The following is a 115343-nucleotide window of genomic DNA, read 5'->3' as shown; positions in this document are numbered from 1 at the left end:
AAAGCTTTGATAGACAATAGTACTGCTGTCGAGGGTTTTGGCGAGAATGCGTCTCTGGTCTTTAATCTAAAAAAACAAGAAGAATTACTCGATAATATTAATGTTTTGTATGTGGCTCTGACTCGTGCCGAAGAACAACTGTTTGTTATTTCTCAATCTATGAAAGAAAAGAAAGACGGAGAGTTTGCGAGTAATATGGCTTCGTTTTTTATAAAATATTTGATAAATGAAGGGGTGTATGAAGAAGAAAAATTAGAATATGAATTTGGAGATAAAGCGAAACTTTCTCAGTCTGTACCGGCTCTGGATGAGGTGATGACCATTCCGATGGTTTCGGAAGTTTTAAATCCGAAAAATATTAAAATTGCTCAAAAAGAAGCGTTGATGTGGGGAACGCATCAGCAAGAGGCAATTTCGTATGGAAATGTCATTCACGAAATTCTGGCTTTCGTAAAAGACAAGTCAGATGTTGAGTTGTCGATCGTAAAAGCTTTAGAAAACGGATTAATTACATTTGATCAAAAAGAAATTGTCTACAATACACTTCAGGAAATAGTGAATCATGCGGAGCTAAATATTTATTTTGACGGAAGTTGCAAAATATTAAACGAGCAAACAATTGTTCAAAAAGAAGGGAGAATTTTAAAACCCGATCGAATAGTTTTCACTAAAAATAAAGAAGCCTATCTTTTGGATTATAAAACTGGTGCTGCTAATGTTAAATACAAGCAGCAAATTCAAGAATATCAACTTGCTATTGAAGATTTAGGGTACAGAGTGTTAAAAAATGCTTTGGCGTATATAGGAACAGAAATCGATGTAGTAAATTTGTGAAATAATTAACCAGATGTTAAAGGATTATCAGGGCTGTAAATGGTCTAAATTGTTAATTTTTAACGTTTTAAATGTATAAATATGTACGGTAAGATAAAAGATTACTTGCAAAACGAATTGCAAACTATTGAAGAAAACGGAATATTCAAAAAAGAACGTATTATAACTTCTGCACAAGATGCAGAGATTACGATATCAACTGGTGAGAAAGTTTTGAACTTTTGCGCCAATAATTACTTAGGACTTTCCTCTCATCCTGAAGTTGTTCAGGCAGCAAAAGACGCAATGGATACGCATGGTTTTGGAATGTCATCTGTGCGTTTTATTTGTGGTACGCAAGATATTCATAAGACATTAGAAAAAAAGATTGCAGATTTTTATGGTACAGAAGATACTATTTTATACGCAGCTGCTTTTGATGCTAACGGAGGTGTTTTTGAACCATTGCTGGGCGAGAACGACGCTATTATTTCGGACAGTTTAAATCATGCTTCTATTATAGATGGAGTTCGTTTGTGTAAAGCAGCTCGTTATCGCTATGAAAACAGCAACATGGAAGATCTTGAACAGCAATTGATAAAAGCAAATGAAGCAGGAGCCCGATTTAAATTAATTGTGACCGATGGTGTGTTTTCTATGGATGGTTTAGTAGCTCCGTTGGATAAAATATGTGATTTGGCCGATAAATATGATGCTATGGTCATGGTTGACGAATGTCATGCCGCAGGATTTATTGGTGCTACCGGTAAAGGTACGCTTGAGGCAAAAGGAGTTATGGGCCGTGTTGATATTATTACAGGAACTCTTGGCAAAGCTTTAGGTGGTGCTATGGGCGGATATACGACAGCAAAAAAGGAGATTATCGAATTGTTGCGTCAACGTTCTAGACCTTATTTGTTCTCGAATTCTTTGGCACCGGCTATTGTTGGTGCTTCTATAAAGGTTTTTGAGCTTTTAGAAAAAGATACTTCTTTAAGAGATAAGTTAGAATGGAATACCAATTATTTTAAAAACGGAATGAAAGAGGCAGGTTTTGATATCATCGATGGTGATTCGGCTATTGTACCTGTTATGTTATATGATGCAAAATTGTCGCAAACAATGGCAAGCGAGCTCTTAAAACAAGGTATTTATGTTATTGGTTTCTTTTTTCCAGTGGTACCAAAAGAAAAAGCCCGTATTAGGGTTCAGCTTTCTGCAGCGCACACAAAAGAGCATCTGGACAAGGCTATAAGTGCCTTTGTTCTTGTTGGAAAAATGTTAAAAGTTATATAATTACCACTTTAGTCTCTTTTTTGTAGGTTTTTTTTAACATTTCATTTTGAATTTAAAAAATTTGGTGTTACTTTTGCTAGTAATTAACTAAATTGTAATTAAAAAAATTAAGTATGAAACATCTTAACAAACTTTTAGTTGCTGTAATGATGGTGATGGGTTTAAGCTCTCACGCGCAAGACAGTAACAATCCATGGGCTATCTCTTTTGGGGTTAACGCCGTTGACACTAGAACCAGTTCTGGTGCAGGAAGTGGATTCTTTGATCAACACTTTTCTCAGCCATTCGCTGTAAAAGACAACTGGAATATCCTTCCTTCTTTATCTTACATTGGTGTGTCTAGATACGTAGGTAGTGGATTCTCTCTAGGTTTACAAGGGTCTGTAAACAAAATTGATAAATTGGTAACTTTTGCTCCAGGTTCTGCTGGTCAGGATTCAAGAGGTAACGTAGTATCTAATCCTGGTGATTTGATGTATTACGGAATTGATGCTACTATCAGATATAGCTTCCAAGAGTTATTAGGATCTAAAGTAATTGATCCTTCGTTAACTGTTGGTGGAGGTTATACTTTCTTCGGAGACGAGAGCTTTGGTACAGTTAACCCAGGTGCTGGTTTAACTTTCTGGTTTACAGACGCTATTGGTCTTGAGCTTGCTACAAAATACAAATGGGCTGTTGCTGATGGTCAAGGAGATCGTTCTGTATTCCAACACACTGCTGGTTTAGTTTTCAAATTCGGAGGTAAAGATACTGACGGAGATGGTATCTACGATAAAGATGATGCTTGTCCAGATGTTGCTGGTTTGAAACAATTCAACGGATGTCCTGATACTGACGGAGACGGAATCGTTGACGCTAGTGATGCTTGTCCAGATGTATTTGGTTTAGCTGCATTAAACGGATGTCCTGATACTGACGGAGACGGAATTGCTGATGCAAAAGATGCTTGTCCAGATGTTGCTGGTTTAGCTGCATTAAACGGTTGTCCAGATGCTGACGGTGACGGTGTTGCTGATAAAGATGACAAATGTCCTACAGTTGCTGGTCCAAGAGAAAATGGTGGTTGTCCTTTCTTAGACGCTGATAAAGATGGTGTTCTTGACAAAGATGACGATTGTCCTACTGTAGCTGGTCCAGCTAGTAACAGAGGATGTCCAGAAGTAACTTCTGAAGCTTTAGAAGAACTTAAAGTTGCTGCTAGAGCGGTTTACTTTAACTCAGGTAAAGCTACTTTCAAAACAGGAGATCAAGAAACTCTTGCTAGATTAGATGCAATTAGATCTATCCTTAAAAACTATCCAAATGCTAAATTTAGCATTGAAGGTCACACTGATAGTGATGGTTCTGATAAATTGAATCAAAAACTTTCTGAAGATAGAGCAGCAGCAGTTATGAATGCTTTGATCGAAAGAGGTGTAAATGTTGATAACTTAGAGTCTAAAGGTTTTGGTGAGTCTATGCCAGTTGCAAGCAATAAAACTGCTGCAGGTAAAGCACAAAACAGAAGAACTGAAATCAAACACATCGGTTCTAAATATCAAGGTAAACTATAATTTACTTTTTTAAATAATTCTAAAAAGCCATTCTTAATTGAATGGCTTTTTTTATTTTTATCAAATGATAAATATTTCTTTTCTCGAAAAAATAGCGACAGTAGTAATTCAGGATTATGCGACTAAACTAGACGAGATAGTTATTGTACTGCCTAATAAAAGAGCAAAAGTTTTTTTAATAGAAGCTTTGCAAAAGCAAATTGCAAATACTATCATTTGTCCTGAGATTATTAGTATTGAAGATTTTGTTCAGGATGTAGCCTCGATAAGATCTCTGGATTCTATAGAACTGTTATTTGAGTTTTATGAAGTTTATCTCTCTATAACCGAGAAACAAAATCAACAGTCTTTTGAATTGTTTGCCAATTGGGCAAAGACACTTTTACAAGATTTTAACGAGATTGATCGTTACTTACTGGACCCATCACATGTTTTGTCTTATCTTAAAGATATTGAAGACATTAAAAAATGGGGTATTGAGGTCGAAGATAAAACAAAACTTTTAGAAAATTATATTGATTTCTGGAAGCTATTACCTATTTACTATGAGGCTCTTTATCTGCATTTATTAAATAAAGGTTTGGGATATCAGGGTTTGATTTATAGAGAGGCGGTAAATAATCTTAATCATTTTTCGAATTCTACTTCAAATCAAACATATATTTTTGCTGGATTTAATGCTCTAAATGCTGCTGAAGAAAGAATTGTTCAGCACCTTTTGGCACTTGAACAGGCTAAAATTTATTGGGACGTAGACAGCACTTTTTTAAACGACCCTTATCATGATGCGGGATTGTTTGTAAGACGCTTTAAAGAAAGCTGGAAACATTATAAATCACATACCTTCGACTGGATTGTAGATGATTTTTCGCAAAGCAAGAATATCCAAGTAATAGGAACTCCTAAAACTATTGGTCAAGCCAAACTAACAGGTAGTATCATTGAAAAAATAATCGAGGAAAATCCCTCTACTTCTCTGGATAAGGTAGCAATCGTACTTGGTGAAGAAAATTTGCTTATGCCGGTCTTGTACGCACTGCCTTCCTCTTTGGGTGCTCTAAACATTACGATGGGCTATTCGAGTAAAAACAATCCATCACAGATCCTGATTGCAAAGTTGTTTAAAATGCATACGAATGCGATTTCCAGAAAAGGAGATCACTATGTTTTTTATTACAAAGATGTTTTGGACGTTTTAACCCATCCTTTGATCGAGCCGTATGCGCATGCGACTCATTTGGTCAAAATTATAAAAGAAAATAATTATACGTTTATTACCCATAAAAAAATTCTGGAACTCAACGCAAGTGCTTCAGATTTGTTTTTATTATTATTTCAAAAATGGGAGAATGGAGCGCTCGCAGTTCTCGATAATATTGCTGCACTCTTGCTTTTGGTCAAAGAAAATTTTAACAACGATAATGAGGAAGAAAAAATAGCCAAAACTTTTGTGTTTGCCGTTTTTAAAGTAATAAATAAGCTCATCAATTACTATTCCCAACATCAGCATATTGATAATATTGATACTTTGTACGCTATCTATAAGCAGATTATAGAGGTAGCCGAAGTTTCTTTTGAAGGAGAACCTTTAAGAGGATTGCAAATCATGGGGGTGCTCGAAAGTCGTGTTCTAGATTTTGATACGGTAATTGTAACTTCTATGAATGAGGGTAAATTTCCGGCAGGAAAATCGCAGAATTCATTTATTCCTTATGATGTAAAAAAAGAATTGGGTCTTCCTACTTTTAAGGAGAAGGATGCTATTTATACCTATCATTTTTATCATTTATTGCAGCGAGCCAAAAACATCTACCTAATATATAATACTGAAAATGACGGATTGGATGCTGGCGAGCGAAGTCGTTTTATTACACAATTGGAAGTAGAAAAACAATCCAAACACCAGCTTACATTTGATATTTATAATCCTGTTTTGCCTACAACAGCTTATCAGCCCATGGTAATCCCCAAGTCTGAGGCGGTGATGGAGCGCCTGAAAGAAATTGCAACTACTGGTTTTTCTCCTTCTGCTTTGACAAGTTATATTAGGAATCCTATTGATTTTTATTTTCAAAAAATACTTCGAATTAGAGAAGTAGAAGAGGTTGAAGAAAATATTGCCTTAAATACGCTCGGAACGATCATTCATGAAACATTAAAAGCACTTTATGATCCTTTTGTCGGTAGGTTTATTTCTGAAACAGATATTTCAAATTGTTTCAAGCTTTTGGATGACGAAGTTTTAAAACAATTTAAATTGGTGTATAAAGAAGGCGAAATCAAGAAAGGAAGAAATTTATTGGCTTTTGAAGTCGCTAAACGTAATGTTCTCAATTTTCTTAAATTAGAACTGGAAGCAATTAAAAGCGGAGACGCCATCAAGATTATTGCTCTGGAAAAAACTTTCGAACGTGAATTAATACATCAGAGTTTGCCTTTTCCTGTTTTGATTAAAGGAAATGTCGATAGAATTGAATTGCGCAACGGAAAAATTAGAATCATTGATTATAAGACCGGAAAGGTTGAGAGAGCCAATGTTGTGCTTAAATCATGGAATGGGTTAACTAAAGACCTTAAAAACGATAAAATTATTCAGGTTTTAGCGTATGCTTTTATGTTTGAAAACGAAATGAAAGACATTCCGATGGAAGCAGGGATTATTTCGTTTAAAAACTTAAAATCAGGTTTTCTGCCTTTTGGTTTTAAAGAAGAAAAAGAATTACATATAACCGTTACAAAAGAAATTCTGGCGAATTATGTCGAGGAGATTGTGGTACTGTTAAACGAAATTTTTGACCGCACTATTTCTTTTGAAGAAAATATCTGACAAATTAAAATTACCGCTATTTTTGCGTTTTCTCCAGAATTAGAAAATTAGCGATAATTAGAAGTTTAAAAGCTGAACTTGTTGAAAGATTTGTTTCAATAAGTTCAGCTTTTTCTATCTATAATTTTTAACTGAAAATTTTTTTAAAGAAGCCCCTTTTCTCTGGTTCTCCCTCATTTTCATTGTTTATACTTCCGTTTTCAAAACGAAATCTTCTAAACTTCATCAATTTTACGTTTAAATCAAAACGCAATTCCTCAACAGTTTTCATCTCAATAATTTTTTGCAAATTTAATAAAAACTTCTCTTAAATTGAGTTTGTATGAGCTTCTGACCTTATAATTCAATTTTATTGAATGTTCTCCTGTATTTTTAAACACATTTACTTTTTCTCCTTCTTTTTTTTGCACATTATAATCTAAAAACAGCTAAAAATCACGTTATAAATAAAAGTAAATCAGTTGATTAGGGTTGGCTTTTTTTTAACAAGTGTTTATGGCATAGTTGTGTTTATTGAAATAACTTTGCCGATTCTTAAACATGATAAAAAAGGAATATGATTGATTTAAACACACTTGTAGAGGAAACCGGAGCCGAATCTGGTTTGGTTTTTACGATAGACGGCGTTTTGGTTGAGTCCGTAAATTTAGAGTATGATGGCAATGTAGCGGCAATGATTGGGATGATATTAAAAATGTCTTTAGAAATGTCTGAAGACCTCAATAATGGAGAGCTCAAGCAAGTGATGATTAAGAACAATGACGGAATTGTGGTGGCCAATAAAAATCAGGATGATAATTGTGTCGCTCTGCTTTCTAAAGATATAAGTAAAATGGGCCTTTTGCTGCGCAGAATGGATACTGTTTTCAACAATTAATTTAATACAATTAAAACATGTCAGATTTTTTACAAAATTTTCAAAACGATTTAAAAGAAAATATCAATGGTTTTATCGCAGTTTCTGTAACTGAGGTTGAAACTGGAATGTCATTCTGTTCTCTTTCTTTAAATCCAAATTTTGATCCAGAATTAGCCTCTGCTTATAATTTAGAAGTTGTAAAAGCAAAATTAAGTGCGATCAAAGCTTTAGGTTTAAATCAAAAAATAAACGATATTTTAATCACACTTACAGATCAAATACATATTATTGATGTTTCTGAAGATGGTAAATATTTTATTTATCTAGCGGTAGACTCAACAAAAGCAAATCTTGGTTTGACAAGAGCAACTTTATCTAAATTTAAAAAAGATATTGTTTCAAAGCTATAATTTCTACAATAAAATTAAAAGGGCTGTCTCAAGTAATTAAGACAGCCTTTTTTGATTGGTTTAAGAACCGAAAAATTTGAGTAAAATGAGTTGTAATGCTTCTTTGTTTTCAATGTGGCTCATGTGGCCATCTTCAAAAGAGATCAATTCTGTTTGCCCATATTCTATTTGGGCGATCGTTTCTTCATAGTTTAAAACGGGATCTTTTTTTCCTAAAACCAATAAAGTAGAGAAACGATTGGTATGTAAAAGCGCTACACGGTCTTTTCTAATTTTCATACCCTCAAGCGAAGCTACTATTCCTTGTAAAGGTGTTTTGAGTGCTTGTGTTTTGACTTTTTCAATTTCATCTCCGAGGCGAATTCTATTGTTTTCGCTAAACAAATTGGCAATCGCAAGACTCACAAAGTTGACATAATTTTGCTTTACAGCTTTGATGGCGCGTGTTCTGTTGAGTTTCTTTTCGGGACTGTCTTCTTTTGAAGTTGAGTTTAATAACACCAATTTCTGAATCGCATTCGGGTACAATTCGGCGAAAGCCAAACCTACATAACCGCCCATAGAATGACCTACAATGGTGGCTTTTTGTATTTTTAAATGTTCAAGAACTTCGTGAACAATATTGGCATTTTCTTCCATAGAATGGATGTAGCCCAGACAATCTGATGCGCCATGTCCCAGTAAATCGATCGTAATCACGCGATACTGATTTGCAAAATAAGTGGCATACTCTTTCCACATCAATTGATTTTCCAGAAAGCCGTGAAGGAATACGATCGCAGTTCCTTGACCTTGATCGGTGTATACTATTGTGGTATTTTTGTATAAAATAGTTTTCAAAATCATGTTTTAAATAGGAAAGCACAAAGATAGGAAACGGTAATCATATTCGAAATTTAAGTTCCATAAGATACAGTTTGCTTTACTGTGCTATAGGAATTTTTATAGCAATAAGTAATTTACAATAAAAAAACGACTAACATTGTTGCTAATCGTTTTTGTGTTTTTTAGTATTTGCCTTTTGAATTAAGAGTTCATCAAGCTCTCGATTTCATCTACTTCGATAGGAATATTGCGCATCAAGTTAAAAGGTTCTCCTTTTTCCTGAACCACTACATTGTCTTCCAAGCGAATTCCGAAACCTTCTGCCGGAATATAAATCCCAGGTTCTACCGTAAAGACCATATTGGCCTTCATTGGTTCGTGAAGTAATCCGTAATCGTGTGTATCAAGACCCATGTGATGAGAGGTTCCGTGCATAAAATATTTTTTGTATGCCGGCCATTCTGGATTTTCGTTCTGTACATCGGCTTTGTCAATTAAACCCAAACCAAGCAATTCCGATGTCATTAACTTACCTACTTCTATATGGTATTGTTTCCAAAGTGTTCCCGGAGTTAACATTTTGGTCGCTTCGTTTTTAACTCTCAAAACGGCATTGTAAACCGCTTTTTGTCGGTCTGAATATTTACCTGAAACCGGAATTGTTCTGGTCATATCACTAGAATAATTGGCATATTCTGCTGCAACATCCAACAAAATTAAATCTCCTGCTTTACATTGCTGATTATTTTCGATATAATGCAAAACATTGGCGTTGTTTCCTGATGCAATAATTGGGGTGTAAGCAAAACCTTTAGAACGGTTGCGGATGAATTCGTGAACCAATTCGGCTTCGATTTCGTATTCCGTAACATTCGGTTTTACAAATGATAATAATCTGCGGAAACCTTTTTCGGTAATATCGCAAGCGTGCTGAATCAGATCGATTTCTTCGCTTTCTTTTATCGAACGGATGCGTTGCAAAATTGGGTTGCTTTTGGCAACTTGGTGTGCCGGGTAATGCTCTTTCCACCATTTTACAAACCGTGCTTCGCGAGTTTCAGTCTCAACTGTTGCGCGATAATGCTCGTTGGTATTGATGTACATCGTATCAGAATACGTCATCATTTCGTTCAGAATTTTATGAAAATCCTGCAGCCAATACACTGTTCTAATTCCAGAAACCTGAAAAGCGCGTTCTTTTGTTAGCTTTTCGCCTTCCCAAATTGCAATATGTTCGCTAGTTTCTTTCAGGAAAAGCATTTCTTTCTGGTTTTCGTAAGGTGCATCCGGAAACAAAAGCAAGATACTTTCTTCTTGATCCACTCCGCTCAGGTAAAAAATATCGCGGTGTTGTGCAAACGGCAACGAACTGTCTGCGCTAACAGGGTAGATGTCGTTTGAATTGAAAACGGCAACACTGTTCGGTTTCATTTCTGCCGTAAATTTTTTGCGATTTTTTACAAAAAGAGCGCTGTTTATTTGGTGATATTTCATAATATTTTCGTTTTTGAACTTCGAATCTCAAAATTACTATTTTTTGAAGAAGTAGCGCAAAATAGCTTTATTAAAGTTTTCTTATTTGTTTGAGTTTTTTGCAGACCAATTTGTCTGCCCAATCTAGTCGTTTCTAACAACAGTTCGAGATCGATAAATACTTGGAGAGATCAGAATAAAGTAGCCCATTTAGGTTTTTTAGGTAAACGTTTAGGTTCCGAACGTAAAACTTTAGGCTCTAGACCCAATCATTTAGGTAAACAACCGAAAAATTACATCATAACACCTAAAAACTGCACTAAAAAACAGTAATCATTGCCTTTATAACCTAAACAATAAGTCATTGCGAGGAACGAAGCAACCACACTAAGAAAAGCAACCAATGTAAAGTGGCAACTGAGATTGCTTCGTTTCTCACAATGACGTTATGGTAAAAAGTTTTTAAGCAAATTTAGAATCTTAACAAGGGCGTGTCCCTCCGGGTCGGGCTTTCGGCTATATCTTTTGTTCCGCTTCTCTTCACAAAAGGATACCGCCTCTATCCCTCACGCGAGTCTCGGTTTCATAAGAAACTTGCAGGCTTAGATAAAAAAATATTGCTAACTAGAAAAAAATGATTTATTTTGAAAAAAGAATTGTGTAATCTTTACATAAAAATCAGATTTTAGTATTTATGATCAACAGAGAAAAAATAATACAGAATTATATTGATGGCTATAATCAATTTGATATTGATAAAATGATAGCTGATTTTGATGGTACAATTGTTTTTGAAAATATTCAGAACGGTGAAGTAAATATGACTTTGTCGGGGCTGAAGGAATTTAAAGATCAGGCAGAAGAAGCGAAAAAGTATTTCTCAAAAAGAGAACAAACGATAACATTATTCAGTCATTCGAAATCTAAAACAGCAATAGATATTGATTATCAGGCTATTCTGGCAATGGACTTTCCCAACGGAATGCAAAAAGGACAGGAATTGAACTTGACAGGTAAATCTGTTTTTGAATTTTTAGATAATAAAATTGTTAGATTGACGGATATAAGTAAATAACTCTTTCTTTATTCGTATTTTCGCTTTGCGGAAAGTTAATAATCCAAATAAAATTGAATAAATATCTAAAATATCTTCTATCGCTCTTTCTGGCTTTTGTCCTGATTGCGAATGACGGAACTTTAGATTCTCAGACAAAATCAGCAGAATATTACCAATCTTCCTTTGTGATTCTGAGAAGAGAATTAGATCTTACAAATTCTCGTTTGTATGTATTAAATCGATTTGTTTCTCTAATAAAAATTGCATTTTTAATTCCGGTACATTATCTTGAACTTAAGCAAGTTTACAGTTTTCAAATTCGGATTCTTATAAAATTACGAATGCTTATTTATCAAAATATAAATTCATTTATTAGACAATCTGTTTTCATGAATGAAATAATCACTTCAAATAACTTCTATAAAAGTTTATACAGCGCTTAGAAATTTCTAAGCATTTATGCGCCTTAACGCATACGATGATACTATAATGTCTAATCATTTATCATTTTCAAAATGTATAAACACAAAAATAAAACACGTTTAGAGCAATCTAAGCGACCACTTCATTGGATAAAAAGAAAAATAATAGTAATAATGACCGCTTTTATGCTAGGAATGGCAAACGGAATGAGTGTAGAAGATCAAACCATTAAAGGAAAGCAGCATTATACAGAACAGCATAAAAAGGATTGATTTTTAATTTTGCAAAATAAAAGATTTGCTAGTCATTGCGAGGAACGAAGCAATCTCACTTTGCATTTTACAATAGTTGCTTTTGTTAGTGTGGTTGCTTCGTTCATCGCAATGACGATAAGGCATAAACTTTTCATAATCTCTATTCTGCAAACCGAATCAAATGATAGCCAGAAATCTAAAATTTTATTGTTTATGACTTTTTTTAATATCTTCGGTCAGGAATAATACCAAAAAAACAGTTTTGATTTTAAAGAACCAGAAAATAGGGTTTGTTTTGTTTGCAATTAGGCGCTAAATCATGAACGCAACATTTGTACACAAGTCATGATCTTGATGGAGATTGAAAGTTATTCTTTAGACAAGACGATCATACGGAGGAAAATGTAAAATTAATTTCACTAAAAAAAGCTTCCGAACTGAATCAATCCATAAATGACTCGTTCAAAATACCAAAAGGTATCGCTGCAGAAAGAAAAATAAATAAGGAAAAACAGAGTCCTTCTTAAACTATAATTTTATTCTAAAAATATATGGTAGCATTAAGTACAGAAATTAAATACTTTACACCAAAACAAAGTGCAGTTTTTTTATCCATTTCTCTGTTTCTTGTCTGGTTCTGGATGTTTATTGCTGCCAGAGTTGATACAGAGAATGATCGTGGCTTCTTAACCACTTTTGGTATCATAATGATAATGTGTTTTATACTTGCAAAGTTTTTCTCGAACGGCAAAGGCGGACAGTTTTTAGCAACCTTATTTTATCTTAGTTTTGGAAGTTTGATTGTTTCTCTATTAACACTCACCTTGGGATTGTTGCTTTCAGCTGTTGTAAGTTGGGCTGGTTTTATCGTTCCGATTGCTGTAACAGGGCTTTTGATGTTTTTTATTCTAAGGAGATTGTTTTCTTTTCCAGATAATTATGTGGCATTTTGGGTCATTATTTCATTGCCAATATTGGTGATTATAACTTTGCAATTATTGCCATTTTATGATAATATTTTCGCTCATGATTACGGAATTGGGTTTCCGATTTCGATATATCTAAGTTTTGTTTTTATTGCAATCTCGGTTCTTTGCAGAGAAAGAAAATCGGAAATTGCAGAAGAGTAAATTCAAAGTCATTGCGAGGAACGAAGCAATCTCATTTTGCATTTTACAATGGTTGCTTTTGTTATTGTGGTTGCTTCGTTCCTCGCAAAGACAAAGATTGCAGATAAAAAAAACCGAAGCAGAAATGCTTCGGTTTTTATCTTATTTATTCGAATTTGGACTTTTTTGAAATAGGAATTTCAAATTTTATTCCACCCATTTGTAATATCGTGCCCCAATCAAGTTAGGGACTTCTTTTTCGATTCGGTCCAGAACCCATTCTTTTTTTGGTGTTCGGATGCTTTGTTTTTGTTCTTTTTTGTGAAGACTTTCGTAAGTTTCAAAATCAATCTCAACACTTTCTGCTAGGTTTGCAAAAAGTTTGGTTTTTGCCAAAGCCGATCGCCATTCGGGTTGAATCGTTCCTTCAAAAACTTTCGATTTTGAGCCACTTCCGTACGCAAGAAATCCAAATGTAGTGCCGGCAACTTCTTGCTTGTTGTCGTAAAAATGTGCTAAAGTCGATAGTAATCCCATAAAAATAGAACCTGTGTAAAGGTTTCCGATCAAGGAAGAAGCCAATTCTGCAGGCTGTAATTTCTCGGTGACAAACTTTTTATATTCGTCTGATTTTGCTACTTCTTTAATTTTATTTTGATAATCTGCTTGTTCGATATTTTCTGAAATGATTTTATCCGCATGATCTAAAGCATAAATTTCAGATAACATTCTGCGTCCTTGAAACGAATACGGCAAGTGCATGATAATGCTGTTCCATTTACTATATAAAGTTTCGGTCGTGTTTTTTAGTTTTTTGAATGAAAAGTAGGCATTTCGCGTACGATCCATATAACATTGATTGGAATATTGACCGTCAAAAACAGGTTGGTCTTTATGAATTTCGATCTCTGCTTCTAAATTGTCAAACCAAGGATCGTTGTTTTCGTTTTGAGTAATCGCTTCTTTTGAAAGACTTCGATACGGTTTAAAAAAGTCAAAAACACCTTTTGTACTGGTTGCCCAATGATCATCAAAAGCAATGATTCTGGGATTAGAGGTTACCAACATTGCTAGTGCTCCGGCACCTTGTGTGTATTCTCCCGTAGAATTTAAATCGTATTTTGCAAAATCGGTGGTTACAACAATGGCTTTTTTGGTCGGATGTAGTTGTACAAAATCAATACAATTTTGCAAAGCATCAACGCCGCCAATACAGGCAAAAGTAAAATCGACTACGTCACATTCTGCAAGAGCGTCTTCGCCAAATTTTTGTTCCATTAAATTAATTAAAAAAGAAGCAATTGGTTTAGAACTGTCGATACTACTTTCAGTCCCGACATAAATACGGCTAATTTCGTTAAGGTTGATGTTGTTTTCGAGGATGAGTTTGGTGAGGGCATTGGCTCCAAAAACTACCGCATCCTGATGTACGTCTGGCAAAGTCATTTTGATTAATCCGAGGCCTTTTTCTAGTTTTTCGGGCTCGATATTTCTGGCATTGGCCAAAGTTTTTATAGGTAAATGTATGTTGGCTACGTCAAAAGAAATAGCGTCTATTCCTGTTTTCATGGGTGATATTTTATGCCGATAAAGGTAAAATTATGCTGTTTAATTTTGGCTGTTTTATTCGAATAAAATGAGTCGAACTTTTACTTTTGAGAAAAATAAATTAAAAGGCTCAAAAAAATAGCAATTTGGTAATTATATAAAAATCAGGATTTGATCAAAATGACTTCAGAATAAAACCTATTTTGGGGTTTTTAAACCATTTGCTTTAAAGTCTCTAAAAGCTCTTTAAAATGATTATAAATAACAACGAAATGGTTGTAGTTGATGTCTATTTGCTTTATTTTTGTGTAATTTTTTAAAACAAACTACTTAAACTCTTATGGCACAATCTGCACTATTGAATGCGTCCATCTTAAAGAAAGTTGCAATGGCGCTTTCTGGACTGTTCTTAATCACGTTTTTAGCGCTGCATGTTTCCTTAAATCTAATTTCTGTTTTTAGTGAAAACGTTTTCAACGAAGCGTCACATTTTATGGGATACAATCCGCTGATACAATTTGTAATGCAACCTGTTTTGGCTTTTGGTGTAATTTTCCATTTTGTGATGGGATTTGTTCTAACCATTCAAAACAAAAATGCTAGACCAATTGGTTATGCAAAATACAATGGAGCAGCAAATGCTTCTTGGACTTCTAGAAATATGATTATTTCTGGATTAGTTATTTTGGCTTTCTTAGGATTGCATTTTTATGATTTTTGGTTTCCCGAAATCGGATACAAATACGTTGCGGGCACTGCTCCTGATGCTACAAGGTATTACGGTGAATTAGTTCATAAATTTCACGATCCAATTCGTACCGGTTTGTATTGTGTTTCGTTTATTTTATTAGGTCTTCACCTTTGGCACGGATTCAGTTCGTCTTTGCAATCAATGGGGATGCATAATAAATATTCAAGATTTTTAAGCAAAGTTGGTTATGGCTATGCGGTAGTAGTACCGGCACTTTTTGTTATAATCGCATTATTTCATCATTTCAATAATTAATATCAATTATAATGGCATTAGATTCAAAAATTCCACATGGTCCAATATCGGACAAATGGACAAATTATAAAGATCATATTAATTTAGTAAACCCTGCTAACAAGCGTAATTTAGATATTATTGTAGTTGGTACAGGTTTGGCTGGAGGTTCTGCTGCGGCAACTTTGGCTGAATTGGGTTATAACGTAAAAGCTTTTTGTTTTCAGGATTCTCCTCGTCGTGCGCACTCTATTGCAGCTCAAGGAGGTATCAATGCGGCAAAAAATTATAAAGGAGACGGAGATTCTGTTTACAGATTGTTTTATGATACTGTAAAAGGGGGTGACTACCGTGCGCGTGAAGCAAACGTGCACCGTTTGGCAGAAGTTTCTACCAATATTATTGATCAATGTGTGGCTCAAGGGGTACCATTGGCTCGTGAATATGGCGGACTTTTAGACAACCGTTCTTTTGGAGGAACTTTGGTTTCCCGTACTTTTTATGCACAAGGACAAACAGGACAACAATTATTGTTAGGAGCTTATTCTGCAATGAACCGTCAGATTGGTCGTGGAAAAATAAAAATGTACAACCGTCACGAAATGCTGGATTTAGTAATCGTTGATGGAAAAGCAAGAGGAATCATCGCTCGTAACCTTGTTACTGGAGAAATAGAAAGACATTCTGCTCACGCAGTAGTAATTGGTTCTGGAGGATACGGAAACGTATTTTTCCTGTCAACAAATGCTATGGGAAGTAACGCAACAGCAGCTTGGAAAATTCATAAAAAAGGAGCGTTTTTTGCTAATCCTTGCTACACACAAATTCACCCAACTTGTATTCCGGTTTCGGGAGATCATCAGTCTAAATTGACTTTGATGTCTGAATCGTTACGTAATGATGGTCGTATTTGGGTTCCTGCAAAACTAGAAGATGCAAAAGCCATTCGCGAAGGAAAGAAAAAAGCAACCGATTTAGCAGAAGAAGACAGAGATTATTTCTTAGAAAGAAGATATCCAGCTTTTGGTAATTTAGTACCTCGTGACGTAGCGTCTCGTGCTGCAAAAGAAAGATGTGATGCTGGTTTTGGAGTGAATAAAACAGGTGAAGCTGTTTATTTAGATTTCGCAGCAGCGATAAAAAGATACGGAACAGAGGAAGCTTACGTAAAAGGTTTAGATGCTAATGATGCTGCGTTGGTAACTAAATTAGGAGCGGAAATCGTGAAAAGTAAATACGGAAACTTATTCCAGATGTATTACAAAATCGTTGACGAAGATCCTTATACAACACCAATGATGATTTACCCAGCCGTGCACTACACAATGGGTGGAACTTGGGTTGATTATAATTTGATGACTACAATTCCGGGTTGTTTTTCTATCGGAGAGTCTAACTTCTCTGATCACGGAGCTAACAGATTGGGAGCTTCTGCTTTGATGCAAGGTCTGGCTGATGGATATTTTGTATTGCCTTATACTATTGGAGATTATCTTGCTCCGGATATTAAAATGGGTCCAATTTCTACAGATTTACCAGAATTTGCTGAAGCTGAGAAAAATGTAAAAGATCAAATCGATAGATTTATCAATAATAAAGGAACACATTCTGTAGATTATTTCCATAAGAAATTAGGGAAAATCATGTGGAATAAAGTAGGTATGGCTCGTAACGAAAAAGGTTTGAATGAAGCGATTGAAGAAATTGCTGCTTTACGTGAAGAGTTTTACAAAGAGGTAAAAGTACCAGGAACAGCTAACGGACTTAACCAAGAATTAGAGAAAGCAACTCGTGTTGCCGATTTCTTAGAATTGGGAGAATTGTTTGCAAAAGATGCTTTGCACCGTAATGAGTCTTGTGGAGGTCACTTCCGTGAAGAATACCAAACAGAAGAAGGTGAAGCACTTCGTGATGATGAAAACTTTGCTTATGTTGCCGCTTGGGAATACAAAGGAAAACCAAGTGAAGCCGTATTACACAAAGAGCCTCTGGTTTACGAAAACATTAAATTAGTACAGCGTAGTTACAAATAGCAATTAGTCAAAAGACAAAAGTCTTAAAGTCTAACGGCAAATTGTCAACTGACTTTCGACTTTCGACTTTATGACTTTCAAACTAAAACAGTATGAAACTTACATTAAAAATATGGCGTCAGAAAAACGCCCAGGATAAAGGAGCAATCGTCGAGTATCCAATTGACGGAATTGAGCCAGACATGTCTTTCCTTGAAATGCTTGATGTTCTTAACGATCAATTAATCAACAAAGGAGACGAACCGGTAGCATTTGATCACGATTGTCGCGAAGGAATTTGCGGAATGTGTTCTTTGTTCATCAACGGAGAAGCCCACGGACCAGATAGAGGTGTTACCACTTGCCAGTTGCACATGCGTATGTTTAAAGATGGCGATACTATTTTTATCGAACCATTTAGAGCAAAAGCTTTCCCAGTAATCAAAGATTTAGTAGTAGACAGAAGTTCTTTTGATAGAATTCAGCATGCCGGAGGATTTATCTCGGTAAACACCTCAGGAAATACTATTGATGCCAATACGATTCCGATTGATAAGCACGATGCGGATAAAGCTTTTGATGCAGCGGCTTGTATTGGTTGCGGAGCTTGTGTGGCTACTTGTAAAAACTCATCAGCAATGCTTTTTGTTTCGGCAAAAGTATCGCAATATGCTTTATTACCTCAAGGTAAAGTAGAAGCAGTTGATCGTGTTTTAAACATGGTACACCAAATGGATCTAGAAGGTTTTGGTAACTGTACCAACACTGGAGCCTGCGAAATAGAGTGTCCTAAAGGAATTTCTCTTGAAAATATTGCACGTATGAATCGCGAGTATTTAGCAGCAAGCTTAAAAGGATAATCTTAAAGAATTTAGTTGTAGATAAAAAAAACGCATTCATTAATTTGGATGCGTTTTTTGTTTCACCATAGTATGGTCATAAATGCTTAAATTTGTGTACCTAAAATGATTTCGAATGAATGATAATGAAATAATAAATTATACCAAGGAAGAACGAAAAAATCATATTCTAAAGGAAATCAACCTGCATACTCGTGTAAGTTTTGAAACACTTTCGGCAAAATTGGGTGTTTCAGAAGATACGGTGAGACGTGATATTAATGAACTGGAGTCAGAATCGCTTTTGATTAAAGTGAAAGGTGGTGCCATGACCAAAGGATATCATTATGCTTCATCCAACCAGACGTATGAAGTCGAGTCGAAACAGGTTATCGCCCAGAAAACCGTCAGTCTCCTGCATGATGGTATGGTGTTGTTATTGGACGGAGGAACTACCATTAGGGAGTTTATCCGATTAATTCCAAATGATTTAAATCTGACTATTTTTACCATTACGGTCGTAACGGCGGTACAACTTTTGGATAAACCCAATATTAAAGTAATCATGATTGGCGGCAGCGTATCTTCTTATAGCCAAATGTGCGTAAGCGGAGAAGTATTCCATCAGTTGGCCAATATCAAGGCAGATTTATTGATTTTAGGCACCAATGCTTTGGATGTTGATGGTGGTTATTCTGACTCAGATTGGGAGACGGTTCAGGTAAAAAAAGCAATGATTCAGGCTTCTAAAAAAACGGCAATTATTACAATTACTGAAAAATTAAATACTGTTTTGAAGATGAAAATTGCTAATTTATCCAAATTCGATTATATTGTTACCGAGGTAGAGCCAAATAATGCAAAATTGGAACCGTATAAAAAGGCTTTCCCGGATTTAATTCTTATTTAATTTAAAGCTCAGAAAAAACAGAATAGTATGAAAATAGCCCTTATTCAATCAGATCTTTATTGGGAAGATATTGCTAAAAACAGGAGTCATTTCAACGAACAAATAAATTCGATTCAGCAAAAAGTAGATCTGATTGTTCTTCCGGAAATGTTTTCTACCGGGTTTACAATGAATGCTTCCGCAGTTGCCGAAACCATGCAGGGAGAAACGATTCTGTGGATGCAATCTGTAGCAAAAGAGAAAAATGTAGCCATTACAGGAAGTTTAATCGTTACCGAAAAAGCACAATATTACAACAGAATGTTATTTGTTTTTCCGTCAGGCGAAATACAATACTATAACAAGCGCCATTTGTTTTCGTTGGCCGGAGAAGATAAATTTTATACTAAAGGCACACAAAAAACAATAATCGATTATTTAGGCTGGAAGATTTGTCTTCAGATTTGTTATGATTTGCGTTTTCCTGTTTTTGCCAGAAATACAGAAAATTACGATTTGCTTTTGTATGTGGCGAACTGGCCAAAAGTACGAACCAATGCTTGGGATGCGCTACTTAAAGCACGTGCTATCGAGAATATGACCTATGTATTGGGAGTGAATAGAATAGGGGTAGACGCAAATAATTATGAGTATATTGGCCACTCGCAGGCGATAGATTTTTTAGGTCATTTTCTTCTCGAGCCTCAGGAGCAGGAAGGTGTTTTTATAGTCGAACTGGATAAAAAAACAATGCTCGAAACCCGCCAAAAGTTGGATTTTTTGAGCGATAAAGATGAGTTTGAAATTCTGAACTAATTTTCTACTCTTGATCTAAAACGTTTATAGTTGCCTTTTGCTTTTTTAAGCGAATAGTGATTTTTTGGTAATGCCACTCTTTATTCATCTTATGAGCAATAATGTCGATCTTACCGATTTCCTTAACACCAATGATTCTAACAGTAGTGGCAACGGAGTTGTTATGGTTAGTATACAGGACATTTCCTTCCATAATGGACAATTTATCAATGGGTTCTATTCTCCCAATAACAGCCAAAACTTCCCTATTTTTATTGGCTTTTTCGATGGCTTTTTCGTAAAGTAAAGTATCGGAATACGCCTGAATGATCGAGGTAGTGTCTTCTGCAATAGTAGAAGTAAAAAAACAGGCATACAACAGAATGCCCAGCAACGTTGGCAAAAGCCATTTCCAGTTGTTTTGTAACCAGGTTTTCTTAACCGCTAATTCGTTGCTCATTGCAGTACTTTTTGTGAGTTAAAAAGCTGTTTTCTTTCTTTTTGCGTCGTCTTTTTTCTTTTTATCGTCTTCTTTTTTCTCCAGTTCAGGATTGTAGGGTATGCTTACATCAAAAGTTTCATTGACATCCCAATTGCTTCGAACATCAAAATTTTTCTGCATATAATTGACTTCTTCTGAATATTCTTTTTTTAAGAAGTTACCCGCATCGTATATTTTATTTTTATTGTCGTCGTAAATTATCCGCACCGTAAATAACTCAGGTTCTAAAAGGTTAAACTCAAATTTCGTTTCGCCTTCAGAGTATTCCTGTGCAAGAATTTTGTCGCCTTTTTTATTGATTAATTCGATGATAATTGGAAAGCGTTTTACGTTTTTCAAATTCAAAATAACATTTCCGTATTCTTCTATTTCTTTAGTGGTCAATCTATATTGTAATGTATCATTTGATTTCTCGTAAAAATCGGTCAAAGCCCCGGGTAAAAAGGTAAAATTATATTTTTGTGAAGGTTCTTTTTTGAAATCTACGTAGAGTTTTTGCTCAAATTCATTGTACTCGGTGGTAAAATCTACCGCTGTAGAATCTTTATTGACTAGCTTAATTTTTGAGGAATCAAATTTTACCAGTGGAGTAGCGGTTTCAAGTGTAAAACGCTCTCTAAAATTTAGGGTTCCATTTTGTATTGCCGAAATGTTCAGCGTGTCTTTTTTGAGGTCTTTTATCTTAAAAACATATTTCTTTTTGTAATCGTCTTTGCTGATTTCCATCGCCAAAGAATCTACTTTAAGAGGCTTGTACCAAACCTGCAGCGAATCTTTCTTAGGGAATTCGGTCACAATAGTTTCGAGGATTTCATCATTGTTTTTAAGGACGATTTTAGGTTTCGAAGTCTTAAAATTTTGCTTTCCTTCATACGGAACTAATAATCTATTTCCCGAAAGCTGTACAGGTTTTAGAGCCTTTAGCGGAAGCGTTTCTTTAAATAATTCTAACTCAAAAAGGGTGTCGTTGGGGATGTTAATGTAATGCTTTACAAAACCTATTTTGTCTTCTTTAGGATTGTATTTGTTGTTGTTTCCCTTGTCTTTTAGAGCGATTAAAAGGTATTTTCCCGCTTTTAAATTTTCTAATTTAAAAGTGCTCAAACTGTCCAGCGTATTAGTGATATATCTTGGGTTTTCTTTGTAAATAATCGAATCTTCAAATTTGTCATTGACATCGTAAAGCATCACCGAAACAAAGTTGTCGGTGGTTTTATTGTAAGAGTCCTTGATTCTTCCGCCAATTGAAAGCGAGTCAATATAGGAGCCCGTTGAGAAAATATATTTAAATTGATTGTACGGATTACCTTCGTTATTATCGGTTATACTTTGTCCGAAATTAAAGCTGTAAGTTGTATTGGGCTGTAACGTGTCCTGAATTTTTATTTTGATAAATTTACTCGCATTAGAAGGCGTGATAATGGGTTGCGCCTTCATTGGAGGTGAAATAATCAACTGTTTGTTGGTATTTTTAAGTTTTACATATTCGTCAAATGTCAGGACAATTTCGTTTCCTTTAAAATCGGTACTGAAATTTTTTGGCGAACTTGATACCAGAATAGGAGCAAGAGTATCTTTTAATCCTCCCGTTATGCTGCCTCTTTTGGCGCAACTCATCATTAAAAATACCAGTAAAAAAGAAATATATCTGAAGTTGTTTTTCAACATAATCGTTCGTGATTTAATTCCACAAAATAACAATTATATTTGCTTCTATCGAAATTTTTTATCGTTTTATTAGGTTTTAAAGCTTTTCATGGCGTTGTTTTTTTTAAAATTTAAAACCTGTGCCGTACTATAATTTCTTACATTTGGTTTCGCATTTAATTTTTTTGGTTTTGAAGAAGAATATTTTGTTAGGTTTTATGGTCTCTTTATTGATTTCTTGTGGTAAAAACAATGAGCCTGTAATTTCTTTTTACTACTGGAAAACCATCTTCAAACTGTCTGAAACACAAAAGCAAACTCTGAAAGAAAATAATGTGAGCAAACTCTACATTCGCTATTTTGATGTGGGTTTGCATCCTGAAAATAAAAGTCCAATACCAATAAGTCCTATTCATTTTCTAGAAAGTATTGATGCTTTTGAAATCGTTCCTGTGGTTTTTATCAAAAACAAAGTAATGCTCGAATCTGCTCTGGATATTGATGATTTGGCGCAAAAAACCTTAAAATTGGTAAATGAAATTAATGCAAAAAATAAAATTAGCTGTAAAGAAATTCAAATAGACTGCGACTGGACATTGGTGAGCAAAAACAATTATTTGAAATTTATCGAGCGTTTTAAAAAGCTTTCGAACAAAAAACTTTCGGCGACCATTCGTTTGCACCAGGTGAAGTATTTCAAAAAGACAAAGATTCCAAATGTTGATTCTGGTGTGCTTATGTATTATAACATGGGTTCGATCGCTGCGGATACGCTCAACTCGATTTACAGCCAGAAAGTAGCCGAGCGTTATCTCGAAAGCCTCAAAAAATACCCGTTGCATCTTGATTTTGCTTTGCCTATTTATTCTTGGGGAGTTCACATACGCGGTGGGCGCGTGATAGGTTTGCGCTCAAAAGTTACTGCGCAAGAATTAAAAAAAGATATTAATTTTGAATCCATTTCGGGCACTATTTTTTCAGTAAAACATTCCAATTACAAAAAAGGGATATTTTATGAAGAAGGGGATCAGATAAAAATCGAAGCTACTTCCTCCAAAGAGTTAATCGAAATAGCCGAAGATTTAGAGGAAAATACGGCTAAAAAACCAAACGAAATTATTTTTTACGATTTAGACGAATTCAATTTAAAAAACTATGAAAAGAATATTTTTAAACAAGTTGTTTCTTGTTTCTAGTGGTGTCCTGCTTTTTTGTTATGCTATAATTTATGCTTGCGGCGGCGGCGATGACTATGATTATTTTAGTTATAATTCTAATTTCACACCTGAAACTTTTGCAGATAAGTCGTATGCACCTTTGTTTTTGTCTAGTGATGTTTTTTATAGAATAGGGTCTGACACCCAACACAATTCCAGATTTAATGAGCAGATTATAAAAGAGTGGAGCGATTACTTAAAAGGAAAAGTAGATGCCGCAACTGTTAGTTATTTTATGATTGGCGAGGTGAACAATAATTACAATTCCGGCGAAAATAACGAAGCAACAAACTTTACAGATGTTGCACAGCTTCATGTTTATTATAAAAATAAAAAGGAAAATAAACCATCGCTAAAATGGGGTAAAAAAATTAGTTTGAAAGATCCAAAAATTAAAAGTTTTATCGAATTTTTGTATTTGGCTCAAAAAATAGAAACGGTTTCGGTAGTCGAAGAAAATTGGAGTTACGAGCCGGTTGTGGCCAAAACTTTCGATGATTTAAAAATGATACAGTCGATAGAAAATGTCTACAATACAACGGCAGATTCATTCCTGAAAAACAGATATTGGTTTCTTACCATGAAAGGCTATTTTTATAGTAGTAACAAGCAAAAAGCAATTGACTTTTTTAATAAAACCGAAAAATCGGTGGCAAAAAATCAGTTGTATTACAGAGCGTTGGCGTATGTGGCGGGTGTGTATTATAAAGCAAAAAAATATGCCACTTCTAATTATTTGTATGCTCAGGTATTTGATAAATGTCCCGAAATGCGTGTAGTTACGGCGTATAGTTTTAGCCCGAAAAGCGAAAAAGACTGGAATCAATCGTTGGTTATGGCCAAAAATAATAAAGAAAAAGCCGCACTTTGGGCTGTTCATGGTTATTATAAAGACGAAAAACAGGCGGTAGAAAAAATTTACCAATTAGATCCAAAAAGCGAACATCTCAATTATTTGCTGACCCGATTGATAAACCGTCAGGAGCAGCTTATTAATAATTCGTTTACAGAATCAAAAAATAACGATACTAATACACCCGCCCGAAATCAAACGGTAACCGAAAACAAAACAGAAAACCGAGCTAAAATTGACAAAAGCGAAATTGATTTGGTGGCTGCAATTGCGGCAGCAGGAAATACACAGAAACCCTATATGTGGGATGTTGCGCTGGGGTATTTGCAAACGCTAAAAGGTGATTATGACAAAGCAGATACGAATTTTAGCAAAGCCGAAAAAACAATGCCAAAGACACAATTGGCTACTTACCAATTGCGATTGCTTCGATTTGTGAATAATTTGAGTAAAATAGACAAGCTGACTTCTAAAAACGAAAAAACCGTTTTGGCCGATTTGAACTGGTTGTACCTTGAACTTCCAAAAACGTACAAAGGAGATGATTTTAGATATCAAAATGCGGCTGCATGGAGCAAAGCTTATCTGGCCAGTCTCTACAGAGAGCAGCAAAATCCCGTTATGGCCGAATTATTTGGCGAATCCAGAGGGTATTATTGGAATAGTGGAAATTCATTTTATGACAATGAAAAAAATCTGTTAGACATGAAAGCTTTTTTGGCTAAGCCAAATAAAACCGAAATAGAAAAAGTTGGCGCCGATATTTACAGTTATAAATTAAAAGACATCAATAGTTTTCAGGCGGTTCAGGCAACTTTTAATAATAAAGTTCCGGAAGCAATTGAGTTTATTAAACAGACAGATTCGATTCAGTATGCTGTTTTTTTAGGCAATCCTTTCAACGGAAGTATAAAAGATTGTCACGATTGTGATCATGTTGCGCCTCAGAAAAAGAAATATACAATTATCGATTTTCTGACCACTGTAAAAACCATGCAGGACAAAGTGGCTCAAAAAGAAGATCTTTTTACCAATAATATCTTGTTGGGAAATGCTTTTTATAATATTACTCATTTTGGTAATGGTAGAATTTTTTACGAAACCAATATTGTAGGATACGGTTCGAGTCCTTATTCTTTCAGAGATTCGATGAAAAAAATGATTACCAATTGCAGTGTTTCCAAAATGTATTACAAAAAAGCTTTGGAAGCCGCTACCACAAAAGAGCAGAAGGCAAAATGTATCTATTTTATCGCAAAATGTGAGCGTAACGACTATTACAACCAAAAATACAATAGCGTAAATAATTGGTGGGATGTAGAAGATGATAAGATCAATTTTATTGCTTTTGATGCATTTAAGACCTTAAAAAACGATTATTCGGATACAAGATATTATCAGGATGTAATTGCAGAGTGCGGTTATTTTAACACTTACGTGAATCAATAATTTACAAGAGTCATATTGCTTTTAAAGCTAAAATGTAAAATGTTATGATGAATAAAATTGAACATATCGGAATCGCAGTAAAAAATATCGAAGATTCGAATATTTTGTTCGAAAAACTATTGGGAGTTCCTGCTTATAAATCAGAGGAAGTGGCGTCTGAAGGTGTAGTGACTTCTTTTTTTCAGACGGGGACAAACAAAATCGAACTTTTGATGGCAACACATCCAGAAAGTCCTATTGCGAAGTTTCTGGAAAAAAAAGGAGAAGGAATTCATCATATCGCTTTTGATGTGGATGATATAGTAGTCGAAATCGAGCGTTTGAAAAACGAAGGTTTTGTTCTTATAAATGAGGTTCCGAAAAAAGGAGCAGACAACAAATTGGTAGCTTTTTTGCATCCAAAAGCAACAAACGGTGTGCTGATAGAGCTCTGCCAAGAAATTAAATCATAGTTTCTGAAAATTGCTGTTTTTTTTAAATTATTGATTGTCAATATTTTTTTGTCAGATTTGAGCTCATATTTCAATTAAATAAAAATCATCTCTTAAAATATTTGGAACGAATAAAAAATAGTGGTAATATTGCACCCTCAAACCGGTCCTATAGCTCAGCTGGTTAGAGCACCTGACTCATAATCAGGTGGTCCCTGGTTCGAGCCCAGGTGGGACCACTAATAAAATCAAGTCTTTACAGTTATGTAAAGGCTTTTTTGTTTTCTTATGACGAGCATTTGACGAACGTCAGATGTTTTGTAATTAATTAATTAATTAATTAATTAATAATCATCAGATATAGATCATAAATAACCTGTTACTGATTTTCAGTTCATATAGCTAATGATTTTGTTTTATAAGTTAGATGTTAATTTTTTAATACTTTAGTTTAATTTCATTGTAAGTTATCCAACGTTTAAGATTACCTACAAACCTTTTTAGATGATCCTCATTCAGGAATATATTTGTCCAATATTCAAATCTATCACATTGAACACTTATGTAGTAAATCATAATAGCAAGGCAGGCATAAGGCAATAACTTTTTTTCTTCTTCTGATATTTTAGTTTCGCTTTCATAACCTTTTAAGAAGTTCTCAGCCTTAACTGAATAGTCATTTTCATTAAGGTTAGTCAAAAAAAGTTGATGTAAGAAATACGAAATATCAAGACATAACCAGCCATTACCACAAAAGTCAAAATCAAAAAAAGTTACTTCCTTCTCTTTATCAATGTGCATGTTGTCAAACCAAACATCAAGATGGACGGCTCCGGATCTTATTTGTTTTTCATTCAAATTATTAAATTTAGTTTTAAGGAAGTTTGACAAACTTTCTAAAAATTGAACTTCATCAGATGTACCCTTAAAAAAGAGCTTTGTCCTTATCAGAGACTCGTCTAGTAAAGTTTGTATATTATAATTTATCCTGTTTAAAGTGAAATTTTCCGCTGCTTGATGAACTTTAGCTAATTCTTTGCCTATATAGAAGCTTGTATCCGCAGTAAATTTTGCTGTTTTTAAACCCTTCGCGTACGAAAATAAAACTCCATACCTTTTTCCTTCAGGGAAGTCAAACTCCTGAATTAATTCATCCGATGTATCTGTAATTGGATACGCTACCGGAGTATTACTATTTTTTAAATGCAATAAAAATCTTAATTCTTCATCTATTTCCAATTTAGTTCTCCAATCATGTGTATACACTCTAAAAACATACTTTTTTACACCATCTGTGACAATATAGAGATGGTTCATTGCTGCTCTGAAAAGCTTGCAATCTGCATTTTCACTAAGATCGTATTTATATCGTATAAGATCACAGAGTTTATTTGCAGAAAGGGTACTGTTTATAACTTGAAATTCTTGTGTCATTTTTATATACTCTTATATTTTTTTTGAAGAACACAAATGTATAATACTTTATTCAGAAAAGAAATCGACACTGAATACTTAGATGATACCAAAGTGACACTGTCACTTTTGATATCTCTATTAAAATAACTACTTTTCTTCAAAAATTAAAATCTATTTTAAACCCTCAAAAAAACTTAACAAAGGCACAAGATGTTAGACTCTAATTCCTGACACTCCACCAAAAAACTCCTTAATTTCTTAAGGAGTTTTTTTTTGACTTATTTTTCTTGAGTATCTATTTTAATATTTTCCCACAACAATACGTCTTGATCCTTAGTTTTATTTACTTTTATGTAACTTAATTGATTGCAATATGACCATTTATCTTTACATCTTGTTATTTGTTGTAATTTTTGCGAAAATTGTTGTTCCTGTATATCTGCTTTTTAGACTTTTTTTCATAGTTAAACCTCTATTTGTGAATTTATATTTTGAAGAGAAATTTAGGTATTATCTAGGAACAAATAAGAGCAGGTTATTGATCTTGGTTGTAATTTGCTTTTTATCATTTTTTATAGGAACCGCTCTCGGTAAAGAAGTTTTGAAGATTTCGGATAACTACAAAATCTTAATGAATCTCTTTTTGCTTGTTTTTACCCAGTTTCTGTTGTTTTATATGTTTGAAGTAAAAACACCTAGGAGTATTTTTAAAATAGTAAAAGATTGTTTTGAAAACCCTAAGGAAATATTTAAACAAAGAGAAGTTGTTTTTGAAGAAAGTAATGTAATTGGATCAATAAATCAGAATGGGGTAAATTTTAAAGATGCCGTAAATCTAACCAATGGAGATATCATTAAACAGATTCATCAAAGAGAGTTTGATCTGGTAATAGAGAAGTATATTAATATCTTTCGAGATAGTTCTTCAATTAAAAATCTTTATAAGTTATGCAATGGAATGGAAATTAAAGAAGGATCAATTTCAATAAAAATAGATAATAAAAGAAATTCCAAACAGAACATAATTGAAATATTGACATCACTTTTCAATATTCAAAAAAATTGGAATTCTCAGATTAAAGATAAAACAAACACCAAAATCATTGATTTTTTGAATAAGTATATTACAATAAATGATGGAGATAAAATTTTACACATTAACGATTTTACAAGATTTTTTGAAAAATTGCCTTGATCGCTATGTAAAATTTGATTACTCAAATATGTTTTTTAAAGATAAAATAAGCTAAAGTGATTTGTTCTGTTTGAGAATTTATTATTATTAGTTATTTTAAATATGTAAATTGTTTTCACACGATTTTTTACATAACCAAACCTCCGTAAACTTGTTTCATAATTTAAAAATTAGAAACATGGATGCAAGTAATTTTACTTCCAAAATTGATCGATTGGAATTGATCGTAATGGAACTAGTAAAGAAACAAGATGCGTTTATTAAAAAGGCATTAATGAAACTATCTTTAAATAGTAAAGATGTTTATTCCTCTGAAGAAGCTGCCGAGTTTTTATCTATAGAGGTCAAATACATTTATCAGCTCACCCACCAACGAAAGATTAGGGATTCCAAGAAAAAAGGTCAAAAGAAAATCTATTTTAGAAAAGCGGATCTTCTTGATTATTTAAACGGAGAGATCATTAGTACTACTGAAGACCTTGAGAACACAAATGCTGCTTTGTGGAAAAAATAAGACGTTCAACTTCCGCAAAATGAACGCATAAAAAGCCTTTATTTTTTAATCAAATTCTTATAGCAAGATTGTAAGGATTGTAATTTGAATCTTATGGACTTAGATATTCCTTATATCAGAGTAGGAACTTCCTATTTCAAAATTATTGATAAACCTTTAATATCTGGCGATAAAGTAAAAGTAATGGTTCGGTGGAATCGTGAAACAATCATTTCAGATCACGGAAAATCGTTTTTAAACGACATATCTAAATTAGATGGATTTTGCTGTATTCCTAATCATTTTGGTTACAAGCAAATTGTAGATGATTTCTATAATACCTATCATGAACTCCCCAATCAACCGATTGTTGAGGATTTTCTAATTCATGAACTCGAAAAAATGATTCCGAATTCATTGCAATTTATTCAACATATTTTTGGGGATCAAGCACAATTAGGCTTAGACTACATAAAACTTTTATATGAAAAACCTACGCAAACATTGCCAATTCTTTGCTTGGTAAGCAAAGAACGATCGACAGGAAAAAGCTCTTTTGTAAAGTGGTTGAAAGCAATTTTCGGAATGAATATGACTTACATAAAAGGCGATTCATTTGGTTCGCAGTTTAATTCTGATTGGGCTAGTATGTTACTTGTGGCGATTGATGAAGTCTTTTTTGATAAAAAAGAAATTACAGAACGTTTAAAGTACCTTTCTACGACGGACAAAGATAAAATAGAAGCAAAAGGAAAGGATCGACAAGAAATTGAATTCTTTGCAAAATTTATTCTTTGTTCTAATAATGAAGATAATTTTATTCAAATAGATGAAGAAGAAATCCGTTTTTGGATTCGTAAAATTCGTACTATAAATACAGAAGATGTATTCTTTCTTGAAAAACTGAACAAAGAAATTCCGTATTTCTTAAAGTACATGCAAATGAGAAATTATTTTTCCGAGCAAAAAACCAGAATGTGGTTTAAACCCGAACAGATTATGACCGCTTCCTTGTTAAAGCTTGTTAATCGAAATAAAGAGGAAATACTTATTCTTGAGTTGATACATGAATGTTTTGAGAAAATGGAAGAGGATGAGTTGAAATTAGCTCCTAATGATATTTTTATTCTACTAAGGAAGCAAAATAACAGAATAAATATTTCTGCTAATGAAATAAGAAATATTCTCAAACGATGGGGTTTTACACCTGAAGACAATACGAAGTCTTATTGTGGAGTTGAATTATTGTCGTATTGTGAGTACGTAAAAGTAGATCGAAGAGGGCGTTTTTATACCATCAAAAAGATTTTGTTTTATAAAATATTTGATGCTTTGATGCAAAATTAGCATAAAGTCTTGTAATTGAGCTAAACAGATCTGCATCAAAGCTTGCATCAAACTAAAAAACAATCTTTTTTGATGCAAAACTGATGCAGGACAAAAATAAAGTGATGCACTGATGCAGCTATTGATGCAGTGTAATATTTATCTAATCAATTAGTTAGGTTGTATTTGCATCAAAACATCAAAAAAAACAAAAGTTATAATTCTTTTTTTCATTAGCAAATGAACAGATTTTAACCAAATCAAATAGAAGATTTATTAAAAAAAAACAATTATGGAAAAGTTCAATTGTAAAATTGCAAATCAAATTGATTTGGTCAATTATCAGGAAACATTAGGGCATGAGCCATCAAAAATAAAATATCAGGATTATTGGTATCTATCACCACTTAGAAATGAAAACACACCCTCTTTTAAAGTGAATCAGAAATTAAATTTATGGTATGATCATGGCACAGGTAAAGGAGGGAATGTAATTGATTTCGGGATTGAATATTTTAGATGCACTGTTTCGAAATTTTTACAACTTTTAAATGGTAAAAGTATTTCTTCGGGTATAAGTTTATCAATTAAAAATGACAATCAACAGTTTTCAAATCTAAAAATTGCAAATGAAAAGAAAGATAATTCCCTTGATAAAATTGTCATTGTTGATGTACGCATATTGGAAAATAAGTTATTGATGGCTTATTTAGATAAGCGAAGCATTTCACAAGAGATTGCAAGGCAACATTGTAAAGAGGTTGATTTTTGTTTAAATAATCGAAAGTATACTGTTATTGGATTTCAAAATATTTCAGGAGGATATGAATTGCGTAATGAAAATTTTAAAGGTAGCAGCTCACCAAAAGATATTACTTTCATAGATAGCCAAGCAAAATCAGTAGTCGTTTTTGAAGGCTTTTTTGACTACCTCTCTTATAAAATGATGAATCAAAAATTGGTTAACCTACAAACCAATTTCCTGATACTTAATTCCCTGTCTTTTTTTAATAAGTCGCTACAGTTAATGGAAAAACACGAGAGAGTCGATCTCTATTTAGACAGGGATACAGCAGGTTTGAAATTTACTAACGAAGCCCTACAAAGAGATTCTACAAAATATACCGACCAAAGTTTTTTATACCAACAAAAGAAAGATTTAAACGAATGGTTAAACCAGGAGCAGCAAGTTAAGCGAGGTCATGGTTTTAGGCGATCTATATGACGTTCGAGTGGTAGCCAGCTATGTTTTGGTAAAACCAAAACGCTGGCTCACCTCATGCTACCGCATTCGTTGAGGGGATTTTTTTCATGCTATCGCATTCAAAAAATAAATGATGAAAGATTATGGAAGAACAAAATGAAAATAAAAAATATAGAGGCGGTAGACCAAAAAAGGTAATAAAGAGAGACCAATTGCTGGCAATTAAATGTACACTCTATGAGCGTAAAATAATTGAAGCCAAAGCTAAAAAATCGAATCTTACTGTTTCAGAATACCTTCGTGAAATAGGTTTAACTGCCAAAATTGATTATAGAAATAAAGCTCTTCCAAAGGAAATACTAAGCTTTACTGGATTGCTCAACCATTTGGCAGCCAACCTGAATCAGATAGCCAAAAAGAGAAATAGCAATGATGAATTAACCCCGCTTGAACGGGCAGAATTAAAAGTGCAGACCGGGCAGGTTAAAGATCTAGCTGTTCAAATTAAAAACTTTATGTCATGATAGGTCATATAAGCATAGGTGGCTCTTTTTACCATTGTATTAGCTACTGTTTGGAAGATAAAAAAGAATTGTCTGAAGAGAGAAAATTGGTACTTGCAATGCAAGACCATTTGCAACATAAAGGTCGTGCAGAAGTATTAGAATATAATAAATGCTTTGGCAACAAATATGAGCTTACTGGGCAGTTTAAGGATGTTTGAAAATTAAGCAGGCGTGTTGAAAAACCAATGTTGCATCTGACCCTTCGTTTAGCCCCTGAAGATACATTGACTAAAGAACAATTTAGAGAAGTTGGCAGGGAATGCGCTAAGGAGTTCGGTATAGCAGACAACCAATACATCTGCGTACTACATAAGGATACCAAAGAACAGCATATTCATATTGCAGCCAATCGTGTAGGCTTTAATGGCAAGGTTGCAAAGGATAGCAATAGCTATAAACGCATGGCTGAACTTTGTCGTCGTCTTGAAAAAAAATACGGTCTTCAGGAGGTATTAAGTCCAAGAGCATTCCTGTCTCCTAAAGACAGGTTGTTGCCTCGTCATGATAGTAGAAAAGAAAAACTTAAAGCAGATATCGAGCTGACATTAAAGTCTGCCAGTTCTTATCTAGCATTTGAAGAACGAATGCAAAATTTAGGATATAAAGTTCTCAAAGGCAGGGGAATTTCTTTTATAGATGATAAAAAAGTAAAAATAAAAGGAAGCGAAGTTGGTTTTTCATTGATGAAAATTGAAAAGATATTACATCAGAACCAACAGTATGCCAGGAAAAATGTTGGTGAAGAAAAAAATCATGACAGAGATAGTCAGTCAATATCTAATTCTTTCAATACTGGAAAGCAAAACGAAGAAAAGCAAAACTATAACTTAGGTAGGACAGGAGAGGAAGTTGTTAAAGAGATTATAGGGTTTACAGGTCAGCTAATGAATTCCGAATATGAACCGGATTATATTGATCCTGAATTACAGAGAATTCCCCAAAAGAAAAAGAAGAAATCAGCATTAAGGAGATAATATTTAAAAAAATAGTAGTATGGAAACAAATACAAACAAAGATCATATAGAACAAGATACATTACAATTAGTACTGGAAGAATTTACACTGGAACAGAAAACAAACAATCAGCATATTGAGGCGCTTATTATTGCCATAAATAACATAGGGAATAAAATCGATGTATCTATAAAGGAGCATAAACCTGGAAAAAATGTTTCACAACCTTTGGATGTTAAACCAATAGAGGCTATTCTGCAAAAAGGCTTCCTAGATATAAAATTTATGATCGGAAGGCAGCCGAAAAGTATCATTAGGAAATTTCAAATTTTGTTATTTCCAGAACAGGATGCTAAACTATTTTATAAAATTGTTTTTGGCCGGTGGTTTTTATGGCTTGGTATAATGGTAGCTCTAACTAATCTTTATAACTGGGGAATACATTATAGCGACAATAACAAAGAAATTGAAATGCGACAAATTCAAAATGATAGGATAAAAAAAGCATGGGAGTATATGTATATTAATAATGATAAAGAAACTAAAAAGCTTATGAAAAAAGCGTATATAAATTCAGTGGAAAGTAATAACAGTGAAAAATGTGGAGTAAAATGATTTCTTTGGGGGTAGTGTTTAAATAACTGTAAACTCAGCATTTTTTTTGCAAATAAAAAATCCATTATGCTTAGTATCTGTTCACTCTAGTCGCAAATTAGCTGAAATTACATGGTATTAGTTTTAAACAAATAACAAATTGGGTACATCGCTTTGAAAAAGACGCATAGAAGGCCTTGCGGATATAGGGAGGTGAGAAAAGCATCACTAAGCAAAATCCAACTTAATCAACTTAAAAAAGCAATACTACTTCAATCACCTGAAAACTATGTATATTCTGCTCAAAAACGGACTGGCACTATAATTACTGATTGGATAAAAAAAACATTTGAAGTAGAATAAAAAGAAGCCCAAGTATATAATATACTTGCTAAAATTGGTGTGTCTTTTGTAAAAGGAAAGAGATTTGTTGAAAATAAATGTGTGTAATTATTATTTATATTCTCACCATAATTGACGAAGAACCACTTTACTCCGGAATTTGGTTCGCTCTGGTCCATTTCAGCCATTATTTTTCCTCGGTTAGTCCCTGATAAATAAGAAACGGATCAAAACATTCTTTCTGACCTAAACTATAAAATTGAAGATTATCAAATTTAACAGATTGCTAAAAACCAGCTTCTAACTTATAAAACAATATGCATTTATACATTATTCAAGCTTTTAACTCTATCTATTCATTTTTATTACAAAAAAAATAAAAAAAATATTTTTTTTGTAATAAAAAACTTTATATTCGCAAAATAAAAAACAAATTTATAAAATAAAGACTACTTAATTATGACTGCGGATAGCGATTTTATGACATATGTAATTTATATTAATTTATCAAAAAAAATGAAGATTTTCAAGCAACTATTTACTGAGTTTCGGATTCAAATATTTTTGAATCTTAATTGGACATTTTACAAAGTATATATTCTGCTAACTCCAGAGAATGTGATTTCAGTTTTTAAAACAAAATTTTCAGTTTCAAAATTTTTAAGTCAGTGGATTTGTATCCATGAAGAAATAATTATATCAGACTACATTTTCATCGAATCAAATATAGGGCAACAATTTAAAAAATACAAAGTTGGCTATCAAATAAAATATTCACATACTATAGAATCAAGCATTTATTACGAAAATAAAAGCATATCTTATTTGTTTTTTTTCAATCTCTATTCTCTTTTAAATATTGCAATTAGTAACCAATATTATCCTAATATCAGCAATAAAAAGGGTTTAAACTTAATTTGAATTGGTTATACTTTTGATTATTATTGCCATTTATACCTTCCTTAATCCGCCGTGTTATTATAATTGCTACTACTTAAAAAACGGCACAAAATTTAGTAAACCGATAAAAAAGAATGAAAAAAAAACAGTTAATCACTATTTGCCTTTTTTTAATTATTTCAATACAAAGTAAAATATTTTCTCAAATAACTATAAATGGAAAAATTATTAATACTAATGATCAACCAATAGAGTTTGCAGAAATCTTACTATTAACAAAAGACAGTCTTGTAACAAAAAGTGAACTTTCAAACCAAGATGGGATCTTTCAGATAAATGAGAAAAAAGGAAATTACATATTAATGATAAAGCAACTTGGAAACGTTTTATTTAAAAAAGATTTTTATTTAGAGGAAAACATCGAATTGGGAACTATCAAAGCAGTCAATACAAATAGTTTACAAAGTGTTGATATAGTGACAAAAAAGAAATTAATAAAAATCAACAATGAAAAAACTATAATTGATGTTGACAATAGCTCACTAACCGGAGGAAGCAATTTATACGATATTTTAAAGAATACTCCTAATGTAATAATCGATGGCGAAGATAATATAAGTCTCGCCGGAAAATCTGAGGCATCAATTCTAATTGATGATAAACTAATGACTCTGTCTAAAAAAGATCTAGCCAATACATTGAGAAATATACCTAGTTCAAATATAAAAGAAATAGAAATTGTAATAAATCCCTCTTCTAAATATGATGCTACTAGTGCTTTGGGAATGATAAATATAAAACTTAAAAAAAACAGTAAAATAGGTTTGTATTCTAATATTAATTCAGGCTGGGCATATGGAAGAGCCTCCAAATATTATGTTGGTACAAGTATAGGATACAATAAAGACAAATTAAATGTATGGGGAACATACAATTATGTAAATAACACATTTTTACAAGTTGTAAAATTAGACAGAACAATTCTTAATGATAATGAAATTTGGCAATCTAAACAAAATACAAATTTAGATAAAAAATTAAAAAATAATTCTTATATCCTCGGATTGGAATATGAAATTAATAAAAATCACACAGTTAAATCAGACTTTGAATACAAACTAAATAATGATAAATATCCAATAAGCGGAAATACTAATATCTATATCAATAATGAAATTTTATCCAGATTTGAGTCTAGAAACACACAGAATGTAGATTGGAATCAAATGCTTTTCTCTACAAGCTATTTAGGAAAACTTAATAATAATGGAACTGAAATTTCTTCAGGCATAACGTATTTAAATAATAAGGACGATTCAAAATCTGATATTCAGAAAAATTCCCTTAATGATTCTTTAATGCAAAATACTGTATCTGCAAGGGTCAAAATAATTTCAGGACAAATAAATCTAACACAGCTGTTGAACAAAAAAATAAAATTAGATTTTGGGGGAAAAGTTGCTTTTACAAAAACATCTAATTTTAATAACTACTATAATGTTACAAATAGTAATTCTTTAGAACTGTATGATTATAATGATTTTAATTATAATGAAAATGTCCTTGCTTTTTACACTGGTGCTTTCTTTGACTATAAAATTCTTAATATAAAAGCAGGTTTTAGAGTTGAAGATACTCATATTAAAAATGATTTTATAACGATCGAAGAGTCTACTCTAAAAAAGAGCAACTATACTAGTTTTTTTCCCAATTTTTCTCTTACGTATAATCTTAAGAATCACATATTGGGCACAAGTTATTCTAAAAGTATAATAAGGCCAAATTACGATGCACTTAATCCGTATCAGGACTATTTAGACGATTACACCCGATTGTCAGGAAACACTAATCTCCAGCCTCAAATAACAGAAAGTTACAGTATTTCAGATACCTATAAAAAAATTAATTTCTCTTTAAATTACATTCACACAGCAAACCAGTTAAATCGTTTAGCCAAACAAGATGTAGAATCTAAAGAGGAAATATACATGTATGAGAATGTTAAAAAAGCAAATCGATTTAGCTCAAACATATCATTTCCAATTAAATGCTATAAATGGTGGGATATTAGTAATATCATATCAATATACTATGACGATTATTCTCCAGAGGTTAGCGATTTCCCTTCGAAAATTAACGGATGGGGTGGTTACTTCCAAACCATAAGCTCTTTTATTTTTTTCGATAATTTTTCCGGAAGTATTTCTTTAAGATATATGTCTCCACAAGTTTCAAAGGGTGGACTATATAATATTGAAGAGACTTTTTCTATGGACATTGGAGCAAAAATTACTTTTCTTAAAAATAGAGGTGTATTTAAAGCGAGCGTGACAGATTTATTTAATACTGACAGATTTAAAGGAGAATTAGGTTCTTTAGGCAATTCAATTAAGATAAATAACAAATGGGAAAGCCGGCAAATCAAATTCAATATTGGTTATAACATTTTTGAATCTAAACAAAAAGACAAAAAAATAAATACTAATTCCCTGGAAGAGGAAAGAAATAGAATGAAAAAATAAAATAAAAAAAACAAAAATGAATACAATAGATAAAAGTAGAATAATAAAACGCCGAGTAGTACGATATTTCAACTCACAAAATGAAGAAATTATATTTATCAAAGGAAATGGCCCCTTTGTATTTGACAATCAAAAAAGAAAATATATTGATTGTGTATTGGGCTATGGGCCAGTCATTCTCGGTCATAGCAACAGCATTTTTAATAATAAAGTATCAGAATCACTAAACACTGGTATCCATCTTCCAAGTTTCACACCATATCATGAAAATTACATTAGTAATATTTTAAATGAATCTAAAATTGATATAGACGTGGTTTCTGTCTTTATGAAAACATCATCTGAAGCAGTAACAGGAGCAATAAGAATTTCAACCTTAAAGACAGGAAAAAAAGGAGTTCTCAGATGCGGATTCAGTGGGTGGCATGATGTACAACACGCTAATTCTCCCTCTTGGCATCTTCCGCCACAACACCGAAAGGCTATAAGAAATACCGAAGGCTTAAGAGGAGTAAGTAATGATGAAAAAGTTCTTAATTGGGTATCGTTAGAAATAGAAGAACTTAAAAGCATTCTTAATTTACACGGTGATAAAATTGCATGTTTTATAATTGATGCTTTTCAATGGTCTTTTGTTGATAAAGATGTAATGGAAAAAGCTATTGCATATTGTAGAGAATTTGATATAGTTATTGTAATTGACGAAACAAAAACAGCCGGAAGAGTATCGCCTTTGGGGCATATAGGAAATGAAGTAAATCTATGGGATATTTTAATTCTTGGAAAAGCGATAGGAAACGGAGCGCCATTAAGCCTATTATTGGCAAAAGAAGATTATTATGATTACACCTTAAATTCCCAAATAGGAGGAACACATTCGAAAGAATTACTATCCGTTCAATGTGCCCTAATTACTCAGGAAATCATGCAGACAAGTAATGCATATGCTGAATTAAAAAAAATAGGAAATAGCATAGCTAAATCATTTAATTCTGTTACAGAAAAACTTAACTGTACAGAATTATTAAGTATGCATTCAATTTTTGGAGGAAGCTTGTTGGATATACGTTTTAAAGATCAGATATATAATGACCCTTCAAAATTATTCCTTCTGCAAAGATTGTTTTTAGACAATGGTCTTTTATTTCTTGTCGGACATCCTTCATTTGTCTCATTGAGTCATAACCAATTAAAAACTAATGACTTGGAAGATATATTTTATAAATCAATTTTATCATGGTTAAATGAAATTAATTAATACCTCTACATATGAAAAAAGTAAAAACTATTATCGAAGAAGTATCCTACAAGGACTGGGGAATTGAACTTATTAACATTAGTAATGTGAATCTGCTAAAAATCACACCATCAAATAGTGAGGTAGAAATGTCTGATTCATATAAAATTATTTATATCCAGGATGATATAAGATTTCAGGATTTGATTCAGATATGCTTCAATACCATTTTTAATTTGGAAAAATATATTTGTTCGCATAAGTTTCTTTATAAAGATGTTGCGATTTTTTGTCCCAATTCAAATGAAGATAAATTTATCAAAATAGAAAATAAAATAGTAGACCCATACAAATCGAAAATGGTTTCATCTTTTAATGATATTATAGAGATCATCTCTGACATAACTTATGAAGACTGGGAATTTGATGTTTTCGAAGAAAATGAATTACCAACACTGCAAATAAAATTTAAGGAAATTGACACTATATCCGGAGAAGAAAGTTATCAATATTCGAGAAAATGGTTATTTGCTTATAATGAAATGGGTAAAACTCAGGTAATTCAAACTTGTTATTTAGCTTTGTCAACAGCTATTAAACATGAAAGCAGAGAAAATCTTAAATATAAAAATAAGTGGATAGCAAATCCTCATAGAAGCATTAACCTTATATTAGAAGAAAATATCGCATGAGTATAATTATTAAGGTTACTGATTTATCTAAAGTATTTAAAATACATAAAAAAGAAGAAGGCTTTAGAGGATCTTTAAAAGCTCTTTTTAAGAGAGAATATGTAGAAAAAAAAGCATTAAGTAATGTTTCCTTCAATGTAAGCGAAGGAGAAATCATTGGTGTCCTTGGAGCTAACGGAGCAGGAAAAACAACATTGCTAAAAATGCTAACAGGCATTATTAACCCTTCTGAAGGCAGTGTTGAAGTACTTAACTATATTCCTTGGGAAAGAAACAATAATTTTCGCAAACAAATCTCGCTAATTATGGGGCAAAAGGCTCAATTGTGGTGGGATTTGCCTGCTGCAGACTGCTTTTTATTGCTGAAGGAAATTTATCAGATTCCAACAAATGATTATCAGGAAATACTTGATGAACTTTGTTCAATTCTTAATGTTAAGCATTTAATCAATATACAACTAAGGCAATTAAGTTTAGGTGAAAGGATGAAAATGGAATTAATTGCGTCATTATTGCACAAACCAAAAGTTTTGTTTCTTGATGAGCCAACAATAGGTCTTGATGTTAGTTCTCAATATAATATTAGAGAATTTATACTAAAGTATATCGAAAAATATCGTCCGGCAGTAATTCTAACAAGTCATTATATGGAAGACATAGAGAGTCTCTGTAAAAGAGTTTTAATTATTAAAGAAGGTGAATTAGTATATGATGGAAAGTTAGACAAAATTATGAAATTGTATTCTCCTTATAAAGTGGTAAAGGTTCATTTTGAAAATTTTGAAAATTTTAAAAAAAATCCAGATCCACTTTCTGCTTTTGGAAATGTTATAATTAATGATCATTTTATTGAAATTAAAGTTTTAAGAGAAGATATTACTAAAATAATTAATTTGATTTTAGAAAATTATCCTATTATTGATTTAACAATAGAAGAGGTTAATTCTTCCCTAATTATTGATTCAGTTTTAAAAAACATTGTTAATACGTCCGTATGATGAAATTATATTTTAAAGTATTGATTTTAGAAGCAAAAACAAAAATGACATATCGTTTTGATTTTTGGATTAATTCAATAATTAGTTTTCTGGTAGAGTTTTTTGTAGTTTGGTTTTTATGGAGTGCTATTTTTGAACAAACCAAGTTAAAACAAATAGCGGGTTATAATTTATCAAGTATATATCTGTATTATTTAGGAGTTATTTTAATCAGTAAAATTATTCGTGCCCAAAAATCTACTAATGATGTTTCTCAAGATATTTATCAGGGAAATCTAAATAGGTACATAATATTTCCCGTTAATTATATTAGTTTTAAGTATGCCCAATATCTTGGGAAATTAGCCCCTGCCCTAATACAATTTTTTTTGTTTGGCATAATAGCTTTTTTTATAATTGACAAATCTTATGAGATACAAATAAGTACATCATCATTAATTATGGGAATTTGCTCAATAGCGATGGCCAACATTTTATATTTTTTAATAGATTATCTAACTCAATTATTTGCATTTTGGGTAAGCAATGTATGGAGTTTAGATATATTGAAATGGTTTATAGCGTGTTTGTTGGGAGGCTACCTATTTCCGTTAAATATGTTGCCTCCCAATGTCCAAAATATTATTACATATCTTCCTTTTAAATTTTTATTTGATTTGCCAATAAATACTCTTTTTGGAAAAATTTCTTTTGAGGTATGGCTTAAAGAAATGCTAATAGGTTCTATTTGGTGTATTTTGCTATTTTTAATAGGACAATTTACATGGTCAAAGGGCAAAAATTTGTATAGTGGTGTAGGAATTTAAAATAATTAATGATGAGATATTTTATTTTGTATTTGCATTTTATACGTTTTTCATTTAATAAAGCGTTAATTTTTAGATTTGATTTTTTCTTTCGAATATTTATGGATGTACTATGGTATATTACTCAAATTGCATTCTTTTCTGTTATTTTTAGATACACAAGTCTACTAGGCGGCTGGAATTATAATCAAGTCATTATTTTTATGGGAAGCATATTTTTTATTGATGCTTTACATATGACAATATTTTCAAACAATATTTGGTGGTTACCTGTATATATAAATAAAGGAGAATTAGATTACTATTTAATAAGACCTATTTCTTCCTTGTTTTTTTTGACTTTAAGAGATTTTGCTGCTAATTCATTTATGAATTTAATATTATCTTTTTCTTTTTTAATCTGGTCAATTTACAACTACGAACAAACCATTGAATTGCAAAATCTATTTGTTTATTCGATTCTCTTAGTAAGTGGGTTTTTAATATTTTCAATTTTAAGTATTTTATTTACTATACCTGTTTTTTGGACACATTCAGGCAAAGGATTTAAAGATATTTTTTCTTCTTTACAAAGATTTGGTAATCAGCCTCATCAAATCTATACGGGGTTTGTTAAAAAATTATTATTATCTGTTCTGCCTTTTTCCTTAATTGCTTCTGTTCCTGTGTCTGTTTTATTTGATGGATGGACAATGAAAATAGTGGGATGTTATATCGTTTGTTTATTTTTTTTAATCACAATATTATTAATAGTATGGAAACTAGGTTTAAAAACATATTCATCTGCTTCAAGTTAGACAATACTAATATTACATCTGAAAAATCTATATAAACAAAACAAGCAATATTTAACATTTACTTTCGAAAGTATTGATTGATTTATTAGCTGAAAATATTCATTAAAAAAGCGCAAACGTGTCTATTTAGATTTTGTGCATTTTTTTGAGGCAAATTCTCCCTAAAAGATTCAATAAAAATAGTTCGACATTTGTCCTGTTATAAAATGGTTTGAAATGTATCCTTTAGGGTCACCGCAGCCAAAAGAAGTCGTCTTCTATTGAAAACAAGTCTTAGGCTAATTTTTTATTGTTTTTCCTTAAAAAAAGGCAATACTTATTATAATCGTGTTGGAATGTGGTGAATCTGAAAGCTTTTCCATCATTTTAGCACGATTTTTAATTCATAAACCAATCTTTTATTAGTGAACAGTTCCAGTGGGACGTCACAAGTTTGTTCTTATGTTTATTTGCGCAATAAGATAATATACATCTCTGGTTAGCATGATGTCTTGTATTTCTTTTTGCGCAACAGAACCAATATAAACCATTTTTCCGACGTCGGCAGAATAGTTGTTGATGCTTTCTCCGGAAAATTCACATGCAGTTTTGGCTTTGGAAAGTACACTTACAAAATTATCCCATTTGGTATAATATAGTAGATGTTGGAGGCCTCTTGCTAGCCAAGATTCAATACCTTCTTCGGTTTGATTCGATTATGATTCAAAATTAGCGGTTAGTGTATATGTGATTTCTTTTTTCATCTTATTTACTTTTCTTTTTTATTAAATTTTGCGACAATCCGAGGTTTTTTAAGAATTTGTGTTTAAAAAGGAAACTCAAATCAACAAGTTAAAGAGTTGATTTTTAATGCCAATATAAATAAATTTTGATGTTATTTAAGAGGGGTTTAAGTTTGGTTAAGTCGGACTCAAAAAATAATATCATCAATCATTTTGTCTAAAGTGTTACTTGGAAGTGTGTTTAAATAAGACATGGTGGATTTAATGTCTTTATGTCCTAAAGCTTCCTTAATAATATCTATTGATATATTATTGAATTTTAGAATCGTTGCAAATGAATGTCTTTCTCAGTAGTAGGTGATTTTCTTTTGAATGCCTAAATCGGTAGTAATTGTTTTAAGAGGTGTGTTTATATAAACTTTGAGATATTTTCTTTTTCTGTTATTTATATAAATTTTGGAGTTCTGATTGTTATGAATGATGTTGAACAAATAGACTGAATCGGTTGGTGACGTATATTCTTCAATTTTCTGTTCCCAGAACTCGTTTATTTTAAAGTTTACTATGACTTCGGTTTTACTTCTTTTGTAGGTAATCGTTTCTTTGTATAAATCTGTTTTTTTTAATTGCATTAAATCAATGAAATTAATTCCTCTTCCATAAAAACTTAGGAGGAACATATCTCTTGCAATGATGTCGTTTTTTTTCAACAGTTGTGCGCTTTTCAATGTTTCCAGTTCTTTTTCAGATAAGTATTCTTTTTTACCGCTTTCCTTAATTTTCGATACTTTAAATTTATCAAAAGGATAGATTGTTGCGGGAATGATTTCACGTTTAATAGCTTTATTGAAAACAGCTCTTAAAGTACGGATTCTTATGCCAATTGTACTTTGACTGTTCTTGTTGACATTTAAGAAGGATTGATATTTATAAATTGAGTCCACGGATAAATCTCTAAAAGTGATTTCGGTCCTATTGAAAAACAGTTGAATTGATCTTAATGTTTCTTTTTCAATGTTGCTAGTTGACAGTTTTCCTGCGTTTTTAATTTCTTCGATAATACTTTCGTGAAAAGTGGTATAGCTTACCGGTTGTTGTTTTCCTGAATCTTTTTTGAATTTGGTTAGAATATCCTGTAAGGTGAATGGTGTTTCATCTAATTCGAATTCATGAATAATATTGTTGATACGACCCGAATATTTTTCAATCAAATCATTAATTTGCTTGTGTTCTTTATGCGATTTTTTGAGACGTTCTGTTTCAAATGACCAATCTTCGTGCTTACATTTTTTTTTGATTGATAAACTAGTAGTTATTCTGTCTTTGATTAATACAAGATTAATAAAATACTCGCCTTGTGCATTTGGCGTTGCTTTTAGTGTAAATTTGTATGATATCATTGTTGAAAATATAAGTTATAATTTGACGAACATTTGACGAACAAAAGTACAATTAAAATAAAAAATAATAATTTATTGTTTGGTTTTATTTTTATAAGTATCTGATTTATAGATATTATAATAAAAAATAAGCTATAATAAAATTAATTAAACCTGACTCATAATCAGGTGGTCCCTGGTTCGAGCCCAGGTGGGACCACGTTTAAAATCAAAGCCTTACAGAAATGTAAGGCTTTTTTGTTTGTATGGGATCAATAATTTTGAATATACCTCAGTATTAAACCCAACTGCTCGTCTTTTAAACTCCCCGAACAATAAAAATTAAGCTTAAAATATTATTACAAAACTTAAATATTCTAGTTATTGGCAGATTGCGTTAAGGATGGCAGCGGTATCCTTTTGCGATCTATTTGTGTTCTGGCGCGGCAGCCCAAAACCTTATTCGCAAAAGATGTAGCGAACAGCCTGACCCGGAGGGGAACGCCCATATCGTATTAGAATTTAGTTTTTTAGCTATTAAAAGTGGAGGAGTTTAGGGTTTTAAATTCTGTGTTTTGTACTATTTTTATTTCGTTACGGTAGGCAGAGAAAGAAAAGCCTTTCAATAAAAAAGAAAGGTCTTTTTATTGCGGTAAAGTATTGGATTTCTTTAAAAAACTTTTACATTTGCCAAATAATTTTGTTTTAGAGCCTCACTGATACAAAATTAGATACGAGAAAAAAATTAACAAAACCTACACGTCTGTTATTTCAGACGGATTATTTTATGAAGATAGTAAGAACAATTTTTTTAGTATTTTTTTTGATATTGATTAATGTATCAAATGTATGGGCGCAAGATCCACCAGATCCTGAAGAACCGTGTGATACGTGTCCGCCGCCACCTCTGCCAATAAATGACCATTTATTGCTTCTAGGAGTTTCGGCAGTAATGCTTGGGGCAACTGTAATGTACAAGCGTAGAAAAATATAAACAAAAAGCTCTAATTGAAAAATTAGAGCTTTTTTTGGTTTTAAGTTGTTTGTGTTTATTTATTGATCGAGTAAAGTCTCGAAATGTATTTTCCGACTACATCAAACTCTAAATTGATTTTTGTGCCAACTTTAAAGTTTTTAAAATTGGTATTTTCGTACGTATATGGAATAATAGATACGCTAAATTCGTTTGTTTTAGAATGTACCACCGTAAGACTTACTCCGTTTACGGTTATAGAACCTTTTTCTATGGTAATATTGTTTAGGTTTTTGTCGTATTCAAAAGTATAGTTCCAGCTTCCGTTTGCTTCCTCGATGTTTATACAGGTTCCGGTCTGGTCTACGTGGCCTTGCACAATATGTCCGTCAAGGCGATCGCCCAATTTCATGCCTCTTTCCAGATTTACAATATCATTTACTTTCCAGTCTCCAATATTGGTTTTTAAGATGGTTTCGTCTATGGCGGTAACCGTGTACAACGAATCTTTGATCGCGATAACGGTCAGACAAATTCCGTTGTGCGAGACGCTTTGATCTATTTTTAACTCATGGGTAAAAGACGAATCGACGGTGATGTGAAGATTACTCTGGTCTTTTTGTATTTCGTGAATCCTTCCTAAGGTTTCTATGATTCCTGTAAACATTGTTGGTTTTATTTTACTAAATTTGCACATCAAAATTAGTAATAAATAATTGGAGCTCATGAATAAAAAAGCAGAAAATATAATTGTTGGAATTTCGATTGGAGATTTAAACGGTATTGGAAGCGAAGTTATACTTAAAACATTCGAAGATTCTCGTATGTTAGAATTATGTACGCCAGTTATTTTTGCCAATGCGAAAATACTTTCATTCGTAAAAAAAAGTTTTACTTCTACGATTCAATTTCATGGCGTTGATAAGTTAGATCAGATTTTGCCTGGTAAAGTAAATGTTTTTAACCTCTGGAAAGAAGGTGTCGATATTCATTTAGGGGTGAATAATGAAAAAATAGGCGAGTACGCCATCAAATCATTTATAGCGGCTACAAAAGCGCTAAAAGAAGGTGTAATTGATGTTTTGGTTACGGCTCCGATCAATAAATATAATATTCAATCTGAAGATTTTAAATTTCCGGGACATACCGATTATTTGGACAAAGAATTAGACGGAAATGCTCTAATGATGATGGTGCAGGGCGATTTGAGAGTGGGCTTGCTAACCGATCATGTACCAATTAATGAAGTTTCATCGCATTTGACAGAAGAATTAATTACAAGAAAAATAGAAACGGTAAGAAAATCATTAATTCAGGATTTTAGTATTGTAAAGCCAAAAATTGCCGTTTTAGGATTGAATCCTCATGCGGGCGATGGTGGTGTGATTGGCAAAGAAGATGATTTGATTTTGAAACCGGTTTTGAAGAAAATTTTCGATAAAGGAACGATGGTTTTTGGTCCATTTCCTGCTGATGGCTTTTTTGGAAGCGGTCAGTACGAAAAATACGATGCAATAGTAGCGACGTATCACGATCAGGGATTGATTCCTTTTAAAACATTATCGTTTGGAAAAGGAGTTAATTATACCGCCGGTTTAAACAAGGTGAGAACCTCTCCAGATCACGGTACAGCGTACGATATTGCTGGGAAAGACATGGCGGATTACAACTCGTTTAAGGAGGCTGTTTATCTTGCGATAGACATTTTTCGCTCCCGCAATCAGTATGAGGAGATTACCGAAAAACCTCTTAAAATAAAAGAAAAACAGTTATAAACAAAAAAAGGTGAATAAGATTATTAGTTTTATAATAATTTTATATCTTTGCACCCCAATTCAGGTATCTAGTTTTAGATAGGAGTGGGATAAATTGATGTTGAAATGAGCAAATCAAAAGAATTTTTAATTCCTTTTATAGGATTAAAGCTAGGGAAGCACAATTTTGAGTATCAAATAAATAACAAGTTCTTTGAGAACTTTGATTACGACGAATTTCAAAGTTCGGATATCAAAGTAAATTTAGTTTTAGATAAGAAAAGCAACATGTTGGAGTTGGAATTCAAACACAAAGGAACTGTAAATGTGCCTTGTGATCTAACCAGCGAAGATTTTGATCTGCCTTTAAAAGGTAAGATGAAATTGATTGTTCGTTTTGGAGATGAATTCAATAATGATAATGAAGAATTGCTAATCTTGCCCCACGGAGAACACGAAATAGATGTTGCACAATACATTTATGAAATGATCGCATTGTCGGTACCACTAAAACGAGTTCATCCAGGAGTAAAAGACGGAAGCTTACAAACAGAAGCCTTAACAAAACTGAATGAATTAAAAGTCAAAGAAGTAAAAAAAGAGAGTAAACAAGAAGAAGATATTGACCCGCGTTGGGACAAATTAAAGCAACTATTAACGGATAAATAATATAGTAAAATGGCACATCCTAAGAGAAAAATCTCGAAAACAAGAAGAGATAAGAGAAGAACACATTATAAAGCTACTGTAGCTCAAATCGCTACATGTCCTATTACTGGAGAAGCACATTTATACCACAGAGCTTACTGGCATGAAGGTAAAATGTATTACAGAGGGCAAGTTGTTATCGATAAATCTGTAGCGGTTGCTTAATACGTTTTTGTAAATGATACTAGAACTCTCACATAGTGAGAGTTTTTTTTGTTGGTTAGAGTTTTCCTTTTTTAGGAAAATTTATACAAATTCATTTCGTTTTTTTTGTAATTTTCAAGTCTTTTAAAAATTTTTCAAATAGCTATATTTGAAACGAAATAATAAAATATAATGAATACAATCACAGCCGCAATTACCGCTGTTGGAGCTTATGTTCCTGACTTTGTACTTTCGAACAAAGTACTGGAAACTATGGTCGATACTAATGACGAATGGATTACTACTCGTACCGGGATTAAAGAAAGAAGAATTCTTCAGGATCCTGACAAAGGAACTTCGTTCCTTGCTATAAAAGCAGCACAGGATTTAATGGCAAAAGCCAATATTGATCCATTAGAGATTGATATGATCATAATGGCGACCGCTACAGCAGATATGCCAGTAGCATCAACAGGAGTTTACGTTGCTACAGAAATTGGCGCTACAAATGCTTTTGCTTATGATTTGCAGGCAGCTTGTTCAAGTTTTTTATACGGAATGTCAACTGCAGCCGCTTACGTTCAATCAGGAAGATATAAAAAAGTACTTTTAATTGGTGCCGATAAAATGTCTTCTATTGTTGATTATACAGACCGTGCCACTTGCATTATTTTTGGAGATGGAGCGGGAGCCGTTTTATTCGAACCAAATTATGAAGGTCTGGGATTGCAGGATGAATATTTACGCAGCGATGGTGTAGGACGCGATTTTCTTAAAATTCCTGCCGGAGGTTCGCTAATACCTACTACTTTAGCAACTGTTCAAGAAAACAGACACAATATTATTCAAGACGGAAAAACAGTTTTTAAATATGCTGTAACCAATATGGCTGATGCCAGCGAATTGATCTTAAAAAGAAATAATTTGACTAACGAAGATGTAAATTGGTTAGTACCGCATCAGGCAAACAAGCGTATTATTGATGCTACCGCAAGCAGAATGAACCTTGAAGACTCAAAAGTATTAATGAATATTGAGAGATACGGTAATACAACCTCTGCGACTTTGCCTTTAGTATTAAGTGACTTTGAACATTTGTTCAAAAAAGGAGATAATGTTATTTTTGCTGCATTTGGTGGTGGATTCACTTGGGGATCTATATACATTAAATGGGCGTACGATAAAAAATAAATTAAAACTAAAAACGAATCATTATGGATTTAAAAGAAATTCAAAACTTAATCAAATTTGTTGCAAATTCGGGTGTTGCAGAAGTAAAGTTGGAAATGGATGATGTAAAAATTACCATTAGAACTACTCTGGAAGGTAACGTTACAGAAACTACTTATGTACAACAATTGCCAGCTCAGGCTGCATTGCCACAGGCCGTTGCCCCTCAGGCATCACCAGTAGTAGTAAACGTAAACACTGAAGCAGCAGCTGCTCCATCTGAAGATTCTAAATTTATTACTATAAAATCGCCAATTATTGGTACTTTTTATAGAAAACCATCTCCAGACAAACCTGTTTTTACAGAAGTTGGAAGCACAATCGCAAAAGGAGATGTTCTTTGTGTAATTGAAGCAATGAAATTATTCAACGAAATAGAATCAGAAGTTTCAGGGAAAATTGTAAAAATTCTTGTTGACGATATGTCTCCTGTAGAATTTGACCAACCTTTATTCTTAGTTGATCCATCATAAAAATTTAGATTCTAGATTTTAGATTTTAGAACGATATCCAAAAAATAAAATTTTTGAGATCGCCTAAAATTATCTAATGATCAATTTGTCTAATTATCTAATTTAAATAAAGATGTTTAAAAAAATACTAATTGCGAATAGAGGAGAAATTGCACTTCGTGTGATTCGTACATGTAAGGAGATGGGAATCAAAACTGTTGCAGTTTATTCTACAGCCGATGCAGAAAGTTTACACGTTAAGTTTGCTGACGAAGCGGTTTGTATTGGTCCCCCTCCAAGCAACTTATCTTATTTGAAAATGTCAAATATTATTGCTGCTGCCGAAATTACAAACGCAGACGCAATACATCCGGGATACGGATTTCTTTCAGAGAATGCTAAATTCTCAAAAATATGTCAAGAGCACGGTATCAAATTTATTGGCGCTTCTCCTGAAATGATTGATAGAATGGGAGACAAAGCTTCTGCAAAATCTACTATGATTGAAGCTGGAGTGCCTTGTGTACCAGGATCAGAAGGGATTCTAGAGTCTTTTGAACAAGCTCTTGTAGTAGCCAAAGAAATTGGTTATCCTGTGATGATGAAAGCTACTGCCGGTGGTGGTGGAAAAGGAATGCGCGCTATCTGGAAAGAAGAAGACCTACACAAAGCTTGGGAAAGTGCGCGTCAGGAAGCTGCTGCAGCCTTTGGAAATGATGGAATGTACATGGAGAAACTTATTGAAGAACCACGTCATATCGAAATTCAGGTTGTAGGAGATTCATACGGAAAAGCATGCCACCTTTCTGAAAGAGATTGCTCTGTACAACGTCGTCACCAAAAATTAACAGAAGAAACGCCTTCGCCATTCATGACAGATGAATTGCGAGCTAAAATGGGAGAAGCTGCTGTAAAAGCGGCAGAATACATTAAATATGAAGGTGCCGGAACAGTAGAATTTCTTGTGGACAAACACAGAAACTTCTATTTTATGGAGATGAATACACGTATTCAAGTTGAGCATCCAATTACAGAACAAGTAATTGATTATGATTTGATTCGTGAGCAAATTATGGTTGCTGCCGGAATTCCGATTTCAGGAAAAAATTATTTGCCACAATTACACGCAATAGAATGTCGTATTAACGCCGAAGATCCTTATAATGATTTTCGCCCTTCACCAGGTAAAATTACGACGCTTCACATGCCAGGAGGTCACGGAGTTCGTTTAGATACTCACGTATACTCTGGTTACAGTATTCCGCCAAACTATGATTCTATGATTGCAAAGTTGATTACGACTGCGCAAACACGTGAAGAAGCCATTAGCAAAATGCGAAGAGCTTTGGATGAATTTGTTATCGAGGGTGTGAAAACTACAATACCTTTCCACAGACAATTAATGGATGATCCGAGATATATCTCAGGCGATTATACAACTGCTTTCATGGATACTTTCAAAATGAATACTCCAGAGTAATTTTCTAAAGGCTGTCAATTTTGACAGCCTTTTTTATTTTGATGTCCCGATGTGTTTGCAAAAACACATCGGGTTTTTTGTTTTCCATTCTTCTCATTACACAATTGACGTGTATACTTTTTATACAACATTTCAAATAATTACACACAAATCGGGATATTATATTTTAAGTATTTTTTTATTAAAGCTTTGAAATATAGGTTTTTATGTGGTTTTGGGATTGATGTAGCTGTTACGGCACAGTTATTTCATTATCTAAAGCGTAAACAACTATCAAATAATTTAAATATACACATTATGAAAAATTTATTTTTATCAGCCGCAATTGTTTTAGGAGGTTTCACTTCATTCGCAACTACTTCTCCTAATGTCAACACTATCGTAAAAACAATTTCTATTCAAGATGAATATACAGAAATTAAATTAGAAGAGTTGCCAGCTCCAATTACAGAAGCTTTAAAAAAGGCCTATCCGACCGCTTTACTTTCAAAAGCATACAAAAATGCAGCTTCTCAATACAAATTAGATGTTACTGTGGGAGAGAAAGTAGGATCGCTTTATGCTAACGCAGACGGAACTTGGATTCAGAAATAATCTGGGAGAGTTTCAAAATTAGATTTATTAAAATTAAAAAAACATTATTATGAAAAATTTATTTTTATCAGCCGCAATCATTTTGGGAGGTTTAACATCATTTGCTACCACTTCTCCAGTTACAATCACAAACGCAAAAACAATTGTTCTTCAGGACGAATACACAGAAATTAAATTAGAAGAAGTACCGGCTGCCGTTACAGATGCACTTAAAAAAGCCTATCCAGATGCCATTCTTTCAAAAGCATACAAAAATGCAAAAATGGAGTATAAACTGGATGTTAAGGTTGGAGACAAAGTTGGGTCTCTTTATGCTAACGCAGACGGATCTTGGATTAAAAAATAATATAAAGTAACCTATAAAACTATTAGTATGAAAAAGTTAATCTTATCAGCAGCAATCGTTTTGGGAACTTTATCGGCAAATGCAACAACGAATGCAATAAAAGTTCCTCTAAAACAGTTTATAACTGTTCAGGATGAATATAAAGAGATTGATGCTGTTCCGGCAGTGATCAAAACAGCTCTGGATAATGCTTATCCGGGAATAAAACTGGACAAAGCATACATTAATGACAAAAAAGAATACAAAATTGAGATCACGGTAAGAGACCAAAAATCGGTTGTGTATACAGATGCTCAGGGGAATATTCTTAAAAAATAATTTAAAAAAAAAAACAATCACTATGAAAAAGCTAATCTTATCAGTAGCAATCGTTTTGGGTACTATGTCTGTTCAGGCTGCTGTCCCTTCGATCACGAAGATAATGTCACAGTCAGTAATTACACAAGATGAATATACAGAAGTTAGCTTAGACGCTCTTCCAGCTGCTGTAAAATCAACTGTCGAAAAATCTTTTCCGGGTACAAAGCTAGAAAAAGCATACAAAAATGAGAAGAATGAGTTTAAACTTGAAATTGCTAATGGAGACAAAAAGTATACCGTTTATACAGATGCTTCAGGGAACATTATAAAAAAATAATTCCCTACTTTTATCAGCTAATACTAATTAAAAATCAAATCAATATGAAAAAATTAATTTTATCAGCTGTAATAATTGTTTTAGGGACTTTATTCACAAACGCTGAAGCGGCAATTGTAAAAAAATCTGTTTTGAATGTTGAAAATGTTCAGGACGATTACAAAGAAATTAAAGCGGATGCTCTTCCTGCAGAAGTAAAAGCTACATTAGAAAAGTCTTTTCCGAACTCTAAACTTGTAAAAGCTTACGTAAACGGGAAGAAACAATACAAATTAGAACTGAATTCTGGCGAGGATTCACCTAAGCATTATGTTTTTACAGATGCCAAAGGTGTGATCGCCGAAAAATACTAAAAATAAATGAGTATGAAAAACGTAATCTTGTCAGCAGCTATTGTTCTTGGGAGTTTATCAATTTACGCTACTACTGATCGAAATGATGAAAAAGTAACGATCGTAAATTTTCAGGAGATTTATACAGAAGTTGCCGTTGATGCTGTTCCCGCAGTGGTAAGAACGGCTTTGAAAACGGCATACCCAGGTGCAAATTTGGATAAAGTGTATGTGAATGAAAAAAAAGAATACAAATTAGAAATATCAGTTGGAGACCAAAAGGCTATTGTATATTCAGATGCCAATGGAAACTGGTTGAAAATATAATTAGGTGAAATTAGATTTATGTTTTTGGTAAAAAAGAGATTACTTCGGTGATCTCTTTTTTTTTGGAAAATTTTATGAAAATACAATTTTAATAGTCTTATTTTAGCAAAAAAGTACCAAAAATAGATGTCAAAGATTTTATTAATAGAAGATGATATTTCATTTTGCAAATTATTAGAAAAATTTCTAATTAAAAAAGCTTATGATGTAACAATTGCTTTCTCGGCTGCCGAAGCTCGATTGGCGATTAACAAAGAATCTTTTGATTTGATTCTGACCGACTTGCGATTACCTGATTCGGATGGAATTGCGCTTATGACAGAATTTAAGAATTTAAATGCTGAGGTTCCTGTCGTACTCATGACAGGTTACTCTGATGTGAATACTGCTGTAAAAGCCATTAAAAATGGAGCTGCAGATTATATTTCGAAACCATTCAATCCTGATGAAGTTTTGCTTGTAATCAACAATGCACTACAAACTCCGACGGAAGCGGTAACTCCAAAAAAAGAAAAGAAAACAACGACCAAAAAAGCCGTAACAGAAAACGAATTTGTAAAAGGAATTTCTGTCGCTTCAAAAAAACTTTTAGACCATATTCAGCTCGTAAGCCCAACCGATATGTCGGTTTTGATTATTGGCGAAAGTGGAACTGGAAAGGAAATTATTGCCAAAAGTATTCATGAGCAAAGCAATCGTAAAAATAATACGTTTATTGCTGTAGATTGTGGCGCCATTCCAAAAGAATTGGCAGCCAGCGAATTTTTCGGACACTTAAAAGGATCATTTACAGGAGCTATCAGCGATAAAGTGGGCTATTTTGAGGCCGCTAATGGAGGAACTATATTTTTGGATGAAATAGGCAATCTTTCATACGAAAATCAAATACAGCTTTTGCGTGCGCTTCAGGAGCGAAAAATAAAACCAGTGGGCAGCAACAAAGAAATCAATGTTGATATCCGAATTATTACCGCTACAAATGAAGACCTGAGAGAAGCTGTAAAAAACGGCGATTTTAGAGAAGATTTATACCATAGAATTAATGAATTTTCAATTGAATCACCATCGCTGACAGACCGGGCAGAAGATTTAATGCTTTTTGCAGATTATTTTCTGGAAAAAGCCAATCAGCAATTAGATAAAGAAGTGATTGGGTTTTCGCCCGAAGTGGTGGCCATTTTTCAAAAATACAGCTGGCCCGGAAATTTACGTGAACTTCAAAATTGCGTCAAACGTGCTACACTTTTATCCAAAGGAAATTTTATAGAAAGTGATGTTTTACCAGCCGAGTTTTTTCAAATTGAAAAGCACCAGAATTCAGGAGGAACTTTCTCGTTATCGGAAAATGAAAAAGAAACCATTATCAATGCTTTGTCTAAAACGCAAAATAATAAGTCTGAAGCCGCCAAACTGCTCAAAATTACCAGAAAAACACTTTATAATAAATTGAAATTATACGATATTGATTAATTTCGATTACATGATTTCTTCACGTAAAGCCACAAAAAGCATGTCGATTTTAGTTTTTAAGTCTTCGAAAATAATTTTTAAGTCAGGATTTTCAAAAGTATTTTGCTCTAGTTTTTTCAAGATTTTACTTATTTCCTGAGCTTCAATTTGCCTAAACATTGGCGTTATTCGGTGCGCTATCGATTTTATCTCAGTGCCGTTTTCCTCACTAATAGCTTTGCTCAAATGCAGCATGTTTTCTTTGCTGCTGTCTATAAGCGAAGAGATAACTTCTTTCAACGCCTCGGGATCGTTTCCTAAAAACTCTTTCAAAGTAATTAAAGAATATAGTTTGTTAGTCTTTTTTTCTTTCTTTTCTTCAATTTCAACTGTGTTGATGATGTCGTTGTTCAGGATGTTTTCAATGGTTTTTAGTAATACTTTTGGCGAGTAAGGTTTTTTGATTACCGTGGTAAATCCAGCCGCAGCATACACAGATAAATCCAAATCTGTTCGACCTGTCAAGGAAATAATAGGTTGGTTTTGATACGTTGTGGTAATGCTTTTTTTCAACTGTTCGATAAACGAAAAACCATCCATTTCCGGCATTTGTATGTCGGTAATAATAAAATCAAACGGAGTCAGTTTTATAGCTTCTAATGCTTTGGCTGCACGGTCAAAAGAAAAAACAGTGTGTTTTTCCTGTCTTAAAACGCCACTGGTTAAATTCAGCAAATTGATGTCGTCATCTACCACGACAAAAGTGAGTTTTCTAGTGTTTTTAGTGCCAGTTTTTATAGCTTTTTCTACCGTATTCACGCTAGTGTCAAACAATAATGGAAGTGTAATTTCAAAAGTGCTTCCTTTGCCAAAAGTACTTTCCAAATGTAATTTTCCTCCAAGAATAGTGATGATTTTTTGGCAAATAGACAATCCCAATCCGGTTCCGCCATACTTCTTTTCTATGCCTTCATTGGCTTGTGCAAATTCTTCGAAAACCAATTTTTGGTTCGCTTTTTCAATTCCTATTCCGGAATCTTCAATGGTGATTTCAAAAAAACGTTCGCCATAAACAACGTCAGCATTGATTTTTATAAAACCTTCTTCGGTAAATTTATAAGCGTTTCCAATAATATTGCTCAAAACCTGTTTGAGCCTAAAAGGATCTCCAACGATTTTTTTGTTTAGTTTTTCGTCAAAAGTAATGCTGAGTTCAATGTTTTTGTTTTTGTAAACGCTCTGAATGCTTCTGGCTACTTCTTCCATAATTTCTGGCAGTACAAAAGGCACTTTTTCTATCGTGATTTTTCCGGCTTCGATTTGCGAAAAATCCAGTAAATCCTGAACGAGTTGTGTGATGTATTCAGACGAGTTTTTTATGTTTTTGATAAAATAAGACTGCTTGTTATTCACATCAGAATTGCCCAGAAGTTCTGTATAACCTACAATTGTACTCAAAGGTGTTTTTAAATCATGACTTACGGTCGAGATTAGTTGTTCTCTGCTTTTGAGGAGGTTTTTGGTTTTAAAATTCGCTATTTCGAGCTGTTTTTTATAAACTTGCGATTTCGAATAATCACTCACAATCAAAATCGAGAAAAATACAGTAAGCAATAAGCCAATAATGGCTGAAATTGTAACAATATCGTTGATCTTTTTTAATGATTTTTCTTTTAATGAATTGTTTTTTATCGAATTGATGATGATTTCTCGTTCGATAATACGAAGCACTTTTCGGAGCTGTTCCGAGATGGCTATTTCGTTTTTCAGCAGTTTGTTTTCTTCAAAATTGAGCGATTCTTTTTTCTTTTCGGCTTTGATTTTTACGGTACTCAAAAGTTTTTTCGAATTGGCCAAAATCGAATCCGAAGCTTGTTTGCTCAGTGTGTTGGTGCTGTCGTCGGGAATATTCTGATTGAGGTAATCTACATATTGCTGCAAAACATTGCGCTGATAGCTCCCGAGTTGGTCGGGGTTTTTTGTAAAATCCTGAATTTCTAATTTCCGAAGTTTAACCTCCATTTTACTAATTTCATCAATCGCATTATTGACCGAAACTTCGTCGTCGGCTTTGTTTTTGATCGTTTTTAGTTGCTGAATATTTTTGGTCTTTTCAGACAATAAATAAGTAACGCTATCCAAAAGCGCTTTTTGATATTGTGTTTTTACAATCGTTTTTAAGGTGTCGATTCGCAAACGAAGCGAATCATTTTCGATCACATAATTTTTAAAATCGTTCTCAGAGTTAGTTTGAATCGTTTTTCGTGCCAGACTTTCTGTTTTGTATACATTCGAAAAAAGTTTGCTCACTCTTAAAATCTTCGTCTTTTCAAGTGCAATTTTGTCTTCGAGTTTGTTATAAACGGCGTTTTCAGAGTATAAAAACCATCCCACAGTAACCACTAATGCAACGAGTGCAACATAACTGAACAGAACTTTTACCGGCATGTAGCTTTTTTTGATTTCCATAGGCTGTAATCGCAGAAATTTGGGTTTGTGTTTTTGGTTTTAAATTCGTGCAATTTATTTAAAATTTTCTACTCTAAATTTATAGAATCTTTTCAGAATTTTACATAATTAAAATTTAGTGTTACAAAATAGCCACCGATTATTAAAGAGTAAACTTGGTCATTCTTTAAAAATCGATGGCTATTATTAGTGTTGTTTATTTATTTGATTAAAGCGTTTCGGCTAACCATTTAAAAAATTCGCCTTGCCAAACCTGAGCATTTTGAGGATGTAAAACCCAGTGATTTTCCTCAGGAAAATACACCAATCTGCTTTTAAGTCCTCTTAGTTGTGCAGCCTGAAAAGCTTCTTGCCCCTGCCCAATTGGTACACGGAAATCTTTTCCTCCCTGAAAAATCAAAATAGGTTTGTTCCAGTGTTCTACCATGGTTGCAGGGTTAAAAGTAGTGTATGTTTTTTGTGCCACAGCATTGTCTTTTTCCCAATAAGCACCGCCAAAGTCCCAGTTGTTAAAGAAAACTTCTTCTGTAGTTCCTAACATACTTACGGTATTAAAAACGCCATCGTGTGCGATAAAAGTCTTAAAACGGTTTTTATGAATTCCGGCCAGATAAAACACAGAATAACCTCCGTAGCTCGCACCTACACAGCCCAAACGACTTTTGTCAACGTAGTTTTCTTTGGCAACATCATCAATCGCAGAAAGGTAATCGTCCATTACTTGCCCGCCCCAGTCTTTACTTATTTGTTCGTTCCACTCTACACCATGTCCTGGCATTCCGCGACGATTTGGCGCTACCACAATATATCCTTTGGCAGCCATTAACTGAAAATTCCAACGGAAAGAGTACGATTGTGTCAAAGGAGATTGTGGTCCGCCTTGGCAAAATAATAAAGTTGGATATTTTTTGGTCGCATCAAAATTAGGAGGAAGAATTACCCAAACCAACATTTTTTTGCCGTCAGTAGTCGTTACAAAACGTTTTTCGGTTTTGCTTAACGCTAATGTTTTATAGGTTTCTGTATTGATGTTAGACAATTGTTTCCAAGTATTTTTCTTTAAATTAAAAGAAAAAATCTCTGATGCATGATTCATGTCTGAGCGTGTTGCAAGAATATCATCTCCAGCAAAGCCAATCAGATCATTCACATCAAAATCACCTTCTGTTATTTGGCGAACTTGAATAGCGATTCGGGTCAACCCCGGAAAATTAACGACAAAAAGTTGTTTGGTACCATCAACTGGTGCTACAAAATAAACGTTTTTACCATCTTTACTCCAGATAAAATTATCTACAGTTCCGTCCCAGTTTGCTGTTAAATTGGTTTTGATTCCTTTAAAATCAACAATAATATCGTTTTTATCCGACTCATAACCGTCGCGTTTCATTTGCAACCAGGTTAGGTTTCCTGTCGGAGAAAATTGTGGAGCCGTATCATAACCCAAATTATCTTCGGTTCTGTTGATCGTTTTTTGAGTCTCTAAATTGTACTCATAAATATTGGTATTGGTAGAAATAGCGTATTGCGTTCCCGCTTTTTTCTTGCACACATACAAAATGCTTTTTCCGTCAGGAGACCAAATATAATCTTCGTCTCCGCCAAAAGGTTTCTGTGGAGAATCAAAGTTTTCGCCTTTTAGAATGTCAATTCCGGCAGCACCTTCTTTGTTTTCTTTGTAAAAAACATGATTAAATTTTCCCTCATTCCACGTATCCCAATGGCGATAATCCAAACCATCATAAATCTGAGCATCAGATTTGTCCAAGTTCGGGTAGAAATCTTTACCTAAAACTTTCTCTAGTTTTACCTCTTCATTGTACACTAAAAATTTTCCGTCAGGCGATATGTTTTTGTCTGCCAAAACATCTTTGGTATCTTTTATTTCAGTTGCATTTCCGCCATTTACAGGCAAAATATACAATTTTGACTGCGATTTGTTTTCCTCGATAGAAGGAGTCGAAACTTTAAAAACTACATTTTTTGCATCTTTCGAAAGCCCAAGCGGGGTCACTCTTCCTAGTTTCCATAACAACTCTGGCGACATCACATTTTGTCCGATAGCGTTTAAACTCATCATTATTAAGGTTGTAAATAATACTTTTTTCATAATAAAATTCTATTTTTCTTGATGCTAAAAGTACAAAATATATTTAATCAACTCTGTGTTTGTAAGCTTTCGATTCTCTAAAATAAATTGTAAAAGGTTGCTGCTGATTAATAGGTTTGAAAAGATTTTAAAAAAAAGTATCTAAATATTTTATCAAAACAATCTATGTTAAACTTGTTAATCTGTGGCAGGAAAAAACATTTAAATCCACTTACATTACGTATAGGTTGAAGCAAAAAATCAGTATTTTTATAAAAAATTAACAAATGGAGTTAAGTTATTGGGAACTTAAAAACTGGTTTACCAACATCGATTATACCATTTTCGGTAGCGGTATCGTGGGTTTGCATGCCGCTTTGCGCTTGCGCGAAAGATTTCCGACCGCAAAAATTCTTGTGCTCGAAAAAGGAATGTTGCCGCAAGGTGCCAGTACCAAAAATGCAGGTTTTGCGTGCTTCGGAAGCCTTTCTGAAATCATTGATGACCTCAAAACACATTCCGAAGAAGAAGTAATTCAACTCATCGCAAAACGTTGGCAAGGCTTGCAATTACTCCGTAAAAAATTGGGTGATGCCGCCATAGATTTCAGACCTCACGGTGGTTACGAACTTTTCCTAAAAGATGACGAAAATACTTTTAACGAATGTGTTGCAAAATTGCCTTTTATCAACGAGTTGCTTCAGCCGCTTTTTAAGGCAAATGTTTTTACTAAAGAAGTAGATCGGTTTGGCTTTCAAAACGTTGAGGACTATTTAATTTTTAATCCTTTTGAAGCGCAAATCGATACCGGAAATACGATGCAGGAATTGCTAAAACAAGCTATCGCAGCCGATATTCTAATCCTCAATCAGCAAACGGTTACCTCTTATGCAGACGCAGGAAATCACGTTGAAGTTGTCTTGGGTGATTTTAGTTTCAATTCTCAAAAAATACTTTTTGCAACCAATGGTTTTGCTAATGCGTTGACTCATGGTGCTGTGCAGCCTGCCAGGGCTCAGGTAGTAATTACAGAACCGATTCCGAATCTGGATATCAAAGGGACTTTTCATTTAGACCGCGGTTATTATTATTTTAGGAATATTGGCGATCGCATATTATTCGGCGGAGGCCGAAACCTTGATTTTGAAGCCGAAACTACCACCGAATTTGGACAAACCAAAATTGTACAAAATAAATTGGAAGATTTACTTAAAAATGTAATTTTACCAAACCAAGATTTTAAAATTGCTCATCGTTGGAGCGGCATCATGGGAATTGGAAATAGTAAAAATCCGATCGTAGAGCAACTGTCTGAAAATGTATTTTGTGGAGTGCGTTTGGGTGGGATGGGCGTTGCGATAGGCGGTTTAATAGGAACAGAATTAGCAGATTTAATATAATGGGAGTTAAAGTAAGAAAAATAAATAAGGCAAAACCGCCAGTTAATAAAGGCAGAAAAACGACAGCTAAAAAAACGACAGGAGAAAAAATAAAATGGTTTTTGATTAAAGCTTTTTTGTGGTTTCTTGGCGTGTCTATTGGTTCTGTAATATTTTTCAAGTTTGTACCTGTACCTTTTACCCCTTTGATGGTCATTCGAGCCATCGAAAATAAAATGGACGGCAAGGAAGTGTATTTTGATCACGATTGGGAACCTTTGGATAAAATTTCTATGAACTTGCAAAAAGCCGTGATCGCCAGCGAAGATGCTACATTTTTGACGCACAACGGCTTCGATTTTAACGCATTGCAAAAAGCATACAAGAGCAACGAACGTGGACGTCGCATTCGCGGTGGAAGCACGATCTCGCAACAAACTGCCAAAAATGTGTTTTTATGGCAGGGCAAAAGTTATTTTAGAAAAGGTTTAGAAGCTTATTTTACGGTGCTTATCGAACTTATTTGGGGCAAAGAACGCATCATGGAGGTGTACTTGAACAGTATCGAAATGGGCGATGGCGTATACGGCGCCTATGCCGCTACCGAACATTGGTACCGCCGTGATGCTGCAAATTTAACCAAAATGCAAGCTGCCGGAATTGCCGCAATATTACCCAATCCGAGGAAGTTTAAGGCCACGGGTTCTTCGAGTTACATCAACAGGAGAAAAGAGCGAATTGTGCGTGAGATGCGTGTTATTGGCAAAATTAATTATTAAATGAGCGTCAAAAAAGTACTTTTTGCCTTCTTACTTTTGAGTTCGTTGGTAAGTTTTGGGCAGGCGAGGACAGCAGAAATTGGTTTTATTACTGATAATGATCTCTATACGTCGTCTAAGAATGACATGTATTATACCAATGGTCTAGAGCTTTTTTATCGCTATTTGTCAAAGAACGACAACCAAAAAATCAATAAAAAAATTACCGAATTTAGAGTTGGGCAATATCTTTACAATCCGAGATTTATTAATGAAGCCGCCGTTACCATAAACGACAGGCCTTTTGCGGGCTACCTTTTTGCCGAAGCGGGTAGAAGCTTTTTTTACCAAAATGAGTCGGTGCTCAAAACCGATTTTCAGTTGGGTTATGTTGGGCCCAATGCTTTTGGCAAAGAGTTGCAGGAGAGTTTTCATAAAATTATTGGTTATAAAAAAGTCTATGGCTGGGAAAATCAGATTCATAATGCGCTCGCGTTGCAGGCTCATGCTGTGTTTTCAAAAAAGATGTTTACCAGTAAGCAACACGATTTTGTCGATTTTCATTGGGTGTCCGAGGCCAATTTAGGAACTGTCTTAACGGGTGCATCAACAGGTTTTCTCGCTCGGTTTGGTTTTAAGAAATTACGAGCTGTTTACGACTCTAATCTCTATGATGCCGCGGTAAGTGCAACGCCTCAATCTCAGGTGCGGGAGTTTTATTTTTACGCCAACCCTTCTTTTAATTACCAAATATACGATGCCACAATTCAGGGCAGTTTGTTCAATGACACGAGCCCTGTGACGTTCGACCTGAAACCATTTCGTTTTAATGCCGAGGCGGGCTTAAAGTACCGTCACGACAATTTGAATCTCGCTTATATTTTTATGTACCGAGGCAAGGAACTGAAGAAAGAAGGTAATACGGGATATTTTTACGGTTCGATACGTGTGTCTTATCTGCTCAAATAAATTACTTTTTGTAGCTTCTTCGTTGTTGGTTTTTTTTCTATTCTAATAAAAAGTATCGCTTTTTAGGTTTGGAACCTAAATTTTTAGGTCTGGAACCTAAAGTTTGAGGTTCCGAACCCCGTCGTTGAGGTTCGGAACCCCATCGTTGGGGTCTCTAACCCCAAATTTGACGTCCTGAACCCCATCGTTACGGTTCGGAACCCCAAATTTGGGGCCAGGTAACCCCAATTTTGACGTCTGGAACCCCATCGTTGTGGTCTCTAACCCCAAATTTGACGTCCTGAACCCCATTGTTGCGGTTCGGAACCCCAAATTTGGGGCTAGGTAACCCCAATTTTGACGTCTGGAACCCCATCGTTGGGGTTCGGAACCCCAAATTTGACGTCTGGAACCCCAACCGAGGAGTAAACAACCCCATCGATGGGTGTTGAGACCCTATTGATCGTCTATTTTGGTTTTGCGAGTGGCGACTCAGAGATAGTCAAATCCTTATCTCTAGAATAAATTATGGTTAACCTTAAATTTTGTATTTCTAAGTTTTGTATTTTTATGACATACGATTATTAAAATTATTTCTTAACTAAAAACCAGAACAGTATGGGCAAATTTGCAATTACTACAAGAGCAAACGGCGAGTTTCAATTTAATTTAAAGGCAGGCAATGGGCAAACTATCCTTGCCAGTGAAGGGTATACGACCAAAGCTGCTTGCTTAAACGGAATAGAATCTGTAAAAACCAACTCGCAAATTGATGAAAGATTCGACAAAAGAGAATCTTCTAACGGGAAACCTTATTTTAACTTAAAAGCAGCCAACGGCCAGATCATTGGCAACAGCGAAATGTACGAAAGTACCGCTGCCCGAGACAATGGTATTGCATCTGTAAAAACAAATGCTCCTGATGCTACAATAGACGATCAAACGGTATAAGTTTTGTCGAAATATAACATAGAGAAAGCGTTCCTTTTGGAGCGCTTTTTTTTGGTTATAAAAGATCAGACTGCTAAAAAAAGAGATCAGCATAAGACACAAATTGAATGTATTTGTGTTTATGAGAAGAAGATTTTTATTGATGTATTTTTTGGTCATCCATAACTTAAAATTTGGATAAATGAGGCTTTTAGTATTGAATAAATTATAGCATAGGTAATTTTGTTATTTACTTAATTTATATCATGGATTGTTCTGTGCTACTGCAAAATTACTGTTGTGTTTTGTTAATCAATGTTTTAAATGATTTTTATAATTCATTTCTTTTTTATGAATGCTTGAATTGTGAATTGTTGCTTAGTTCTAGAAAGCGGTGGCGAAAAAGAGTGAGAAAAACTCAAAATGCAGCTGTAATAAAGACTCAAAAACTGTCATTTTAGCTCGGGTATTTTTTTGATTTGTTGAAGAAAGCTGCTTTTCTTTCCAACTAAAAAGTACCGCTAAAAAACAAAATGTCTCGCTTAGCCCCGATGGCGGCGGCATCCTTTTTCTGGCTTTTTTAGACAGAAAAAGATAAAGCCAACAGCGGGACAATTGGTGCTACTGAAAACAAATCTTCTGCTCCTGATTATTGTAAAGCATAGACCAAATGATGGTTGGTTTATAACAAAGCTGTGTGAAGTTTAACTTTAAGATAATGTGGCGGAGGGATAAAATTTTTACTTTTAAATTAAAATTAAAGTTATGGAAATCAACTGGGTAATTATCGGAATTGTAGTGGCGGTTTTAATTGTTTTGATCGTATTGATAACAAAAAAGAATCAGAGCGAAAAAAAGAAACTGACCGATTTATTGAATAATGATTTTAAGAAAGCAGAGGAAAATGAGCCCGATTTTGATAACGTGAGCGAGCGATAAACATTTTTTGAAGCTGTATAAAAATACAAAACCCTTGTAAAAAAGATTTACAAGGGTTTTTTTGTTGTGGAGAATACCGGATTCGAACCGGTCACCTCTTGCCTGCCAGTAGTAATGGTGTTGAATTTTTACATTAAAAATCAATATGTTATGATTTTTAATATTTGCAAAAAGTAGCATTATTACGCATTTTTCCACTTAATAACTGCACTTAGGAATTTCTAAATACTTTCAGTTTTTCTAATTCTCCGTTTAAATTAATTGTATGTGAAAATATTTTATATAAGAAATTTGGTTTTAAAAAATTAAAATATATAAAAATTGTAGATTTGCATAAACTGACCTTTAAATTTAATGAAAGAGAATACAAATAAATTAACTTACAAAAATTTTGAAGTTGTAGACTTATTTTGCGGAATTGGCGGATTATCACATGGTTTTGTGAAAGAAAAATTTAGTGTAAAAGCTGGAATTGATTTTGACAACTCTTGTGAATTTGCTTTTGAAAATAATAACAATGCCAAATTTCTACATAGAGATATTAAGGATTTTTCACCTTCTGAATTATTATCTCTATATGGCAAAGGGAAGAAAAAAATATTGGTTGGATGTGCTCCCTGCCAGCCTTTCTCAATATATAATCGAAACAGTTCTAATATTGAGAACAGACCAGAAGATAAATGGAAGTTATTATATTCATTTTCAAATTTGATAGATGAAACTGAGCCTGAAATAATTTCTATGGAAAATGTGCCATTAGTGGTGACATTTGATGGTGGAAAGGTTTTTAAAGATTTTATAAGTAGGTTAGAATCAAAAGGCTATTTAGTCTCTTGGAGCGTTGTAAATGCTCAAGATTATGGAGTTGCGCAAAGAAGAAAAAGGTTGATTTTATTTGGAACCAAATTAGGAGAAAAAATCAAGTTAATCGAACCAACTATAAAAGACAAAAAATATAAGACAGTGCAAGATGCGATTGGGCACTTACCAAGCATTGCTGATGGCGAAACTCACTCAGACGACCCTTTGCATCATGCAAAGAAACTAAATAGTTTAAACAAGCAAAGAATTCGAGCAACACCAGAAGGAGGTTCATGGAAGGACTGGGATGAAAGTTTATGGTTAGAATGTCATAAAAAAGATTCTGGAAAAAATTTCAAAAGTGTTTATGGAAGAATGAAATGGAATGATGTTGCTCCAACAATGACCACATATTGTACAGGTTTGAGTAATGGTCGATTTGGTCACCCTGTTCAAGATAGAGCAATTAGTTTAAGAGAGGCTGCATTGATTCAAAGTTTTCCTGAAGATTATAACTTCATTGACCCAAATTCTGAATTCTCTAGTCCAACGATAGCAAGACAAATAGGCAATGCAGTTCCTGTAGGATTAGGGATAGCAGTTGCACAAAGTATTAAAAATCATATTAAAGAAATTGGGAAAAAAGAACAACATTAAAGATATAGATACTAGTCTTCGTTGGAGATTTGATGTTAATACTTTTCGTTTATTAGGAAGAGAGTTAATAACTGATAGAGTTACTGCTGTTTTTGAGTTAGTAAAAAACTGTTATGATGCAAATGCAACGGAAGTTCTAGTCGACTTTGTAGATGTTGGCTCTAAAAATTCAGAAAAGAAAATCATCATAAAAGATAATGGAATAGGTATGTCTTTTATTGATATAAGGGATAAATGGATGGTTGTTGGAACAAATAGTAAAAGAACGAGTCTTTATTCCGACCAGCCTTTTAATCGAAAATTTGTTGGCGAAAAAGGGATTGGTCGTTTTGCAGTTGATAAATTAGGCGAAAAATTATTGATTAGAACTAAACAAAATAGTGAAAATGATTGGCTTAATGTGAAAATTGATTGGGATGAATATGAAGCCTTATCTGATAGTTCAAAAGTCACACAACAGTTGTCATTATTTACTGAAATTGAGAATAAATATTTTTATGAAGATGGAGATTTAGAAGAAAGTGGGACGGAATTAATTATATCAAAAGTAAGTGATTTATGGACTGAAAATGATATTGAAAGACTTTATAAAGAATTATCAAAACTTGTTTCTCCTTTTTATCCTGTAAATCCACCTTTTGATATTAGAATAAATTCTAATGAGTATAAAAGCTTTGCTAATAAATTAGTTAAGCCTGACCCTATAAAATTTTATTCTCATCGAGCAGAAATAGATTTTGACTTAGAAAATAATAAACAAGAGACTTTAATTTTTAATTCTAAAACAGGAGAAATTAATTCCGAATGGATAGATATTCAAAATTTCGGGCCTGTTAAGATGAAAATATATTATTTCAATGAGAACGCAAAGAAAAGATATAATTCAGCTTATAAAAATGATGAGACTAGAATAGATGGAATAAAAATTTACAGAGATGGTATTATTGCTACGCCTTTTGCAGAATTTCAGCAAAACTCTGATAAAAAAAGAGATGTTTTAGGAATTGATAAGCGCAGATGGTCAGCGGCTTTTAACAAGGTTGGAACAAAAGAAGTGATAGGGGTCTTAGATATTACTAAAGAAAATAATCCCAAAATAATTGATGCAACTAATAGACAAGATTTTATTTATACCGAAGAGTATGAATCTATAAAGGAATTTATTATTTCTCAACTGAAGGTATTTGAAGAATTAAAAGAATTTGAAAGAGTTGGAAAGAAAACTACTGTCGAAAAAGAGCTTCTAGTTGCTGGTCAGGATGTTAAGTCTTTTGAAAGAGAAATAGAAAAAATAGAAAAAAGCATTGATAAGGAACTAAATCCTGAGTTTAAAGCTAATCTAAATTTATTAAAGGACCAAGCTAAAAAGCTTCACGTTACTATTAGTAAAGGAATTGATGAACAAAAGAAATATCAAAAAGAAGTAGAAAGAAAAGAAAAGATTCTTTATAGTGTTGTTTCAATGCAAGAATATGCATCACTAATTTCGCATGCTGTTCGCACATCTATTGCAAAGGTTAAACATTTAGGAGAATTTTTTAAATTAAATTTTCCTAATCCTCAATATGACAAGTATTTTTTTCAGTATGCTATCTTAATTTATGATGAAATGAATACGTTGCTTAGTGTAACAGATTTTATGTTGAGCTATGCTAGTGCAGATAAAAGCTATGAAGAATTTGATATAAAAATTCTAATAGATGACTTACTCAAAAATACTTATGAAACTGTTTTCAAAAATGATAGTATCAAGTTAGAAATTGATATAAAAGATGACTTTATCATTGATACAAATAAAAAAGCTTTTCAAGATATATTCCAAAATTTAGTTTCAAACTCCATTAAAGCTCTTAAAAATACAGAAGATAAAATTATAAAATGTTCTGGATTCCTTAATAGCGATAAATATGTAATTTATTTTTCTGATAATGGAATTGGAATCAACGAAAGTGATAAAGAGTGGATATTTGGTTTATACAATACAAGAACTGCGGAACAAGGAGGAGCAGGAATAGGACTTTATATAGTTGAAAATCAGGTAAAAGCATTTGGAGGGAGTATTGAATTAGTTGAAAATGAATTTAAACCAACTGGAGCAACTTTTAAAATTACAATCCCATTTAACAAAAATTAGTTATGAATAATTTAATGAGCACAAAAGTTATTGTCATACATGATGATATATCTGAGATATCGCCAATTATGGTTATGTTGAAAGTTAAGCATGGTGAGGAGAATGTACTTTTATTCACGCATTCACAGGATGGATTGGATTATGTATTGAAAAATTTAGGCTGTAAAATGATTGTCTTGTTAGATAAAAATTTTAAAGAAGCTAAAGATATCTCGGGAATAAGGGTGTTTGAAAAAATTAGGGAGAAAACTTCATTAGTTTACATTATACTAATAACTGTTAGCAAAATTACAGAGCTCGATGATGATGAATTGAAGATGCTAATTAATAAAGATTTATTCAAGTTCGAAAGTTTTACATCGGATTATACTACAATATTAAACTTAGTAGACGAAGCAATTCTTAGCTTAAGTTTAAGAATTGACTGTGTGATTGAAGAATGGATAATGAAACATCCCGATGATGCAAGGAATAAACCTTTAATAAAAAATAAAGAAGGTGTTTCTTTTACAATGAATGAGGTTATGCAAAGTATAAGAGAAGAGAGTGAAGTAGGAATTGAATTTGAAAGAAGTTTGTTAAAATTAGCTATTGAAATTTTTAGCCGTCAACCACTTAGAGACAATGATTAATACTATTATAGCTTATGATAATATTGATTATCAAATAGGAGATTATTTCAACCGAAGTTACTTACATCTTGATGAGTTAAAAAATGATGAAAGTATATCTATAACAGGAGTTGATGGAAATAACTGTTTAGAAACTAATATCAATAATTTAATACCAACATTTAATCAAAATCCATTTGTATTTGTTGGTTTGTCTCATGGCACGGATGATGGACTTTCTTTAAGAGCAGTAGATTACTATGTAAAAGAGAACAATGCAAATCTTTTTTCAAACTCGTTTTTTTATTCGACTGCTTGCCATATTGGTAGAAGTTTAGGAAAAGTTCTAGTAAGTCATGATTGTAAATGTTTCATAGGGTATACAGATGTTTCCGAGGTTCCTCTTGTTGAGGCTTATGAAGACTTGTTTATCGAATGTGAATTACATGCCTTAAAAAATTTCTTTTTGACAACAAAATCAGTTCAAGTCCTTTACGATGAAATGATTGCTTTTACTGATGCTAAAATTATAGAACTTGCAAACGGAGCTGATATCTTAGATGCAATGGCATTAATAAGAAATAGAGATTGTATGGTTATAATTGGCGAGGATGCTAATAAATTATTAACGAGATTAGATTTTGAAGTCTAGTTTGATAAATTACCTTCTGTGTTTTGATAAATTGAATTCAATACTGCCCCAGTAGTTGATATTATCTTCCCTTTTGGTACACCTACTTTATTAAGTAGCATGAGCATTTGTTTTGATGTTAGTTTTAGCTTCATATCTTTCTTTTAATGATAAATATCTCGTAATGGACCCAAACACCAATGAAAAAATAAATTATTCTCCAAAATGAGGTTATGCACTCACACTACTTAATTAATTCATAGTTTTTACTAGTATTTATGAAACAATTCAATAGAGCAAATACAGGAGTGTCTAAGCCCAATAGGTACGGATAAACAATTGATTAAAGCAAAAAATGGAACCCAATTTTCCTCTAAAATATTTTTTTTGATTTTGGACTGTCTAAAAAATAATTGACTTTTTAGGTCTAGATATTTTTTTTGAATATCCAATTGGGTATATAGACGGTTCAAACATACAGTACTATTGAGGCGAGTAACGGTAAGTTTCATTTAATGAAAATAATACAGTAATTAAGAGGGAAGGGGCCTCCCGGCCCTCTAATTGTTAAATTTATGCAGAACCTAAAAATTTGGCTTTGAATAACATAGTTGATTTTTAGATTAAAGGTAAACAGAAAATGGAACTGCATTTTTAGACTGAACTTTTGATGAAATATTTCTGCGAGTTTAGGGATAACTAATTCTAATTAGCTAGCGTTGGCAAAGACATACTTTTTTGCAATTTTTGATTTGTCAGAAGGTTATTGCGAATTATAAATATATATGCTCTTTTATATATTTTCATCTTTTTTTGTTTTCCACCATTGTCTTAATTCAATAATTTTCGGTTCACCAATATTTATAAGCCCTTTTCCTGATTCAAGCTTTTTGATTTCTGTTTCTAATTTGTATTTACTAATCGGTGTACCAACAAAATTAGTAATAGCTTTATAGTCCTTATTTTGTACATTCAAACAAATCGGAAGTTTAACTTGTGAAGCAAAATCAAAATCTTTTGTTTTATAATCTTCAACACCTTGTGAAAGCATGACAATAATTACACCTTTTGACCTTAATAGTCTCAAAAGTTCTTCAAGTGCTTTTCTCGCATTTTTGTTTTTTAAATATATATGAGCCTCATCAATAACAATCACATAACGTATTGGGAAAATATGCTCATGTGGTTCACAATCATTTGTAGAACTAAAATAAGTATTGAAATATCTCAATAATAAAAACACGACTAACTGCCTTAAAGTATCAGATAAAGCTGGTGGAAGATTGAGATATAAACTTTTATCTAAAATATCCGTATTATTTGGACTGCAATTAAAAATATTAGTTGTTAAATCTTGAATACCTGCAAATAATGTATCTGGTCGTCTATTATTTTCTTCATAATATTCTTCAATTTTTTCAAATAATTCATTTATTGTTGGATACAAACCATTTTTACTGTCGAATAATTCGGTAATAACATTTGTCAGAATATTTTTTTGGGAAACTCCGACACTAGGAACAAAAGTTGCTATTGTGTCAACAAAGGCTTTAATACTAAAAGGCCTCTGTCTTTCATCCAAACTTATTGATAAAAATGGATTAAATTCAATACCTCCGTCATTTACAATATCAACAAACTCACATTTTGTAGCATCTAAAAAAGGTTTTAATTGCTCTGGATTTCCTTCTCCTTTATAATCAAAAAAGATAAATTTTAGTTCATTATTACTGTTTTTAGAAATTTGATATAAAATATCTTTCATTAACTGCGTTTTGCCTGAACCTGCCATACCTGCAATTGCAATGTTTCTATTGTCAAACTCTCTTAAATCATTAATTTTTATAACAATTTTTTCACCTTCCGCAGTTTGACCTAATTCAAAAGTTAAAGGTTCTACAAACTCTTTGACTTCAATGTTTTTTGATACAAAATTTGTTTTAACTATGTTTTTTCTTAAATCCAGTCCGCTCTTAACAAATTTTAAAAGAATATCAATATGGTCACCTTTTGAAATGTTAGCTTTTTCAATTTTATTATTCCAAATATCTAAACCATGATTTAAATGAAGTTTAAATAATTTTATAAACTCATCTTCAAATGTATTTTTACCATAATGTTGGTCGAGAATAGATTTAAAAATTATTGTATTAGACCCATTTCCTATAACAGTCCCAAAAATAGCTTTATCATCTCTAAATTCTTTACCATCAGAACTTGGAATCACCTCTTTCTCAATATCAAATATTTTACCCGATAATAAACTATTAGAAAATGCAATACGAGGAACTATACCGTCATTTTTAAAATTGTATAATGTTTTTAGCTTATACAATAATTCGTCATTTTCTTTACTTATTTTAATTCTCATAGCCTTGGAAATAACCTGTTTTCAAATTTGTGTTTGCCCCATCATTATATAATAGATAGGATATAGAAATGCTTGCTGAAATATCCTTGTATCTTTTAGGTGTAATCTCACTGTTTGTAGAGAATAAAACAACTTGTTCAGAAAGAGCAGGATAATAACTTTTAGTAATATTATCTCTATGCTCTTCATCAAGTCTACCAAGAGGTGTATCTATAAATATTGGTAAACTTTGTATTGATTCGTTTAATATTGCTTTGATTAAGCAAGAAATATAAATTTGTTTTTCACCAGAGGATAAACTCTCTTTTCTAATTTCATTATCGTCTTGGTCTAAAAGAGTTATTTTCATTCCTTGACCAGATGCTAAAATGGTTACTTTTACATCTTCTATAAACTTGCTTTGGTTTTCTTCACTTCCAAGTTTATGCATCAATGCCTTAAGTTCACTTAGTATTGTTATTTCTAGACTCTCTTTATGCTTGTTTTTTTGCTCTTCTAGGAAGAAATTTAAGCAATCAATGTATTTTTGACTTTCCTTTATTTTTAGTTTATTTAGAGCATTAACGTCAACCTTTTTAACCAATAAAGACAATTGTTGGTTTAGCCTGATTATGTCTCCTTTTAATTTGTTGATTTGTTGATTGTTCTCTCCAATTTTTCTGTTGTTTTCTGTGATATTATAATCTGCTGTTTCTTTTTTGGATGAATAGTCTAAAATCAATTCATCTTCTAAATCAGCATCAACTTTACTTAAGGTTTTATTTAATTCTTCAATTGTAATTCTTGTCTTGTTGAATTCTTCAATAGTAGTTTCGAATAAATCTTTTGATTGAGAATTAACTAGATTAATGGCATCATAAATTAAATTCCTTTCGGAATTGCTTAAATCTTGTTCAAAATCTAATTCTTGGTAATCTCCATTTGGACTAAATAATTCGGAACCTAAATTTTTAGCTTTTTCATAGTAAAAAAGCTTATCCTTAAACGACATTGTAGAATTTTCTGGCTCAGGTGGCTTATTAAAAAGGAGTTCAATGAAATTCTCTATTTTTTCTGAATTTTCTTTCGATGAGTTTTGCGTAATTTTATTTTTCTCTTGAATTTCAAGATGTTCGCTAACTTCTTCAAGTTTTCCTGTTAAAATAGCTAATGGAATTATTTCGCTTAATTCATTAAATCTTTCAGATAGTTCATCTTCCTTTGTTTTTAACTTCTCTATTTCTGATAGAATAGATTCTCTATCGAAAGCTGAATTACCTTGTTTACTGTGTTGAGAAATTAGATTATCGTATTGGCGTATTGTCTTTTTTAAATCATCTATTTCTTTAAGCTTTTCTGCATTTTCTTCTTCAAGTCTATCTATGTTTATGTTAGAAAGTTCTATAGCTTTTTCTTTATCTACAATTTCTTCTTGTAGGTTTTTGGTTGCACCTTCTTTTTTTAAGGTATTAATATAAAATTCAATATCTTCAATAAGTGTGTCATAGGTATCTAATCCCAAAATTTTACCTAAAGCATCATTTATAAAACTCCCTTCTTCTTTAATTGATAAGTTGGCAATTTCAGAGATTTTTTCTGCATCAAAAAACACAAATTTCGCAGCATCTATAGGGATAATATAATCATTGATGAAATTAATTTTATCAGCTTCATCATCAAAGATTTCAATATTTGAATTTGGGTCAGAAATGGAAAGTTTTTCATGCATACTTGTAACATTAAATGTTCTAGTAATTATTACACTTTCTGAATTGGAGTTTAATTTCTTTATTTCAGGTAACTCAATATCTGATACTACTATACTAACTGAAAAGACATCCTTATTTTCTTTTTTTGCAGTCCAATTAATGGATTGTTGCATGAAAGATGAATAATTCTTTTCTTTTTGGATTTCCTTTTTGAAGTTATCATCAATTTGTGATATTTTTTCACCATAAAGGCACCAAACTATAGATAATAAAAAATTTGTTTTACCGTAACCATTTCTACCACCAATCAATATAATGTTTTGGTCGGGATTAGTTGATAAATCAATATTAATAGCACCGTAATATTGCCTAAAATTGTTAATTTCTATGTTTGATAATTTCATTTTATAGCTTTTTCAATAACATCATTAATTTTTTGCTGATGATAATTATTTCTTTTCAGCAACTTTTTTGTTTTAACAGATTCCAATAGAATTTCCATTGATTCAAAATTAACTTCTGTATCATTGCAGATTTCTTTGAGTCTCTGGCTTTGCAATAATTTTGTTTCTTTTATTTTCATATTTTCATATTTTGAAAAAGTTTTGCAACTTCGATAAATTTAATTTTTTCTAGATTGTCAAGTTCATTTGCTTCAAAAAGTTTACGTTGTTTATAATAGAATTTATATAGATTTTCCTCACCATCTTTATTTGCTGATGGTAGTCTATTATTTATTGAAACAAATGATATTAATTCTTCGTATTTTTCCTGTGGGGTTAATCTTCGTTTACTATTTTTAAATCCATATTTTGTCAGTAAACTATTTAGTTTCTCTTTTTTGTTTTCTTCAACTTTTCCTTTTTTTTGTTTAGATTGTTGCAAATTAATCCAACGATACAGTTTTATTTCCTCTTCAGGGACTCCACTTGAAAATGGGAGTCTTTGCTTAATTGAAATAAAATTTTGGAATATTTCAAATGTCTCTGCCCAAGTCCTTACATCGGTTTTTATTATTTCTGATAATTTTTTGAAGTCAGATTCATATTTTTTCGAAGCTAATCCAATATGAGAATCTTTATAAAAAACATATAACCCAGATTCATCAAGCTTTAAATTTTGTAAAATACTGTACTGACTAGATTTTGGGCGATATTTTAAAACATATTCAGTTATGTTTGAAATATGTTTTGGTGTAGAAAATAACATTAAATATTCCTCGACAATATCTCTTATGGTTCCGCCTTTAAAATTCTCTAATTCATTTTCCCATTTTTTTAACCCAAATACGCTTATTCTTCCAACAGGAACAAATCCATTTTTCCGTTTCATTGAAGCTCTTATTTTTGCCTCTTCTGTATTATAATTTGGATGGAGTTCTATTACCCTGTCAAAAATTTCTTTAACCGTCGATGGTTTTCCCAATTCTTCAAGAGCTTCATAAGCATATTGGTGTACTTGTTTACTACTGTTTTTTTTGAAATTTAGATTTTCATCTAAATCAAGATATATTTCAAATTCGTCATTGACTACTCTCTCACATATTGGGAACAATAAATCTAATATTTCTACATTATTATTTGTTAGAAATTTAGATAAATAGCTTTTAAAATTAAAAGAATAAGACTCCTCAATTCTATCGCTCAATCTGCTTGAAACATCGTCTATAAAAAAAGTGAAATCAATTTCGGAGGCTAATTTTTTATCTATTAAATAGAAATTATTCCAATTGTGCTTGTTACGTGAATTAAAGTAATTGAATTGTAATATATCTTCAGAATTGCCAATTAGAGTAAAACTCTTGTGTAGATATACGGAAAGTATGTAGGTAATAAACTCTCTGGAAAAATCGGTGTTATTAAAATTATTGATTTTCTCCAAAATATCAGTATTAATTTCAATATAACTAGATTGAGTATCTATATTGTAATTTTGAAATAAATCATCATTGAAATTAGAAATAAAAAGAAGTTTGCTAAATAACTCCTCAAGACAAACTTTTCTTATTTGTCTAACCCTTTCTCTTGATAAGTCAACTTGTTCAGCAATTTCATCAAGGGTTATTTCTTTTTGACAATTGTACAATTTCAAGCCTTTCTTAACTACGTTTGTTTGAGTTTCATCAAAAAAAGCGTTTTGATTAAATAAAAAGTCTGTAAGAAGAAAAATAGATTCTGATTCCAATATTTCACTAGGAACAAATGGAATATTGAAAGTTTGTTGTATTAAATATTTGTTTTTTAATGCAATTAAATATTTTTCATCAGTTGTTTGACTAACTTCTAAGATAAAGTCTTGAATAATTGAAATATAAACTTCTAATTCAGGAATACATTTAGCTCCAACATTTTTTATTTTTTGAACTTTAAAGTTTTCAGAGAGTAGTATTTTTTCAGTATAGTTTTTAACCTTTAAATTGTTATTTAAATGCATTACTATTGCATTTCTACTTCTAACCGATAAGCTATTTGTTTTTACAAAAATAAAGTTATTTATTACCTCTCTTTGAATCCTGGTTAAATTTAATACTATATTTTTTAGAGGATTTTCTACCTTTACTTCAATTTCAACATTTTCAATATAATAATCTCCTTGATATTTATTACATGTATTAACTAATTCCAAATTTGATTTACTACCGCAGTTTCTAAGTTTTTCAAAGGACTTATTTTTGTAATAATATTTTAAAATATCTAATATAGAGTGTAATTGGTTGTACTTACAAACGTGATAAGTCCTAACGCTTATTTCGTTTCTTTTAAAGATTTCGTCAACAGTTATTATATTTTGCAAATCAATTTTTTGTTAGGTTCAAAAATACAGTTATCCTATTTCTTAATTTTATGGTTTTCCTCAATTCTCTTTAAATTTTGGAGAAAAAACAGTTTTTTTAGGATTTTAGCTGTAATCTAACTGCTTTTTCTATGGTTAATTTCAACTTTTTTTACAACATTTATGCACTTCTAAACGTTTAAAGTTACGAAAACAACTATGTTCGACTATACGAAAATACGAATTAAAACGATAATTCCTGTAAATTCGCTAACGACTATAAGCACGTCTTAGTGGTGCGTTTTATTTAAGAATGGTTTCAATTTTTATTTTCATTTTTTTAAGCTTATTTAAGCTATCATTTTCGGGACTAAATACAGTGCCAAATCAACTTTGATTCCTTTAGTGTTTCCATATCGGGATTTTGTTTTTCTTTATTAGACAATTTGGCTACTGTCTTAATTCCATATTGCTGAATTACTGTATCCATAACCTCTTTTATTCTTTTTGCATAATCTGGATGAAAAAACAAAGCATCATACACGTATCCAACAAATATCCCTTCTTTATTTAATTGCTGAATAACAGCTGTCATTACCTCAACTTCTTTAGCAAACAATCTGCGTGAAGTAATCTTGTGTTTGTACTGACTGCTATATTTCTCGGCAATAATATTCTGAAGCATTATTGGCTCATTATGTTGGTAATATGGGTAAAGAGGGGATTGTTGCATTTGCCAAACCTCTTTATTGAAGAATGATAAATGTTCTTTTTTTACTGTATTAACATCAATATTGAGCTCTGACCCTAAATCACCATGAGTTAAATAAGATGCGGACCCGTCATATAATGTAATAGCTATATTTGGGTGGAGACAACTATAATCACATTCTACATGAGCCTGACCGTTTATTAAAACTAGATTTCTAATCCAACTAGGCATAAGTGTAAAGTAATCTACAACGCGACCGCCACTCTTCACACCACCAAATGTGGGAATCAACAAAACATTATCAGTTAAATATTCGAATATTTCAATAGCATCTTCTACAAAAGAGAGTTCTTTATGATTTTTATAATATGTCCTAGCGTGTCCATTCAACTTCCTTAGTTTCTTGCCTTTCTTTGTCACGTATCCTGAAGCAATTAACCTATCAGCTTCCTTATTAATTTGGTCTATACTAGGAAGGGTAATATCCTGATAGAATCGGATTAGATTCTCACAGATTGGATTCTTTTTAGCTTCACTTAAAACTCTATAATAATGCTTGTTTAGAAGGCTTTTAGCTTCTTTTGTCTTTAAGTCATAACTTACTATCCCTTTACCTAAATAAGGCGGTGTTAAACGATAGAAATGATTCTTTTCACCTATGATGCTGATATGGTCACATTCAAGTATAGCCCCTTTTTTCAAAGGTTCTTCTAGTGCTTTTATTACTTTTTTATAGGTCAAAGGATTCAGACTTAAAAAGTCTCGTAGATATTCGGCTCGAAGTGATTTCCATCCACTAGGTTGGCTTCCATTTTTGATATCAAAGTAAGTGGAATTTAATTGAGTACAAAACAGCAAACACAATTCAATAGCCACCTCAACATCCTTATGGATTTCCTTTAATAGCTTTCTCGACACGTATTTTCTGATTACATATTCTACTTTACTAGGTATCTTTATTCTATTATTATTGATTACGAATAGCGATAATTGAGCAGAAATATCAGTAGTGATATTGTCATCATTATAGGTCGTAACCCTTGGTATATCTAGTACTTTTATATCTTTAGGTAATGTATTATCTAAAACATCATTATTGAATAGATAAGATGAATTAATAAAAAATTTCCCTAGTAGTGACTCATAAGTAAAGTTATCATGTAATTGGAGGTTATTATCAAAAAAATATAAATTTGATAATAGGGATTGGTTTTGTAGCATGGTTTCATAATTATTCTGCTTTTATGTTATTTTTGGATTCTGCTTCTTTAAACTGGGGCAGAACCCAGATAGGAGCTTACTCTATCTGGACCCAGTAATTGCCTGTTAAAGCAATATTATCAACGATACTTCTTTCTATTGGCATAGTCAATAGGGAAATCATCCGAAACGTTATTTTTTTTTTAGATTTTTTTTAATGGCGTCACCAAATGAGCAATCACATCAACTGTCATCGCCAATCCAATGCTTTTTAATTTATTGGTTTTGGATACATTCGGCACGTTTGAAACATAACCATCAGGAATAGTCATAAGCCTTTCACTTTCCAAAACACTAGGTAGCCGATAACATCCGTTTGGAAAATCATATTCGTCAAAACCCAAACGAGATTTCCCAATGTATCCTGATTTGTGAAGTATAAATGGATATTCCAGCAATTTTTGTTCGGTTGGTTGGTCCGCAAATTTTTTGTCCTTATATATAAGGTTTCCAATGTTCATTTTATAGTATCTAAAAATCCCATTGGTTAGGGTGCAATTGCTACCTAATAGTACATTAGCTTTTTCTTTGTCAACATAACCATTGACTACAATATCTTGGTAATTGAATTTTTTAGGTTCAGGAACTCCAACATTGGGAATGTTGGTCCAGTAAAGTCTTCTCCTATTGGCTGGCGCAACATCTGCCGAATTTATCTTTATTAACTTCACATCAGGAAATATTTCTGAAAGCTCATTAGTAATTATGTCTCGGTCCTTTGCGGTCATACTAGCAACATTCTCCATTAGGAAATAGAGCTTTTTATTAGTTGGTGCAAATACATAGATATCTCGGAGGATTCTTTTGGCTTCATAAAACAATTTTGATTCTTTCCCTTCAAGACCTCTTCTGTCCACAGGGTTAATACTACTAAGATTTGTGCAAGGACTTCCAAAAATGACTAGGTCAATTTCGTTTCTTAGGTCGATGCCATCAATCTTGCAAACATCACCCAATTGTATAAAATTGGTATCTCCAGAATAATGATGATTCTGGATTGCAAGAGCATGAGGACATATTTCGCTACTGTAATATTTATTGATTTTTATTCCTGATTTTTCAAGTGCCAGTTTCGCACAACTTATTCCATCGAATAATGATAAGACATTTAGTCCATCTTGGTTGGTTTGGGTTTGTTCCATAATATTTATCTGTTTTAGATAAATATTTCCCCATGTCAAAAAAGACAGATTTTGTAGTGGGTAAACAATAATTATTTTCAACAAGTCCCTATTTACGGGCGGTACAGAGTGAAAAAAAATTAAAATATTTTAATAATCCCTGGCGCAGGAACAAATTTCCTTGTACACTCGCAGTGTACAACAAACAATTAGAAAAATGAGCACAGAAACAAATACAATGGATATAGCTAAAACAATATTAGGACAGATTCAATATGCGGACCGTTCTGCACTAATGGCTTGGGGAGCACAAAATTTCGCAGCGATTAGTGAATCCAAAGAATTTCAAGGTGGAGTAGCTTTTCAGGTAAATGGATTAACTCATCAAGGTTGGGTTAAAGTTTGTCTTCGTTGGGTAGATGACTACACAATCATTTTTATAAATAAAAAAAGAGAAGTCGTTAAAACATTCGAAGGAGCTTATTGTGATATGTTGGTCGATGTCATAGATTGGATTGAAGGGAAGTAATTCCTTTTTTTTGACTTGTCCGCTTTAGGAATAGACCATGGTTCTTTTCTAAATCGGAAGTTGAAAGCGGAAACCCAACAAAACCGATTAGAATGTTTTAAAATAATTTGGACTCTAAAACTAAAACAGATTCAACCTAAATACCTTAATATTATGAAATACTACTTTTATTCTCGTACCTCAACCGTTCTCCAAAATTCTGCTAGACAAATTGAATCGTTTAAATCGCATGAAGGATTTGACCCATCCAGATTGTTTGTTGAAAGAATTCAAGGGAATGTGCCATTTATGGAAAGACCAGAAGCCGTAAAAATGTTTGATGAAATCACAAATCAATCTGAAAGATGTACTGTTGTAGTCGATTCTACGGACCGCCTCGGCAGAAATTTATTGGATATTTTAAATACTATATCTGTATTTAAAAAAAATCACATCAATTTGAAATCACTTAAAGAAGGATTTTCAACATTCTTGGATAATGGAGAAGAAAATCCAATGGCTAATTTAGTGATTTCCGTAATGGGTAGCATCGGTGAGATGAGTCGTAATCAAATCAAAACTCGTTCTATGGAAGGGATAAAAATTGCTCAGGCCCTTGGAAAATTCTCTGGTAGAAAAATTGGAGCTATCCAAAGTGATGAAAAGTTATTGGAACGTCACCAGGCCGTACAAAAGAAATTACAGAAAGGATTAACTGTAAGAGAGATTACAGAGATTACAGGAGCATCAAGTACTACGATTATAAAAGTTAAAAAAGTTATGAGAAACAGGAATATGATTTGAATCGATTTTTGTTAGATGAAAAAAAGGCTTCGAATATATATTCGAAGCCTTTTTAATAATGATTGCTAATTTCCACAGTAGGCAGACACAAAAGTCGATGGACTACTATATTCACCTTGAGTAAAAGTGAATTCGACTGTTCTTCCATTTACTTTAACTTTATCCCATTTTACATCAATTTGAAAATTTCCATCATTGTCAAGACTACTTCGTCCAACTTGACCTTCGCCCCATTCTTCTACTAAAGATTGATAACCTCTATATTTTACATATGAAATAACCTCTGAACATTCAGAAAAATTGGTTTTTGGTTCTCTTTTTTCATTTTTATCTTCTCCACTAGCAAAAGCTAAAAAAATAAAAAAACCTGTTAATAGAACTGAAATAACTGTTTTAATGCGAAAGTTTTTGTTTGTCATTTTGATTGAATTTATAGTTAATTATTATTGCACTTAAACATAAAGCAAGGATAGTAAGAATTAAATCCCACATGTCAAATGTGCCAGGGAATAACTTTAACCCTTGTGCAACTTCTACGATGGAACCTAAAATTAGTGGAGAAAGTAACCAATGTTTACCTATCCTAAATTGGTCTTTCCATAGAATTAGCAAGGCACATGAAAAAGAATAAACCCAAAGTGCATCTGGTAAAGAATAGTAGAACCAAGAAGGAAAATGGCTTTTTAATGGGTGTATTGTGGTACGGATTATTGATGTGAAAAAATCTATTTTGCTCCATTCAAACCAATTAAACATTCTTAAAGATAGACTGCGAAAAGAAATATAAATCAATCCTCCAAGTAGTAATGGAATTGCAACATGAATGAAAACCAGTTTTTTCATATTACAATCCTAAAATTTGTTTTTTCTTCAAATCAAATTCGTGCTCAGTAATGATTCCTTCTTCATGCAATTGCTTTAATTTTTTTAAATCAGAATATGATGTATTTTGGGATGCATCATCTGTAATTGATTTTCTTCTATTTAAAATTTCCTTTTCAACTTCTTTGATTTTTGAAACTTCGTTATCAAGTGCATAAAACTCAATATTATTTCCACTTTTATTTCCTATAGTTACCAATATTCCATGGTCTGAAAAATAATTATTGATTAATCTACTTAAAAAAGGTGTCTGAATTGCCGCAGAAAATACATATCCCCAAAATATTAACCCCGAAATCAAAAAAGAACCAGCAAATATTATTATTGATGACCATGCTAGGAAAATGTCTAATGAACTTGCTGTAAAAAATATGCCACCCCATTCGTCTTTTATTGGTATTGTGATTGTAAAAGCAATAGCCCACCCCAAAACAAGAGTTCTAACAGCTAAAGCAAAAGGAGTAACTCTCGGCTGAATAACACTTTCATAAGTATAATTGTCTAAATTATCATAGCTTATACTGCTATTATATTTAGTACTATTTACATTCAATGAATCATTGAGAAATGTTATATTAACTCCTGTGTTAAAACTAAATTTATTATCTGTACTGTTCATATTTATTAAGTCTTTCCTTGCTAGATTTAAAATTTCAACAAACATAATTATATTTCAATTAACATACTATAGTATGTTAATAAAATTAAGCATTATTCTCAAATTGGCTTCATATGGAAGCTATGGATAACACAAGTGAATTGAAGCGTTTGGGATTGCGAATTAAGCAATTAAGAACGGCTCGTGGTTTGTCACAAGCTAAACTTGGTGCACTTATATTTAAAGACCAACAATCTATTCACAAAGTCGAAGCAGGCGAATTTAACCCTACATATCTCTACCTCCTTGAAATATGTAAAGGACTTGAAATAACATTAAGTGAATTGCTTGATTTTGATAAAAACTTATAAGTCGGTATAGAAGCAGATACTACACATTTTCTGCATTTACTAATTGTCTAAAATATATAGAAAATGAACCACGACAAGTATTTCTCAGAGGATGAATTAAATAGAATATCAGATTTAAAAGGAAAACATTATCTCGATTCTACAGAATTAGATGAAGATGAGATAATAGTTAAAGAACAAGATGAGATTTTTTTAGAGCTTTCCGAAACCGTAATGTCAACAATGGCTTTTATTGACAAAATAATGTCAGTTATAAAAAAGGAACTTGACTTATATGATGCACTTTGCGATGACAATGAGTTTAAAAAAGCAATGCAGAATCAAATTAAGTACGTAATATCTTGTTCTAAATTAAAAGAAGAGCTAAACGAAACATTAAAACTTATTTTTAAATTTAGTAAAACAGAAAACTACTATTGGAAAGATTGTTCTTGTGAAGTTTATATATATTATTATAATGTAATTAAGAATGAATTCTTAAAAAGTAATTCATTCGCTAACGAAATTGATTTTATTAAATTTGAATATGAACGGTTGTTATCTGAGAATGATTCTGATTCAAACATAACTGATTCTCAATTCTTAAATAGAGATTATTTTTTATCCATGAATTACAGAAAATATTTTTCAGATGAAAACAAACAGTTTTTTGAATTAGAAAAATCAAAAAAACTTTCATTTCTTAAAAATGAATTAGGACATCTTGGTTTTGGTTTAGAACCATATACATTAGGCTCCTCAATAAAAATTAAAATCATTGAATTGGAATCGGCAAAGCTCGAAAAACTTAGCCTTAGTAATTTGCCAAATTTCAATGTGAGACAACGATATGAATTATATAAGAAATTTGGGTTTAATGCTATTATAGAAAAATTGGAAGCTCCACAAATGTCCAAATATAAAATGACAGCCTTGATAATGGGGATAAGTCCAGACAATGCAAAGCAATTACACAATGAAACCTATAGAGAAATAAATCAAAAAGACTCTGACGAATTAAAAAATTACCTTATAAATCAGTCAGTTAAATAAAAATAAGTAAAATTGGGTCAACCCCAAATTTGACCCAATCTACATTTGTACCATAGAAATTAAAAAACAATTTTATGGTACATTTTTTATTTATGAGTGTTATTGTCTCAATAATACTAGAAAAAGGAAAAGCAGAATTAGACTAGAATTACTGCTCTAAGTCTTTCATTATTTTGAAAGCAAAAAAAAATCAAACAATTTATTAAATCAAAAAAAATCTATTTAAATGTGGACAGGAATAGGACTGTCTTAACTCAACCCTAAAAATTTAAAACTATGAAAAATTCAATGACAACAACAGTAAATGATTTCCAAGTAATTAGTGTAGTAATTCCAAGTTTAAATGGTTCTTATGCAAAGCTACTGTTCTTAACTGGTGTAGAATATGCCAAACTTAAGGAGACAAGCAAATCAAACATAGGACAAAACAAAAAAATATTTTCATTGTATATGGAATCGAATGTTAATCACGATTTGTTGCAATCTGGAATGGGTGTTCTAACAAAGAAACAATTTGATGAATTACTTAAAGAAAACTACAATTCAAAGATGCAACAAGGGCGAGGTGGAAAATTGCTTAGAGATGCAGTATAAAGTTATAATAGTTGCCAAGCTTCCCAAAAGATATAATCTAATTTCTCTTTCCATTCTGGAAAGCAAATAATCCAAAATTTATTTAATCCAAAAAATCTATTGCAATATGGACACAATGTCTATTGCTTAAACTTAAAAATCAAAAACTATGAAAAATTCAATGACAACAACAGCAAACAATTTTATTACAAGCAAATATGTAGTAAGTGTACACATCCATCAAGTAGATAAAAAAGGGAAACGTAAAAATGAAAATTTAGAGTATGTTTTTGACGAAGGAGAATTATTACAAAAAAGAAGAAGTGCAATTGAAAAAGCGCAAGAAATTATGTATTCTTTTGATAATGACGAAAGCTTTTCTTCTCCTTCTGAAGCGCATGCAAAAAAGTTTAGAAATTTTAAAGGTTATTCTATTGATATCTATCTGGTTATTGAGGATGAAGGAGAGCAATATGATTATCATATTTATGGAGATGAAGAAATTCTATATGAAGCCTTAGAGGCTGAAGCAAAAATTTTTAAAAAAGAGTTTGAAATTACCAAATTCATTAAAATTGAAAACTACGAAGATGAACAGGTTGAAGTGATTGAGGAAAGCCTTGGATTTTTTTTAACCTATAGACTTTAAGAGTGTTTTAAATCTACAAAAAGCACTAAATCCCTATTATCTTCATCTAGTTACAAATACTAGTCGCTAACTAGATTAATTTCTTTTCATTTCTGAAAAGAAGTTCCAAAACAACTTTATCAACAAAAAGAAATACCCAACAATAGGGTAAAGGACTGCCTATCTTTTTATAAAAACAATCATAAACAATTAATATAATAAATTTTAAAAAAAAGCAAAATGAAAACAGTAATAGCAAAATTAAAAAGTGTGACAGTAAAAGAATTAAGAATTATTAATGAGAACTCAACTAAAGCTAAATTCAATGCAACTTATGATATTGATGGCTTGGTTAGTGATGGGATACTTAGTGACATTCCTGATTTTGCCTATAATGTCCAACTCTGTATGATTCACCCAAATCAAGATGGCAGTATGGCAATGAGGGTGTATGTAGGAACAAATAAAGGATTCAATCCATTGATAATGGATATGACTCAAGGAGATTATGATGGTTTATTCAAAATGAAATTTAGAGTAGTCGCCTAATCAAAATATAGTCTGCTTAGACTTTCAAATATTAGAGAATCTGGTGCACAATTCTCTATTATAAATCTATTTGGTTTCTGTTCAGAAATTAGTAAATCAAAGTGAAAAAAATGAAATTTTTTGAAACTCATCTTATTGGGTTAGGGTTTCTATTGTTCAAACTTAAAATAAATCAATGATGTTATATATAAAAAGAATGTATTTGAGTGAAATGGCTAAACTAATAAATCGAAAAGACATTAGGACTGTAAAGAGATGGTGCAAGAAAAACCATTTAAAAGTCTATAAGGATTCATCGGGAGAATTTGCTTTCCTAAATGATTTCGATTTAGTTTTTGATAGGCTTTTGATAGATGATTTGAAGTTGTTGTATGGTAATAATTGGGAGGAGTATTACCATGCTTACAATAAAAATGAATTGTATAAAATATTGGATTCTCCTAAATCAACGAAAGTTCAGAAAACGGGTTATGTCCCAAAGGGCAAATTGTCATCAAAATTATTTGGCGGGTCACTTAAATAAAGTACACTCGCATTAAATTAACTTATAAACTATGAAAATATTGAAATATAAAAAGTTTACTGGTTTGCATATCGTGTGCAAAAAATGCAACAAACTTATTGAGGTTTCTCAGGCTGTATATAAAGACTGTAAACACCCAATTGAAAGACAGAAGTACAAAGCGATACTTAGGCAAGGTGGAAGCCGTAAAACGAGGGATTTAAAGGCATTGGAGTATGATGAAGCTATTAAGGAATTGCTAGAATTCAAACATGAGTTGTCCAATCCAATTCGGTTCGTTTCTAAGGCTCCAAAAGCTGAAGTTAAAATTGAGCTATTGAAGGATTGTATCATGATGTTTGCCGATTGGCTTGAAAATGTTGATGTCCCTAACCATCAAAAAAGGCCTCGTACGAAAGGGTATATTACAACAACAGTTCAATATCTTGTAAGATTCAGTAAGTTCCTAGAAGATAATAAGTTTGACCTCAACAAGTTTAAAATCTATGATTTGAATGATGTTATCGTTGGGAAATACTACGATTATTTAGATGAGACTTGCAAGATGGCAACTACTTATAATCATAATACTAAGGCATTAAAGAATTTTAATAATTTTTTAATTAATCATAAAGGTTTTAATGTCCCAAATTATTTTGGAAAAGTAAAATTGAAATATGAAAGTATGAATCCAACAAGTATTAAAGATGATGATTTTAAAAAACTGTTAGGCATGATATCAAGCGAAGACTCTATAGAAATACATCCAAATGGGCGAAGAAAGAATATGTACAGACCTTATACAAAAGATGCTATAGAGTTAGTTGCTTATACTGGAATGAGAATTGAAGAAACTATGTTTTTAAAGTTCTCCGATATAGTTCTAGATAATGATGGCAATGTTCAACATTTAGTTGGAACAGATTTGAAATTTGAAAGGGCTCATAATTGGAATAACACCAAGGCTCCTAAAAAGGTTATGATTCCAACGTCAATTGAGTTAGAAAATTTATTGAATAGACTAGAGTACAAGAAACATTTAGGTGCTGATAAATATCTGATTGCCGATGACTTTGATATTTCTAGAAAAACTCTTAAAACTCAAATAAGCCATTCGTTTACTTTTTTTAGAAAGAAAGCGGGACTCAGTGATGATTTCAGCATTAAGCATTTGAGGAAAACGTTTTTAACAAAATTGCATACTAAGACTGGTTTTATTGAATCTTTGGGGTATCAAAGGTCAGCAAAAGTAACGTTGAACAATTATATTGATAAGGTTCAAGTTGTAAAAGAGATTAATAAAATTGGGTTTGGTTATTTCAATGAGTAAAGTTATATAACAATAAAAGGGTAGAACTACGTAAAGTTCTGTGATAATAATTTAATACATTTGAAAACAATGTATCATGTATTTGCTGAAATTTATTAGAATAAATAGAATTAATAGTTTAACGCTTTGTAAATTAAGGTATTAAAATTAATTTAGGGCTAATGCTTCGATACACTTCACATAATCAAAAAAAAATTGGATTTATTTAGCAACATAGAACAGGAAGAAGAAAGCCGAAAAAACAAACTCGGACACGCGGATATTGAATATGTTAAATCTGTTGGTATCCTTACTCAAGCGAAAGGGTTTATGGAATCATATGATTATACATTAAACCCTTATTCAGGTTGTTCATTTGGATGTAATTATTGCTATGCTGCTTTTTTCGCACGCTCTACAGAACAAAAAGACAATTGGGGTAAATGGGTAAAAGTTAAGGACAATGCATTGCAATTATTAATTAAATGGAGAAAAAAACCTTTGATAGATAAGACAATCTACATAAGCAGTGTGACTGACCCCTATCAGCCAATTGAGAAGGAGCTTGAATTAACTAGAAGCATATTGAATGAATTGGTAAACTATCACAAGCCAAGATTAGTGATTCAAACAAGAAGCCCATTAATTACAAGAGATATTGATTTACTAACAAAGTTTGATGTTGTTCAAGTTAATATGACTGTTACCACAGATAGCGAGGATGTTAGAAAGGCATTTGAGCCTATATGTCCATCAAATAAGTCAAGGTTAAAAGCAATTCAAGAAGTGACTGCATCAGGAATTCAAACTTGTATAACAATGACACCTCTTTTGCCATTGCAAAATCCAAATGAGTTTGTAAAAGAACTCTTGAATACAGGTGTTAAAAAATTTATAGTTCAACCATTCCATCCAGAAAAAGGAAAATTTGTAGCAAGTACAAGGGAGTTAGCAATAGAACAAATGAAAAAAATGAATTGGAATGAATCAAAGTATAATGAAGCTGTTGAAGTATTTAGAAAGGAACTCCCTTGGCTAGGAGAAGGAAAACAAGGATTTGCTCCAATTTAATAAGTTATGAAGGAACAACTAAAAGCATGGCTTAAGTCCGAACAAAACAATCTTGATTTGATAATTGCTAAGTCTGCAGTTTCGTTCTACAAACAGAATAAGGAAAAATCAAATTTTCAATATGACTTAAAACAGTGTCATATTGAAAGTTACAATCTGATAAGAGGAAAAGATTTATGTTATGATAGGCCAAGTACTGCTTTTGCTTATTCCCTATGGTATCATCCCAGAAGGGTAAACACATTTCTTTCATTTTTTCTAGATAAGATATTGGACCATAATGAACAGCATTTACAGCTGTTTGATTTAGGTGCAGGTGCGGGAGCAATACAATGGGGTTTAGGATTGATTTATGTAGGACTTTTAAGGCTTGGTAAGAAGCCACCTAAGATTACAGTTATAAACATCGATACGAGTCCTTTTATGTTAACATATAATAGAGACTTTTTATGGGCAGAATTTGTAAAATCATATCCTGAGATTGATGAAAATTTTATTGTAGAATATGAAGTTAACTCTTGGAATAATGAAAAAAAATTAGAAACTTCAAACCCAATTCTTTCAGCAAGTTACCTTTTTGACGCGTCGGACAATAAAAATGAAATTGCTAATGATTTTAAATCGTTAGTACAAAAATACAAACCGAAGACAGTTTTGTTGTTAACTTCTAATCAACCAGAAAAACGGCCTTTTATTCAAGAATTAGAAAAGGAATTTAAACAGCAAGGTTTTAATTCACAAGTTGTTTTAGAAAGTAATTTGATGTTTTCAAATCAGCTAACAAATATAAATAATGTTAGGAATAAATTATCTGTAAGCTTAAATGTTTCTGAATTACAACGACCTTCTTATTGGCGTGATAGTAGCCATTATGGTTTGATTTTGCAAAATCCACAGTCTGAAATAACTTTTTCAAGTGGTCCTAATAAAATTTCTAGTATCGATATTTTTAATCCACCGATAACCGTTAGAAAAGATGTAATTTTAAACGACAAACAGAAAAGAGCCGCAAGGAATAGTGATTTGCCTTCTGTTATTGTAGGTCCAGCAGGTTGTGGAAAAAGTATTGTAATCACTGAAAAAGTAAAAAATATAATTGAAGAAAATAAGTATAATCCTGATTTGAAAATTCTTATTACAACTTTTAATAAGGGGTTAATAGGCAAATTAGCTGAATGGCTTATCAGTATTTTAGATTCAACAAAGTATCAAATAAAGTACGATACTAACTTTCATGGTTACAATGATAAATCAAGTCATTTTACTTTCAATAATTCACAACAGACAAATATTAGACTTCTTCATTTTGATATGCTACCAAAATTACTTGGAGGTATCAGGTATAAAGGATTGGTCGAACATTCGAAACACTTTAGTTTACTTGATGAAATTATTAAAGAAGTAAGAATGGAAGAAAAAATAAACAATGACCAATATGATAATATTTTAAATCATGATTTCCTTTTTGAGGAATATCATAGGGTTATTTACGGTTTACAAGTAGGTGTTGCAAAAGGAGAGAATACTTATTTAACGATTAAAAGGAAAGGTAGAGGAAATAATCCATCTATGCCAAAAAATAGTTATAGGAGACAACTAGCTTGGAAATGTTTGACAGAATATGCAAATAAAATGCATGTTTTAAGTCTCCAAAGCTTTACTTTAAGGCGACAATATTTTTATTCTAAATTAAAATCAAAAGAATTAAATATAAAGTACGACCATATTTTAGTTGACGAGTTTCAAGACTGTACTGATGCTGATTTTGAAATATTTTATATGATGATTAAAGACCCTAATAATTTTACGATTTCTGGAGACCTTGCACAATCAATTCACTTAGGCACTGCAGCAAATATTCCAAGAGATGAAAACATGGATAGACGACAATTTTATCGTCTTGAAGGTTCATATCGTTTGCCAGTAAGAATAAGTGAAAGTATAAAAAAACTATCTGAGGCTATTGTTCATAGATTTGGAAATAATGAAGGAGCAATAAGTATCACTCCATATAAAGGTTCACCGCCAGGTGCAAGACCAATTGTTGTTTATGGTAATTCAATATTGGAATTATCTGAGAAAGTTTTAGAAGTATTTAAAACTTATAATATTTACGACCTATCACGCATTACAATTTTAGAAAAAGATTTAGAGCTATTAAGAGAACTTGCTTTAAAAGGGGTAGTAACAGAAACTGATACTATTTTAAGCTTAAAAGGACTTGAAAAAGAATGTGTTTTATGGTCTACAAGAATTCCTTTAGAATTTGAAAAAGAAAAATTTGAATTTGCATATACGATTGTAACTAGAACATCTTGTATATTAATTATAGCGTTAACAGAAGATACCCAAAATGTATACAAAGAAATACTTGGATTATTAGATAGAGAGAGATTGATATTTTGGGATAAACTAAGCGAAACAAAATTCGATACTTTTTGCGAAGAGTATGAATTAATAACAATTGAAGATGAAGACTAATAAAATCTTAATTTATATTCTAAAAACTACACTTAGATAAAATAAAAAAGCCCCACATCTCTGTAAGGCTTGATTTTACTGGTGAAGAATACGAGATTCGAACTCGTCCCCTCTTGCATACTAGTAGTAATAATTTTGATTTTTATGTTTGTAAATCAATGTGCTGCAAATTTTTGAAATTACAAAATGTAGTGTTTTTTGCCAATTTTGTACTCAATAACTGTACTCAATATTCTTTAAAATGTTAAGTGCTTAATTATTTTATTCTAATTAGAATTTTACCGATAAATTCCTCTTTTATAATTTAAAGTGTCTAATTCGACTAATGTAAAAACATTTTTTTTAACATATACACCTGATATGTAGTTAATTGCGTATATTTGGTATGAATATGTGTTAAATTATTTCCTATTTACTTAAGACTAACTAATAAACTTAAAGTATGAGAAATTTTACAATAATTGTTTTTTTAATTCTTTTCGGATTATACTCTTGTGCACCAAAAGGCCCTCTAGCTAGTGTTGAAAATAAAGTAGACAATAAAATTGGTAATGCAGTAATGGACACAATAAAAAATTTCGGTTATGTTCCTATTGACCCAATGCCAGTCAAAGTAAATAATTATGACGGTTTTTTCAATATAACAAATAGCGATTATCTAAATGCATTATCTGATGAAACTATATTAGTAGCTACAGGAATTTATAATAAAAATGGAACAGTAACTTTCGGTCCTATAGGAGGCACAATAACAGGCAAAAAATATGTAGTAATTTTAGACTGGATTAAATACACAACATTATCACAATTAATTTCTGAAAATATGGCGGGAGAAATTGAATTGTATGATAAATATGCCTATAATAAAACTGACTTTAAAGGAAAAATAAATTCAATACCAATTTATGAAGGTATTGGGTTAAGAATTCAAGCTACTTTCATCGCTACTAGCGCAAATTTAGATGTTAATGGTATTTTTGGATTATCAGGAAAAGTCGACTCTTCAAGTTTTAAAGGAAGTATTGTTATACAGTCTATGGGTATAAGTGGTAAATCAGTCAATCTTCCTCTACCAAGTGATATAAACCCCACTTCAATTCAAAATGCTTTAATGGCAATTTCTTCCATAAGAGCTTTGGTATATACATCTGACAATAAAGACTTAAAAATAACACCAAGAATTATAGGTTTTTATAATACGATTGGAGACAAAACAAATAGAGACCAAATGGTATCTTTTTTGTCATCATTAGAAATCCCTTTTATTGTAAGTCCTACTGCCGAACAGCAAATTGATTTTTATGAAAAAAACTTAAAAACTAAAAAAAAGTTACGTGAACTTGAGAAGCTTTACAATGATGAAAAAGTAGAAAATATTTCATCTAGAAAAATTAATACCAACTAAAAAACATGCTAAAAATTATTGATGTTGTTAGTAGTATTTATAATTTGGCTTAAAATAGAAATTGTTACAATTTCAAAATTTTTAGTAGATTATTAATTACGATTAATAACCTCAACCGAATCATTATGTCTTTGCATTCAGTCATGTGGCAAATTATTTCAAACGAATATTAAAGGACAATATGCGGAATCACAAATAGGATGAAAAGGCAAACCCATAATAGCTACTACAGCAGATTGGATGTTATGCTTATTCGAAAAGAGCACTCTAAAACTACACTTAGAGAAAATAAAAAAGCCTTACATTTCTGTAAGGCTTGATTTTACTGGTGGAGAATGTCGGATTCGAACCGACCACCTCTTGCCTGCCAGGCAAGCGCTCTAGCCAAATGAGCTAATCCCCCATTGCGACAGCAAATAAAGGTAATTAATTTTCAAAAAACAAATTTCAAAAGGCTTCGCTTGAAAATATTTTTCAAAAGTGTAACTTTACGAGCAAATCTATCTTTATGAGTGCAGAAAATCCAAACGGAACATTACAAACCACTATTCAGGACGCCGTGGCAACGGTACAATTTGGGCATCCGGCCAGCAATTCTTTTCCGCGTCATTTGCTCGATTTGCTAACGGTTGAGATTCAGAGTTTAAGCAATCATAACGATGTGTCGGTGATTGTTTTGCAGAGCGAAGGCGATAAAGTTTTTTGCTCCGGAGCTTCTTTTGACGAACTTTTGGAGGTGCAAAATGCAGAACAAGGCATTCATTTCTTTTCTGGATTTGCGCTGCTGCTCAATGCGATGCGCAGTTGTTCTAAGTTGATTATTGGTCGCGTGCAAGGCAAGTCTGTAGGCGGTGGTGTCGGAATTATTTCGGCCTGTGATTACGTTTTTGCGACTCCCGAAAGTGCCATAAAATTGTCTGAACTTGCTATTGGTATCGGTCCGTTTGTGATTGAGCCTGCTGTTTCTCGCAAGATTGGCAAGGTTGCCATGACCGAAATGACGCTCGCAGCACACGAGTGGAAATCGGCAGAGTGGGCGTTTCAAAAAGGACTTTTCGCTGCGCTGTATCCCGCCACTCAACTCGATGCTGAGGTCGCTGCTTTTGCTCAAAAATTAAGCCGTTACAATCCAGAGGCTTTGCTGGAGATGAAGAAAATTATCTGGCAAGGTACTGAAAACTGGGATGTCTTGCTTCTGGAACGAGCTAAAATCAGTGGTAAGCTGGTGTTGTCAGATTTTACAAAAACAGCTTTATCGCAGTTTAAGAAATAGTTTTTTCAGGAGCTATTTCCTGCTATCATTCCAATCTTTTTTATTGCAGAAAAAGCAATAAAAAAGGATTTTCCCTTCTATCAGGGCTAGAAACGTAAAACCAGATGTTTAGCGTTTTATAGGAAATTTGAAGAGTGCAAGTTCTTAACGTTTTTGTAATTAAAGCAGGTTTCTCGCATCTATTCCTTAAATTTGCCCAAAATTATACCCGATGAGTAAAATCAGAATTACAAAACAATTTAGTTTCGAAACCGGACACGCCTTATACGGCTATGACGGAAAATGCAAAAATGTTCATGGACACAGTTACAAACTTTCGGTAACGGTTATTGGTACGCCCATAACGGATCGCTCGAATGTAAAGTTCGGAATGGTAATTGATTTTTCGGATCTGAAGAAAATTGTAAAAGAAGAAATCGTCGATCAGTTTGATCATGCCACTGTTTTTAACCAAACAACACCTCATATCGAATTGGCAAACGAATTGAAAAATCGTGGCCATCACGTTATTTTGGTAGATTATCAGCCAACAAGCGAAAACATGGTCGTTGATTTTGCCGAGAGAATTATTGGTCGTCTTCCAGCAGGAATCAATTTGTTTTCGCTTAAACTTCAGGAAACAGAATCGTCTTTTGCAGAATGGTACGCTTCTGATAATATGTAAAAAAAGTAAAATGTTTTCTGTGAAATGTGAGATTTTGAAAGTCTCTGTATTTAGAAGTCAGCAATTCACAACATATTATAAAACACCTTTCACTTTTTACAACAAACATTTCACAACTCCCAACTTTAGAAGGATATGAAAAAAGTATATTTTGCTTCCGATCAGCATTTTGGTGCTCCAACAGCAGCGTTGAGTTTTCCGCGCGAACAAAAATTTGTTGCATGGCTGGATGAGGTAAAACAAGACGCAGAAGCGATTTTTTTATTGGGTGATTTGTTCGACTTTTGGTTTGAATATAAAACTGTGGTACCCAAAGGTTTCGTGCGTGTTTTAGGCAAACTGGCTGAAATTCGCGACAGCGGTATTCCGATTTATTTTTTCGTAGGCAATCACGATTTATGGATGGAAGATTATTTTCAAACCGAATTGAATATTCCAGTCTACCATGATAATAAAGAATTTACTTTTAATGGGAAGACTTTTTTAATAGGTCACGGCGACGGAAAAGGTCCCGGTGATAAAGGGTACAAAAGAATGAAAAAGGTCTTTACCAATCCGTTTTCAAAATGGATTTTTCGCTGGTTGCATCCTGATATTGGTGTGCGATTGGCACAGTATTTATCGGTAAAAAACAAACTGATTTCTGGCGATGAAGATGTGAAATTTTTAGGAGAAGAAAACGAGTGGCTGGTGCTCTACGCCAAACGAAAACTCGAAACCCAACATTATAATTATTTTATTTTTGGCCACCGTCATTTGCCAATGATTATTCCGGTTGGCGAAAATTCCAATTACGTGAATCTTGGCGATTGGATTGGTTATTTTACGTACGGTGTTTTTGATGGCGAAACTTTCGAGCTTCAAAAATTTGATAAATAATTACTTTTTGGCACTTGGATAAATACCTATTTTATGGGTTCTTAAAATATAATTCGATAATTCTTTGCTGTTTGAAGGCTGAAAAGTAATTGCATTTGATGATTTTTTCGGCATGTGGCATTCGACACAATTAGCAGCCAGTAAACTTCCCGACATTGTTTTTAAGGTAGTCGCATTGTGCTGGATTCCTTGATGGCAACTCATGCAAATTTTGGCATACGAAGCCAAATTGGGCGAAGCATTCTGATGCGGATTGTGGCACGTGATGCAATCCATTTTGTCGCTTTTTATAAAACATTTACTTTGTGTGAGCAATCGCATCTGGTTGCCATGTACGTCATAATGGGTGGTGTCATTGGCGTTGGGAACTCCTCTAAAATAATCCAGCAGATTGTCTCCGGGTCTGAATTCGAATCTGGATTTTATTTTTAATTTATCATTTCCAGAATGACAAATGGCGCAGGCATCGAGTTTTTGTTGACGGCTTAGGCTTTTAATGGCAACAATATTTTGCGCTTTTTTTACATCTGGAAATTTAAGGTGAAAGGCCGCGTGTTTTTTTGCCGGACCGTGACAGCGCTCACAATCTATGCCGTAGACCAACGTTTTTTTGTTCATAAAATCCTCAACGTCCATCGACATAAAAGTAATGCTATCGGAGCTGGTTGTAATGTAACGGCTGCCAATATTAGAGCTGTGACAGGCAAAACATTCTTTCTCTATTTTTCGGTTAAAATTGACTTGCGTAGCAGAATATCCAGGGCTAGTAGCCCAATTGTTTAATGATTTATAAAAAGAAACAGGTAGCTCGTACGCAAAATGATTATTCCAATACGCACTTGTCTGTGCATGTTTGGTTCCGAAAAGAATATCAAACGGGTGGGCTTCTACTTCTTTTCCGTTTTTGTACAACACTTGGTATAAACTGTCGTTGCGCTGTTCCATGACCAATTTGGTATTCTTATCGTAAATAAAAACGTGATTGCCTTGGCTGAAATCGCCCAGAATATTTTCTTTAGTTGGCAGCGAAGTCGCCTTGAAGTGTGAGCTGTGAGACGCCATTTCGTACTGTGCTTGATGACATTGTATGCAACTTTCAGAACCTGCGTAGTCGGTGCCGCGCGGATCAATATATTCCTCTGATTTGTTGTTGCAATTTGTTGCAAGCAGCGCCAAAACAGCCAGAGCGAAAAAGGTTCGTAATTTTTTCATCAGTGTAAATATACTTTTTTTAGAGTAATTCTAAAATATATTTCATTAATGTAAAATAACCCTTAAAAACAAAACAATCTGACTTAATTTAAACCTGCGCCATAAACATATTGTTCTAATTCAATTTTAAACAAAGAGCCTTCAATCAAATCTTTTATCGATTTTAGTTCTTTCATAGAAACTGCCAAATCTATTTGATTGCAAGGAGTTTTAAGTAAAAATTTGTGACAAGAATTCTTTAACTGACAGTTTTCGCAAGAGGCATTTTCAACCATACTATCTTCGATCAAGGTACAAAACTGATTCATTTGATCGAGTGTAAGATAAAAACCAGTTTCTCTAAAAACCAATTGCACTTTCTCTGAAATTACCTGGCTGCCTTTTTTCCAGTAGAAAGCAATGCCAAAGCTATTGTGATATATTTCCTCAATTTCTTTCATGGTGAATCTTTTTATTTCAACAAATATAATTATTATTTATATTAATTCTAAATAAAAAAATCATAAAAAAGCTATAAATATTGGAAATCCCATGAGTGATATAAGTTCCTTTTAAAGCAGAATAATAAAAAGCCTAAATTTTCTTTTAGTAATTATAGTAGAGCAGTTCTTACTTTAACCATTTTTGTAAAGTAGTTAGAAATTCATTTTGTTGGTCTACAAAGAGATAATGTGAACAATTTTTTAGTAAAGAAAAATGATTTTGTCCTACTAAATTTTTCATGGAATCCATCTGAGATGTAGAAAAAATACGATCTTCTTTTCCGTAAATGGCATAAATAGGAATACCTTCCTTTTTAATTTTAGTTAAGGAAGTTCTGGTGTCGATGTTGTTTTGCTTTTCGTTTTCATAGAAAAGCAAGGGTGCCTTTTTGTTTCGAATATTGGTTGTAGAGAAAATACTCTTTTCGTAAGAAGTATATAATTTTTTTGATGATGTTGTAGGATGCGGCATCTTAAAATAATCATTTGCTCCTGCCAGATCAAAACAATCTTTGCGATATGCTGCAGAATTTTTATTCAGTTTTGCGATATCAGATATTTTATCGAGGGTTTTAGAGTCGCCTTTGTGTTTTTCCTTTACCGATTTTAAAATATGATCGTAGGTCTCTTGCTGAGAAAACAGAGCTCCCGCCAATACAAGTGCACTAACATTTTGAGGATATTTTTCGGTGTAAAGTGTCGCTACCAAACCTCCAAAACTATGAGCCATAAGAATAGCTTTTTTTAATTGGTATGTTTTATAAATACTATTGAGATCCTGAAAAGCTTCTGAATATGTAAATTTTGCATCAGGATCTTCAGATCTTCCTTCGCCTCTTCGGTCGTACACAATTACATAAAAACCTTTTTCAGCAAGTGCTTGAGCGGTCGTGCCTTCAAATAAGTTGGCGTTGCCACTAGGACCTCCATGAATAAAAATGATGGTTTTGTTTTTATTATTTCCGTACGTTTTGATATAAAGGTTTTGTCCGCTTACAAAAAGTGAAATAGTAAAGAATAAAATAAATAGACATCCTTTCATCTACTCCATATTTTGGTGGTCTTCCATGTCTTTTTGAAGATCTAAATTTCTAAAAGTCGGTGACTGTATTCCGAAACCTAAAACAGTCAAAAGTGTCATGCTTCCGCCAAATACCACCGAAGTCACTGTTCCCATTAATTTGGCAGTCAAACCACTTTCGAAAGCGCCTAATTCATTCGAAGATCCCACAAACATTGAGTTTACAGCAGCTACGCGTCCGCGCATGTGGTCGGGAGTTTTAAGTTGTAAAATCGTTTGGCGTATCACAACAGATATTCCATCGGCAACACCACTTAAAAATAAAGCAACGACAGAGAGCCAAAAAATAGTAGAAATACCGAAGAGAATGATGCACAGTCCGAAAACAAAAATGGCTGCCAAAAGTTTCATTCCTGCTTTTTTGTATAAGGGAACATAGGCCGAGATAAGCATTGTGATAAATGCGCCGATAGCCGGAGCAGCTCTTAAAACACCAAATCCTTCAGGGCCTACTTTTAGAATATCTTGAGCAAATACAGGTAGTAACGCCACTGCACCACCAAATAATACGGCCACCATATCTAGTGAAAGAACACCTAAAATGGTTTTGTTATTAAAGACAAACTTGATTCCTTCTTTGAGGCTTTCCATAACCGGCTCACCGATTTTTGGATTTAAAATTGGTTTTTTGCTTATCTGAAAAAGTATTATCAATGAAAATAAAGAAAAACCAACGACCATACACATCGACCAGTGAACTCCAATTAAATTTATAGAAAATCCTGCAACAGCTGGTCCTAAAACGGCAGCAATTTGCCATACCGAACTGCTCCAGGTAGCCGCATTTGGATATGCTTTTTTAGGTACAATTAAAGACAAGAGCGAGAAGATAGTAGGGCCTAAAAACGCTCGTACCAAACCTCCTAAAAAGACTAAAAAATAAATTGAATACAAAATCACGGTAGAAGAATAGCCGCTTACTACTTTTGGCCAGGTCAATAAAAACAGTCCAAAACTGATGACTGTAAAGCCCAAAATGCATTTTACCAGTAAGCTTTTTTTCTCTTTTTGGTCTACAATATGGCCCGCAAAGAGCGCCATTGAAACGGCGGGAATAACTTCCATAAGACCAATGATTCCTAATGAAAGCGGGTTTTTAGTCAAGCTGTAAACTTCCCATTCGATTACAATAAATTGCATGGACCATGCAAAAACCATAGCGAAACGTAATAATAAAAAAACATTAAATTCTCTGTAGCGCAATGCCTGATAAGGGTCTGCTTTTTTGGTCTTATTTTCCATCTTTTCTGATATCTTTAAGCATAAGTTGTGTCGAAACTTTATCGTTCCATTCGTTTTCAGACAGCGAATACGCCACCTGAAAAGGTTGTTGGTTTTTTGTAATGTTTATTTTTTTTCCGAGTCCAAAACCAATAGCACCAATACCTTCGGAGTTATTTTGTTTTACCCAAAGCCTCAAATGTTCGTCGTCTGCTCCCAAAGTTTTACCGTAACCTGTATCGTTTACGTTTTGTGACATAAATACTGGCGTCATATTTTGAGGGCCAAAAGGTTCAAATTGCTTTAGAATCCGTACCAGTTTTGGTGTGATATCAGAGAAGCTGATTTCGGCATCAATTTCGATTTCTGGTGTTCGCATTTCAGGAAGAATAGTGGCAGCCACTTGTTCTTCGAAAGCCTGTTTGAAAGTCTCGTAATTCTCGGGTTTCAATGTCATTCCGGCAGCGTACATGTGACCACCAAATTGTTCCAAATGCTCCGCGCAAGCATCCAATGCATTGTAAACATCAAATCCTTTTACAGATCGTGCCGAAGCCGCGTACTTGTCGCCGCTTTTGGTAAAAACCAAAGTCGGGCGATAATAGGTTTCGATCAATCGGGAAGCTACAATTCCGATCACGCCTTTGTGCCAATCTTCTTGAAAAACAACGGTTGAAAATTTTTCTTCCTCCTGATTTTCTATAATTTGCTGAAACGCTTCTTTGGTAATTTTTTTGTCTAAATCTTTTCTGTCAGCATTGTATTGCTCTATTTCTGAGGCAAATTGCTGGGCTTGTTCAAAATCAAATTCGGTTAACAATTCCACAGCATGATTGCCGTGTTTGATTCTTCCTGCTGCATTTATTCGAGGTGAAATGATAAAAACAACATCGGTAATATCTAAAGTTTTCTTTTTTATCTGATGCACCAAAGCTTTAATTCCCGGTCGTGGATCACTATTGATTACTTGGAGTCCAAAATACGCTAGAATTCGGTTTTCACCCGTTATTGGGACAATATCGGCAGCAATCGCAGTGGCGACCAAATCGAGATACGGAACAAAATCTTCTATTGTCTCGTTCCGATTTTTACCCAAAGCCTGAATTAATTTAAAACCCACGCCACAACCACACAATTCATCATAAGGATAGCTACAATCTTCTCTTTTTGGGTCTAAAATTGCCACAGCATCCGGGAGAAGTTCCCCTGGCCTGTGGTGGTCGCAAATGATAAAATCGATGTTTTTCTCTTTCGCGTAAGCGATATGTTCAATCGATTTTATACCGCAATCGAGTGCGATAATAAGCGAGAATCCGTTATCGTCGGCAAAGTCAATTCCTTTAAAAGAAATCCCATAACCTTCGTCGTAACGATCCGGAATGTAAGTGGCAATATTGGGATAATGTGATTTTAAATACGAAGAAACCAGCGAAACCGCCGTTGTGCCATCAACATCATAATCGCCAAAAACTAAAATGTTTTCGTGATTTTCAATGGCCAATTCTATTCGCGCAACGGCCTTGTCCATGTCTTTCATCAGAAAAGGATCGTGCAAATGTTCTAGCGACGGGCGAAAGAAATTTTTGGCATCTTCAAAAGTTTCAATCCCACGCTGAAGCAAAAGTGTCGCCACAAAATCTTCTACATTTAAGGCTTGCGCCAAATGTTTGATTTTATCTTCAGAAGGTTTTGGTTTTAATGTCCAACGCATTTTAATTTTAGATTTTAGAGTGTTGATTTTAGATTTTAGAAACCGAAAATCTTTTAATCAGAAACTTAATTTTTTTATTGCCACAGATTAAATGATTTCAAAGGATTTTTTAATCTGTGAAATCTGTGGCAAAATATTTGGGTTTTAACTTTTACAAAGTTTTTTAGAGTTCAAATTTCAGAATAAAGCAGACTTCGGGAAATTTAAAATCTACATTCTAAAATCTAAAATTATTTCAGATCTAAAGCAGTTCCTTCAAACTGAATTCCGTCCCAGCCAGTGTTGATGAAGTTTCTAATATTTTGATGATTGCTTCCGTTTGGATCGCCTAAAACTTCTTCAAAATAGAAAGCTCCAAAACACGCTAAAGTTTCTTCTTTGCTTAAGTTTTGCAGTTTGGCAAAATAAAATACTTTACAAGAGCCGGAATTTTCACCTGCAGCGTTATACTGCGTTCCGTTTTGGAAAGCAGTTGGTGTAAAATTGTAATTTTCTTCGATTACTGCAATGGTTTCAGGAAATGTTATTTGGGTTGGGGTTTGTTTTACTTTTTCTAAAAAGGCTTGTATGTTCATGATTTTTATTATTTGCTGCTTTGCAGTTAGGTTTTCTACCACAGATTAAAATGATTAGAGTGATTTTTTTGCCACGAATTACACAAATTGCCACTAATTAAATTCGTGATAGTTTGTGTAATTCGCGGCTAATTTTTTGGAATCTGTGGCGTAACTATTTTAATCTTCTTCTTCTTCTTCTTCTTCTTGATCTTTAGAAAATTTACTTTTCTTAGGTTCTTTGATTATTGTTTTTCCAGCAACGACAACGACGATTTCGCCTCGTGGCGCTGTTTTTTCAAAATGTGTTAATACTTCTTTTGCGGTTCCTCGCACGTTTTCTTCGTGTAATTTTGATAATTCTCTCGAAACACAAACTTGTCGGTCTTCTCCAAAATATTGAATGAATTCGGCTAAAGTCTTAACGAGTTTATGTGGAGAAACGTATAAAATCATCGTTCGGGTTTCTTCGGCTAAAGCCAAAAAACGAGTCTGACGGCCTTTTTTATCGGGCAAGAAGCCTTCAAAAATAAATTTATCATTTGGTAATCCGCTGTTTACAAGAGCTGGTACAAAAGCGGTTGCTCCGGGTAAACATTCTACTTCGATTTTATTTTCGACACATGCGCGTGTTAGCAAAAAACCCGGATCTGATATCGCCGGAGTTCCTGCGTCAGAAATTAAGGCAATGGTTTCGCCAGCTTTCAAACGTGCAATCAAGTTTTCGGTTGTTTTGTGCTCGTTGTGCATGTGATGGCTGTGCATGTGCGTGCCAATTTCGAAATGCTTGAGCAGTTTACCACTCGTTCTGGTGTCTTCGGCCAAAATCAAATCGACTTCTTTTAGAATCCGAATGGCGCGAAAAGTCATGTCTTCTAGATTGCCAATTGGCGTTGGAACGATATATAATTTAGACATAGGTGTTTATGGGTGAAATGTAAGAAGTGAAAAGTTTTTAAGAGAATTTCTTTTCGACAATGTCCAAAAAGCGTTCTGCATAATCGTCTTTTCCTTCCCAGTTGTTGTAATCGGGTTTTACCATGTTTTCTATAAAATCTTTTGCTTCAGCAAAGCTGTCAAAAGTAAGCAGCTGGTTTAAAACACGGCTGTAATCTTCAGAACAGCTTCCGAAAAGATTTTTGGTAAAAGCAATTCTGTCATTCAAATCAATATGAAAACCTTTTGCCAGTTTTTCGTTTAGCGTCGCTGTCTTTGATTCACTTGATGACAAAACAGTAGTTTCGGCACTATTTTTTTTCTCTTTAAATTCGTTGATGGATAGAGCAGGAGGTACCGGCTCGAAATCATCTACTTTTACAAATTGGGTATCGGCATAATTAACGCCAATAATATCTTCAAAAGAAATCTGTATTTTTTCTAGTTCTTTGGTTGTTTTTGCCTCTGGTTCTTTGGCCAACTCAAAAGCGGGTTTGAATTCAGGAAGCGGATTGATTTCGCTTTTTGTTGTAAAAGACAGGCTTTCGTCCACTTCTTCTTTCTTTGGCTCTTCTTCTGCAACAGGTTCTTCAACTTGTTGCAAAACTGGCTCTTCGGCTGTTTTTAGCACAGGTTCGGGAATTTCTTCTTCTTCAATGCCAGCTATAATTTCTTCTTTTATTTCTGGCTCGAAATTTTCTTCTATCTTTATTGTTTCAGGCATTTTGGTTGCTTCCACGATTGGTTCAGCTGGAATTTCCTCTTGCTTTTCAAACAGGGTTTCTATTTGAGAGGTTACTTCACTGTGACCAATTGTTGGTTTTAAAGTGTCAAAATTTTCGTCAACAAATTTTAAAACCGCTAATTTTTCATATAATTTCTGCGTTTCAAGATACAATTGATTGATATCTGATTTGCTTTTAAGTTTTAAAATTCGATGTGCAATGCTGATTAAATCGGCTTCCAATTTTTTTTTCATAACTGTTGAAATTATTGTGAATAGGGTGTTTTCTTATATTTTGTATTCGAATGTTCAGATTATTGAAGGGAATTCGCAAGACATTTTTTTATTTCTGTTAATAAGCGTTCGCGAATCTCTGTTTTGATAAAAATTTTCTACTTTTGAAAAAAGGTAAAACAGCAAATTTTTACTTTAATTTATTACCAGTACAAAGTAATAAAAACTATTCATTTTTAAAGGTAGAAAAATACAAAATGTTTCTCGAAAATACAGTAAATCACAAAGAACAATTTGGTTGGATTGAAGTTATTTGTGGATCAATGTTTTCGGGTAAAACCGAGGAGTTAATCCGCAGATTAAAACGTGCTCAATTTGCCAAACAAAAAGTCGAAATTTTTAAACCTGCTATTGATACTCGCTATCATGACGAAATGGTAGTATCGCACGATGCTAACGAAATTAGGTCAACACCAGTGCCAGCCGCTGCCAATATTGCGATTCTTGCACAAGGTTGCGATGTTGTTGGTATTGATGAAGCACAGTTTTTTGATGATGAGATTGTTACGGTTTGTAATGACTTGGCCAATCAGGGAATTCGTGTGATAGTCGCAGGTCTTGATATGGATTTTAAAGGAAACCCTTTCGGTCCAATGCCGGCACTTATGGCAACGGCAGAATATGTGACCAAGGTACATGCTGTTTGCACAAGAACTGGAAATCTTGCGAACTATAGTTTTCGCAAAACCGATAATGATAAATTGGTAATGTTGGGAGAAACCGAAGAATATGAACCACTAAGTCGCGCCGCTTATTATAATGCAATGAAAAAAAATCAGGAGTAATTTTTGATATCGAATGTCATTCGAGCTAAAGAACGGAACCCGACAATTTCTTTAAACTGTCGGGTTTGTTGTTTTCTGTAAAAACCAAAAAACGAACAGATTTTAAAGCCTGTTCGTTTTGTTTATTGTGTTTTTATCTTTAGAATTAAATTTTCTTCCTCATTCTCGCCACTGGAATATCAAGCTGTTCGCGGTATTTGGCAATCGTTCTGCGGGCAATAGGATATCCTTTTTCTTTTAAGATTTCTGCCAGTTGATCGTCTGGAAGCGGTTTGTGTTTGTCTTCTTCTTCGATGGTGTTTTTTAGAATTTTTTTAATTTCTAAAGTCGAAACATCTTCCCCCTGATCATTTTTCATCGCTTCAGAGAAAAATTCTTTGATGAGTTTTGTTCCGTATGGCGTTTCAACATATTTGCTGTTAGCAACACGCGAAATTGTTGAAATATCCAAACCAACCATGTCTGCAATGTCTTTCAGGATCATGGGTTTTAGTTTGGTTTCGTCACCGTCTAAGAAAAATTCTTCCTGATAATGCATAATCGCATTCATGGTTACAAAAAGCGTTTCCTGACGTTGTCTGATGGCGTCGATAAACCATTTGGCAGAGTCTAGTTTTTGTTTGATAAACTGAACAGCATCTTTTTGGGCAGTCGATTTATCACGAGAATCTTTATACGTCTGCATCATTTCCTGATAATCTTTAGAAACGTGCAAAGAAGGAGCATTTCTACCGTTTAAGGTCAATTCCAGTTCGCCATCTGTAATTCTGATCGCAAAATCGGGAACAACATTTTCGGTAACTTTATTGTTTCCGGTGTACGAACCGCCTGGTTTTGGATTTAATCTTTCTATTTCGTGAATCGCTTTTTTAAGCTGTTCGTTCGAAACCGCATATTTCTGCAACAGTTTGTCGTAATGTTTTTTGGTAAAGGCATCAAATTGATTTTCGATAATATCAATTGCCAAATCAACATATTCTGTTGGTGTTTTGTGCTTCAACTGCAATAATAAACATTCTTGTAAATCGCGCGCTCCAACTCCCGAAGGTTCGAGTTCGTGAATTACGTGCAACATTCTTTCGACCATTTTATCATCGGTATAAATACCTTGAGTAAAGGCCATATCATCAACAATATCGGCAACGCTTCTGCGAATGTAACCCATGTCATCGATGCTTCCGACAAGGAATTCGGCGATTTCGCGCTCTTCATCATTCAAAATAAAAGTATTCAACTGATTGATTAAATCCTGATGAAAGCTAATAGGAGAAGCAAAAGGTGTTTCGCGCTCTTCCTCTTCACCATAATTGTTTACCTGTGTTTTATAATCTGGAGTATCATCGTCACTCAAATATTCGTCGATGTTGATGTCGTCTGCTTCGATTCTGTCTGATTCGGCATCATCATAATCGTCAAATTCTTCGTTTGCAAATTCGTCTGCTTCGTATTCGTCTTCTTTACCAGTTTCAAGAGCTGGATTTTCGTTCATTTCTTCTAATAAACGTTGCTCAAAAGCTTGCGTTGGCAATTGAATTAACTTCATCAGCTGAATTTGCTGTGGAGATAATTTTTGGGATAATTTTAAATTTAAAAATTGCTTTAGCATAAAAAAAAGTGACTAAGTTACTCAGGCACAAAGGCACTGAGTATCTTTTTATTGACGAATTAAATTCGGGTTAAAATTATTTTTATATTTCTTTTTTAAAACTTAGAACCTTAGCGCCTTAACAACTTAGGAACTCTTTATTAAAATTCTGCACTTCCGGGAGTTCTCGGGAAAGGAATTACGTCTCTGATGTTTGTCATTCCGGTTACAAACAATACCAGACGCTCAAATCCAAGGCCGAAACCGGAGTGTGTCGCTGTACCAAATCTTCTGGTGTCTAAATACCAGTATAATTCTTCTTCATCGATTCCAAGAGCTTTCATTTTTTCAACCAAAACATCGTAACGCTCTTCTCTTTGCGAACCACCAACGATTTCCCCAATTCCCGGGAAAAGGATATCCATTGCACGAACGGTTTCTCTTCCAGGTTCTGTGTTGTCATTCAAACGCATGTAAAACGCTTTGATGTTAGCCGGATAATCAAACAAAATTACCGGACATTTAAAGTGTTTTTCTACCAAGTAACGCTCGTGTTCCGACTGTAAATCAGCGCCCCATTCGTTGATGATGTATTGAAATTTTTTCTTTTTATTTGGAGTTGAATCTCTCAGAATATCAATTGCTTCGGTGTACGAAACACGTTTGAAATTGTTTTCTAATACAAAGTTCAATTTCTCCAACAAAGTCATTTCGCTTCTTTCTGCTTGAGGTTTCGATTTTTCTTCTTCTAAAAGTCTTCCTTCTAAAAATTTCAAATCATCTCCGCAATTGTCTAAAGCATATTTGATTACATATTGAATAAAATCTTCAGCCAAATCCATATTGTCATCCAAATCATTAAAAGCAACTTCTGGCTCGATCATCCAAAATTCTGCCAAGTGACGGGAAGTATTCGAATTTTCGGCTCTAAAAGTAGGTCCAAAAGTATAAATCTGACCCAAAGCCATCGCAAAAGTTTCACCTTCTAATTGTCCAGAAACTGTTAAATTAGTATGTTTTCCGAAGAAATCTTTTTTGAAATCAATATTTCCTTCTTCCGTTTTTGGCAAATTGTCCAAAGGCAATGAAGTCACCTGAAACATTTCTCCGGCACCTTCAGCATCTGCTCCCGTGATAATCGGCGTGTTGACATACACAAAACCTTTTTGCTGAAAATAGTTGTGAACCGCATAAGACAATACCGAACGCACACGCATAATCGCTCCAAAAGCATTCGTACGCACACGTAAATGTGCATTCTCACGCAAGAATTCCAAAGAGTGTTTTTTAGGCTGCATTGGGAATTTCTCCGCATCAGAATCTCCTAAAATTTCAAGTTTGGTAACCTGAATTTCGTATTTCTGACCCGCACCTTTACTCTCCACCAAAGTTCCAATTACTGAAACCGCAGCTCCAGTTGTTACTCTTTTTAAAGTTTCTTCCGGTGTATTTTCAAAATCAACAACACATTGTATATTATTAATGGTAGAACCGTCATTAAGCGCGATAAACTGATTGTTTCTAAAAGTTCTCACCCATCCTTTTGCATTCACTTCCTGAAGCGTCGTCGTACTGTTTAATAAGTCTTTAACTTTTGTGTGTTTCATTTTATATATAATATTGATAGTAAATTATTTGTTGTGCAACAACTGCAAATATAAACGATAATAATTAATTTTTGAAGCTATTTCCCGCTATCCGCTATATCTTTTCCTTGCTAAAGGAGCAAGAAAAAGGATGCCGCTACTATCGGGGCTAGGACACTCGTTTTCATAAAAGACAATTATTTCTTTATTTTTTGTCTTTGCGAGGAACGAAGCAACCTCACTAAGACAACAAAACGTGATCCAGCAAATGAGATTGCTTCGTTCCTCGCAATGACTTAACGTTGTGTATAGAAAAAGAATTCGTGCCAATTCTGGAAATTCATAAAAAAAACTTTTATTCTTCCAAATTCTCCAAATCCTCTTTCTTCGCTTTTTTCTTCTCAAAAGTCAAAACCAAAGCGGGTAAAACCAATAAATTGGCAAACATCGCAAAGGCCAATGTGCAAGAAATTAATCCACCAAGGGCAATAGTTCCACTAAAACTCGAAAGTGTAAATGTTGCAAATCCTAAAATCAAAACCACCGAAGTATAAAAAGTACTAATTCCGGTTTCGCGTAAAGCGCTAAAAATAGATTTTTTTACTTTTCCATTACTCTGCAATAAATCATGACGATATTTGGCCATAAATTGAATCGCATTATCGACTGAAATTCCGAATGCAATACTAAAGACCAAAATAGTCGATGGTTTTAACGGAATTCCAAAATAACCCATTAATCCCGACGTAATGCAAAGCGGTAAAATATTGGTAATGACCGATGCAAAAACCATTTTAAACGATCTGAACAAATACAGCATCAATACTGCGATTACAAAAATGGCAAAAATTAACGATTCGATTAAGTTGCCTACCAAATATGAAGTTCCTTTCTGAAAAACTAATGCTTTTCCGGTAACGGTAACTTCATAACGGTCGCTCGGGAAAATTTCATCAATTTTTGCATGTAATTTTTTCTCGACTTTGGCCATTTCGTCTGTACCAATATCTTTCATAAAAGTCGTGATTCTGGCGTATTGTCCTGTCGAATCAACATAACTTTTCATCAAATTATCTTTAGAATTTTTGGTGGCATTTTTGGCATAACTCAAAATAAAAGTTTGCTCTTGCGAAGTCGGCAATTGATAATATTCTGGTTTTCCGTTATAAAATGCCTGTTTAGAATATTTAACCAAATTGACAATCGAAACCGGTTTTGACAACTCGGGCATGCTCGCAATCGTGTTTTGTAATTCATCCATTTTACGCATGGTCGATAATTTCATCACACCTTTTTTGCGTTTGGTGTCAATCATTATTTCGAGTGGCATTACACCATTAAATTCTTTTTCATAGAATAAAATATCTTTAAAAAACGAAGCACTTCTGGGCATTTCGCCGATCAGACTTCCTGAAACTTTCATCTGAGAAATTCCGATGACGCTAAACAATAAAAGCAAGCCGTAAATCGTGTAAATAACGCGACGCTTGTTTTTTACAATATTTTCAACCCAGTCCAATAAGGTCGAAATATAGTTTTTTGTCAGGTGGTATAAGTGTTTTTCTCCCGGAACCGACATAAAGCTGTATACAATTGGCACGATCAGTAAGGTTAGGATGTAAACCGAAATTACGTTGATAGAAGTTACCAAACCAAATTCAAAAAGCAATTCGTTTCCGGTTATCATAAAAGTGGCAAAACCAATAGCCGTAGTCAGATTGGTCATTAAAGTCGAAACTCCAATTTTGGATATAATACGTTGCAACGCCTTTGCCTGATTGTTGTGCAGTTTTATTTCCTGCTGGTATTTATTGATCAGGAAAATACAATTGGTAATTCCGATTACGATAATCAATGGCGGAATTATAGCCGTTAAAATCGTGATTTTATAATGCAGTAATCCCAAAGTTCCAAACGACCAGATTACGCCCACTACTAAAATACAGACAGAAATAAAAGTTGCTCTGAATGAACGGAAAAAGAAGAAGAAAATCAAAGAAACGATAAACAGTGCGGCTCCAATAAAAAGGGCAATTTCGCCTTTCATATTATTGGCGTTAATGGTCCTGATGTACGGCATTCCCGAAACCCTCAAATCGATGCCCGTTGTTTTTTCGAATTTATCAATTTTCGGAACTAAATTTTCTAAGATAAAGGTTTTTCTTTCGGCGGTATTTACCAAATCTTTATTGATGTAGACAGCAGAACGGATACTGCCGCTTTCTTTATTAAATAACAATCCTTCGTAAAAAGGCAAATTATAAAATAAATCGTGCTGAATCGTCTTTAAATAAGTTGGGTCAAGAACCTTACTTTGATTGATAAAAGGAGCTAAAACAAATTTTTCGTTGACCGTGTCTTTCTCGAGTTTTTTCAAATCATTCAAAGAAACAACCAAATCTACTTCTTTCGATTTTTTTAAACCTGTCATCAAAGTGTTCCAGGCGGCATAATTTTTTGGTGTAAAAAAAGTAGGGTCTTTAAAACCAATTACAATAAGATTACCTTCTTCGCCAAATTTGTCTAAGAATTTTTGATAGTCTTTATTGGCGATATGATCTTTAGGAAGCAAGTTGGCTTCGGTATACGACATAGCAAGATTCTTCCATTGAAAACCAAGGAAAATGGTTATCAAGGCCACAAGTACTAGTATCGTAATTCTATTTTTAAGTATAATTCGGGCTACTTTTTCCCAAAATCCAACTTGAATTGTTTTTTTCATAAATTCTTTAAAATGGATGCAAATGTAGTGAAAAGTGCTATAAATCATTAACAATCGCCTCTGTTTTTGTCGTATGTTAACATAAATTAACATAGGAAGTTAAGGATAATTTACCACTGTTTCTGCAATTAGTACCCTAGCTTTTCTGATATTTGTACTTTAAATTTAAAACAACAAAAATGAATTGGATCATATTGATCATTGCTGGGTTTTTTGAAGTAGCTTTTGCTTCTTGTTTAGGCAAAGCCAAAGAAACTTCTGGGATCATCTCGACCTACTGGATGGTGGGATTTTTTGTTTGTCTTTCAGTCAGCATGTTGCTGCTTTACAAGGCCACGCAGGTGTTGCCAATTGGTACTGCTTATGCCGTTTGGACAGGTATTGGGGCGGTTGGGACTGTTTTGGTCGGGATTTTTATTTTTAAAGAACCGGCAACTTTCTGGAGGATCTTTTTTCTATCGACTTTGATCGCTTCAATTATTGGGCTGAAATTTGTTTCTAGTCATTAATTTACAATAAAATTAGTTTTAAAACATGCAACAAAACGACGCCATCATCTTTATTTTTCTCGCTGTAATAGTGCTTTTAGTGCTGCTCATTTGCTTTATGATTTACCAATTGATTCAATCTAAAAAAGCAAAAGAAGACGCCGAAAAAAGTTTTTATGCCCTCGAAATGAAGGTCAACGATTTGCAATTGGAGACTTTAGAGTCAAAACTCAACCCGCATTTGTTTAAGAATATCCTCAATTCGATTCAATCTCATGCGTATCAAACTTACTTTGCGTTGGATAAATTGGCCAATGTTTTGGATTATATTCTCTACGAAAGTAAAAAGAAATTTGTCACTGCAAAAGAAGAAATTGATTTTGCAATGAATTTAATTGAAATCAATAAAATTAAAATCAGTCCGCTTTTCGAATTAAAAATAAAAACCAACATCAATCAGGAAGACAAGTTGTATGAACAGCCTTTGTTGGCGCCACTGATATCGATAGACTTGATCGAGAATGCTTTTAAACATGCAGATTTGCAAAGTGCTGATGCTTTTATTTCTGTGGTTTTTGAGTTTAAAGACAATGCTTTTTTTATGACCGTTTCGAATAAAATTTCGGATAAAAAAGTATTAAAAAAAGAACGAAGCGGTTTTGGACACACGACTTTGGAACATCGTTTGAGAATTATTTACAAAAATAATTTTAAACTCGAAAGATTTGTAGAAAACGATATTTATATTGCTCATCTAAAAATTGATTTACTTGAATACAAAACTGAAATGCTTGCTTCTGGACGATGAGCTGCCCGGCTTGATGTACCTGAAAATGCTTTGCGAACAAATTGCCGAAGTAGAAATTGTCAAGACCTTTAATGATCCCACAAAACTGCTGACCGAAATCCCGCAACTCGATTTTGATTTATTAATATCAGACATCGAAATGCCGGGTATGGATGGTTTGCATCTGGCTGAAATGTTACAGGACAAATTGGTGATCTTTTGTACGGCATACAAACAATACGCCGCAGATGCCTTTACAATTGATGCTGTAGATTATATTACAAAACCTGTAAAAATGGAACGTTTGCAAAAAGCGATTTCAAAAGCTTATGAGCGATTTCAGAAACCAGATTCTTCAAAAAAGTTCCTGCAGCTCAATACCGATAAAGGGAAAACCTTGTTGTATTTTAGCGAGATTCTTTATATTAAAACCGCAGAAAGTGATAGCCGAGACAAAACAGTGCTGTTGCGTGACGGCAGTTTCCTCAATTTGAAAAACATAAAATTTGATACGCTCCTCGCAGCATTACCCGAAGCCGATTTTTGTCGTGTAAACAAAAAGGAAATTGTAGCCGTAAAAGCCATTAAGTTTTTTAATCATAGCGAAATTGTGTTGCATCACACTGCACAAAACACTAAAAATAGTACGCTGATCATTAGCGAAACCTATCGCTCTGACTTTCTATCGAAGGTTAAGTTGTAACTTATTACAAAGTTTTTCCGCCTTGTTACATACATTAAAAATTAGCGGTAAATTTACTTTTTCGCTAAAAAATCTGTTCTGATATTTGCGGCAATTAATTAAAAAATGAGTTATGAATAACATAAAAAACTCTTTGTTTTACGTAACAATTATTGGAGGTTTTAGTGCTTTGATTTATTGGGTTATTTCAAAAGGTACAACGCTCGAAGTAGGACGTGGAATCGTTGCGAAAAAGATAGAAAGCAACCATTGGAATGATTTTTTGCATTCTATGATCGAAAATTTGCAGCATCCTCTGGCGATTTTATTAGCACAAATTGTCACCATTATTTTGGCTGCACGGTTGTTTGGATGGATTTTTAGAAAAATAGGACAACCCTCTGTAATAGGTGAAATGATTGCCGGAATTGTTTTAGGACCTTCTTTGGTCGGACTTTATTTTCCAGAATTTTCTGGGGCTTTGTTTCCAAAAGAATCGTTAGGTAACTTACAGTTTTTAAGTCAGATTGGTTTGATATTTTTCATGTTTGTAATCGGTATGGAGCTCGATCTAAAAGTACTTAAAAATAAAGCGCATGAATCTGTAGTAATCAGTCATGCAAGTATCGTAATTCCGTTTGCTTTAGGGCTATCTCTGGCTTACTTTATTTATGGCACTTTTGCACCAGATGGTGTAGCTTTTTCTTCTTTCGGACTGTTTATGGGTATTGCTATGAGTATCACTGCATTTCCGGTTTTGGCGAGAATTGTTCAGGAAAGAGGCATGCAAAAAACAAAATTGGGGACTATTGCCATTACTTGCGCTGCCGCTGATGATATTACGGCTTGGTGTATTTTGGCGGTGGTGATCGCGATCGTAAAAGCAGGTTCTTTTTTAAGTGCTTTGTACGTTATTGGTCTAGCCATACTTTACGTAATCGTAATGCTAAAAGTAGTGCGACCGTTCTTAAAACGTGTGGGTGATTTAAACTCAACTCGCGAAAGTCTGAACAAACCAGTTGTTGCGATTTTCTTTATTACCCTTTTATTCTCTTCTTATGCTTCAGAACTAATTGGTATTCATGCTTTGTTTGGCGCTTTTCTGGCAGGAGCTATTATGCCCGAAAATAATAAGTTCAGAAATATTTTTATCGAAAAAGTAGAAGACGTTTCCATTATTGTCTTATTGCCTTTGTTCTTTGTATTTACGGGTTTAAGAACGCAAATCGGATTGCTTAATGATCCTTATTTATGGAAAGTCACAGCGGTAATTATTGCCGTTGCCGTAATAGGAAAGTTTTTTGGAAGTGCTCTTGCAGCCAAATTTGTTGGACAAAATTGGAAAGACAGTTTGGCTATTGGTGCCTTAATGAATACACGTGGTTTGATGGAGTTGGTGGTACTAAACATCGGATATGATCTAGGCGTTTTATCAACAGAAATTTTTACCATGATGGTTATTATGGCATTGGTTACTACTTTTATGACAGGCCCGGCGCTAGATTTTATCGGATATCTTTTTAAAGAAAAAGCAACCGTCATTCCGCAAGAGATTGGTAACAAAAGCAAGTACAAGATTTTGCTTTCTTTTGCAACTCCTGAAAAAGGCAAAAAATTACTTAAAATTGCTAATAGTCTCGTAAAAAAGCAAGGTGATAATTCTATTGTCACAGCAATGCATTTGTCTTTAAGTACTGAAATTCATTCTTTTGATGTAAAAGACCACGAAAGAAAAATGCTGTTTCCGGTAATCGAGGAGTCAGAACGATTGAGCCAAAATATGGTGAGTGTTTTTAAAGTAACCAATGATATTGATATCGATATTATCGAATCGGCCAATCAAGGAGAATATGATTTGCTGCTCGTGGGTTTAGGACAATCTATTTTTGATGGTACTTTGTTAGGTAAGATTCTTGGTTTTACTACTCGAATAGTAAATCCCGATCGTTTGATTGATAAGTTTACAGGAAAAGAAGGCTTATTTGAAAATTCTCCTTTTGATGAAAGAACACGTCACATTATTGCTAAAACAAAAATGCCAGTCGGAATTTTTATCGACAAAGAGTTGGAGGATGTCAATCAGGTTTTTATTCCGATTTTTAGTCACGAAGACGCTTTCCTGATCGAATATGCGAAGAAATTAATCAACAACAACGGGTCTCAAATCACGGTTTTAGATGCCAGTGGCGAAGTAAAAAGCACACGTGACATTCAGGAAACGATTCGTTCAATCGAACAAATTGCACCCAATCATATCATGATTATGAATGACAGAACGATTAAGAAAGAGTTTTTAGAAACACAAAACCTAATGATTATAAGTCTGGATAGCTGGAAGAAATTAATAGAATCTCAAAGCATTTGGCTCAATAATACACCATCTGTTTTGATTTTGAAACCGTAGTTTTAAATTCCAAATTCAAAAAAAAATAAATCCCAAATCCCAATTAGTAAAAGTTGGAATTTGGGATTTTTTTACTTGAAATTTGTGTCAGTTATTACAATCCCAAATCAAGAACATAAGACAACTTTACTGCAATATTGTCTTCAAGTTTTAATAATTGATTCGGGCCATATCGGTAGAAACCACCTAAACCAAGGCCTTTGTAGATTTTGTTTAATTCGATTCCAGACTCAAAGTAACCTCTGTCAAGTGTTTTATAGGTCATTCCAACATGTTGCTCAGGTTGCTTCATATTTCCCCACGCCATTCTGGTCACCAACACCAGCGAAGGACGTACTTTTCTTAAAAGTCTGATGCGGTCTAAGCTATGTTTGAACTGAAAAAACACATACTGGGTAGAGAAGAATTCATTAAAATACATCGTTTCAAAACTGTTTCTTCCCGAAAAAGTAATACGCTGTATAATGGTTTCTTTGTTAAGATTATTTGGTGCGGTATTGTACAAATGGGTAATAGGAATATCGCCCATTGCGATTCCGCACTGCAAAAGCAAATTGGTTTTTTGTCCGTTTAAATATTTTTTTTCATATTCGGTTTTAAAATCTATTTTGGCAAAACTAAAATCGTTATCCAGTACATTGGGTAGTGATTGGGTGTACTGAAACGTGAATTTAGGGAATTGTTTGTCGGTTTCGGTGCGTCCGCTTGGCGTTTGCATAAAATCGCTAAATGGCGCCCAAACGATTGAAGCCATTGCCGTAGTCATCATGTAACTCGAATACAATTTCCCATTCAGATTAAAACGATAATCAAACATCGGCTCTACATACGTGCGCGACAACTCAAAAATCCCTTCCGTTTTCGGAATAATTTTCGACTGAACATTGGCTTTCCAGCTATGGTATTTATAAAAAGTACTAATGTTTATCGGGCGTGGATCGTAAATTTTAAATACACGTTTGTCAACCGCAAAAGTAGTACTTGCAATTTCCTTAATATCAGATGTGTAAGAAGTATTCAGCCAGGTATTGGTTTGTTTTTCTAATAAAATACCGGTGCCCAGATTGTATTTAAAATTACCGTCTTTTGTTCCGTAAGCTGTGTACCCTTCGATTCTGAAAACTTTCGAAAACCTATCGTTGGTAATACCTCCCAACCCAAGTCTAAAACCTTCATAGTTATTATAACTCACTATTTTTTTTAAATCCAGATCAATTGGCCCAACCGGAAGATAACCGTTTATGATTTTTCGGCCCAAGCCCAAACGTCTTTCGATTCTTTTATTGATAGAAAGGCTGTCGATTAAAAGATAGGTTTTTTGACTTTTTACGTCTAGTTTTTCCTTTCGGTATTGATCCCAGAAACTTTCGGGCTGCTTGCTGGCATTTTCTTTTATTTCGATATAAAGAGAAGGGTCTTTTATCTTCGGATGTGTATTGTATTGGATGTCGAAGTTGTTGCTTTCAGAAAGCAGATAAGTAAAATCGGAAGCGACTTTTTTTCGTGGTTCAAAATTTTCTTCTTCGTCTCCATCAAACTGAATAGTTCCGCCCAGAATTTTGATATCATTTCTGTTTTTACCTTTTACAATTTTGAAAGTCGTATTGCTTTGAAACCAAATTTTTTCTTCGGGAACGTATGTAAATTCATGT

General features: G+C 33.1%; 105 protein-coding genes, 2 tRNA genes and 2 pseudogenes (2 of these 109 cut by a window edge). 75 read left to right on the top strand and 34 right to left on the bottom strand.

The window, feature by feature from the left end; all coding sequences use genetic code 11:
- From LNP22_RS03890 to LNP22_RS03875, 4 genes are all read left to right on the top strand, one after another.
- Positions 1-834: the end of a UvrD-helicase domain-containing protein gene (locus LNP22_RS03890; RefSeq protein ID WP_229975421.1), read on the top strand. It extends 2322 nt beyond the left edge of the window; the window shows 834 of its 3156 coding nt (coding positions 2323-3156); the start codon falls outside the window, past its left edge; it ends in the stop codon at positions 832-834.
- Between the two features lie 81 nt (positions 835-915).
- On the top strand, positions 916-2109 hold the full coding sequence (gene kbl, locus LNP22_RS03885; protein ID WP_229975420.1) for a glycine C-acetyltransferase: 1194 nt from the start codon (positions 916-918) through the stop codon (positions 2107-2109).
- A gap of 113 nt (positions 2110-2222) precedes the next feature.
- A complete protein-coding gene (locus LNP22_RS03880) occupies positions 2223-3665 on the top strand; it encodes an OmpA family protein (protein ID WP_210666182.1) in 1443 nt (480 codons plus the stop codon).
- A 64-nt stretch (positions 3666-3729) separates the two neighbouring features.
- Positions 3730-6492: a PD-(D/E)XK nuclease family protein gene (locus LNP22_RS03875; protein WP_229975419.1), complete on the top strand. Its 2763-nt coding sequence runs from the start codon at positions 3730-3732 to the stop codon at positions 6490-6492.
- A 127-nt stretch (positions 6493-6619) separates the two neighbouring features.
- On the opposite strand, the gene LNP22_RS03870 is transcribed toward LNP22_RS03875, so the two are convergent.
- Complete coding sequence (locus LNP22_RS03870) at positions 6620-6763, bottom strand: hypothetical protein (protein ID WP_229975418.1); 144 nt, start codon at positions 6761-6763, stop codon at positions 6620-6622.
- A gap of 285 nt (positions 6764-7048) precedes the next feature.
- On the opposite strand from LNP22_RS03870, the gene LNP22_RS03865 reads away from it, so the two are divergent.
- Positions 7049-7369: a roadblock/LC7 domain-containing protein gene (locus tag LNP22_RS03865; protein ID WP_210666179.1), complete on the top strand. Its 321-nt coding sequence runs from the start codon at positions 7049-7051 to the stop codon at positions 7367-7369.
- Between the two features lie 17 nt (positions 7370-7386).
- Positions 7387-7761: a hypothetical protein gene (locus tag LNP22_RS03860; protein ID WP_229975417.1), complete on the top strand. Its 375-nt coding sequence runs from the start codon at positions 7387-7389 to the stop codon at positions 7759-7761.
- A 60-nt stretch (positions 7762-7821) separates the two neighbouring features.
- Here the strand turns inward: LNP22_RS03860 and LNP22_RS03855 are convergent, their stop codons facing one another.
- A complete protein-coding gene (locus LNP22_RS03855) occupies positions 7822-8601 on the bottom strand; it encodes an alpha/beta fold hydrolase (protein WP_229975416.1) in 780 nt (259 codons plus the stop codon).
- A gap of 186 nt (positions 8602-8787) precedes the next feature.
- The gene (locus LNP22_RS03850; RefSeq protein WP_229975415.1) at positions 8788-10080 is read right to left on the bottom strand and encodes an aminopeptidase P family protein; all 1293 of its coding nucleotides are present in this window, start codon (positions 10078-10080) and stop codon (positions 8788-8790) included.
- Positions 10081-10753: 673 nt separating this feature from the next.
- On the opposite strand from LNP22_RS03850, the gene LNP22_RS03845 reads away from it, so the two are divergent.
- From LNP22_RS03845 to LNP22_RS03835, 3 genes are all read left to right on the top strand, one after another.
- A complete protein-coding gene (locus LNP22_RS03845; RefSeq protein WP_229975414.1) occupies positions 10754-11134 on the top strand; it encodes a nuclear transport factor 2 family protein in 381 nt (126 codons plus the stop codon).
- A 497-nt stretch (positions 11135-11631) separates the two neighbouring features.
- Positions 11632-11811 (top strand): hypothetical protein, encoded by a 180-nt coding sequence (locus LNP22_RS03840; protein ID WP_229975413.1) that lies wholly within the window; start codon positions 11632-11634, stop codon positions 11809-11811.
- Positions 11812-12344: 533 nt separating this feature from the next.
- The gene (locus tag LNP22_RS03835; RefSeq protein ID WP_229975412.1) at positions 12345-12923 is read left to right on the top strand and encodes a hypothetical protein; all 579 of its coding nucleotides are present in this window, start codon (positions 12345-12347) and stop codon (positions 12921-12923) included.
- 186 nt (positions 12924-13109) lie between these two features.
- On the opposite strand, the gene LNP22_RS03830 is transcribed toward LNP22_RS03835, so the two are convergent.
- Complete coding sequence (locus LNP22_RS03830; RefSeq protein WP_229975411.1) at positions 13110-14471, bottom strand: hydroxymethylglutaryl-CoA synthase family protein; 1362 nt, start codon at positions 14469-14471, stop codon at positions 13110-13112.
- A gap of 319 nt (positions 14472-14790) precedes the next feature.
- Here LNP22_RS03830 and LNP22_RS03825 point away from each other — a divergent pair, with 319 nt between their 5' ends.
- From LNP22_RS03825 to LNP22_RS03805, 5 genes are all read left to right on the top strand, one after another.
- Positions 14791-15456, top strand: coding sequence for a succinate dehydrogenase cytochrome b subunit (locus tag LNP22_RS03825; RefSeq protein WP_229975410.1), 666 nt, complete (start codon positions 14791-14793; stop codon positions 15454-15456).
- 11 nt (positions 15457-15467) lie between these two features.
- Positions 15468-17468, top strand: coding sequence for a fumarate reductase/succinate dehydrogenase flavoprotein subunit (locus tag LNP22_RS03820; RefSeq protein WP_229975409.1), 2001 nt, complete (start codon positions 15468-15470; stop codon positions 17466-17468).
- Between the two features lie 92 nt (positions 17469-17560).
- Complete coding sequence (locus LNP22_RS03815) at positions 17561-18307, top strand: succinate dehydrogenase/fumarate reductase iron-sulfur subunit (protein ID WP_210666170.1); 747 nt, start codon at positions 17561-17563, stop codon at positions 18305-18307.
- 115 nt (positions 18308-18422) lie between these two features.
- Positions 18423-19196 carry a DeoR/GlpR family DNA-binding transcription regulator gene (locus tag LNP22_RS03810; protein ID WP_229975408.1) on the top strand — a complete coding sequence of 258 codons (774 nt, stop codon included), beginning with the start codon at positions 18423-18425 and terminating at the stop codon, positions 19194-19196.
- A 27-nt stretch (positions 19197-19223) separates the two neighbouring features.
- Positions 19224-19991, top strand: a complete 768-nt coding sequence (locus tag LNP22_RS03805) for an amidohydrolase (RefSeq protein ID WP_229975407.1) — start codon at positions 19224-19226, stop codon at positions 19989-19991.
- 4 nt (positions 19992-19995) lie between these two features.
- Here LNP22_RS03805 and LNP22_RS03800 read toward each other — a convergent pair whose 3' ends face one another.
- Positions 19996-20430 carry a cytochrome c oxidase assembly factor Coa1 family protein gene (locus LNP22_RS03800; RefSeq protein WP_229975406.1) on the bottom strand — a complete coding sequence of 145 codons (435 nt, stop codon included), beginning with the start codon at positions 20428-20430 and terminating at the stop codon, positions 19996-19998.
- Between the two features lie 18 nt (positions 20431-20448).
- Positions 20449-22140, bottom strand: a complete 1692-nt coding sequence (locus tag LNP22_RS03795; protein ID WP_229975405.1) for an Ig-like domain-containing domain — start codon at positions 22138-22140, stop codon at positions 20449-20451.
- Positions 22141-22310: 170 nt separating this feature from the next.
- On the opposite strand from LNP22_RS03795, the gene LNP22_RS03790 reads away from it, so the two are divergent.
- The 4 genes from LNP22_RS03790 to LNP22_RS03775 all read left to right on the top strand — a co-directional run bounded on the left by LNP22_RS03790 (position 22311) and on the right by LNP22_RS03775 (position 26308).
- Entirely contained in the window at positions 22311-23315 is a 1005-nt protein-coding gene (locus tag LNP22_RS03790; RefSeq protein WP_229975404.1) for a hypothetical protein, read from the top strand.
- Positions 23275-25638 carry a hypothetical protein gene (locus tag LNP22_RS03785; protein ID WP_229975403.1) on the top strand — a complete coding sequence of 788 codons (2364 nt, stop codon included), beginning with the start codon at positions 23275-23277 and terminating at the stop codon, positions 25636-25638. The genes LNP22_RS03790 and LNP22_RS03785 overlap by 41 nt, the downstream gene beginning before the upstream one ends.
- Before the next feature lie 47 nt (positions 25639-25685).
- Positions 25686-26090: a methylmalonyl-CoA epimerase gene (mce, locus tag LNP22_RS03780; protein WP_229976351.1), complete on the top strand. Its 405-nt coding sequence runs from the start codon at positions 25686-25688 to the stop codon at positions 26088-26090.
- 144 nt (positions 26091-26234) lie between these two features.
- Positions 26235-26308, top strand: a tRNA-Ile gene (locus LNP22_RS03775).
- 199 nt (positions 26309-26507) lie between these two features.
- Here LNP22_RS03775 and LNP22_RS03770 read toward each other — a convergent pair.
- A complete protein-coding gene (locus tag LNP22_RS03770) occupies positions 26508-27503 on the bottom strand; it encodes a phosphotransferase (protein WP_229975402.1) in 996 nt (331 codons plus the stop codon).
- Between the two features lie 355 nt (positions 27504-27858).
- On the opposite strand from LNP22_RS03770, the gene LNP22_RS03765 reads away from it, so the two are divergent.
- From LNP22_RS03765 to LNP22_RS03700, 14 genes and pseudogenes are all read left to right on the top strand, one after another.
- Complete coding sequence (locus LNP22_RS03765) at positions 27859-28680, top strand: hypothetical protein (protein WP_229975401.1); 822 nt, start codon at positions 27859-27861, stop codon at positions 28678-28680.
- Positions 28681-28858: 178 nt separating this feature from the next.
- Positions 28859-29194 (top strand): helix-turn-helix domain-containing protein, encoded by a 336-nt coding sequence (locus LNP22_RS03760; protein ID WP_229975400.1) that lies wholly within the window; start codon positions 28859-28861, stop codon positions 29192-29194.
- A 93-nt stretch (positions 29195-29287) separates the two neighbouring features.
- On the top strand, positions 29288-30520 hold the full coding sequence (locus LNP22_RS03755) for a primase-helicase family protein (protein WP_229975399.1): 1233 nt from the start codon (positions 29288-29290) through the stop codon (positions 30518-30520).
- A gap of 271 nt (positions 30521-30791) precedes the next feature.
- On the top strand, positions 30792-31724 hold the full coding sequence (locus LNP22_RS03750) for a toprim domain-containing protein (protein WP_229975398.1): 933 nt from the start codon (positions 30792-30794) through the stop codon (positions 31722-31724).
- Positions 31725-31846: 122 nt separating this feature from the next.
- The gene (locus LNP22_RS03745) at positions 31847-32227 is read left to right on the top strand and encodes a plasmid mobilization protein (protein ID WP_229975397.1); all 381 of its coding nucleotides are present in this window, start codon (positions 31847-31849) and stop codon (positions 32225-32227) included.
- Positions 32224-32427, top strand: coding sequence for a hypothetical protein (locus LNP22_RS03740; RefSeq protein ID WP_229975396.1), 204 nt, complete (start codon positions 32224-32226; stop codon positions 32425-32427). Before LNP22_RS03745 ends, LNP22_RS03740 begins: the two co-directional genes overlap by 4 nt.
- A gap of 15 nt (positions 32428-32442) precedes the next feature.
- Positions 32443-33243, top strand: a pseudogene (locus tag LNP22_RS03735) (relaxase/mobilization nuclease domain-containing protein); the annotation flags it as partial.
- 19 nt (positions 33244-33262) lie between these two features.
- Positions 33263-33838, top strand: coding sequence for a hypothetical protein (locus tag LNP22_RS03730; protein ID WP_229975394.1), 576 nt, complete (start codon positions 33263-33265; stop codon positions 33836-33838).
- Positions 33839-35193: 1355 nt separating this feature from the next.
- Entirely contained in the window at positions 35194-37581 is a 2388-nt protein-coding gene (locus LNP22_RS03725) for an outer membrane beta-barrel protein (protein ID WP_229975393.1), read from the top strand.
- 16 nt (positions 37582-37597) lie between these two features.
- Complete coding sequence (locus tag LNP22_RS03720; RefSeq protein WP_229975392.1) at positions 37598-38839, top strand: aminotransferase class III-fold pyridoxal phosphate-dependent enzyme; 1242 nt, start codon at positions 37598-37600, stop codon at positions 38837-38839.
- An 11-nt stretch (positions 38840-38850) separates the two neighbouring features.
- The gene (locus LNP22_RS03715) at positions 38851-39510 is read left to right on the top strand and encodes a hypothetical protein (RefSeq protein ID WP_229975391.1); all 660 of its coding nucleotides are present in this window, start codon (positions 38851-38853) and stop codon (positions 39508-39510) included.
- Positions 39507-40508 carry an ABC transporter ATP-binding protein gene (locus LNP22_RS03710; RefSeq protein WP_229975390.1) on the top strand — a complete coding sequence of 334 codons (1002 nt, stop codon included), beginning with the start codon at positions 39507-39509 and terminating at the stop codon, positions 40506-40508. Before LNP22_RS03715 ends, LNP22_RS03710 begins: the two co-directional genes overlap by 4 nt.
- Positions 40505-41314 carry an ABC transporter permease gene (locus LNP22_RS03705; protein ID WP_229975389.1) on the top strand — a complete coding sequence of 270 codons (810 nt, stop codon included), beginning with the start codon at positions 40505-40507 and terminating at the stop codon, positions 41312-41314. Before LNP22_RS03710 ends, LNP22_RS03705 begins: the two co-directional genes overlap by 4 nt.
- Positions 41315-41415: 101 nt before the next feature.
- Positions 41416-42111: an ABC transporter permease gene (locus tag LNP22_RS03700; RefSeq protein WP_229975388.1), complete on the top strand. Its 696-nt coding sequence runs from the start codon at positions 41416-41418 to the stop codon at positions 42109-42111.
- A 910-nt stretch (positions 42112-43021) separates the two neighbouring features.
- Here the strand turns inward: LNP22_RS03700 and LNP22_RS18450 are convergent.
- Both LNP22_RS18450 and LNP22_RS03695 read right to left on the bottom strand, forming a co-directional pair.
- Positions 43022-43165: pseudogene (locus tag LNP22_RS18450) on the bottom strand (hypothetical protein); the annotation flags it as partial.
- 15 nt (positions 43166-43180) lie between these two features.
- Positions 43181-44233 (bottom strand): tyrosine-type recombinase/integrase, encoded by a 1053-nt coding sequence (locus tag LNP22_RS03695; protein WP_229975387.1) that lies wholly within the window; start codon positions 44231-44233, stop codon positions 43181-43183.
- A gap of 766 nt (positions 44234-44999) precedes the next feature.
- Between LNP22_RS03695 and LNP22_RS03690 the strand changes: the two genes are divergently transcribed.
- Positions 45000-45206 carry a hypothetical protein gene (locus LNP22_RS03690; protein WP_229975386.1) on the top strand — a complete coding sequence of 69 codons (207 nt, stop codon included), beginning with the start codon at positions 45000-45002 and terminating at the stop codon, positions 45204-45206.
- 55 nt (positions 45207-45261) lie between these two features.
- On the opposite strand, the gene LNP22_RS03685 is transcribed toward LNP22_RS03690, so the two are convergent.
- Positions 45262-45852 carry a riboflavin synthase gene (locus LNP22_RS03685; RefSeq protein ID WP_229975385.1) on the bottom strand — a complete coding sequence of 197 codons (591 nt, stop codon included), beginning with the start codon at positions 45850-45852 and terminating at the stop codon, positions 45262-45264.
- 58 nt (positions 45853-45910) lie between these two features.
- On the opposite strand from LNP22_RS03685, the gene pdxA reads away from it, so the two are divergent.
- From pdxA to LNP22_RS03620, 13 genes are all read left to right on the top strand, one after another.
- The gene (gene pdxA, locus LNP22_RS03680) at positions 45911-46960 is read left to right on the top strand and encodes a 4-hydroxythreonine-4-phosphate dehydrogenase PdxA (RefSeq protein WP_229975384.1); all 1050 of its coding nucleotides are present in this window, start codon (positions 45911-45913) and stop codon (positions 46958-46960) included.
- 105 nt (positions 46961-47065) lie between these two features.
- Entirely contained in the window at positions 47066-47608 is a 543-nt protein-coding gene (locus LNP22_RS03675; RefSeq protein ID WP_229975383.1) for a YceD family protein, read from the top strand.
- Between the two features lie 9 nt (positions 47609-47617).
- Positions 47618-47812: a 50S ribosomal protein L32 gene (rpmF, locus tag LNP22_RS03670; protein ID WP_007137315.1), complete on the top strand. Its 195-nt coding sequence runs from the start codon at positions 47618-47620 to the stop codon at positions 47810-47812.
- Positions 47813-47983: 171 nt separating this feature from the next.
- A complete protein-coding gene (locus LNP22_RS03665; protein WP_229975382.1) occupies positions 47984-48982 on the top strand; it encodes a beta-ketoacyl-ACP synthase III in 999 nt (332 codons plus the stop codon).
- 23 nt (positions 48983-49005) lie between these two features.
- On the top strand, positions 49006-49494 hold the full coding sequence (gene accB / locus LNP22_RS03660) for an acetyl-CoA carboxylase biotin carboxyl carrier protein (RefSeq protein WP_210666159.1): 489 nt from the start codon (positions 49006-49008) through the stop codon (positions 49492-49494).
- A 112-nt stretch (positions 49495-49606) separates the two neighbouring features.
- Positions 49607-50953, top strand: coding sequence for an acetyl-CoA carboxylase biotin carboxylase subunit (accC, locus tag LNP22_RS03655; RefSeq protein WP_210666158.1), 1347 nt, complete (start codon positions 49607-49609; stop codon positions 50951-50953).
- A 297-nt stretch (positions 50954-51250) separates the two neighbouring features.
- Complete coding sequence (locus LNP22_RS03650; protein ID WP_229975381.1) at positions 51251-51547, top strand: hypothetical protein; 297 nt, start codon at positions 51251-51253, stop codon at positions 51545-51547.
- Positions 51548-51596: 49 nt separating this feature from the next.
- On the top strand, positions 51597-51893 hold the full coding sequence (locus tag LNP22_RS03645; RefSeq protein WP_229975380.1) for a hypothetical protein: 297 nt from the start codon (positions 51597-51599) through the stop codon (positions 51891-51893).
- A 27-nt stretch (positions 51894-51920) separates the two neighbouring features.
- Positions 51921-52211, top strand: coding sequence for a hypothetical protein (locus LNP22_RS03640; RefSeq protein WP_229975379.1), 291 nt, complete (start codon positions 51921-51923; stop codon positions 52209-52211).
- Positions 52212-52233: 22 nt separating this feature from the next.
- Entirely contained in the window at positions 52234-52530 is a 297-nt protein-coding gene (locus LNP22_RS03635) for a PepSY-like domain-containing protein (RefSeq protein ID WP_229975378.1), read from the top strand.
- Positions 52531-52574: 44 nt separating this feature from the next.
- Positions 52575-52883, top strand: coding sequence for a hypothetical protein (locus LNP22_RS03630; protein ID WP_210666153.1), 309 nt, complete (start codon positions 52575-52577; stop codon positions 52881-52883).
- 12 nt (positions 52884-52895) lie between these two features.
- Positions 52896-53189 carry a hypothetical protein gene (locus LNP22_RS03625; RefSeq protein ID WP_229975377.1) on the top strand — a complete coding sequence of 98 codons (294 nt, stop codon included), beginning with the start codon at positions 52896-52898 and terminating at the stop codon, positions 53187-53189.
- Positions 53190-53315: 126 nt separating this feature from the next.
- Positions 53316-54659, top strand: coding sequence for a sigma-54-dependent transcriptional regulator (locus LNP22_RS03620; RefSeq protein WP_229975376.1), 1344 nt, complete (start codon positions 53316-53318; stop codon positions 54657-54659).
- A 6-nt stretch (positions 54660-54665) separates the two neighbouring features.
- Here LNP22_RS03620 and LNP22_RS03615 read toward each other — a convergent pair whose 3' ends face one another.
- On the bottom strand, positions 54666-57107 hold the full coding sequence (locus LNP22_RS03615) for an ATP-binding protein (protein ID WP_229975375.1): 2442 nt from the start codon (positions 57105-57107) through the stop codon (positions 54666-54668).
- Between the two features lie 208 nt (positions 57108-57315).
- The gene (locus LNP22_RS03610; RefSeq protein ID WP_229975374.1) at positions 57316-59217 is read right to left on the bottom strand and encodes a S9 family peptidase; all 1902 of its coding nucleotides are present in this window, start codon (positions 59215-59217) and stop codon (positions 57316-57318) included.
- A 266-nt stretch (positions 59218-59483) separates the two neighbouring features.
- On the opposite strand from LNP22_RS03610, the gene LNP22_RS03605 reads away from it, so the two are divergent.
- From LNP22_RS03605 to LNP22_RS03565, 9 genes are all read left to right on the top strand, one after another.
- Positions 59484-60596, top strand: a complete 1113-nt coding sequence (locus LNP22_RS03605; RefSeq protein ID WP_229975373.1) for an NAD(P)/FAD-dependent oxidoreductase — start codon at positions 59484-59486, stop codon at positions 60594-60596.
- On the top strand, positions 60596-61354 hold the full coding sequence (gene mtgA, locus LNP22_RS03600; protein ID WP_210666147.1) for a monofunctional biosynthetic peptidoglycan transglycosylase: 759 nt from the start codon (positions 60596-60598) through the stop codon (positions 61352-61354). Before LNP22_RS03605 ends, mtgA begins: the two co-directional genes overlap by 1 nt.
- On the top strand, positions 61355-62302 hold the full coding sequence (locus LNP22_RS03595) for a lipid A deacylase LpxR family protein (RefSeq protein ID WP_229975372.1): 948 nt from the start codon (positions 61355-61357) through the stop codon (positions 62300-62302).
- A 597-nt stretch (positions 62303-62899) separates the two neighbouring features.
- Positions 62900-63232, top strand: coding sequence for a YegP family protein (locus LNP22_RS03590; protein WP_229975371.1), 333 nt, complete (start codon positions 62900-62902; stop codon positions 63230-63232).
- 744 nt (positions 63233-63976) lie between these two features.
- Positions 63977-64150, top strand: coding sequence for a hypothetical protein (locus LNP22_RS03585; protein WP_229975370.1), 174 nt, complete (start codon positions 63977-63979; stop codon positions 64148-64150).
- 354 nt (positions 64151-64504) lie between these two features.
- Entirely contained in the window at positions 64505-65608 is a 1104-nt protein-coding gene (locus LNP22_RS03580) for a DNA cytosine methyltransferase (protein ID WP_229975369.1), read from the top strand.
- Positions 65586-67742, top strand: a complete 2157-nt coding sequence (locus tag LNP22_RS03575; RefSeq protein WP_229975368.1) for a sensor histidine kinase — start codon at positions 65586-65588, stop codon at positions 67740-67742. Before LNP22_RS03580 ends, LNP22_RS03575 begins: the two co-directional genes overlap by 23 nt.
- Before the next feature lie 2 nt (positions 67743-67744).
- Positions 67745-68374, top strand: a complete 630-nt coding sequence (locus LNP22_RS03570) for a hypothetical protein (protein WP_229975367.1) — start codon at positions 67745-67747, stop codon at positions 68372-68374.
- Positions 68334-69005 carry a hypothetical protein gene (locus tag LNP22_RS03565; protein ID WP_229975366.1) on the top strand — a complete coding sequence of 224 codons (672 nt, stop codon included), beginning with the start codon at positions 68334-68336 and terminating at the stop codon, positions 69003-69005. Before LNP22_RS03570 ends, LNP22_RS03565 begins: the two co-directional genes overlap by 41 nt.
- A gap of 772 nt (positions 69006-69777) precedes the next feature.
- On the opposite strand, the gene LNP22_RS03560 is transcribed toward LNP22_RS03565, so the two are convergent.
- The 6 genes from LNP22_RS03560 to LNP22_RS03535 form a co-directional block, all read right to left on the bottom strand.
- Positions 69778-71355, bottom strand: coding sequence for a DndE family protein (locus LNP22_RS03560; RefSeq protein ID WP_229975365.1), 1578 nt, complete (start codon positions 71353-71355; stop codon positions 69778-69780).
- Positions 71345-73447 (bottom strand): DNA sulfur modification protein DndD, encoded by a 2103-nt coding sequence (gene dndD, locus LNP22_RS03555; protein ID WP_229975364.1) that lies wholly within the window; start codon positions 73445-73447, stop codon positions 71345-71347. The genes LNP22_RS03560 and dndD overlap by 11 nt, the downstream gene beginning before the upstream one ends.
- On the bottom strand, positions 73444-73626 hold the full coding sequence (locus tag LNP22_RS03550; RefSeq protein WP_229975363.1) for a DNA modification system-associated small protein: 183 nt from the start codon (positions 73624-73626) through the stop codon (positions 73444-73446). The genes dndD and LNP22_RS03550 overlap by 4 nt, the downstream gene beginning before the upstream one ends.
- Positions 73623-75836: a sigma factor-like helix-turn-helix DNA-binding protein gene (locus LNP22_RS03545; protein WP_229975362.1), complete on the bottom strand. Its 2214-nt coding sequence runs from the start codon at positions 75834-75836 to the stop codon at positions 73623-73625. The genes LNP22_RS03550 and LNP22_RS03545 overlap by 4 nt, the downstream gene beginning before the upstream one ends.
- Before the next feature lie 349 nt (positions 75837-76185).
- Positions 76186-77748: a hypothetical protein gene (locus LNP22_RS03540; RefSeq protein WP_229975361.1), complete on the bottom strand. Its 1563-nt coding sequence runs from the start codon at positions 77746-77748 to the stop codon at positions 76186-76188.
- Positions 77749-77930: 182 nt separating this feature from the next.
- A complete protein-coding gene (locus LNP22_RS03535; RefSeq protein ID WP_229975360.1) occupies positions 77931-78929 on the bottom strand; it encodes a DNA cytosine methyltransferase in 999 nt (332 codons plus the stop codon).
- Between the two features lie 196 nt (positions 78930-79125).
- On the opposite strand from LNP22_RS03535, the gene LNP22_RS03530 reads away from it, so the two are divergent.
- A complete protein-coding gene (locus LNP22_RS03530) occupies positions 79126-79437 on the top strand; it encodes a hypothetical protein (protein WP_229975359.1) in 312 nt (103 codons plus the stop codon).
- 153 nt (positions 79438-79590) lie between these two features.
- Positions 79591-80220, top strand: coding sequence for a recombinase family protein (locus LNP22_RS03525; protein WP_229975358.1), 630 nt, complete (start codon positions 79591-79593; stop codon positions 80218-80220).
- Between the two features lie 65 nt (positions 80221-80285).
- Here the strand turns inward: LNP22_RS03525 and LNP22_RS03520 are convergent, their stop codons facing one another.
- From LNP22_RS03520 to LNP22_RS03510, 3 genes are read right to left on the bottom strand one after another with little or no spacing between them, the layout of a single operon-like run.
- On the bottom strand, positions 80286-80639 hold the full coding sequence (locus LNP22_RS03520) for a hypothetical protein (RefSeq protein ID WP_229975357.1): 354 nt from the start codon (positions 80637-80639) through the stop codon (positions 80286-80288).
- The gene (locus LNP22_RS03515; protein WP_229975356.1) at positions 80614-81063 is read right to left on the bottom strand and encodes a hypothetical protein; all 450 of its coding nucleotides are present in this window, start codon (positions 81061-81063) and stop codon (positions 80614-80616) included. The genes LNP22_RS03520 and LNP22_RS03515 overlap by 26 nt, the downstream gene beginning before the upstream one ends.
- A gap of 1 nt (position 81064) precedes the next feature.
- Positions 81065-81766 (bottom strand): SHOCT domain-containing protein, encoded by a 702-nt coding sequence (locus LNP22_RS03510; protein WP_229975355.1) that lies wholly within the window; start codon positions 81764-81766, stop codon positions 81065-81067.
- Between the two features lie 68 nt (positions 81767-81834).
- Here LNP22_RS03510 and LNP22_RS03505 point away from each other — a divergent pair, with 68 nt between their 5' ends.
- The 10 genes from LNP22_RS03505 (at position 81835) to LNP22_RS03460 (ending at position 91621) form a co-directional block, all read left to right on the top strand.
- Positions 81835-82071 carry a helix-turn-helix transcriptional regulator gene (locus LNP22_RS03505; protein ID WP_229975354.1) on the top strand — a complete coding sequence of 79 codons (237 nt, stop codon included), beginning with the start codon at positions 81835-81837 and terminating at the stop codon, positions 82069-82071.
- A 63-nt stretch (positions 82072-82134) separates the two neighbouring features.
- Positions 82135-83103, top strand: coding sequence for a hypothetical protein (locus LNP22_RS03500; RefSeq protein ID WP_229975353.1), 969 nt, complete (start codon positions 82135-82137; stop codon positions 83101-83103).
- Between the two features lie 276 nt (positions 83104-83379).
- Entirely contained in the window at positions 83380-83697 is a 318-nt protein-coding gene (locus LNP22_RS03495; RefSeq protein ID WP_229975352.1) for a hypothetical protein, read from the top strand.
- 148 nt (positions 83698-83845) lie between these two features.
- Positions 83846-84325 carry a hypothetical protein gene (locus tag LNP22_RS03490; protein ID WP_229975351.1) on the top strand — a complete coding sequence of 160 codons (480 nt, stop codon included), beginning with the start codon at positions 83846-83848 and terminating at the stop codon, positions 84323-84325.
- Between the two features lie 219 nt (positions 84326-84544).
- Positions 84545-84853, top strand: a complete 309-nt coding sequence (locus LNP22_RS03485; protein ID WP_229975350.1) for a hypothetical protein — start codon at positions 84545-84547, stop codon at positions 84851-84853.
- A 175-nt stretch (positions 84854-85028) separates the two neighbouring features.
- Entirely contained in the window at positions 85029-85376 is a 348-nt protein-coding gene (locus LNP22_RS03480; RefSeq protein WP_229975349.1) for a hypothetical protein, read from the top strand.
- A 31-nt stretch (positions 85377-85407) separates the two neighbouring features.
- The gene (locus LNP22_RS03475; protein WP_229975348.1) at positions 85408-86685 is read left to right on the top strand and encodes a tyrosine-type recombinase/integrase; all 1278 of its coding nucleotides are present in this window, start codon (positions 85408-85410) and stop codon (positions 86683-86685) included.
- A gap of 195 nt (positions 86686-86880) precedes the next feature.
- Positions 86881-87735, top strand: a complete 855-nt coding sequence (locus LNP22_RS03470) for an SPL family radical SAM protein (protein ID WP_229975347.1) — start codon at positions 86881-86883, stop codon at positions 87733-87735.
- A 6-nt stretch (positions 87736-87741) separates the two neighbouring features.
- Positions 87742-90216 carry a UvrD-helicase domain-containing protein gene (locus LNP22_RS03465; protein WP_229975346.1) on the top strand — a complete coding sequence of 825 codons (2475 nt, stop codon included), beginning with the start codon at positions 87742-87744 and terminating at the stop codon, positions 90214-90216.
- 442 nt (positions 90217-90658) lie between these two features.
- The gene (locus tag LNP22_RS03460; RefSeq protein WP_229975345.1) at positions 90659-91621 is read left to right on the top strand and encodes a hypothetical protein; all 963 of its coding nucleotides are present in this window, start codon (positions 90659-90661) and stop codon (positions 91619-91621) included.
- Between the two features lie 326 nt (positions 91622-91947).
- Here LNP22_RS03460 and LNP22_RS03455 read toward each other — a convergent pair.
- Positions 91948-92024 (bottom strand) — tRNA-Ala (locus LNP22_RS03455).
- 105 nt (positions 92025-92129) lie between these two features.
- Between LNP22_RS03455 and LNP22_RS03450 the strand changes: the two genes are divergently transcribed.
- The 3 genes from LNP22_RS03450 to LNP22_RS03440 all read left to right on the top strand — a co-directional run bounded on the left by LNP22_RS03450 (position 92130) and on the right by LNP22_RS03440 (position 94437).
- Positions 92130-92894, top strand: coding sequence for an enoyl-CoA hydratase/isomerase family protein (locus LNP22_RS03450; RefSeq protein WP_229975344.1), 765 nt, complete (start codon positions 92130-92132; stop codon positions 92892-92894).
- A gap of 211 nt (positions 92895-93105) precedes the next feature.
- Complete coding sequence (locus tag LNP22_RS03445) at positions 93106-93558, top strand: 6-pyruvoyl trahydropterin synthase family protein (protein ID WP_229975343.1); 453 nt, start codon at positions 93106-93108, stop codon at positions 93556-93558.
- A 135-nt stretch (positions 93559-93693) separates the two neighbouring features.
- Positions 93694-94437 carry a UDP-2,3-diacylglucosamine diphosphatase gene (locus LNP22_RS03440; RefSeq protein ID WP_210666141.1) on the top strand — a complete coding sequence of 248 codons (744 nt, stop codon included), beginning with the start codon at positions 93694-93696 and terminating at the stop codon, positions 94435-94437.
- Here LNP22_RS03440 and LNP22_RS03435 read toward each other — a convergent pair whose 3' ends face one another.
- The 8 genes from LNP22_RS03435 to LNP22_RS03400 form a co-directional block, all read right to left on the bottom strand.
- Complete coding sequence (locus tag LNP22_RS03435; RefSeq protein WP_229975342.1) at positions 94438-95649, bottom strand: cytochrome c3 family protein; 1212 nt, start codon at positions 95647-95649, stop codon at positions 94438-94440.
- Positions 95650-95732: 83 nt separating this feature from the next.
- On the bottom strand, positions 95733-96089 hold the full coding sequence (locus LNP22_RS03430; protein ID WP_210666139.1) for a hypothetical protein: 357 nt from the start codon (positions 96087-96089) through the stop codon (positions 95733-95735).
- Positions 96090-96258: 169 nt separating this feature from the next.
- On the bottom strand, positions 96259-97173 hold the full coding sequence (locus LNP22_RS03425) for an alpha/beta fold hydrolase (RefSeq protein ID WP_229975341.1): 915 nt from the start codon (positions 97171-97173) through the stop codon (positions 96259-96261).
- Positions 97174-98454: an MFS transporter gene (locus LNP22_RS03420; RefSeq protein ID WP_229975340.1), complete on the bottom strand. Its 1281-nt coding sequence runs from the start codon at positions 98452-98454 to the stop codon at positions 97174-97176.
- Positions 98444-100144 carry a single-stranded-DNA-specific exonuclease RecJ gene (recJ, locus tag LNP22_RS03415; RefSeq protein WP_229975339.1) on the bottom strand — a complete coding sequence of 567 codons (1701 nt, stop codon included), beginning with the start codon at positions 100142-100144 and terminating at the stop codon, positions 98444-98446. Before recJ ends, LNP22_RS03420 begins: the two co-directional genes overlap by 11 nt.
- A gap of 230 nt (positions 100145-100374) precedes the next feature.
- Complete coding sequence (locus LNP22_RS03410; RefSeq protein WP_229975338.1) at positions 100375-100719, bottom strand: HopJ type III effector protein; 345 nt, start codon at positions 100717-100719, stop codon at positions 100375-100377.
- Positions 100720-100878: 159 nt separating this feature from the next.
- Positions 100879-101616: a 16S rRNA (cytidine(1402)-2'-O)-methyltransferase gene (rsmI, locus tag LNP22_RS03405; RefSeq protein WP_229975337.1), complete on the bottom strand. Its 738-nt coding sequence runs from the start codon at positions 101614-101616 to the stop codon at positions 100879-100881.
- Positions 101617-101653: 37 nt separating this feature from the next.
- On the bottom strand, positions 101654-102613 hold the full coding sequence (locus LNP22_RS03400; protein ID WP_229975336.1) for a hypothetical protein: 960 nt from the start codon (positions 102611-102613) through the stop codon (positions 101654-101656).
- A gap of 236 nt (positions 102614-102849) precedes the next feature.
- On the opposite strand from LNP22_RS03400, the gene LNP22_RS03395 reads away from it, so the two are divergent.
- Positions 102850-103437 (top strand): thymidine kinase, encoded by a 588-nt coding sequence (locus LNP22_RS03395; protein WP_229976350.1) that lies wholly within the window; start codon positions 102850-102852, stop codon positions 103435-103437.
- 145 nt (positions 103438-103582) lie between these two features.
- Here LNP22_RS03395 and rpoN read toward each other — a convergent pair whose 3' ends face one another.
- The 3 genes from rpoN to LNP22_RS03380 form a co-directional block, all read right to left on the bottom strand.
- The gene (rpoN, locus tag LNP22_RS03390; protein WP_229975335.1) at positions 103583-105043 is read right to left on the bottom strand and encodes an RNA polymerase factor sigma-54; all 1461 of its coding nucleotides are present in this window, start codon (positions 105041-105043) and stop codon (positions 103583-103585) included.
- Positions 105044-105183: 140 nt separating this feature from the next.
- Positions 105184-106629, bottom strand: a complete 1446-nt coding sequence (gene asnS, locus LNP22_RS03385) for an asparagine--tRNA ligase (protein ID WP_210666131.1) — start codon at positions 106627-106629, stop codon at positions 105184-105186.
- A gap of 334 nt (positions 106630-106963) precedes the next feature.
- Positions 106964-109330 carry an efflux RND transporter permease subunit gene (locus tag LNP22_RS03380; protein WP_229975334.1) on the bottom strand — a complete coding sequence of 789 codons (2367 nt, stop codon included), beginning with the start codon at positions 109328-109330 and terminating at the stop codon, positions 106964-106966.
- Positions 109331-109509: 179 nt separating this feature from the next.
- On the opposite strand from LNP22_RS03380, the gene LNP22_RS03375 reads away from it, so the two are divergent.
- From LNP22_RS03375 to LNP22_RS03360, 4 genes are all read left to right on the top strand, one after another.
- Complete coding sequence (locus LNP22_RS03375) at positions 109510-109839, top strand: DMT family transporter (protein ID WP_210666129.1); 330 nt, start codon at positions 109510-109512, stop codon at positions 109837-109839.
- A gap of 25 nt (positions 109840-109864) precedes the next feature.
- Positions 109865-110626, top strand: coding sequence for a sensor histidine kinase (locus LNP22_RS03370; protein WP_229975333.1), 762 nt, complete (start codon positions 109865-109867; stop codon positions 110624-110626).
- On the top strand, positions 110589-111308 hold the full coding sequence (locus tag LNP22_RS03365) for a LytR/AlgR family response regulator transcription factor (RefSeq protein ID WP_229975332.1): 720 nt from the start codon (positions 110589-110591) through the stop codon (positions 111306-111308). The genes LNP22_RS03370 and LNP22_RS03365 overlap by 38 nt, the downstream gene beginning before the upstream one ends.
- 112 nt (positions 111309-111420) lie before the next feature.
- A complete protein-coding gene (locus LNP22_RS03360) occupies positions 111421-113691 on the top strand; it encodes a cation:proton antiporter (RefSeq protein ID WP_229975331.1) in 2271 nt (756 codons plus the stop codon).
- Positions 113692-113785: 94 nt separating this feature from the next.
- On the opposite strand, the gene LNP22_RS03355 is transcribed toward LNP22_RS03360, so the two are convergent.
- On the bottom strand, positions 113786-115343 hold the 3' portion of the coding sequence (locus tag LNP22_RS03355; protein ID WP_229975330.1) for a DUF5686 family protein. The gene runs 938 nt beyond the window's last position; only the last 1558 of its 2496 coding nucleotides appear in the window; its start codon lies off the right edge, out of view — the gene reads right to left on this strand; its stop codon occupies positions 113786-113788.

This window comes from Flavobacterium flavipigmentatum, assembly GCF_020911905.1.
Lineage (GTDB): Bacteria > Bacteroidota > Bacteroidia > Flavobacteriales > Flavobacteriaceae > Flavobacterium > Flavobacterium flavipigmentatum.
The sequence above is the reverse complement of the archived record's forward strand: the minus strand, read 5'-3'. Positions and strand labels throughout refer to the sequence as shown.

Bases quoted from the DNA above. Each gene is read 5' to 3' on its own strand.
- kbl (WP_229975420.1), top strand. From the start codon at position 916: ATGTACGGTAAGATAAAAGATTACTTGCAAAACGAATTGCAAACTATT.
- LNP22_RS03880 (WP_210666182.1), top strand. From the start codon at position 2,223: ATGAAACATCTTAACAAACTTTTAGTTGCTGTAATGATGGTGATGGGT.
- LNP22_RS03875 (WP_229975419.1), top strand. From the start codon at position 3,730: ATGATAAATATTTCTTTTCTCGAAAAAATAGCGACAGTAGTAATTCAG.
- LNP22_RS03870 (WP_229975418.1), bottom strand. From the start codon at position 6,763: ATGAAAACTGTTGAGGAATTGCGTTTTGATTTAAACGTAAAATTGATG.
- LNP22_RS03865 (WP_210666179.1), top strand. From the start codon at position 7,049: ATGATTGATTTAAACACACTTGTAGAGGAAACCGGAGCCGAATCTGGT.
- LNP22_RS03860 (WP_229975417.1), top strand. From the start codon at position 7,387: ATGTCAGATTTTTTACAAAATTTTCAAAACGATTTAAAAGAAAATATC.
- LNP22_RS03850 (WP_229975415.1), bottom strand. From the start codon at position 10,080: ATGAAATATCACCAAATAAACAGCGCTCTTTTTGTAAAAAATCGCAAA.
- LNP22_RS03845 (WP_229975414.1), top strand. From the start codon at position 10,754: ATGATCAACAGAGAAAAAATAATACAGAATTATATTGATGGCTATAAT.
- LNP22_RS03840 (WP_229975413.1), top strand. From the start codon at position 11,632: ATGTATAAACACAAAAATAAAACACGTTTAGAGCAATCTAAGCGACCA.
- LNP22_RS03835 (WP_229975412.1), top strand. From the start codon at position 12,345: ATGGTAGCATTAAGTACAGAAATTAAATACTTTACACCAAAACAAAGT.
- LNP22_RS03830 (WP_229975411.1), bottom strand. From the start codon at position 14,471: ATGAAAACAGGAATAGACGCTATTTCTTTTGACGTAGCCAACATACAT.
- LNP22_RS03825 (WP_229975410.1), top strand. From the start codon at position 14,791: ATGGCACAATCTGCACTATTGAATGCGTCCATCTTAAAGAAAGTTGCA.
- LNP22_RS03820 (WP_229975409.1), top strand. From the start codon at position 15,468: ATGGCATTAGATTCAAAAATTCCACATGGTCCAATATCGGACAAATGG.
- LNP22_RS03815 (WP_210666170.1), top strand. From the start codon at position 17,561: ATGAAACTTACATTAAAAATATGGCGTCAGAAAAACGCCCAGGATAAA.
- LNP22_RS03810 (WP_229975408.1), top strand. From the start codon at position 18,423: ATGAATGATAATGAAATAATAAATTATACCAAGGAAGAACGAAAAAAT.
- LNP22_RS03805 (WP_229975407.1), top strand. From the start codon at position 19,224: ATGAAAATAGCCCTTATTCAATCAGATCTTTATTGGGAAGATATTGCT.
- LNP22_RS03800 (WP_229975406.1), bottom strand. From the start codon at position 20,430: ATGAGCAACGAATTAGCGGTTAAGAAAACCTGGTTACAAAACAACTGG.
- LNP22_RS03795 (WP_229975405.1), bottom strand. From the start codon at position 22,140: ATGTTGAAAAACAACTTCAGATATATTTCTTTTTTACTGGTATTTTTA.
- LNP22_RS03785 (WP_229975403.1), top strand. From the start codon at position 23,275: ATGAAAAGAATATTTTTAAACAAGTTGTTTCTTGTTTCTAGTGGTGTC.
- mce (WP_229976351.1), top strand. From the start codon at position 25,686: ATGAATAAAATTGAACATATCGGAATCGCAGTAAAAAATATCGAAGAT.
- LNP22_RS03770 (WP_229975402.1), bottom strand. From the start codon at position 27,503: ATGACACAAGAATTTCAAGTTATAAACAGTACCCTTTCTGCAAATAAA.
- LNP22_RS03765 (WP_229975401.1), top strand. From the start codon at position 27,859: ATGACCATTTATCTTTACATCTTGTTATTTGTTGTAATTTTTGCGAAA.
- LNP22_RS03760 (WP_229975400.1), top strand. From the start codon at position 28,859: ATGGATGCAAGTAATTTTACTTCCAAAATTGATCGATTGGAATTGATC.
- LNP22_RS03755 (WP_229975399.1), top strand. From the start codon at position 29,288: ATGGACTTAGATATTCCTTATATCAGAGTAGGAACTTCCTATTTCAAA.
- LNP22_RS03750 (WP_229975398.1), top strand. From the start codon at position 30,792: ATGGAAAAGTTCAATTGTAAAATTGCAAATCAAATTGATTTGGTCAAT.
- LNP22_RS03745 (WP_229975397.1), top strand. From the start codon at position 31,847: ATGGAAGAACAAAATGAAAATAAAAAATATAGAGGCGGTAGACCAAAA.
- LNP22_RS03740 (WP_229975396.1), top strand. From the start codon at position 32,224: ATGATAGGTCATATAAGCATAGGTGGCTCTTTTTACCATTGTATTAGC.
- LNP22_RS03730 (WP_229975394.1), top strand. From the start codon at position 33,263: ATGGAAACAAATACAAACAAAGATCATATAGAACAAGATACATTACAA.
- LNP22_RS03725 (WP_229975393.1), top strand. From the start codon at position 35,194: ATGAAAAAAAAACAGTTAATCACTATTTGCCTTTTTTTAATTATTTCA.
- LNP22_RS03720 (WP_229975392.1), top strand. From the start codon at position 37,598: ATGAATACAATAGATAAAAGTAGAATAATAAAACGCCGAGTAGTACGA.
- LNP22_RS03715 (WP_229975391.1), top strand. From the start codon at position 38,851: ATGAAAAAAGTAAAAACTATTATCGAAGAAGTATCCTACAAGGACTGG.
- LNP22_RS03710 (WP_229975390.1), top strand. From the start codon at position 39,507: ATGAGTATAATTATTAAGGTTACTGATTTATCTAAAGTATTTAAAATA.
- LNP22_RS03705 (WP_229975389.1), top strand. From the start codon at position 40,505: ATGATGAAATTATATTTTAAAGTATTGATTTTAGAAGCAAAAACAAAA.
- LNP22_RS03700 (WP_229975388.1), top strand. From the start codon at position 41,416: ATGGATGTACTATGGTATATTACTCAAATTGCATTCTTTTCTGTTATT.
- LNP22_RS03695 (WP_229975387.1), bottom strand. From the start codon at position 44,233: ATGATATCATACAAATTTACACTAAAAGCAACGCCAAATGCACAAGGC.
- LNP22_RS03690 (WP_229975386.1), top strand. From the start codon at position 45,000: ATGAAGATAGTAAGAACAATTTTTTTAGTATTTTTTTTGATATTGATT.
- LNP22_RS03685 (WP_229975385.1), bottom strand. From the start codon at position 45,852: ATGTTTACAGGAATCATAGAAACCTTAGGAAGGATTCACGAAATACAA.
- pdxA (WP_229975384.1), top strand. From the start codon at position 45,911: ATGAATAAAAAAGCAGAAAATATAATTGTTGGAATTTCGATTGGAGAT.
- LNP22_RS03675 (WP_229975383.1), top strand. From the start codon at position 47,066: ATGAGCAAATCAAAAGAATTTTTAATTCCTTTTATAGGATTAAAGCTA.
- rpmF (WP_007137315.1), top strand. From the start codon at position 47,618: ATGGCACATCCTAAGAGAAAAATCTCGAAAACAAGAAGAGATAAGAGA.
- LNP22_RS03665 (WP_229975382.1), top strand. From the start codon at position 47,984: ATGAATACAATCACAGCCGCAATTACCGCTGTTGGAGCTTATGTTCCT.
- accB (WP_210666159.1), top strand. From the start codon at position 49,006: ATGGATTTAAAAGAAATTCAAAACTTAATCAAATTTGTTGCAAATTCG.
- accC (WP_210666158.1), top strand. From the start codon at position 49,607: ATGTTTAAAAAAATACTAATTGCGAATAGAGGAGAAATTGCACTTCGT.
- LNP22_RS03650 (WP_229975381.1), top strand. From the start codon at position 51,251: ATGAAAAATTTATTTTTATCAGCCGCAATTGTTTTAGGAGGTTTCACT.
- LNP22_RS03645 (WP_229975380.1), top strand. From the start codon at position 51,597: ATGAAAAATTTATTTTTATCAGCCGCAATCATTTTGGGAGGTTTAACA.
- LNP22_RS03640 (WP_229975379.1), top strand. From the start codon at position 51,921: ATGAAAAAGTTAATCTTATCAGCAGCAATCGTTTTGGGAACTTTATCG.
- LNP22_RS03635 (WP_229975378.1), top strand. From the start codon at position 52,234: ATGAAAAAGCTAATCTTATCAGTAGCAATCGTTTTGGGTACTATGTCT.
- LNP22_RS03630 (WP_210666153.1), top strand. From the start codon at position 52,575: ATGAAAAAATTAATTTTATCAGCTGTAATAATTGTTTTAGGGACTTTA.
- LNP22_RS03625 (WP_229975377.1), top strand. From the start codon at position 52,896: ATGAAAAACGTAATCTTGTCAGCAGCTATTGTTCTTGGGAGTTTATCA.
- LNP22_RS03620 (WP_229975376.1), top strand. From the start codon at position 53,316: ATGTCAAAGATTTTATTAATAGAAGATGATATTTCATTTTGCAAATTA.
- LNP22_RS03615 (WP_229975375.1), bottom strand. From the start codon at position 57,107: ATGGAAATCAAAAAAAGCTACATGCCGGTAAAAGTTCTGTTCAGTTAT.
- LNP22_RS03610 (WP_229975374.1), bottom strand. From the start codon at position 59,217: ATGAAAAAAGTATTATTTACAACCTTAATAATGATGAGTTTAAACGCT.
- LNP22_RS03605 (WP_229975373.1), top strand. From the start codon at position 59,484: ATGGAGTTAAGTTATTGGGAACTTAAAAACTGGTTTACCAACATCGAT.
- mtgA (WP_210666147.1), top strand. From the start codon at position 60,596: ATGGGAGTTAAAGTAAGAAAAATAAATAAGGCAAAACCGCCAGTTAAT.
- LNP22_RS03595 (WP_229975372.1), top strand. From the start codon at position 61,355: ATGAGCGTCAAAAAAGTACTTTTTGCCTTCTTACTTTTGAGTTCGTTG.
- LNP22_RS03590 (WP_229975371.1), top strand. From the start codon at position 62,900: ATGGGCAAATTTGCAATTACTACAAGAGCAAACGGCGAGTTTCAATTT.
- LNP22_RS03585 (WP_229975370.1), top strand. From the start codon at position 63,977: ATGGAAATCAACTGGGTAATTATCGGAATTGTAGTGGCGGTTTTAATT.
- LNP22_RS03580 (WP_229975369.1), top strand. From the start codon at position 64,505: ATGAAAGAGAATACAAATAAATTAACTTACAAAAATTTTGAAGTTGTA.
- LNP22_RS03570 (WP_229975367.1), top strand. From the start codon at position 67,745: ATGAATAATTTAATGAGCACAAAAGTTATTGTCATACATGATGATATA.
- LNP22_RS03560 (WP_229975365.1), bottom strand. From the start codon at position 71,355: ATGAGAATTAAAATAAGTAAAGAAAATGACGAATTATTGTATAAGCTA.
- dndD (WP_229975364.1), bottom strand. From the start codon at position 73,447: ATGAAATTATCAAACATAGAAATTAACAATTTTAGGCAATATTACGGT.
- LNP22_RS03550 (WP_229975363.1), bottom strand. From the start codon at position 73,626: ATGAAAATAAAAGAAACAAAATTATTGCAAAGCCAGAGACTCAAAGAA.
- LNP22_RS03540 (WP_229975361.1), bottom strand. From the start codon at position 77,748: ATGCTACAAAACCAATCCCTATTATCAAATTTATATTTTTTTGATAAT.
- LNP22_RS03535 (WP_229975360.1), bottom strand. From the start codon at position 78,929: ATGGAACAAACCCAAACCAACCAAGATGGACTAAATGTCTTATCATTA.
- LNP22_RS03530 (WP_229975359.1), top strand. From the start codon at position 79,126: ATGAGCACAGAAACAAATACAATGGATATAGCTAAAACAATATTAGGA.
- LNP22_RS03525 (WP_229975358.1), top strand. From the start codon at position 79,591: ATGAAATACTACTTTTATTCTCGTACCTCAACCGTTCTCCAAAATTCT.
- LNP22_RS03520 (WP_229975357.1), bottom strand. From the start codon at position 80,639: ATGACAAACAAAAACTTTCGCATTAAAACAGTTATTTCAGTTCTATTA.
- LNP22_RS03515 (WP_229975356.1), bottom strand. From the start codon at position 81,063: ATGAAAAAACTGGTTTTCATTCATGTTGCAATTCCATTACTACTTGGA.
- LNP22_RS03510 (WP_229975355.1), bottom strand. From the start codon at position 81,766: ATGTTTGTTGAAATTTTAAATCTAGCAAGGAAAGACTTAATAAATATG.
- LNP22_RS03505 (WP_229975354.1), top strand. From the start codon at position 81,835: ATGGAAGCTATGGATAACACAAGTGAATTGAAGCGTTTGGGATTGCGA.
- LNP22_RS03500 (WP_229975353.1), top strand. From the start codon at position 82,135: ATGAACCACGACAAGTATTTCTCAGAGGATGAATTAAATAGAATATCA.
- LNP22_RS03495 (WP_229975352.1), top strand. From the start codon at position 83,380: ATGAAAAATTCAATGACAACAACAGTAAATGATTTCCAAGTAATTAGT.
- LNP22_RS03490 (WP_229975351.1), top strand. From the start codon at position 83,846: ATGAAAAATTCAATGACAACAACAGCAAACAATTTTATTACAAGCAAA.
- LNP22_RS03485 (WP_229975350.1), top strand. From the start codon at position 84,545: ATGAAAACAGTAATAGCAAAATTAAAAAGTGTGACAGTAAAAGAATTA.
- LNP22_RS03480 (WP_229975349.1), top strand. From the start codon at position 85,029: ATGATGTTATATATAAAAAGAATGTATTTGAGTGAAATGGCTAAACTA.
- LNP22_RS03475 (WP_229975348.1), top strand. From the start codon at position 85,408: ATGAAAATATTGAAATATAAAAAGTTTACTGGTTTGCATATCGTGTGC.
- LNP22_RS03465 (WP_229975346.1), top strand. From the start codon at position 87,742: ATGAAGGAACAACTAAAAGCATGGCTTAAGTCCGAACAAAACAATCTT.
- LNP22_RS03460 (WP_229975345.1), top strand. From the start codon at position 90,659: ATGAGAAATTTTACAATAATTGTTTTTTTAATTCTTTTCGGATTATAC.
- LNP22_RS03450 (WP_229975344.1), top strand. From the start codon at position 92,130: ATGAGTGCAGAAAATCCAAACGGAACATTACAAACCACTATTCAGGAC.
- LNP22_RS03445 (WP_229975343.1), top strand. From the start codon at position 93,106: ATGAGTAAAATCAGAATTACAAAACAATTTAGTTTCGAAACCGGACAC.
- LNP22_RS03440 (WP_210666141.1), top strand. From the start codon at position 93,694: ATGAAAAAAGTATATTTTGCTTCCGATCAGCATTTTGGTGCTCCAACA.
- LNP22_RS03435 (WP_229975342.1), bottom strand. From the start codon at position 95,649: ATGAAAAAATTACGAACCTTTTTCGCTCTGGCTGTTTTGGCGCTGCTT.
- LNP22_RS03430 (WP_210666139.1), bottom strand. From the start codon at position 96,089: ATGAAAGAAATTGAGGAAATATATCACAATAGCTTTGGCATTGCTTTC.
- LNP22_RS03425 (WP_229975341.1), bottom strand. From the start codon at position 97,173: ATGAAAGGATGTCTATTTATTTTATTCTTTACTATTTCACTTTTTGTA.
- LNP22_RS03420 (WP_229975340.1), bottom strand. From the start codon at position 98,454: ATGGAAAATAAGACCAAAAAAGCAGACCCTTATCAGGCATTGCGCTAC.
- recJ (WP_229975339.1), bottom strand. From the start codon at position 100,144: ATGCGTTGGACATTAAAACCAAAACCTTCTGAAGATAAAATCAAACAT.
- LNP22_RS03410 (WP_229975338.1), bottom strand. From the start codon at position 100,719: ATGAACATACAAGCCTTTTTAGAAAAAGTAAAACAAACCCCAACCCAA.
- rsmI (WP_229975337.1), bottom strand. From the start codon at position 101,616: ATGTCTAAATTATATATCGTTCCAACGCCAATTGGCAATCTAGAAGAC.
- LNP22_RS03400 (WP_229975336.1), bottom strand. From the start codon at position 102,613: ATGAAAAAAAAATTGGAAGCCGATTTAATCAGCATTGCACATCGAATT.
- LNP22_RS03395 (WP_229976350.1), top strand. From the start codon at position 102,850: ATGTTTCTCGAAAATACAGTAAATCACAAAGAACAATTTGGTTGGATT.
- rpoN (WP_229975335.1), bottom strand. From the start codon at position 105,043: ATGCTAAAGCAATTTTTAAATTTAAAATTATCCCAAAAATTATCTCCA.
- asnS (WP_210666131.1), bottom strand. From the start codon at position 106,629: ATGAAACACACAAAAGTTAAAGACTTATTAAACAGTACGACGACGCTT.
- LNP22_RS03380 (WP_229975334.1), bottom strand. From the start codon at position 109,330: ATGAAAAAAACAATTCAAGTTGGATTTTGGGAAAAAGTAGCCCGAATT.
- LNP22_RS03375 (WP_210666129.1), top strand. From the start codon at position 109,510: ATGAATTGGATCATATTGATCATTGCTGGGTTTTTTGAAGTAGCTTTT.
- LNP22_RS03370 (WP_229975333.1), top strand. From the start codon at position 109,865: ATGCAACAAAACGACGCCATCATCTTTATTTTTCTCGCTGTAATAGTG.
- LNP22_RS03360 (WP_229975331.1), top strand. From the start codon at position 111,421: ATGAATAACATAAAAAACTCTTTGTTTTACGTAACAATTATTGGAGGT.